We start from the raw sequence: 115343 nt of genomic DNA on the forward strand, positions 1-115343 counted from the left end.
TGCTGATGCAATTGCGCGACCTGATCCTGAGCGGCGGCTTCGAGCCAGGCCAGCGTCTGGCGGAACAACAGCTCGCCGAACGCCTGGGCGCGTCCCGCACGCCGGTGCGCGCTGCGCTGGTCACGCTGGAGCAGGAAGGGTTGGTCGAGGCCAATGAGACGGGCAAGTACCTGGTGCGGCAGTTCACCGCGCAAGAGGTGACCGACGCGATCGCGGTGCGCGGCCACCTTGAAGGCATGGCCGCGCGCCTGGTGGCCGAACACGGCCTCTCGCGCCAGTTGCAGGGCCAGTTGCAGGCCAGCCTGGAGGAGGGCGACCGCCTGCTGGCGGACAACCCGCTCACCATCGAGAGCTACGCCGCCTATGCCGTGATGAACGACCGCTTCCACGCGCTGTTGCTCGAAGCCTGCGGCAATCGGGCCTTGCAACGCGCCGTGGCGCTCAACGACAAGCTGCCGTTCGCTCCGGCTTCAGCCATGCTGCCTATGCAAGGCACGGTGTCGATGGACCGCGACTGGATGCTCTACGCCCATCGCCAGCACCACATGCTCTTCGATGCGCTCAAGCGCGGCGAAGGTGCCCGTGCACAGGCGTTGGCGGTGGAGCACACCGAAGTGGCGCAGATGAACATGCGGCTGGCCCTGGAACGCCGCACCGAGTCAGAGCACGTGCTGCCGGGTATCCGCCTCGTCGTGGGGTGATCGGCCGGCCGGTGTATCGTGCCGGGCATGAACAACGGAACCGGGCAGGGCATCCTGCTGTGCTTTGACGATGAAGTGGGCATTGCCCGCGCCACCGCCGAGGCGGCCGGCCTCGAGCTGGGCCTGATCGAACGCCACCGATTTCCCGACGGCGAATGGCGCCTGCGCCTGCCCGAAAGCCTGCCTGCTCGGGTGGTGCTCTGGCGCAGCCTGCACCAGCCAAACGAAAAACTGGTCGAGCTGCTCATTGCCGCCCGCGCCGCCCGCGAACTGGGCGCATCGCACCTCACGCTGGTGGCGCCCTACCTGGCCTACATGCGGCAGGACATGGCCTTTTTCCCTGGCGAAGCGGTGAGCCAGCGCATCGTGGGCGGCTTTCTGGCGGGCCTGTTCGATGCCGTGATCACCATGGACCCGCACCTGCACCGCATCGACAAGCTGGACGAAGCGATTCCGCTGGAGCACGCCGTTGCCCTGAGTGGCGCGCCCTTGCTGGCGGACCACATCGCCTCGCAGCGCGCCGATGTGCTGCTGATCGGGCCCGACGCGGAAGCTCTGCAATGGGTGGCGCTGGCCGCCCGGCGCCAGGGCTGGGACCATGCCGTTTGCAGCAAGACGCGGCACGGAGACCACGAGGTCGATATCGCGTTGCCGGCTCTGCCGGTGGAGGGACGAGCGGTGGTGCTGATCGACGACGTGGCGAGTTCGGGCCAGACCCTGGCACGCGCGGCCGAACTGCTGCTGGCGGCGGGTGCGGCTTCGGTGGACGTGGCGGTGACGCACGCGCTGTTTGCGCCGGGTTCGGTTCAGCGCGTGCGCGCGGCGGGCGTGCGCGAGATCTGGAGCACCGACTGCATTTCGCATGCGAGCAATGCCGTGAGCATCGTCCCCATCGTGGCGGGGGCATTGCGAGCGCTGGGCGCAAGCAGGACCTGAGCTGCGCACAATGCAGAGCAACGGCGGCCTTCGGGCCGCCTCGGCTTTTGCCTCACTTCAACACGCCCATGACCACCCTTTTCGAACCCACCACCGCTGGCAGCATCCAGCTCGCCAACCGCATCGTCATGGCCCCGCTCACGCGCAACCGCGCGCCCGGCGCCGTGCCCACGCCCCTGATGGCGACCTACTACCGCCAGCGCGCCAGCGCCGGGCTGCTCATCACCGAAGCCACTGCCATCAGCCACCAGGGGCAGGGTTATGCCGATGTGCCCGGCCTGTATGCGCCCGACCAGATCGAGGGCTGGAAACCCGTGACGCGCGCCGTGCATGAAGCGGGCGGCAAAATCGTTGTGCAGCTCTGGCATGTGGGCCGCGTCTCTCACACTGAGCTGCAACCTGGCGGCGGCGCACCCGTGGCTCCCTCGGCCATTCGGGCCAAGACCAAGACCGTGCTCATCAAGGAGGGCGTGCCCACCTTTGTTGAGACCTCCGAGCCCCGCGCGCTGGCGCTCGACGAAATTCCCGGCATTGTTGACGACTACCGGCGCGCGGCCCTGGCGGCCATCGAGGCCGGTTTCGACGGGGTGGAGATTCACGCCGCCAACGGCTACCTGATTGACCAGTTCCTCAAGACCGGAAGCAACCAGCGCACCGATGCCTACGGAGGTTCCATCGAGAACCGGGCACGGCTGCTGATCGAGGTCACTCAAGCGGTGGCTGGCGCCATTGGGGGCGAGCGCACCGGCATTCGCCTTTCGCCAGTGACCCCGGCCAACGATGTGCTCGATGATGACCCGCAGCCGCTGTTTGACCATGTGATGCGCCAGCTCGTGCCGCTGGGCCTGGCCTATGTTCATTTCATCGAAGGCGCCACAGGCGGGCCGCGCGAGATACCCGACCGCCCCTTTGATTTTGGTGCCCTGCGCCTGGCCTACCGCGCCGCCGGCGGGCGCGCCGCCTGGATGGTGAACAACGGCTACGACCTCTCGCTGGCCGAGAGATCGCTGCGCGAGGGCGCCGACCTCGTGGCGTTCGGCAAGCTTTTCATCGCCAATCCGGACCTGGTCCAGCGACTGAAAAAGGGCGGCCCGTTCAACGATCCGGACCGCACCACCTTCTATGGTGGCGGCGAGCAGGGATACACCGACTATCCGGCTTTGGCCACTTCGTGAAATCGCACGCACCGGTTTATCCTTGCTGGCCATGAAGCTCTACAACTACTTCCGCTCCTCGGCCTCTTTTCGCGTGCGCATCGCGCTCGCGCTCAAAGGCATCCCATTCGACTACGTGCCGGTGCACATCGCGCGTGGCGACCACAAGCTGCCCGCTTTCGGTGACATTTCCGTGGAAGGGTTGGTGCCGGTGCTCGAGCTCGACGACGGCACGCGGCTGACGCAGTCGATGGCCATCATCGAGTACCTCGACGAGGTGCATCCCACGCCCTCACTGGTCCCCGCGAACCTCATCGACCGGGCGCGCGTGCGGGCCCTGGCGCAGATCGTGGCGTGCGAGATCCACCCCGTCAACAACCTGCGCATCCTCAAGTACCTCACCCGCGAACTGAAGGTGGAGGAGGAGCCCAAGAACGTCTGGTACCGCCACTGGGTCCGGACAGGCCTGGAAGCCTATGAGCGTCAACTCGCGCAGTTGCCCGCCTCGACCTACAGCTTTGGCGACACGCCCACGCTGGCCGACTGTTGCCTGGTGCCGCAGATCTTCAATGGCCAGCGCTTCAACACCGACTACAGCGGCCTGCCGCGCACCATGGCAGCCTTCGAGGCCTGCATGAAGCTCGACGCGTTCCAGAAGTCCCAGCCCTCGGCGTGTCCCGACGCCGAAGCCTGATGCTGCTGGCCGCCGACGCCATCGTGCCCGACTGGCCAGTGCCGCCGGGCGTGAGGGCAGTCTGCACCACGCGGCTGGGAGGTGTGTCGGTGGCCCCCTTCGACAGCTTCAACCTGGGTGACCACGTTCACGACGAGCCCTTGGCCGTGGCGGCCAACCGCGACCGCCTGGCCGCGTTCACCGCGCCCGCACGTCCGGTGTTTCTGAAACAGGTGCATGGCACGCAGGTGGCGCACCTGAGCGCAGCCACGCCCGATGGCATCCAGGCCGATGGCTGCGTGGTGAGTGGGCGCGGCCTGGCCGCCACGATCATGGTGGCGGACTGTCTGCCGGTGTTGTTCGCGCACGCCTCGGGCACCGCCGTGGCGGCCGCTCACGCCGGCTGGCGGGGTCTGGCCGCCGGTGTGATCCAGGCCACAGCGCAGGCCTTGCGCGCGGAAGCAGGCGAGGGTGAGGTGATGGCCTGGCTGGGGCCGTGCATCGGGCCCAAGTCGTTCGAGGTTGGCGCCGAGGTGTGCGAAGCCTTCGTGAGTGCGGATCCCGATGCCGTGGCGCATTTCTGGCCCAACGGCAAGGGCAAGTTCCTCGCCGATCTGCCCGCGCTCGCACGTCGCGCGCTTCGAGCGGCTGGCATTAGCGATGTGCATGGCAACGACGGTGGCCAGGCCTGGTGCACGGTGACCGACGCCTCACGGTTCTTTTCGCACCGGCGCGACACCGCCGTCCTGGGCGGCACCGGGCGCATGGCCGCCTGCATCTGGCTCGGTTGAGGCAGTGGCTTGCGCCTCGCGCAGCTCGGCCGCTTCACGCGCTTTCAAGGCCTTGCGCCGCTGAGGCGTGCGCATCAGGTAAACCACCAGTGCCACCGGCAGCAAACCGTAAAGAAAAAAGGTCACAATGGCCCCAAGCACCGTACCCGTGGTGTTGCTGGCCTCGGCCACCGACATCATGAGCACCACATACATCCACCCGATCACCACCAGATACACGTCATTCCTTGAAGCCCGGGAGTCGCGCGTCAGCTTGCTGGAAGCTCTCGCGTTGATACTAGGGAAAACCCGGAATTTCTTCCCCAGAATGGCCATCATAGGCCGCAGGCACCACCCACGGAGACCAGCATGACAACGGGCAAGACCCCCCCTCCCAACTGGCTGGAATCTGCCCAGCAGTTTCAGCAGAACCTCATCCAGCAATGGACCCAGCTTGCACAGGCGATGCCGGGTGCCGCCGCAGGCGGTGCCAACCCGTTCGGCATGCCGGTGCCTACCGCCATGCCCTTGCCCACGGCAGTGCCCGGCATGGCGGGCATCGGCGATCTGTTCACACAGGCCGCCGGGCATGGCGTGAGCTTTGATCCCGCCCAGTTGCTCGAGATCCAGAACAACTACCTCAAGGAGGTCGCGGGCCTGTGGAACCAGGGCCCGAACGTCAAGCCGGCCGGCGACCGGCGTTTTGCCTCGGAAGCGTGGGCGGGCAACCCGGTGGCGGCCTTCGCGGCCGCGTCCTACCTGCTCAATGCGCGAACGCTCATGGCCATGGCCGATGCGGTGCAGGGCGACGCCAAGACCCGCAGCCGCGTGCGCTTTGCGGTGCAACAGTGGATCGACGCCAGCGCGCCAAGCAACTTCATGGCCTTCAACGCCGAGGCACAGAAAAAGGCCATCGAGACCCAGGGCGAGAGCATTGCCAAAGGCATGGCCAACCTGCTGCACGACATGAAGCAGGGCCATGTGTCCATGACCGACGAAAGCGTGTTCGAGGTGGGCAAGAACGTGGCCACCACCGAAGGCGCCGTGGTGTTCGAGAACGATCTGTTCCAGCTGATCGAATACAAGCCCCTCACGGCCAAGGTCTACGAGCGGCCCTTCCTCCTGGTGCCGCCATGCATCAACAAGTTCTACATCCTGGATCTGCAGCCCGAGAACTCGCTCATTCGCTACTGCGTGGAACAGGGGCACCGCACCTTCGTGGTGAGCTGGCGCAATCCCGATGAATCGCTGGCGAAAAAGACCTGGGACCAGTACATCGAAGACGCGGTGATCAAGGCCATCGCCGTCACGCAGGACATCACCGGTGCCGAGACCATCAACGCCCTGGGTTTCTGCGTGGGAGGCACCATGCTGGGCACGGCGCTGGCCGTGCTGGCCGCGCGCGGCGAAGAGCCAGTGAACTGCGCCACCTTCCTCACCACGCTGCTGGACTTCACCGACACCGGCATCCTCGATGTGTTCATCGACGAGAACTTCGTGAAGTACCGAGAGATGCAGTTCGCCGATGGTGGCCTCATGCCGGGGCGCGATCTGGCGACCACCTTCAGTTTTCTGCGGCCGAACGATCTGGTGTGGAACTACGTGGTGGGCAACTACCTCAAGGGCGAGACGCCACCACCGTTCGACCTGCTGTACTGGAACTCCGACAGCACCAACCTGCCCGGTCCGTATTACGCGTGGTACCTGCGCCAGATGTACCTGGAGAACAACCTCGTCAAGCCGGGCAAGGTCAAGGTGTGCGGCGAGAAGATCGACTTCCGCCAGGTCAAGCTGCCCGTCTACATCTACGGCTCGCGCGAAGACCATATCGTGCCCATCGGCGGCGCCTATGGCAGCACGCAGCTATTCCCGGGCAAGAAGCGATTCGTCATGGGCGCTTCAGGCCACATCGCGGGCGTGATCAACCCCGCGAGCAAGAACAAGCGCAGCCACTGGATCGGTCCGGCGGGCAAGTTCCCGAAAGACGTGAAGGAGTGGATCGACAGCGCCACCGAACACCCCGGCAGCTGGTGGACCGACTGGTCCGCCTGGCTCAAGCCTCAGGCGGGCAAACAGATTGCAGCGCCCAAGGCCTATGGCAAGGGCAAGGCCTATGCAGTGATCGAGCCTGCGCCCGGGCGCTACGTGAAAGCCAAAGCCTGAACGGATCCCACTGTTCGGGCTGAACCTGTCGAAGCCCTCGCCAGCACCGCTGGAGGCCCTTCGGCAAGCTCAGGGCGAACGGAATTGTTTGAACGCATCAAGGAGAAAACCATGGAAGACATCGTCATCGTCGCCGCCACCCGCACCGCCGTGGGCAAGTTCGGCGGATCGCTCGCCAAGACGCCGGCTACCGAGCTGGGCAGCATCGTCATCAAGGAGTTGCTCACCCGCACCGGCCTGCCGGTGGACGCGATCGGTGAAGTGATCATGGGCCAGGTGCTGGCCGCGGGCGTGGGCCAGAACCCGGCGCGCCAGGCCATGATGAAAGCTGGTGTGGCCAAGGAAACGCCGGCACTCACCATCAACGCCGTGTGCGGCTCCGGCCTCAAAGCCGTCATGCTGGCCGCCCAGGCCGTGGCCTGGGGCGACAGCGAGATCGTCATCGCCGGTGGCCAGGAAAACATGAGTGCGTCGCCGCACGTGCTCAATGGCAGCCGCGATGGCCAGCGCATGGGCGACTGGAAGATGACCGACACCATGATCGTCGACGGCCTTTGGGACGTGTACAACCAGTACCACATGGGCATCACCGCCGAAAACGTGGCCAAGGCACATGGCATCAGCCGCGACGCGCAGGACGCTCTGGCACTGGGCAGCCAGCAGAAGGCCAGTGCCGCGCAGGACGCCGGCAAGTTCAAGGAAGAGATCGTGGGCGTGAGCATTCCCCAGCGCAAGGGCGACCCCGTGGTGTTCAACGCCGATGAGTTCATCAACAAGAAAACCAACGCCGAAGCCCTGGCGGGCCTGCGACCGGCCTTCGACAAAGCCGGTACGGTCACCGCCGGTAACGCTTCGGGCATCAACGACGGCGCCGCCGCCGTGATGGTGATGAGCGCGAAGAAGGCCGCTACGCTGGGTCTCAAGCCGCTCGCGCGCATTGCCGCCTTTGGCACCAGTGGCCTGGACCCCGCCACCATGGGAATGGGACCGGTGCCCGCCTCGCAGAAGGCGCTGGCCCGCGCGGGTTGGAAAGCCGCAGATGTGGACCTGTTCGAACTGAACGAAGCCTTCGCGGCCCAGGCCTGTGCGGTCAACAAGGCGCTGGACATCGACCCGGCTCGCGTGAACGTGAATGGCGGTGCCATTGCCATCGGACACCCGATCGGTGCGTCCGGCTGCCGCATCCTGGTGACCCTGCTGCACGAGATGCAGCGCCGCGACGTCAAGAAAGGCCTGGCAGCACTGTGCATCGGTGGCGGCATGGGGGTTTCCCTCGCGGTCGAGCGCTGAATATTGGGTTTAATCACCAGGTCCATTGCATTTCGCAAAGCATCACAGAGGAGCACACACAATGAGTCAAAAAGTTGCCTACGTCACCGGCGGCATGGGTGGCATCGGTACCGCCATCTGCCAGCGTCTGCACAAGGAGGGCTTCAAGGTCATCGCCGGCTGCGGTCCGACGCGGGATTTCAAGAAATGGCTCGACGAGCAGAAGGCGCAGGGCTACAGCTTCTACGCATCGGTCGGCAATGTCGGCGACTGGGATTCCACGGTGGAGGCGTTCACCAAGACCAAGGCCGAGCACGGCACCATCGACGTGCTGGTGAACAACGCCGGCATCACCCGCGACCGCATGTTTCTGAAGATGTCCCGCGAAGACTGGGACGCCGTCATCGAGACCAACCTCAATTCCATGTTCAACGTGACCAAGCAGGTCGTGGCCGACATGGTGGAAAAGGGCTGGGGCCGCATCGTCAACATCTCGTCGGTGAACGGTGAGAAGGGCCAGGCCGGGCAGACCAACTACTCCGCCGCCAAGGCCGGCATGCACGGCTTCTCGATGGCGCTGGCGCAGGAGCTCGCCACCAAGGGCGTCACGGTGAACACCGTGAGCCCGGGTTACATCGGCACCGACATGGTCAAGGCCATCCGGCCCGACGTGCTGGAGAAGATCGTGGCCACCGTGCCCGTCAAACGCCTGGGTGAGCCCAGCGAGATCGCCTCCATCATCGCCTGGCTCGCCAGCGAAGAGGGCGGCTATGCCACCGGTGCCGATTTCTCGGTGAACGGTGGCCTGCACATGGGGTGAATGGCCCCTTGCTCTGCCGTGAAACCCGCTCCGGCGGGTTTTTTGTTGTCCGGTCATTGGCCGCAAGGGCGTGGTGTAAATTCGACCGATGCCCCACAGCATTTCATTGATCAACACCATCGCCGCCGGTCTTGGCCTGGCGCTGGTGCTCGGCTTCCTGGCTGCCAAGCTGCGCCTGCCGGCGCTGGTGGGCTACCTTGTGGCAGGGGTGATCATTGGTCCTTTCACGCCGGGTTTCGTGGCCGACGCCGGTATCGCCTCGCAGCTGGCCGAGATCGGCGTGATGCTGCTCATGTTTGGCGTCGGACTGCATTTCTCGCTGGCCGACCTGCTTTCCGTGCGCAAGATCGCGTTGCCCGGTGCGGTGGTGCAGATGGCGGTGGCCACGCTCATGGGCATGGGCCTGGCGCTCTGGTGGGGCTGGGGTGTGGGCGCAGCGCTGGTGTTTGGCGTGTCGCTTTCGGTGGCCAGCACCGTGGTGTTGCTCAGGGCGTTGGAGAGCCTGGGCATCCTCGACTCGTTCACTGGCCGCATCGCGGTCGGCTGGCTGGTGGTGGAAGACCTGGCCATGGTGCTGGTGCTTGTGCTGTTGCCGCCACTGGCCGGTTTCTTTGGCAGCCAGGGGGCCGATGAAGACCTCGATTCCATCTGGCGCGCGCTGGGCTTCACGCTGATGCAGGTGGGTGGCTTCGTGGCGCTCATGCTCATCGTGGGTCGGCGCGTGTTTCCCTGGCTGCTCTGGCAGGTCACGCGCACCGGCTCGCGCGAGCTCTTCACGCTGTGCGTGGTCGCCGCTGCGGTGAGCATCGCCTTCGCCGCTGCCGCCATTTTCGGTGTGTCCTTTGCGTTGGGAGCCTTCTTCGCCGGTATGGTGCTGAGGGAATCGGAATTCAGCCACCGCGCCGCCGAAGAATCGCTGCCCTTGCGCGATGCCTTTGCCGTGCTGTTCTTTGTTTCGGTGGGCATGCTCTTCAATCCGATCGTGCTCGTGGAGCGGCCGCTGCAAGTGCTGGCGGTCGTGGCCATCATCATCCTCGGCAAGTCGGCGGCTGCTGCGGCCCTGGTGGTGGCCATGCGCTACCCGCTCAACACGGCGCTCACGGTCTCGGCCAGCCTCGCGCAGATCGGCGAGTTCTCTTTCATTCTGGTGGGCCTGGGTGCCTCGCTGGGCCTGCTTCCACCAGAAGGCACGAGCCTGGTTCTGGCGGGTGCACTCATCTCCATTGCGCTCAATCCTGTGCTGTTCAAGGCCATCCATCCCTTGCAGGAGTGGCTGCGCAAGAACTCCGACTTCGCTCGCCGGCTGGAGGCGCGTGACGACCCACTGGCCGAACTTCCCGTGACCACGCACGAAAAGTACCTGTCTCGCCAGGTGGTGCTGGTGGGCTACGGCCGGGTGGGTCGGCGAATCGCCGAGGCGCTCGAAGAGCGTCACCTGCCCTACGTCGTGGCCGAGCAGAACCGCGACATCGTGGAGCGGTTGCGCGCCCAGGGCATTCCGGCGGTCTTTGGCGACGCCGCAGACCCGGCGGTGCTGATCCAGGCTCACATTGCGCGAGCCGGCATGCTCGTCATCGCGACCCCCGACACGCTGGACGTGAGGCAGATGATCGGCATCGCTCGCACCCTGAATCCCTCAATCCAGACCGTGATTCGAACGCACAGTGAAGAAGAGGCGGGCCTCCTGGAAAAGGAAATCGCGGGCAAAGTGTTCCTGGGCGAAGAAGAGCTTGCCCTGTCGATGACGCGCTACGTGCTGGAACACTCGAAGGTGGCAGGCGTTGCGCGGGCGCCTGCCTGATGATCGAAACCATGAACTCGACCCTGCTCTCGCCCTGGCGGCTTTCGGTGGCCCCGATGATGGATTGGACCGATCGCCACTGCCGCTACCTGCACCGGCTGCTCTCGAAACACACCCTGCTGTACACCGAGATGGTCACGACGGGTGCGCTCATGCACGGCAGCGTGCAGCGGCATTTGCGATTCAACGCCGAGGAGCATCCGGTGGCGTTGCAACTGGGCGGCAGTGAACCGGATGATCTGGCCAAGGCCGCGCGCCTGGGCGAACAGTGGGGTTACGACGAGATCAACCTCAATTGCGGTTGCCCCAGCGAGCGGGTGCAACGCGGTGCGTTTGGCGCCTGCCTGATGGCGGAGCCGCAGACGGTGGCCGATGGCGTGAAGGCCATGCGCGATGCGGTGTCGATTCCGGTCACGGTCAAGCACCGCATCGGCATTGACCGGGTGGAGAGCTACGACTTTGTGCGCGACTTCGTGGGCACGGTGAGCGAAGCCGGCTGCAAGGTGTTCCTGGTGCATGCGCGCAACGCCTGGCTGGAAGGCCTGTCACCCAAGGAAAACCGCGAGATTCCGCCGCTGCGCTATTCCCTCGCCTACCAGCTCAAGCGCGACTTTCCATCGCTCACCTTTGCGGTGAACGGTGGCATCACCACCAACGCACAGATCGGCGAACACCTGCAGCACGTCGATGGTGTGATGGTGGGCCGCGAGGCGTACCACAACCCCTGGTTGCTCATACAGTGGGACGAGGCCTTTTTTGGTGCGTCACCTTCCACGGTGACGCGCGAGGCGGTAGAGGAGCAGATGGTGGCCTACATGGAGCGGGCGTTTCTGGAAGACGGCTGCCCCTGGTACGCGATTGCCCGGCACATGCTGGGACTTCGCCACGGCTTGCGTGGCGCGCGCAAGTGGCGCCAGGTGTGGAGCGACCACCGGCTGAAGCCGCTGCCGCCGCGCGAGGTCTGGGCCATGGCGCGTGCGCACGAAGGTGAGCCGGCGGAGGTGACGTCCGCATGACCCCCACTGGCCTGCCACCGGCGGTGCCAGCACCCTTGCGATGGCTGGACACGGGCGCAGGCCGCGTGGCTGTGTACCACGCCGGGCCGCCGCCAGGGCAGGGCGATGGTCGACCGCCCCTGCTGCTGGTGCACAGCGTGAACGCGGCGGCGTCGGCGGCCGAAGTCGCCCCGCTTTTCAACCACCACCGCGTGGCTCGCCACGTGGTGGCGCTGGACCTGCCGGGCTACGGCCACTCCGATCGAAGTGACCGCCCCTACAACCCCCGCCTCATGACCGACGCTGTGCTGGCCGTGGTGGACTGGATGCGCGAGGAGCTGCAGGTGGGTCTGGTGGATGCGCTCGGCGTCTCGCTGGGCAGTGAATTCGTGGCGCGCGCGCAGAGCGAGGCACCCGCAAGCATCCGCCGCATCGCGCTGGTGAGCCCCACCGGCTTCTCGCGCCGCGATCGCCGCCACGGGCCGCCGGGCACCACACTGGTCAAACCCTGGCTGTTGCGCCTGCTGTCGCGCCCTGGCTGGGGCGACCGCATTTTTCGCCTGCTCACCAAACCGGGCGTGGTGCGCTATTTTCTGAAGCGCACCTTTGGCTCCAGCGCGATCGACGAGACGCTGTGGCGCCAGGCGGTGATCAATGCGAGGCAGCCCGGCGCCCATCACGCACCGCTGAGTTTTCTCTCAGGGGCGCTGTTCAGCGCCGACGTCAACACGCTCTATGAATCGCTCACCTGCCCGGTATGGGTGAGCATGTCCACGCGCGGTGACTTCACCGATTACCAGGGGCGAGACTCGGTCGAAGCGCGGCCGAACTGGCAGTTTCACGCCATGGAGGGAGGCGCCTTGCCTTACTTCGAAGACCTGCCGACTTTCACGGCGGCGCTCGACCCCTTCTGGCGCTGAGGTAGCGTCGGCAGCCTCAGGCGGCGGCTTCCAGTCCGTTCTCGAAATGCTCACGCATGCGCTGCACGGTCAGTGCGGCATTGCGCTGACCAAGGGCGGCGACGATGGCGCGGTGTTCGGCCAGCGACTCTTCGATGCGTCCACTTTTCAGCAACGAGTTGTGGCGGTTCAGCTTCATCACCTTGCGCAGGTCGGCCACCATCTGCTCGCGCCAACGGTTGCGCGCAAGTTCGAGCACGCGCATGTGAAACTGTTCATTGATCGCGAAGAAGCGGTCGCGCTCGCCCACGGCCGATTCCAGCTCAGCGTGCAAGGCTTGAAGCGACGCGATCTCTTCGTCGCTCGCCCGCTCGGCCACCACGCCGGCGGCGTCGGATTCCAGCAGCGAGAGCAGGTGGTACACGTCAGCCAGGTCTTTCTCCGACACTTCGGTCACGTAGGCGCCGCGCCGCACCTTCATGGTGACCAGGCCTTCAGCGGCCAGCACCTTGAGCGCTTCGCGCAGCGGCGTGCGGCTGATGCCGTATTCCTCGGCGATCTTGAGTTCGTCGATCCAGCTCCCGGGCTCCAGCTCGCGGCTGAAGATGCGCTGGCGCAGCAGCTCGGCGACTTCTTCGTACAGGGCGCGGGGCGAAAGCGACACGGCGGACATGGGCTTGGGAGGGGAATCGAAACGGTGTGGAAACGACCTGGATTGTAAGTCAGAGGGAATATTTTGCATCAATAATTATGAATGATGTAAAATTGCCGCCGTTCTGAACACCCCAGCACCCATCGCCTGCCATGAGCCAGAAACAGCCCGAATTCGCCCCTGCCACCCTTGAAGCCTGGGCCCAGGCGGCCCGCAAATCCGCACCCGGGGGCGACGTGGACGCGCTGGACTGGGTGACGCCCGACGGCATCCGCGTCAAGCCGCTGTACACCGCCGAGGACACGGCCCACCTGCCGCACACCGACACGCTGCCTGGCTTTGAGCCTTTCATACGCGGTCCACAGGCCACCATGTACGCGGTACGGCCGTGGACGATCCGCCAGTACGCTGGATTTTCCACCGCAGAAGAAAGCAACGCTTTCTACCGCAAGGCCCTGGCCGCCGGCGGCCAGGGTGTCAGCGTGGCGTTTGACCTGGCCACCCATCGGGGCTACGACAGCGACCACCCGCGCGTGACGGGCGACGTGGGCAAGGCCGGCGTGGCCATCGACAGCGTGGAGGACATGAAGATCCTGTTCGACCAGATTCCGCTGGACAAGGTGAGTGTGTCCATGACCATGAACGGCGCGGTGCTGCCGGTGCTGGCGGGCTACGTGGTGGCGGCGGAAGAGCAGGGCGTGGCGCAAGACAAACTGAGCGGAACCATCCAGAACGACATCCTCAAGGAGTTCATGGTCCGCAACACCTACATCTTCCCGCCCGAGCCTTCCATGAAGATCATCGGCGACATCATCGAGTACACGGCGAAGCACATGCCGAAGTTCAACTCGATCAGCATCAGCGGCTACCACATGCAGGAAGCCGGCGCCAACCAGGCTTTGGAACTTGCCTTCACGCTGGCCGATGGCAAGGAGTACGTGAAGACCGCCACCGCCAAAGGCATGGACGTGGACGACTTCGCCGGGCGCCTGAGTTTCTTCTGGGCGATCGGCATGAACTTCTACCTGGAGATCGCCAAGATGCGCGCAGCACGCCTGCTGTGGACGCGCATCATGAAAGGCTTCAACGCGAAGAACCCCAAGAGCCTGATGCTGCGCACGCACTGCCAGACCTCGGGCTGGTCGCTCACCGAGCAGGACCCCTACAACAACGTGGTGCGCACCGCCATCGAGGCCATGGCGGCGGTGTTCGGCGGCACACAGAGCCTGCACACCAATTCTTTCGACGAAGCCATCGCGCTGCCCACCGAGTTCAGCGCCCGCATTGCGCGCAACACGCAACTGATCATCCAGGAAGAGACGCACATCACCAACGTGGTGGACCCCTGGGCCGGTTCGTACATGATGGAATCTCTGACGCAGGAGATGGCCGACAGGGCCTGGGCCATCATCGAAGAGGTCGAGGCCATGGGCGGCATGACCAAGGCCGTGGACAGCGGCTGGGCCAAGCTCAAGATCGAAGCCGCTGCGGCCGAGAAGCAGGCGCGCATTGATTCTGGCAAGGACGTGATCGTCGGTGTCAACAAATACAAGCTGGCCAAGGAAGACCCGATCGAAGCGCGTGACATCGACAACGTGGCGGTGCGTGAAGGCCAGATCGCTCGCTTGCAGAAAATCAAGGCCACGCGCAATGCAACCCAGGTGCAGGCAGCGCTGGAAGCGCTCACCGCCGCCGCCGACAGCGGCGAGGGCAACCTGCTCGATCTGTCGATCAAGGCCATTCGCCTGCGCGCCACGGTGGGCGAGGTGAGCGACGCGCTGGAGAAGGTTTATGGGCGCCATCGCGCCGATACGCAAAAGGTGACCGGTGTGTACGCAGCTGCCTACGATTCCGCAGAGGGCTGGGACGCCCTCAAGACCGAGATCAACGCCTTCGCCGAAGAACAGGGGCGCCGCCCGCGCGTGATGATCAGCAAGCTCGGCCAGGACGGCCACGACCGTGGCGCCAAGGTGGTGGCCACCGCATTCGCCGATCTCGGCTTTGACGTCGACATGGGCCCGCTGTTCCAGACGCCCGAGGAGTGCGCGCGCCAGGCCATCGAGAACGACGTGCACGCCGTGGGCGTATCGACGCTCGCCGCCGGCCACAAGACCCTGGTGCCCGCCATCATTGCGGAGCTGAAAAAGCAGGGCGCTGACGACATCATCGTGTTCGTCGGCGGTGTGATTCCAAGGCAGGACTACGAGATGCTCTACGAGGCGGGCGTCGAGGGCATCTACGGCCCGGGCACGCCGATCCCGGCCAGTGCGAAGGATGTGCTGGAGCAGATCAGGAAAGCACTGGGTGCGGTTTGAACTCGTGCGTGGCAGCCTTTCTTCTTCGTTCGGGCTGAGCCTGTCGAAGCCCCCACCAGCTCACTGCGCGTGAAACCTTTCCACGTCTACCTGCTGCGCTGCAGCGACGGCACCTACTACGCCGGTCATACCGACGATCTGGAGGCGCGTCTGCTGCAGCACCAGACCAGCGACACGGGTTACACCGCCACGCGCAAGCCGGTGGAGTTGATCTGGCAAGGGGAGTTCGAATCTCGCGAAGGCGCGTTGGCTTTTGAGCAGCAGATCAAAGGATGGTCGCGGGCGAAGAAAGAAGCGTTGATCGCTGGGGACTGGGAGCGGGTTCAGTTATTGGCGCGGTCGAAGCAGGGAGAGGATGGGCTTCGACAGGCTCAGCCCGAACGGGGTGAGGCCCAGCCCGAACGGGGAGAGGTTCAGCCCGAACGGGGAGAGGTTCAGCCCGAACGGGGAGAGGTTCAGCCCGAACGGGGTGGGGCCCAGCCCGAACGGGGAGAGGTTCAGCCCGAACGGGGAGAGGTTCAGCCCGAACGGGGAGAGGTTCAGCCCGAACGGGGTGGGGCCCAGCCCGAGCGGGGAGTGGTTCAGCCCGAACGGGGAGAGGCCCAGCCCGAACGGGGAGAGGTTCAGCCCGAACGGGGTGGGGCCCAGCCCGAACGGGGAGAGGCCCAGCCCGAACGGGGTGAGGCCCAGCCCGAACGGGGTGAGGCCCAGCCCGAACGGGGTGAGGCTCAGCCAGAGCGGGGTGGGGTTCAGCCCGAGCGGAATACGGCCGTTCGCCCTGAGCTTGTCGAAGGGCTCACCCACGACGTCACGCGCGGCTCCCCCATGACCCAGCGCCGTGCCATCGCCAAAGCCATCACCCTGCTCGAATCCACCCGTGCCGACCACCGCGCTCGGGGCGACGAACTGCTCACCGCCTTGCTGCCGCACACCGGCCAGGCCTTTCGCCTGGGCATCAGCGGTGTGCCAGGTGTGGGCAAAAGCACCTTCATCGAGGCCTTGGGCCTGTACCTGATCGACAAAGGCCACCGCGTGGCGGTGCTCACCATCGACCCCTCGAGCACGGTCTCGGGTGGTTCGATCCTGGGTGACAAGACGCGCATGGAGAAACTCTCGGTGCACGAGCAAGCCTACATCCGCCCCAGCCCTTCGAGCGGCACGCTGGGCGGCGTGGCCGAGAAGACGCGTGAGGCCATGCTGGTGTGCGAGGCGGCGGGCTACGACATCGTGATCGTCGAGACCGTGGGCGTGGGCCAGAGCGAGACAGCGGTCAGCGGCATGACCGACATGTTCGTGCTGATGCAGTTGCCCAACGCCGGAGACGATCTGCAGGCGATCAAGAAGGGTGTGATGGAGCTGGCGGATCTGGTGGTCATCAACAAGGCCGATCTCGATCCCGACGCGGCCACACGCGCCCGGGCACAGATCACATCTTCATTGCGCCTGCTCGGCCTGCAGGGTCACCCCGAACACGCCCACCACAACCTGGCGCTCTGGCAGCCACAGGTGATCCAGCTCAGCGCACTGCTCGGGCGCGGAGTGGACGCTTTCTGGTCGGAGGTGTCTCGCTTCCGGCAGTTGCAGACCGACAATGGTCGCCAGGTCACGCGACGCCAGCAACAGGCTCGCGCCTGGATGTGGGAGCGCATCGACGCCGGCCTCAAGCATCGTTTCCGATCGCACCCGCAGGTGCGCGCCCAGCTCGACGGCATCACGCAGCAAGTGTTGGCGGGGCAGTTGCCCGCGTCCACCGCCGCGCGCCGACTGCTCGACCTTTTTGACTGAAACCATTCTCTTCTGGAGCACAAAAATGCAGGACATCCTGGAACAACTGGAGAAGAAGCGCGCTGCGGCCCGGCTGGGTGGCGGCGAGAAGCGCATTGCCGCTCAGCACGCCAAGGGCAAGCTGAGTGCGCGCGAGCGTCTGGAGGTGCTGCTGGATGAGGGCACTTTCGAAGAATGGGACATGTTTGTCGAGCACCGCTGCACCGACTTCGGCATGCAGGACAACAAGATTCCTGGCGATGGTGTGGTCACTGGCTACGGGATGATCAACGGTCGCCTGGTGTTCGTTTTCAGCCAGGACTTCACGGTGTTCGGTGGCGCTCTCTCTGAAGCGCACGCGGAGAAGATCTGCAAGGTGATGGACCAGGCCATGAAGGTGGGCGCACCGGTGATCGGCTTGAACGATTCGGGCGGCGCCCGCATCCAGGAAGGCGTGGCCTCTCTGGGTGGTTATGCCGACGTGTTCCAGCGCAACGTGATGGCCAGTGGCGTGGTGCCGCAGATCAGCATGATCATGGGTCCTTCGGCCGGTGGCGCGGTGTACTCACCGGCCATGACCGACTTCATCTTCATGGTGAAGGACTCGGCCTACATGTTCGTCACGGGTCCCGAGGTGGTGAAAACCGTGACGCACGAGGAAGTGACGGCGGAGGAACTGGGTGGTGCCATCACCCACACCACCCGCAGCGGCGTGGCCGACCTGGCGTTCGAAAACGACGTGGAAGCGCTGCTGATGCTGCGCCGCCTCTACAACTACCTGCCACTGAACAATCGCGAAAAGGCGCCTGTGCGTCCGAGCGGCGACCCGATCGACCGCATGGAGCTGAGCCTGGACACCCTGGTGCCCGATAACCCGAACAAGCCCTATGACATGAAGGAACTCATCGTCAAGACGGTGGACGATGGCGACTTCTTCGAGCTCCAGCCCGAGTACGCCAGGAACATCCTGATCGGCTTCGCCCGAATGGATGGCCAGACCGTCGGCATCGTGGCCAACCAGCCGCTGGTGCTGGCGGGATGCCTGGACATCAAGAGCTCCATCAAGGCCGCGCGCTTCGTGCGCTTCTGCGACGCCTTCAACATTCCGGTCGTCACTTTTGTCGATGTGCCCGGTTTCATGCCTGGCACCAGCCAGGAGTACGGCGGCATCATCAAACACGGCGCCAAGCTGCTCTACGCTTACGCTGAATGCACCGTGCCCAAGATCACCGTGATCACGCGCAAGGCCTACGGCGGCGCCTACGACGTGATGAGCTCCAAACACCTGCGCGGCGACGTGAACTTCGCCTGGCCCAACGCCGAGATTGCGGTGATGGGCGCCAAGGGCGCCGTGGAAATCATCTTCCGAGAGGAAAAGAAAGACCCGGCCAAGCTTGCACAGCGCGAGGCCGAGTACAAGGCCCGATTTGCCAACCCTTTCGTGGCGGGCGCGCGCGGCTTCATCGACGACGTGATCCTGCCGCACGAAACGCGCAAGCGCATCTGCCGTTCTCTGGTGATGTTGAAGGACAAGAAACTGGAAAACCCGTGGCGCAAGCACGGAAACATTCCGCTGTAGACCCCCCGTTCGCCCTGCGCTTGTCGAAGGGCTATCACACAAGTTGACTGGTCAGTGCCGGGCCTCGACAGGCTCAGCCCGAACGGTTGGAAGAAGGAAGCAAAGATGTTCACCAAGATCCTGATTGCGAACCGTGGCGAGATCGCCTGCCGCGTGATCGCCACCGCAAAGAAGATGGGCATCGCCACCGTGGCGGTGTATTCCGAGGCCGACAAGGAAGCTCGCCACGTACAACTGGCCGACGAGGCCGTGCTGCTTGGTCCGGCACCCTCTCGCGAGTCGTACCTGGTGGCCGACAAGATCATCGAGGCCGCGAAGAAGACCGGCGCCCAGGCCATCCACCCCGGGTATGGCTTCCTGTCGGAAAACGAAGCCTTCGCCAAGCGCGTGGAAGACGAGGGCATGGCATTCATCGGACCGAAGCATTTCAGCATTGCCGCCATGGGCGACAAGATCGCCTCCAAGAAGCTGGCCAACGCGGCCAACGTCAACACCATTCCGGGCTGGAACGACGCCATCGAATCTGCCGAACGCGCTGTGGAGATCGCCAGGGACATCGGCTACCCGGTGATGATCAAGGCCAGTGCAGGAGGCGGCGGCAAGGGCTTGCGCGTGGCCTTCAACGACAAGGAGGCCCTTGAAGGCTTCACGAGCTGCCGCAACGAGGCGCGCAACAGCTTTGGTGACGACCGCATCTTCATCGAGAAATTCGTGCAGGAGCCGCGCCACATCGAGATCCAGGTGCTGGGCGATTCACATGGCAACGTGATCTACCTCAACGAGCGCGAGTGCTCCATCCAGCGCCGCCACCAGAAGGTGATCGAGGAAGCGCCGTCGCCTTTCATCTCCGATGCCACCCGCAAGGCCATGGGCGAGCAGGCCGTGGCCCTGGCCAAGGCGGTCAAATACCAGAGCGCGGGCACGGTGGAGTTCGTGGTCGGCAAGGACCAGGATTTCTACTTCCTTGAAATGAACACCCGCCTCCAGGTGGAACACCCGGTCACGGAGTGCATCACCGGGCTGGACCTGGTGGAGCTGATGATCCGGGTGGCGGCCGGTGAAAAGCTGCCGCTGACCCAGGACCAGGTCAAGCGCGAGGGTTGGGCGATCGAATGCCGCATCAACGCCGAGGATCCGTTTCGCAACTTCCTGCCCAGCACCGGGCGGCTGGTGCGTTTTGTACCTCCCGCGCAGTCCATGTTCCAGGCGAACACGGAGGCGCTGCACGGCGTACGGGTAGATACCGGCGTGCAGGACGGTGGCGAGATTCCCATGTTCTACGACTCGATGATCGCCAAGCTCATCGTGCACGGCAAGGACCGCACGGAGGCGATTGCCAAGATGCGCGAGGCGCTCAATGGTTTCGTGATCCGAGGCATCAGCAGCAACATCCCGTTCCAGGCGGCGCTGCTGGCGCACCCGAAATTCATCACCGGTGATTTCAACACCGGCTTCATCGCCGAGCACTACTCGAAGGGTTTTCGCGCGGAAGACGTGCCGCACAGCGACCCGGACTTCCTCGTCGCGCTGGCCGCCTTCGTGCGGCGCAAGTCGCGCGAACGCGCTGCCGGCCTGTCGGGCCAGTTGCCGGGCTATGGCGTCAAGGTCGGACATGATTTCTGCGTCGTTGTGCTGAGCAGTGACGGGCAGCACACCTACCGCCCCGTGCACGTGGACGAGGTGGTTGGGCAGCTCGGTTCCGCCGTGGTGACCGTGGACGGCAAGAGGTACGCGCTCTCCAGCCCTTCACGCCTGAACGATATCTGCGTCACCGGCATCTGCAACGCAGAGCCTTTCACCGTCCAGGTCGAGCGTGGCACGCCGCGCAACCCGCTGGCGCTGGTGGTTCAGCACAACGGCACGCGCATCGAGACCATGGTGGTCTCGCCGCGCATGGGCGAGCTGCACGCGCTGATGCCCTTCAAAGCCCCCGCCGACATGAGCAAATATGTGCTCTCGCCCATGCCGGGCCTGCTGGTGGATGTGGCGGTGCAACCTGGCCAGAAGGTGCAGGCCGGCGAACGCGTGGCCGTGATTGAGGCCATGAAGATGGAGAACGTGCTCTTCGCAGCGGCAGATGGTGTGGTCTCGAAGGTGCTGGCAGCGAAAGGTGAGTCGCTCATCGTCGACCAGCCCATCGTTGAATTTGAATGAGCCTTTCCCTGGCCACATCCCGATACGGACGGTGCCCCGGAAATGGGATACCCTACGGAGCATTGAGGCTTCGAAGGGGTTCTATGCGGCACGGTCTGGCGTTTGCCCTGGGGTGTTTGCGCGATCCGCGCCGGATGGGTGCGATTGCACCCGCCTCCAAGGCGCTGGCGCGGGCCATCGCCGATGAAGTCCAGCGAGATCAGCCTTCGGTGCTGATCGAGGTGGGTGCCGGAACGGGTGCGATCACCCGCGCCCTCGCAGACGCTCGGATCACGCCTGAGCGCTTTGTGGTGATCGAACGCGACGCCGACTTTGCCCGCTTGCTGCGACGGGCTTTTCCCTCGCTGGAGGTGCTGAATCACTGCGCCTCCAACCTGCATGCCCTGCCGATCGAGGCACGCTCGCCAGTGACGCTGGTGTCCTCGCTGCCCTTGCTGTCCATGCCCCGTGAAGAAGCGAAGCAGTGCATTGATGCCATGTTCTCGCTCATTGCGCGCCAGCCGGGCTCGCGCCTGATCCAGTACACCTATGCAGCGCCGCACCTGCGGCCGTTCAACCACATTCCCCCGGGCTGGCACTGGCGCCGTGCGGCGTCGGTCTGGGCCAACCTGCCCCCGGCCACCGTCTGGTCGCTGGAGCGCACACCGGGGTTCATCCACGGAGTTCACTGATTCATGGTCCAGTCGCCAACCTCCCATCGTCCCTTCAAGGTGCTGGGCATCCAGCAGATCGCCATCGGCGGCCCCGACAAGCAACGCCTGCAAAGGTTGTGGGTCGACATGCTGGGGCTCGAAATCACCGGCACCTTCCGCAGCGAGCGCGAGAACGTGGACGAGGACATCTGCGCCATGGGCAGCGGACCCTTCAAGGTCGAGGTGGACCTGATGCAGCCGCTGGACCCCGACAAGAAGCCTGCGGTGCACGCCACGCCGCTCAACCATGTGGGCCTGTGGATCGATCGGCTGCCGCAGGCGGTGGAATGGCTCAGCGCGCAGGGGGTTCGGTTCGCACCGGGCGGCATCCGAAAGGGCGCGGCGGGATTCGACATCTGCTTCCTGCACCCCAAGGCCAATGAGGAGTTCCCCATCGCCGGCGAAGGCGTGCTGGTGGAACTGGTGCAGGCGCCACTTGAGGTGGTGGCCGCCTTTGGCCGGCTGGAGAGTCAGCCCGGCTGACCTGGCAAGCCCGGAGCAAGGCGGCTTTTCCGGGCCTTTTTGTCGCTATGCGGCCGTTGAGGGCGACGTACGCTCGTGGCCTCGGGGTCCAGCCGTGCGCAGGGCTCTGCCACCCAGTTGCAGGAGCGTGCCATGGAAACGTCCGCCAAGCCGACCAATGTTGATCATTTTCCCGCGTCTGCATGGCGCGGCCAGGGGCAGGCCGAGCCTTGGCCTGACGCCTTGCTGGAGAGGTTCTGCCTGCGGATGTCCAGCCAGGGCATGTGCGTGAGCCGCGCTCTGATGGCCTGCGACCGTCGCTACGCGCTGGAGCAGATTTCCCACGGCCACAACATGGCCGATGACACCCTGCGGGCCATGGCGGTGGAGTTGTTCCGGCACTTTTTGAGCCAGCGATCCGGCATTGTCGGCATCCATTGAGCGACCCAGGCAACCAGGAGCCGCCCCCAATGTCCGCCATTCCGTTTCTTTTCTTCCCGGGCATCTGGCTCATGCGCCGCCTGCGCTTGCGCAGCAAGTTGCTGGTGCTGGCCGCGGCCGCCGCGTGGCCATTGACGGCCGTGCTGCTGGTGGAGCCCGGGAGCATCGGTGTGATGCTCCTTGCCGGAGGAGGGTTGGGTTTGCTCGCCTACCTCCTGCTGGCTTTTCACATCAGCTTCATGGCCGATTTCCGCCAGGTGCGGCAAGCCATGGAACAGACCGCCATTGGCAACCTGCGCTCCTCCATGCAGATTCGAGGGCGTGACGAGTTGACCGATCTCGGGCGACTCGTGGAGCACGTGGCCGCCAACCTGTCCGCCATGGTGGCCGAGGTGCGCAGCAACTCCGCACTGGTGGCCCATGCCGGCCGCAGTATGGCGGCCGGCAACCGCGACCTGGCCGATCGAACCGAACAGCAGGCCGCCAATCTGGAACAGACCGCCGCGAGTGTGCAGCAGCTCTCCAGCACCGTGCAGCAGAATGCCCAGACCGCTGGCGAGTCTGACCAGCAGGCCGCCCAGGTGCGCGACGTGGCCGAGTCAGGCGCGCAGTCCATGGGTCGAGCGGTTGACTCGGTGGAGGGCATCCAGAAAGGCGCCCAGCAGATGAACGAAATCATCGGCGTGATCGACAGCATCGCCTTCCAGACCAACATCCTGGCGCTCAACGCCGCCGTGGAGGCCGCGCGGGCTGGCGAACAGGGTCGAGGTTTTGCCGTGGTGGCCAATGAGGTTCGCACGCTGGCGCAACGCTCTTCGGCATCAGCGCGCGAGATCCGGGAGTTGATCGAAGCTTCGCGCACGCAGGTGGAAACCAGCGTGGCGCGCATGCGCACGGCTGGCAACAGCATGGGCCAGATCGTGAGCGGCGTGCGAGGCGTGGCGGCCAACATGTCGCTCATTTCCGCCTCCAGCGCCGAACAGAGTTCCGGGCTGAAGGAAATTTCTTCTGCCGTGACGCAGCTCGATGCCATCACCCAGCGCAACGCGCAGATGGTGGAGCGTGCCGTAGCGCAGGCCGATCAGCTCGAGCAGCGGGCGGCGCATCTCGCGCGAGCGGTGTCGTCCTTCATGCTCCAGCAAGGCACGGCCGAGGAAGCCATGGCATTGGTGGACCGCGCTCTGACGATGCGCCAGCAGCGCGGACGCGAAGCATTTGTGCGCGAGCTCACCGAGCCGGCCAGAGGCTTTCACGATCGCGACATGTATGTGTTCGCGCTCGACCGCGACGGGGTGTACCGCGCCTTTGGCGGCAAACCGGAGAAAGTGGGCAGCCGGGTGCAGGACATTGCGGGCGCCGACGGCGCGGCGTTGCTCAGCGCCATCGTGGACCAGGCAGAGGTGGGAGCAGGCTGGGTGGAATACGACATCGCCAACCCGGTCTCCGGTGCCATCCAGGGCAAGATGTCCTATGTGGTGAAGGTCGACGATCTCTACGTGGGTTGCGGCGTGTACAAGACGGTGACTGCCTAGCTTGGCGTACGGCGCGCCCGCGCCCGGGCCAGTGCGGCCTCGATCACGGCGCGCTTCTTGTCCAGCATCGCCGGGTCCGTGATGCGTGAATGCTCAGGCAGATGGGCCAGTTTGTCCCGGGCCTTGGCTTCCAGCCTTGTCTCGTGTTCCACTTTTTCCCGCGCCAGGCGCACCTGCCGACTGGCGTAGCGCTCGCGCCCCTGGCGCGCCTGCTCTGGCGTCCAGGCCTGCCAGCCGGTGCGCTCCCCGCTCACCACTTCCAGCGAGATGCAGTCCACCGGACACACCGGCAGGCAGAGTTCGCACCCGGTGCAATAGGGCTCCACGACGGTATGCATTCGCTTGTGCGTGCCCAGGATGGCATCGGTGGGGCAGGCCTGGATGCAAAGAGTGCAGCCGATGCACCAGTCTTCGTCGATCACGGCCACGGTCAGCGGACCTTCGATGCCGAATTTTCGATCCAGTGCGACAGGGGGTTTGCCGGTGAGGGCGGCCAGTCGCTCCATGCCTTCCGCGCCGCCCGGGGGGCATTGGTTGATGCCAGCCTCACCCGCCGCGATGGCCTGGGCGTAGCTGGCGCAGTCGGGGTAGCCGCAGCGAGTGCACTGGGTCTGCGGCAGGGCAGCGTCGATGCGCCGGGCCAGTTCGTTCATGGCCGTCAATATAACGGCGGCGCAGCCTGGCGGACCGCGCTGCGCCCTCAGACCCGGGCGGACTTGCGGTTTTTGGCCGCTGGCTTGGCCGCGGCGGCCTTCTTGACCGGCACCGCCTTGCGCGCAGCACGCGCTGGCGCTGGCGCTTTGGCAGTGGTGGGCTTGGCCGTGGCCGTGGCCGTGTCGGGCTGGTGCGCACGGATGAAGGACTTCACCACGGGGTGGACCATCTCGCGCCAGCGCCGGCCGCTGAAGATGCCGTAGTGCCCGGCGCCCGGCGCCTCGTAGTGCATGCGGTGGGACTTGGCGATACCGGTGCAGAGCTGGTGCGCGGCAGCGGTCTGGCCCGAGCCGGAAATGTCGTCCAGTTCACCTTCGATGGTGAGCAGGGCGGTGCGGGTGATGTCCTGCGGGCGGACGCGCTCTTGCTCGCCGGCCTCGTCTTTCACATCCCAGGTGCCGTTGACCAGCTTGAAATCCTGGAACACTGTCTCGATCGTTTCAAGGTAGTAGTCGGCGTCCATGTCAAGCACGGCGTTGTACTCGTCGTAGAACTTGCGGTGGCTCTCCACGCTCTCGTTGTCGCCTTTGACAAGATCCTTGAAGTAGTCGTAGTGGCTGCTGGCGTGGCGGTCGGGGTTCATGGCCACAAAGCCGGTGTGTTGCAGGAAGCCGGGGTACACGCGACGGCCCGCGCCAGGGAAGTTGTCCGGCACGCGGTAGATCACGTTGTTCTCGAACCACTGGTGGCTGCGCTGCGTGGCCAGGTTGTTCACCGCCGTGGGCGATTTGCGCGCGTCGATCGGGCCGCCCATCATCGTCATGGACCAGGGTGTGGTCTCGCCCCGGCTGGCCATCAGCGAGACAGCCGCCAGCACCGGCACGGTGGGCTGGCAGACGCTGATCACATGGCAATTGCCGTAGCCTTTTTGCAGGTAGCGGATGAACTCCTGCACATAGTTCACGTAGTCGTCGAGGTGGAACGACCCATCGGCCAAGGGCACCAGTCGCGCATTTTTCCAGTCGGTGATGTAGACCTTGTGGTCTTTGAGCATGGTGCGGACCGTGTCGCGCAACAGGGTGGCGTAGTGACCTGAGAGTGGCGCCACGATCAGCACCACGGGTTGCCCCTTGAGCTTGGCCAGGGTGTCGGTATCGTCTGAAAAGCGCTTGAAACGGCGCAACTCGCAAAACGGCTTGTCGATCTCGATGCGTTCGTGGATCGCGACCTCCACGCCATCCACGTTCACGGTATGAATGCCGAACACGGGCTTTTCGTAATCTTTGCCCAGACGGTGCATGAGGTCGTAGCCGGCGGAGATGCGCTGGGCTCCGGGCAGCTGGGCCAGCGGCAGCATGGGGTTGCTGTACAGCTTGGCGGCCACTTCGGCCAGATCTGCAAACGGCTCCATGATGGAGCGCTGGGTTTCGTAAATCTGATACAGCATGGATGAGAACCGACTCGTTATGTTGCAGTGCAATATAGCAGCATGTCAAAGGCCCTGTCAGGGTGATAACACCTAGGGCCAGTTCACGCTATTTTCCACCCCATTCGCACTGGGAAAAATGGTGTGAACAGGCCCTTATCTTCGAGTTCACCTGTCACCTTCGTGAAAGAATGAAGCCTGAGTTCGCATGACACATACCCAACCAGCCATGACCATCACCCACCAACCCGTATTGTTCGTGGGACACGGCAGTCCCATGAACGCCATCGAAGACAACGCCTGGCGGCGCCAATGGCAGGCCATGGGTCGTGAGCTGCTGTCCCGCGGCACGCGGCCCAGCCTGATTTTGTGCATATCCGCCCACTGGCTCACCGACGGCTGGACGCTCACTGCCATGAGCAACCCCCGAACCATCCACGATTTTGGCGGCTTCCCGCAGGCGCTGTTCGACCAGCGGTACCCCGCCCCGGGCGCACCGGCGATGGCGCGGGCCATCAGCGAGCAGGTGCGCCAACCCGGCAGCGGTGCGCCGCTGGCGCTCGATGAAGGCGAATGGGGCCTGGACCACGGCGCCTGGTCGGTGCTTCTGCCCATGTTCCCCGAAGCGGACATTCCGGTGGTCCAGCTCAGCATGGACTACCGCCGCCCGGCCGCCGAGCACCTCGCGGTGGGGCGCCAGCTGGCGAAGCTGCGTGAGCAGGGCGTATTGATTGTGGGCAGCGGCAACGTGGTTCACAACCTGCGCACCATGCGCTGGAACGCCTCCGCTGACCAGGCCTACGATTGGGCGATCGAGTTCGACCGCGTCACGGCCGAGCACATCGCTGCCGGGCGCATCGACTCGCTGGCGGACTTTCAGCAACTCGGCTCGGTGGCGCAGATGGCACACCCGAGCTGGGAGCACTACCTGCCGCTGCTCTATGCGGCGGGCGCAGCCAGCGCCGACGAGGCCCCGACTTTCTTCAACGAAGGTTTCCAGGGCGCCTCGATTTCCATGCGATCGGTGATCTGGGGTTGAACCAGCGAGGACGTCACGTGGCAGGATGCAGCGCCCGGCCAGTCGCGAGGCGGCACAGGCGGCGTCAAACCACCTTCGCGATCGCCTGGCACACGTAGTCGATGTTCTTGCTGTTCAGCGCAGCCACGCACATGCGGCCGGTGTCGGTGCCGTAGACACCGAATTCGCTGCGCAGACGCACCATCTGGTCCTTGGTGAGACCGGAGTAGCTGAACATGCCGATCTGGCTGGTGATGAATCCCATGTCCTGCTTCACACCAGCGGCCTTGAGTCCGTCCACCAGCTTCTGGCGCATCGCCTTGATGCGCACACGCATCTCGCCCAGTTCCTTTTCCCACTGGGCGCGCAGATCGGGGTTGTTCAGCACGGCTGCGACCACCGCGCCGCCGTGGATGGGCGGGTTGGAGTAGTTGGTGCGGATCACGATCTTGAGTTGCGAGAGGACGCGCGAGGCTTCCTCGGCGTTTTCGCACAGCACCGAGAGGGCCCCCACGCGCTCGCCGTACAGGCTGAAGCTCTTGGAGAACGAGGTGGACACAAAGAAGGTGAGGCCCGCAGCGACGAATTTCCCAATGACCGCGCCGTCTTCGGCAATCCCGTGGCCAAAACCCTGGTAGGCCATGTCCAGGAAGGGCGTGAGCCCGCGGGCCTCGACCACCGCGACCACCTGGTCCCACTGCGCCGGCGTGATGTCGTAGCCGGTGGGGTTGTGGCAGCAGGCGTGCAGCACGGCGATCGTGCCGGGCGCTGCTGCGTTCAGGCTGGCAAGCATGCCTTCGAAGTTCACACCGCGCTTGGCGGCATCGTAATAAGCGTAGGTGTCGACCTTGAAGCCTGCGTTGGTGAACAGCGCGCGGTGGTTTTCCCAGCTCGGGTCGCTGATCAGCACGGTGGCGCCGGGATTGAGGCGGTGCAGGAAATCGGCGCCGATCTTGAGGCCACCCGTGCCGCCAATGGCCTGGACCGTGGCCACGCGGCCCGATTTCACCGGCTCGGATTCGGCGCCAAACACCAGGCTCTTGACGGCCGCGTCGTAGGCTGCAATGCCGTCGATGGGCAGGTAGCCGCGGGCGGAGGGCTTGTCCATCATGGCCTTTTCGGCGGCCTGAACGCACTGCAGCAGAGGCAGCTTGCCGTTGTCGTCGAAGTACACACCGACACCGAGGTTGACTTTATTGGGGTTGGTGTCGGCGGCAAATTGTTCGTTCAGACCCAGAATCGGGTCGCGGGGCGCCATCTCGACGGCGGAGAAGAGGGACATGCTGGATTTCCTGGGGGAGGTTGGTGTCGGAAGCAGGCGGCATTTTACCGGTTGGGTTTCGGTGTCCTGAGCTTTGCTGGTGTGTGACCAAGTGCGCAGGAAATGCCTCTGAGCGTGAGCTTGTGCATGGCCTTCCAGACTTTGGTTAACACGTCACTGAATGCAGATAGTAAATAGGATGCCGTCTGGGGTATATTCAAAAAAGACCGTTAACTTTTATTAACATTTCACTGCTTTTGGAGGAAATGAGCCATGCAAAGACATACTTCAGGACTCATCCGCGCCGTCGTGCCCCGACTGGCCTTGATGGCTTCGGCGCTGGCTCTTGCAGGTTGCGCCAGTTTCGGTTCTTCGCATCCTCCGGCGCCCGCCGTGGCCTCGACCGCCGCTTACAACTACGTGGTCGGGCCGGGTGATGTTCTCAACATCAACGTCTGGCGCAATCCCGAACTGTCCTCCACCGTGCCGGTCCGTCCGGACGGCAAGGTGTCCACTCCGCTGGTGGACGAGTTGGTGGCACAAGGCAAGACATCTTCGGAAATTGCTCGCGACGTCGAGAAAGCCCTGGGCAAGTTCGTGCGTGACCCGGTGGTCACAGTGATCGTGACCACGTTTGTCGGCCCCTACAGCGAACAGATTCGCGTGGTAGGCGAAGCCACCCGTCCGCAGTTCCTGCCCTACAAGCAGAAGATGACGGTGATGGACGTGATGATTGCCGCAGGCGGCCTGACCGACTTCGCCGACGGCAACAAGGCCACCATCGTGCGCGCTGCCGAAGGCAACAAGCGCTACAGCGTGCGACTGCAGGACCTCATCAAGCGTGGCGACATTTCCGCCAACGTGGAAATGCTGCCTGGCGACATCCTGATCATCCCGCAGGGCTGGTTCTGATCCTTGCGCCACTGGCGCCCACCGGTCGGTCTCCGGTCCGGCCGGCCGCACCGCTCATTCGCTGTCACACACGGTTGCCTGCATGCACGACCTCATCAATCAAATCACGACCTACCTGAGGGGCATGTGGAAGTACCGCCGCCTCGGCGTGCTGGTGGCCTGGCTGGTCGCTGGCGCGGCTGCGGTGGGCGTGATGCTCATTCCCGATCGTTATGAGGCCTCGGCGCGTGTCTACGTGGATACGCAATCCATCTTGCGCCCCCTGATGGCGGGCCTGACGGTGCAGCCCGACGTCCAGCAGCAGGTGACGATGCTCAGCCGCACGCTGATCAACCGCCCGACGGTGGAGAAGCTTGTTCGCATGGCCGACCTGGACCTGAGCGCGAAATCCAAGGAGGAGCAGGAACAGCTCATCGCGCAGGTCACGAAGTCGGTATCCATCGAGTCAGCGGGCCGCGACAACCTGTATCGGTTGGCTTACCGAGGTGAAAGCCCCGACAAGGCGCTGCGCGTGGTGAGCTCCCTGCTCACCATCTTCGTCGAGTCCAGCATGGGCAATTCCAAGTCGGACTCTGAAGGTGCGCGCCGCTTCATCGAGGAGCAGATCAAGAACTACGAAGCCAAGCTCAGCGAAGCCGAGACGCGTTTGAAGGAATTCAGGCTCCGCAATCTGGACATGCAGGCGCAGGGCGGCCTGGACATGGCTGGACGCATGGCGGAGATTTCCAACACATTGAGCCAGGCCCGCCTTGAGCTTCGAGAAGCCACCAGTGCTCGCGAAGCCGCGGCCAGGCAACTGGAGGCGGTGCGCGCTGCGCAACGCAACACGGCGTCGCAACCCACCACCTCGTTCGCCACACCCGAGACCGACCTGCGCATCAGCGACCTCAAGCGGAGCCTCGATGCGCTGCTGCAGCGGTTCACGGAGCAACATCCCGATGTGCTCAACACGCGGCGCCTGATCCGCGAGCTGGAAGAGCAGAAGCGGCGCGAAATTGCAGAGCTGCAGCGCGCTGCGGCGGCCAACCCGGGGCAGCCCCTGGTGTCCGTGAATCCGGCGGTGCAGGAGTTGGCGCGCATCCATTCGGCGGCCGAGGTGCAGGTGGCGTCGTTGCAGGCGCGCGTTTCCGAATTTGAATCGCGTGCTGCGAAGGCGCGTGAGCAGATGAAGGTGGCACCCCAGATGGAGGCCGAGCTGGCGCAGCTCAACCGCGACTACGAGATCCATCGCAAGAACTATGAGGATCTCGTGTCGAGGCGTGAGTCGATCACCATGAGCGGGGAACTTGAAAGTGCCTCCAGTCTGGCGGACTTCAGGGTGATTGATCCGCCGCGCGCAGAGAGCAAACCGGTGGCCCCCAATCGGGTCCTGCTCATGCCGCTCGCTCTGATGCTTGCACTGGGCTCCGGCCTGGCGTTTACTTTCCTCATGAGTCAGGTTCGCCCTGTGTTCTTTGATGCAAACACTTTGCGCAGCTCGACCGAGCTGCCATTGCTCGGTGTCGTGACTTTGGTCAAGAACGATTCCTTTCGCCAGCGCGAGCGTCGCAGCCTGATGCGGTTTGCTGCGTCGGTGGCGTTCCTGGTGTTGGTGTTTCTGGTCGGCATGGCACTGCTGTCTTACCGATCCGGCCTTGTGAGGTGATTGGAAATCATGACCAGTCTGATTGAAAAAGCAGCCCTTCGCCTGGAACAACTGCGCCAGGCGGGTGTGGACACCGCTGCCCTGGAGGTGGCAAATGCGCCAGCTTCATCCACGCCGGCGGTCTCTGCCGCTCAGGCGCCCGCGGCAACAACCGCTTCGCCCAAGGCTTCGTCCACACCGTCACCGGAGGTGGTGTCCAAGGCAGTTCACATCAACCTGGCGGCGTTGACCGCCGAGGGCTACGTGACGCCCAACGCACCGCGGTCCGCCATTGCTGACCAGTACCGCGTGATCAAACGGCCTCTGCTGGCCAATGCCACCGGCAAAGGGGCCTCCGTGGTGCCCAACGGCAACCGCATCATGATCACCAGTGCCATGCCTGGTGAGGGCAAAAGTTTCACCGCTGTCAATCTGGCCATGAGCATTGCCATGGAGCTGGACTATCGCGTTTTACTGGTGGATGCCGATGTGGCGCGGCCCTCGCTCATGAAAGCATTTGGCTTGCCAGCGGGCCCGGGTTTGCTGGACCTGTTGCTCGGCGACAAGGTGGAAATGTCGGACGTGTTGTTGCGGACCAACGTCGACAAGCTCAGCCTGCTCCCCAGCGGAACGCCCCACCCGCGCGCTACCGAGTTGTTGGCGAGCGATGCCATGACCGATCTGATCGAAGAAATGGGGCAGCGCTATCCGGACCGCATCATCATTTTTGATTCGCCTCCGTTGCTTTTGACCACCGAGGCGCGCGTGCTGGCCACCCACATGGGTCAGGTCGTCGTCGTCGTGCAGGCAGAGAAAACCTTGCAGTCACAAGTCCGCCATGCCATGACGACCATCGAGTCCTGCCCGATCAAGCTGATGCTGCTCAATCAGGCGCGCGGTGGGGATCAAGACGCTTATGGATACGGATACGGCTATGGCTACGGATATGGCCAGTCCGTTGGCCAGCCTGCGGAGTCCAACGCGACAATGGCTGTTTCTGCATGATGGCGATGAGGGAGTCTGTTGCGATGACACCAACTATGCGAACGCGAGCCCTGAGTCTGCCGGCGCAGCGCACGCTGGTGGTGGCCTGCTGCACGGCGTTGTCTTCCATGTGCCATTTGCAGGCGTTTGCCCAGGACGCCACGCAGCCACCGGCTGCTGCCGAGGTTCCGCCGCGAGCAGGCATCTGGGTGGAGCCCCGCGTCACGGTGGGCGCGACGTTGACCAACAATGGCACGCTGGCCTCCACGAACCCGCAAAGTGAACAGGTGTTGGAGGTCAGCCCTGGCGTTCGGGCGATCCTGAACAAACCGCGCGCCAAGGGCTTCTTCGACTATTCGCTGACGTCGCTTTATCACGCGCAAGGCACCTCTGGCGACAATTTCCGCAACGCGCTCAATGCCAACATGACGTTCGAAGCGGTGGACAACACCGTTTTCCTGGATGCGTCCGGAATCATGTCTGACGAGGTGATTTCGGCTTTCGGCACCCAATCCTCTGGCCGATCCGATATCAACCGGGCCTCAACAGCCAGTTTTCGACTGTCACCCTACGTTAGGGGGACATTGGGCGGAAGAGTCAACTATGAACTGCGCTACAGCGCGGAAGCCCTCGACACCGACGCTGCAGTCCGCTCAGACATCACGGTGCAGAGTCTGTCGGTTCGGATGCGCAGCGAACTCACGGGGCAGTCATTGGGCTGGTCGTTCGATGCTTCAACGCAGGACGCCGAATATTCATTGGGTCGCCGAACCCGGTCCGACACCGTTCAAGGCGGTCTGCTCTACGCGCTGAACCCGCAAGTCCTCGTCACCGTTACCGCTGGCGTGGAGGCCAACGACGTGATCACGCTCACGCGCGAGTCCTACAACACCGCCGGCCTCAACTTCGATTGGCGCCCCTCCGACCGAACGCGACTGCAGGCAGGTATTCAAAGGCGCTACTTTGGAACCGGGCACAACGTTTCCTTCGAGCATCGGACCGGTCGCACGGTCTGGCGCTACACCGATACGCGAGATGTGGTGAACAGCCCGCTGGAGTCCGCAGACGCTTCTCTGGGCTCCATCTATGGGCTGCTGGACAGTCTCTACACGTCGCAGGAGCCCGACCCGATTCGCCGCGCGCAACTGGTCGAGGCGGAGTTGGTGCGGCTTGGCCTGCCCCCCGATGCCAGAGTCTTCCAGAGCTTCCTGTCCTCTTCGGCCACACTGGATCGCTCTCAGCAGCTCTCCGTTGCACTCGTGGGGCAACGTGATGTGATCACCCTCAGTCTGGGCCGTGGCGATTCACGGCGCCTGGACCCGACGCTCAATCTGGGGGACGACTTCGACATCGGTGGCCCGATTCGCCAGCAATCATGGGGGGTCAACTACGCCCACCGGCTCACGCCCATCACCACCTACACCATCGGATTGGCTTCGCAGAAGAACAAGAGCACGGTTGCGGGACTGGACAATCGCCTGACGTCATTCACGCTTGGCCTGTCCACTCGCATCAGCCTGCGCACCAGTGGCAGCCTTCAGTTCCAGAGAACGGACTACGACCGGGCCATTGGCTCTTACGGTGAAACCGCCATCTCGGCCTTCATCACGCACCGATTCTGATTCCATGTACGAAGCGTATTACGGGTTGAGCAGCAAGCCTTTTCAGCTCAATCCAGACCCCCGTTTTTATTACAGCAGCAAGCCTCACCGGCGCGCGCGCTCGTACCTGGTGTACGGCGTCATGCGCGGCGAGGGCTTCATCGTCATCACCGGTGAGGTTGGCGCGGGCAAGACCACCATTGTTCGCGACCTGCTCGACAGCCTGGAAAACGGCTCGGTGGTGGCGGCGCATCTGGTGAGCACGCAACTGGGCGCGGACGATGCGCTCAAGCTGGTGTGCGCGGCGTTCGGCGTGGCCGTGCGTGGCTCGAGCAAGGCCGACATGCTCATGGCGCTGGAGGCCTTCTTCATCACGCAGACCACCCAGGGCAAGCGCTGCCTGCTCATCGTGGACGAAGCGCAGAACCTTCAGCACCTGGCGGTGGAAGAGCTGCGCATGCTGTCGAACTTCCAGTTCGGCGAGCAGGCCCTGTTGCAAACCTTCCTGGTGGGTCAACCTGAGTTCCGCAACATCCTGCAAGGCCCTGGTATGTTGCAGCTTCGTCAGCGCGTTACGGCCCGCTGCCACCTCGGCCCGCTGGACGAGGAAGACACCCGCGCCTACATCGAGCACCGCCTCAAGTGCGCGGGTGCCACCGACAAGCCGACTTTCGATCCCGCCGTGTTTCCGGCGATCTTTCAGCACAGCGGCGGCATTCCCCGGCGCATCAACACGATCTGCGATCGGCTGTTGCTGCAGGGCTATCTTGCAGAAACGCCGCACCTCACGCTGGACGCACTGAACGAGGTGGTGGCCGAGATGCACGCCGAGAGCGCGGTCGCCACCGTCGAGCCGGTGGAGACCGAGGACCGCTGGGCGCACCTCCCCAAAGCCAGCGAGGGCGCCGCAGCCCGTCCCTCGCTGGTGGACGGCATCGGTCCGGAAGACCTCGACCTTGATCCAGCACTGATCGACGGCATCAGCGAGGAATTGACCAAGGTCTCGGCCGAGCAGCTCAGCACCCGGCTGCTGCGCATGGAGCGCAGCGTGCTGCGCCAGGAGCGCGTGAGCCTGGAGATCCTGGGCGCGCTCAAGAAGATCGTGGCGGCCACGCGCAAACCGCGTGGCAACAGCGGGGCCTGACCGCTGGAGGGGATCGAATGAGCTCGACTTCGCCCATCATCAATGCGCTCACCATCGACGTGGAGGATTACTTCCAGGTCTCGGCGATGGCGCCATACATCGACCGTGCGCATTGGGACCAGCGCGAATGTCGCGTCGAGCGCAACATCGACCGCATCCTGCGCCTGCTGGCCGACCACAACACCCACGCCACCTTTTTCACGCTGGGCTGGGTGGCCGAGCGTTATCCGGACATGGTGCGTCGCATCGTGCGCGAGGGTCATGAACTGGCCAGCCATGGCTATGGCCATCAGCGCGTCACAGACCTCAGCGAGCCGGAGTTCTTCGAGGACATCCACCGAGCCAAAGCGCTGCTGGAGGACATCGGGGGTCTGCCGGTGCTGGGTTACCGCGCACCCAGCTTTTCCATCGGGGCAGACAACCTCTGGGCGCTGGACACGCTGCTGCGCGCGGGATACCAATACAGCTCCAGCATCTACCCGGTGCAGCACGACCACTACGGCATGCCCGATGCACCGCGCTTTGCCTACGCGCCGCGCGATGGCCTGCTGGAGGTGCCGCCCACGACCTTGCGCCTTTTCAACCGCAACCTGCCTTCCAGTGGTGGCGGGTATTTCCGCCTGCTGCCATATTCGATCTCCCGCTGGATGCTCCGGCAGGTCAACCGCCGCGATGCGCAGTCGGCCATCTTTTACTTTCACCCCTGGGAAATCGACGCCGGTCAGCCCCGTGTGCCCGGCATCAACCTCAAGACGCGCTTTCGGCATTACGTGAACATCGGGCGCACCGAGCAGCGCCTGGCGCGTCTGCTGCAAGATTTTCGCTGGGGCCGCATGGACCGGATCTTCCTTCCAGGTCGCGCGCGAGAGGTGTCCGTTGTCTGACGCTGCCGCGCTGCGCATTCTTCGCCTTGACAGCGCCCAGCCCGAACAGGTGGCACGCTGGGAGGCTTTCGTGCTCGCCCATCCGCAGGCCACGTTCTTTCACCGCGCGGGCTGGCAAAAGATCATTCGCGAGGTCTTTCGGCACGACACCTACTTCCTGTACGCTGAAGCGCCCGATGGCGAGATCCAGGGAGTGCTGCCGCTGGCGCACGTGAACAGCCGCCTGTTCGGCAACGCGCTGACCGGCCTGCCGTTCGCAGTTTATGGTGGCGCGGCTGCCCAGACCGAAGAGGCCGCCACCGCCCTTGAGGCCGAAGCCCAGCGCCTGGCCATCGAGCTGGGGACCGACCACCTGGAACTGCGCCACATGGAACGCCGCCACACCGACTGGCCGGTGCAGGACCTCTACGTCACCTTCCGCAAGGCCATCCTGCCCAGGGAAGAAGACAACATGCTGGCCATTCCGCGCAAGCAGCGCGCCATGGTGCGCAAGGGCATCAAGAATGGCCTGACCTCCCATCTCGATCCCGACGTCGGCCGCTTCTTCAGCCTCTACGCCGACAACGTGCATCGCCATGGCACACCCGCCATGCCCAGGCGCTACTTCCAGGCCTTGATGGACACCTTTGGCCCGGATTGCGAGGTGTTGACCGTTTGCTCTGCCGAAGGTCGGCCGCTCTCCAGTGTGTTGAGCTTCTATTTCCGCGACGAGGTGCTGCCGTACTACGCAGGCGACGACGAGGCCGCGCGCGACCTGGCCGCCAACGACTTCAAATATTGGGAACTCATGCGCATGGCCTGTGCGCGTGGGCTCAAGGTGTTTGACTACGGCCGCAGCAAGGAAGGCACCGGCCCCTATGCATTCAAGCGGAACTGGGGATTCGAGCCAACGCCGCTGCACTACGAATACCGCCTCTACAAGCGCGAGAGCATTCCGCAGAACAACCCGGCGAATGCCAAGTACAAGTTGCTGATTGCCACCTGGCGCCGCATGCCGCTGGGCCTGGCGAACTGGCTGGGACCTTTCATCGTCCGGAACCTGGGATAGCGGCATGGCAAACCTGCTCTACCTGGTGCATCGCCTGCCTTACCCGCCGAACAAGGGCGACAAGGTGCGTTCCTACCACCTGCTTCGCCATTTGCTGCGCCAGCACCGCGTGTTCCTGGGTACCTTCATCGACGACCCGGACGATGAGCAGCACCTGCCCACCCTCAAGGCCTTGTGTCCGGACCTGCACGTGGAGCGCATTCAGCCGCGGCTGGCCAAGGTGAAGAGCCTGGGTGGTCTGCTGCGTGGTGAGGCGCTCACGCTGGCCTACTACCGCAGCGCGGGCATGCAGCGCTGGGTGGACAAGGTGGCGGCCTCGCACGAGCTGCAAGCCAGCGTGGTGTTTTCCTCCGCCATGGCGCCGTACGCGCAGTCGCTCGCGCCCGAGGTGCCCATGCTGGTGGACTTTGTTGACGTGGACTCGGCGAAGTGGACGCAATATGCACCCGCGCACCGCTGGCCGCTCTCCAGCCTCTACCGCCGTGAGGGCGCTCAGCTGCTGGCCTACGAGCGCGCCGTGGCGGCCCAGTCGCGCCGCTCCTTTTTCGTCACGCCCAATGAGACCGCGCTGTTCGTCTCGCAGGCACCCGAGTGTGCTGACGTGGTGCAGTCGATCAGCAATGGAGTGGACGCGGATTTCTTCGAGCCAGACCCGGTGCGCGTCAACCCTTTCGCCTCCGGCGAGCAAGCGGTGGTGTTCACCGGCGCCATGGACTACTGGCCCAACATCGACGGTGTGAGCTGGTTTGTGGCCGACATGCTGCCGCGTCTGCGCGCCCAGTGGCCACGTGCGCGTTTCTACATCGTGGGCCGAAGCCCTTCGCCGCAGGTGCTGGCGCTGGCCGGGGAGCATGTGGTGGTCACCGGCACGGTGCCTGACGTGCGACCCTACCTGCAACATGCCTCTGCCGTGGTGGCACCGCTGCGTGTGGCGCGAGGCATTCAGAACAAGATTCTGGAAGCCATGGCAATGGGGCAACCGGTGGTGACCGTGCCTTCGTGCGCCGAAGCCATCGGCGCCACGTCTGCACAGGGCTTGCTGCAGGCCGACTCGCCAGAAGCGTTCGTTCAGGCATTGCGGCCGCTGATGGACGATGCCGCCCATGCACAGGCGCTGGGCCGCGAGGCCCGCCAGTTCGTGCTGGCGGGCTACAGCTGGCATGCCCATCTGAGCGGCATCGACGCCTGTCTCGCCGATGCTGCACCCAAGGCGCTGGCCCATGCCTGATTTCGGCAAACTGCCCCACCACTGGCGTGTCCCGCTGGCCAGCCTGACGGCGCTGGTGCTGGCCACGATCTGGTTGTACAGAGACACCGCCTGGGGCATGGCCACCATCTGGTCCGAACGCGACACCTACACCCACGGTTTCGTCGTGCCGCTGATCTCGGCCTGGCTGGTCTGGCGCATGCGCCATGCGCTGGCGCCAATGCTGCCCCGACCTTCCCCATGGGCCTGGGCGCTCATGCTCGGGCCCGCTCTGCTCTGGCTTGCCGGTGACCTGGTGGCGGTGAATGCGGCCAGCCAGGCTGCGCTGATGGCGCAACTTGTGTTGTGCGTGCCGGCGGTGTTGGGCTGGCAGGCGACGCGGGCGATGGCCTTTCCGCTCGGATTTTTGTTCTTTGCCGTGCCCGTGGGGGACTTCATGTTGCCCCAGCTGGTGGAATGGACCGCCGATTTCACCGTGGCCGCATTGCGGCTCAGTGGTGTGCCCGTGTACCGAGACGGCCAGCACTTCGTGATTCCTTCGGGCTCGTGGTCCGTGGTGGAGGGCTGCAGCGGCATCCGCTACCTGATTGCATCGGTCACCGTGGGTACCTTGTTCGCCTACCTCAGCTACAAGGACACGAAGCGACGCCTGATGTTTGTGGGCGTCTCGATCGTGGTGCCCCTGGTGGCGAACTGGCTGCGTGCCTACATGATCGTGATGATTGGCCACCTCTCCAACAACCAGTTGGCGGTGGGCGTGGACCACATCATCTATGGCTGGCTGTTCTTTGGCGTGGTCATTCTGGTGATGCTGTTCATCGGTGCCCGTTGGGCCGATGCACCTCAGGCCACGCTGGAACCTGCTGACGCGATGCCTGGGGTGAGCCGAATGCCCACAGGACCTTCGCTCGGGCGCAGCAGCCTGATCGCCATGACGGTCGCGCTGTTGGTGGTGGCCTCGCCCCATCTGGCCCGGCAGGCATTGGCATTGGGCACCAATCCGGAGCCCGTGCAATTGGCACCGGTTCGGGCCAACGCGCCTTGGCAGTCGGTGGATTCGCCGCCGAGCGACTGGGTGCCTGCCTTCCAGCACGCTTCCGCCTCGGCCCATGCCGGCTACCTGGGGCCCCAGGGCCAGCAGGTCGGACTGCACCTCAGCTACTACCGCCAGCAGGACCGTGAGCGCAAGCTCGTCAGTTCCGTCAACCTGCTCGTGCAACAAGATGATCCTCATTGGGCACTGGCGTCCGAAGGCAGTGCACAGGCCACGCTGGCGGGCACCGACCTGCGCGTGAGTGAGACCATTCTGCGGCAATGGGTGGCCAGCAAGGGAAGCGGTGGACAACGCCTGCTGCTTTGGCGTTTCTACGAGGTCAACGACCGGTTCACTGCCAGCGACGTGCGCGCCAAACTCGAAGGTGTGCGGGGCTTGCTGGGCGGGGAGGGCGACGACGGCGCCATCGTGGTGGTGTACACGGCTTTGCGCACCGACCTGACCGAGGTTCAGGCCGTCGCGGCGGGGCGCGCCGTCTTGCAGGATTTTCTGCACAGCCAGGCTGGTTCACTGAAAACCGCGCTGGCGCAAACCCAGGAGGCGCCCTGATCATGTGCGGCATCTCCGGCCTTTTCGACACCCAGGGTCAGCGCGATTTCGATCACGCGCTGGCTTCGCGCATCAACAACATCCAGGCCCACCGTGGCCCCGATGAGGACGACCTTCACTTCGAGCCTGGCCTGGCGCTGGGCCATCGGCGTCTCTCGGTGATCGACCTGGCCACCGGCCAGCAGCCGCTCTTCAACCAGGACGGCAGCGTCGGCATCGTCTTCAACGGCGAGATCTACAACTTTCAGGAACTGGTGCCCGAGCTCAGGGCGCTGGGTCACGTGTTTCGCACGCGCAGCGACACCGAGGTGATCGTGAAGGCCTGGGAGGCCTGGGGGCCAGCCTGCGTGCACCGCCTGCGCGGCATGTTTGCGTTTGCCTTGTGGGACCGGCGGCAGCAGACCCTGTTCCTCGCCCGTGACCGCATGGGCGTCAAGCCCATGCATTACGCCTGGCTGCCCGATGGAACGTTCATCTTCGGCTCCGAGCTCAAGGTGGTCACTGCGCATCCAGCTTTCGCGCGCGAGATCGACCCGCTGGCGGTGGAAGACTACTTTGCGCTCGGCTACGTACCCGACCCGCGCTGCATCTACCGCAACGCGTTCAAGCTGCCTGCTGCGCACACGCTCACCCTGCGCCGTGGTGACGCCAAGCCGGCTCAGCCCGTTCCCTATTGGGACGTGCGCTTCACCAACGACAGCCGCATGTCGCAAGCCGACACCGAAGCCGAGTTGCGTGAGCGCATTCGCGAATCGGTTCGGCTTCGCCTGATCTCCGACGTGCCCCTGGGCGCGTTTCTGTCAGGCGGCGTCGATTCCAGTGCAGTGGTTGCCACCATGGCAGGCCTGTCCGAAAAGCCGGTGCAGACCTGCGCCATCGGCTTTGATGACCCGCGCTTCAACGAGTCTGCCTACGCCCAGCAAGTGGCCGACCGCTACCACACCGATCACCGCCTGGAGATCGTCAAGAGTGAGGACTTCGATCTCATCGACACCCTGGCGCGACTCTACGACGAGCCCTATGCCGACAGCTCTGCGATCCCGACCTACCGCGTCTGCGAGATGGCGCGCAAGCATGTGACCGTTGCGCTTTCCGGAGATGGCGGCGACGAAAGCCTGGGCGGCTACAGGCGCTACCGCATGCACCTGGGCGAAGAGCGCGTGCGCAGCCGCCTGCCCCATGGCGTACGCCGGCCCGTCTTTGGCGCGCTTGGTCAGGTCTATCCCAAGGCCGACTGGGCGCCGCGCATGTTTCGCGCCAAGACGACTTTCCAGGCCATGGCCATGAACAGCGTACAGGCCTACCACCACAGCATGTCCCACCTGCGCACCGATCAGCGCCTGCGGCTGTTCTCGTCCAGTTTTCAGCGCAGCCTGGGTGGCTACCACTCTATCGAGGTGTTTCATCATCACGCCAGGCAGGCGCAGACCGATGACCCACTGGCCTTGATCCAGTACCTGGACTACAAGACCTGGCTGGTGGGCGACATCAACACCAAGGTCGATCGCGCCAGCATGGCGCACTCGCTGGAAGTTCGCGAGCCGCTCATGGATCATCAGCTCATCGAATGGCTGGCCACGCTGCCCAGCGACCTCAAGATCCACGATGGCCAGGGCAAATACGTGTTCAAGAAGGCGTTCGAGCCGCTGCTGCCGAACGACATCCTGTATCGGCCGAAGATGGGGTTCTCCGTGCCTCTGGCGAGCTGGCTGCGCGGGCCGCTGGCACAGCGCATGCGCGACTCGGTGCTGAGCCCTCGGATGCTGGCCTCGGGCTACTTCAATGCGCAGACGCTGCAAACCCTCGTGGAACAGCACCTTGGCGGCCACCACGACCACTCCACGCCGTTGTGGATGCTGATCATGTTCGATGCCTTCCTGCGGCAAGCCGAACAACGGCCGACTTCATGAACGCGGGTCCGCGCCGCCGGCGCATCGTTCACGTGGTTTACAGCTTCGCCGTGGGCGGGCTGGAAAATGTCATCGTTCAGCTCATCAACCGGCTGCCAGCCGATCGCTTCGAGCATGTGGTGCTCTCGCTCACCACGATCAGCGACTTCCGGTCGCGCATCCAGCCGCCCGACGTGAGATTCATCGAATTGCGAAAGCCCCCGGGCCACGCGGTACCCCTCTATCCACGCATCTACAGGTTGCTGCGTGAACTCCGACCTGAAGTGGTTCACACCTGCAACCTTGCGGCGCTGGAGGTTGCGCCCCTGGCGTGGCTGGCGCGCGTGCCGCTGCGCATTCACGCCGAGCATGGCTGGGATGCCCACGATCCGCAGGGCCGGAATCCGCGCTATCAGCGCCTACGCAAGCTCTACAGACCTTTCGTGAGCCACTACGTGGCGGTGTCCAGGGATCTGGACGACTACCTGGGCGAGAAGGTCGGCGTGCTGCCCGCGCGGCGCAGCCTGATTGCCAACGGCGTGGACACCGATGTGTTTTCCCCCGGACCGCTCGTGGCTGTGCCCGGGTGCCCCTTCGTGCCCGGCAGGCACTGGCTCGTGGGCACGGTGGGGCGGCTGCAGACCGTCAAGAACCAGCCTCTCCTGGCACGCGCATTCGTTCGCTTGCTGCGCGAGCACCCGCAGGCCGCCCAGCGAGCGCGCCTGGTGGTGGTGGGCGAAGGCCCCTTGCGACAGCCAGTGGAGGCGATCCTGGCAGAGGCGGGCATGCAAGACCTGGCCTGGCTGCCCGGTTCGCGGGACGACGTGGCCGCCGTGCTGCGCATGCTCGATTGTTTCGTGCTGCCATCGCAGGCCGAAGGCACGTCTTGCACTTTGCAAGAAGCCATGGCCAGCGGCCTGCCCGCCGTGGCCACCGACGTCGGCGGCACACCCGACCTGGTGGAGGAGGGCGTGACGGGTCACCTGGTCGCGTCGGACGACGTGGCTGCTCTGGCCGACGGCATCTGGCGTTGCCTGGAGCACCCCGAGCGCAGCCAGGCCATGGGCCGAGTTGCTCGCGAGCGAGCTCGATCGCGCTTTGGCATGGACGCCATGGTGCGACCTTACGAACGTCTTTTTTCAGGGGGTTTGCTGTGAAACCGTCCTTCAACGCCAAGAGCACGCTGATCATGGGAGCCCTCTGGACGGTGGGCTCCCGCTGGGCCATCAAGGGCATCGGATTCCTGAACACCGTGATCATGGCGCGCCTGCTGGTGCCAGAAGACTACGGCGTGGTGGCCATTGCCATGCTGATCGTCAGTTTCATTCAGGCGCTTGTGGATTTTGGTGCGGCCAACGCTCTGTTGCGCAAGGACACGGTGGGCCGTGACGAAGTGGACTCCGCCTGGACGCTTCGAGTCCTCCAAAGCATTGCAGTGGGGGCCTTGCTGCTGACAATCGCGCCGTTGGCTGCAGACGGGTTCACTGAACCGCGAGTTCAGGAGGTGCTGTTCGCCCTGGCCTTGTGCGTGATGTTGCATGGCTTCAGCAACATCGGCATGACGCTCGCCGAGAAGGCGTTCAATTTCTCCCTGGACTTCAAGCTCAACGTCATCTCGAAGACCTTGAGCGTTCTCGCCACGGTGAGTGCCGGCTTCTGGCTGGGCGACTACCGGGCACTGGTGATCGGGATCGGAACCGGCTACATCAGCGGCCTCGTGCTGAGCTACTGGCTGCACCCGTACCGACCGCGCTGGAACACCAGCAAGATCGCCGAGATCTGGGCCGTCACCAAATGGCTCATGTTGGCGGGGCTGGGCACGTTTCTCCTGCGCAAGAGCGATGAGGTCCTCGCTGCCCGCTATGGCACCACAGCCGAGTATGGAACCTACAACGTGGGAGCCGACCTGGGTTCATTGCCCATCGGGGAACTGGGGCCCGCCATGATGCGCGCGTTTCTGCCCGTCCTGACCTCCATGCAGGACGATGTGCGGCGCACCAATGACGTGGTGGTCAAGACGCTCGCTGCGGTGAATGCGATCACGCTGCCCATAGGGATGGGAGTGGCCGCGCTGGCGGTGCCCATCACCGGACTTCTTCTGGGGCCGAAGTGGTCAGATGCCGCCCCGTTTGTCGCTGTGTTCGGCATGGTCGGCTGTGTGCAGTTCCTGATGAATCCGCTCGCGGCATTGCTGTTCATGCGAGGCCACACCAGGGTGCAGAACCGTGTCGTGTGGATCGAGTTCGGGTGTTTTGCGCTGCTGGCCTTCGTGCTGGTTCCTCAAATGCACCTGATCGGACTGGCCTGGGCGCGCCTTTTTGCGAGCATGCTGAATGCACTGATCACGGTGATCACTGCCAAGGTCTGCTGCGGGATTCGTCCAATGGGGGTTCTGGGTGCCCTTTGGCGCCCGTTGTCGGGGGCATGTGCCATGTATGCTCTTGTCGTCCAGCTGGGGCAGCATGGGCCTGACGGCATCGCGGGCGTGTTGACGGGAGTGTGTCTGGGCGCGCTTTTCTACGCCGCATGGTTGGCCAGCACCTGGTACTTTGCGGGAAAGCCCGATGGCCTGGAGTCGATCGCATTGGGCTTCCTGAAGCAGAGGCGTGCCGTGAAGGTTGATCGTGTCGAGGCGCAATCCAGCATGTCTGCCCTGTGACCTCGTGTGGACCAGTGGACGTATCCAGGGTGGAGTTGAAATCAGATGAAAGTCATGTTTGTGTTCGGGACGCGTCCCGAAGCCATCAAGATGGCACCGGTGATCAAGGCGTTCCAGGCCGCCGCGCCGGCCATCCAGACCCTGGTCTGCGTCACCGCACAGCATCGCGAGATGCTGGATCAGGTGCTGCAACTGTTCGAGATCGTGCCCGACCACGACCTCAACATCATGAAGCCTGGTCAGGATCTGTTCGACATCACCTGCAATATCCTTGCCGGCCTCAAACCCGTACTGGCCAGCGAGAAGCCCGATCTGGTGCTGGTGCATGGCGACACCACCACCACGCTGGCCGCAAGCTTGGCGGCGTATTACTCGCGCACTGCCGTGGGACATGTGGAGGCCGGTTTGCGCACCGGCAACAAACACGCGCCATTTCCAGAGGAAATCAACCGCAAGCTCACCGGTGCGGTGGCCGACCTGCATTTCGCGCCCACCGAGGCGGCGCGCTCCAACCTGTTGCGAGAGGGCGTGGACCCCGGCTCCATCTCGGTCACGGGCAACACCGTCATTGACGCGCTGGTGGCCGTGGCCCAGCGGTTGAAGGAACAGGCCAGCCTTCGAGACGAACTGGGGCGACGTTTCGACTTTCTGGATCCGGCCAAGCGCTTGATCCTGGTCACAGGGCATCGGCGTGAGAATTTCGGCGAGGGATTCGAACACATCTGTCAGGCGCTCGCGGACATCGCCGAAGCCGAGCCGGGCGTGGAGATCCTGTACCCGGTGCACTTGAATCCCAATGTGCGCAAACCCGTGGCCGACATCCTGGCTGCGCGCCGGCTGACCAACGTGCACCTGATCGACCCGGTGGACTACCTGCCCTTCGTCTACCTCATGACGCAGGCTCACCTCATCGTGACCGACAGCGGCGGCGTGCAGGAAGAGGCCCCCTCGCTGGGCAAGCCCGTGTTGGTGATGCGCGAAACCACCGAGCGCCCGGAGGCCGTGGCGGCCGGAACCGTGATATTGGTCGGCACTTCGAGGGATCGCATCGTCAAGGAGACCCTCAACCTGCTCCACAATCCTGCAGCGTACGCCGCCATGTCGCAGGCGCACAACCCCTATGGCGATGGCCACGCCGCCGGACGCATCGTCCAGGCCGTGCTGTCCACGAAAGAAAGTTAACCGTGCAACGCATCAGTCAGAAAATTGTCGTGATGGGCCTGGGCTACATCGGCCTGCCCACAGCTTCCATGTTGGCCACCAAAGGGCATCAGGTCCTGGGTGTGGACGTGAACCAGAAGGCGGTGGACACCATCAACTCGGGCCGCATCCACATCATCGAGCCCGACCTGGACATTCTGGTGCGCTCGGCGGTCAACAGCGGCAACCTCAAGGCGTCCACCGAACCGGAAGAGGGCGACACCTTCATCATCGCCGTGCCCACGCCCTTCATGGAAGTGGACGGCAACCCCAAGGCGCCCGACCTGTCCTATGTGAAGGCCGCCACGCGCGCCATCGTGCCCTACCTGCGGCCCGGCAACCTGGTGATTCTGGAATCCACCTCACCGGTGGGCACCACCGAACTGATCCACCGCATCATCGTGCAGACCCGCCCTGAACTGGACGGACAGATCCACGCAGCTCACTGCCCGGAGCGTGTGCTGCCAGGCCACATCCTGCGCGAGCTGGTAGACAACGACCGCATCATCGGTGGCCTGAACAAGGCGGCGAGTGCGAAGGCATCCGAACTCTACAAGAGCTTCTGCAACGGCGCCATCCTGCTCACGGACAGCAAGACCGCTGAACTCTCCAAGCTGGTGGAGAACTCGTTTCGCGACGTCAACATTGCCTTTGCCAACGAACTTTCCGTGATCTGCGATCACCTGGACATCAATGTCTGGGAAACGATCTCCCTGGCCAACCGCCATCCGCGAGTCAACATCCTGCAGCCCGGCCCTGGCGTGGGCGGCCATTGCATTGCGGTCGATCCCTGGTTCATCGTGTCTTCTGCGCCCGATCAGGCCCGGCTCATCCGCACGGCACGGCAGGTCAACGACGCCAAGCCTCATTGGGTGATCGACAAGGTCAAGGCCAAGGCGGCGCGCTTCAAGGAGCCGGTGATCGGCTGCCTGGGCATCACCTTCAAGGCCAACATCGACGACATGCGCGAATCGCCCGCGCTGGACATCGTGCGCGAGCTGCAGCGCGATCAGGTGGGCAAGCTGCTGGTATGCGATCCGAACGTGAGCATCGACAAGGTGGACTTTCCACTCACGCCGCTCAAGCAGTTGCTGAAGGAAGCCGACATTCTGTTGCTGCTGGTGGACCACGCCGAGTTCAAGGACATCGCCCTGGACACCCTGCGCGACAAGGTGGTGATCGACACCCGCGGCGTGCTGCGCTGAAACTGGGCATGAAGGTCCTGTACCACCACCGGACCGCCTCGAAGGATGGCCAGGCGGTTCACATCGAGGAAATGATCGAGGCCCTGCGCAACGAAGGGCACGAGGTGCGCGTGGTGGCGCCTGGGTCAGGCGAGCCAGCCGCAGGGCCTGGGGGTGGTCAGGGTCAGATGGGTGGCGACATGGGATGGGTGCACAAACTCAAGGCCCTCCTGCCGAAGGCTCTTTATGAGCTCATGGAACTGGCCTACAGCGCGGTGGCCTACCGCAAGCTCATGGCAGCGGCGCGCGAGTTCAAGCCCGATGTGATCTACGAACGCTACAACCTCTTTCTGCTAGCGGGTGTGATGGCCAAACGCCGCCTGGGCGTTCCGCTCCTGCTGGAGGTGAACGCGCCACTGGTGCTGGAGCGCTCCAGGCACAGTGGCGGACTGGCGCTCGCACGCCTGGCACGCTGGGCTGAACGCACCGCCTGGTGTGGCGCCGACTTCGTCCTGCCGGTCACCAACGTGCTGGCCGATCACGTGCGTGCCTGCGGTGTGCCCGAGGCGCGCATCCGCATCGTTCCCAACGGCATCAACCTGGCGCACTTCGCGCAGGCCCCCACACAAGACGAAGCCAAGGCGCGGCTGGGCCTGCAAGGCCGGCTGGTGCTGGGCTTCACTGGCTTCGTGCGCGACTGGCATGGTGTGGATCGCGTGATTCGCTGGATGGGCACACCGGATGCACCGGCGCTGGCCCATCTGCTGGTGGTGGGAGACGGACCGGTGCGTGGAGAGCTGGAGACGCTGGCGGCCTCGCTCGGCATCTCGCAGAGGGTCACCTTCACCGGGGTGATCGACCGGCACCTCGTGCCCGAACATGTCGCGGCTTTCGACGTGGCCCTTCAACCCGCCGTGACCGCCTACGCCTCTCCGCTCAAGCTCATGGAGTACCTTGTTCTCGGCAAGGCCATCGTGGCGCCCGGCACGCCCAATCTGCGGGAAGTTCTCACCCATGATCTGAACGCGCTGTTGTTCGACGAAGCCGATCTCGGCGGGATGGAGCAGGCCCTCACGCTGTTGAGCGCGCGAGCCGATCTTCGTGCCCGGTTGGCCGAGGGATCTCGGCAGACGGTGGATCGGCTGAATCTGACCTGGCGCGGCAATGCCCAGCGCGTCGCGGCACTGGTGAGGAGCGCCGCGTGAAGGTGCTGCTGTTTTCGTCGCTGTTTCCGAGCTCGGTGCGTCCCACCCATGGAATCTTTGTCGAGACGCGCTTGCGTGAACTGCTCAAGACCGGTCGGATTGAAGCCCGCGTGGTGGCGCCCGTACCCTGGTTTCCTTCAGGCGCGAAGCGGTTTGGCGAATACGCCCAATTTGCGCGAACACCGACGCATGAGCAGCGCAATGGCCTGGAGGTGTTCCATCCGCGATACCTGTTGCTGCCGAAGGTGGGCATGACGCTCGCCCCCCTGGCGATGGCGCTGGGTGCCCGCGCGACGCTGAACCGCTTGCGCGAACAAGGGTTCGATTTTGACCTGATCGACGCGCACTACTACTACCCGGATGGCGTTGCCGCCAGCCTGTTGGCCAGATGGTTCGACCGGCCATTCGTGGTCACAGCGCGTGGTACCGATCTCAATCTGATCCCGCAACACACGCTGCCGCGCCAAATGATCTTGCGCACTGCGCAGCAAGCCGCCGGTTCGATTGGTGTCTGTCAGGCCTTGATGGACACCCTGAAGGACCTTGGTGCGCAAGAGAACAAGCTGCACACCTTTCGCAACGGCGTGGACCTGGAGCGCTTTCGGCCCGAGCCGATGGCCGAAGCGAGGCAGAACCTGGGTCTGGAGGCCAAACGCACGTATCTTCTCTCGGTGGGCCACCTGATTGAGCGCAAGGGTCACCATATCGCCATCGAGGCCCTGGCCTTGTTGCCGGAGGCCAGGCTGCTGATCGTTGGCGAAGGCCCGGAAAAAAAAGCCCTTGGCCTTCTGGCCCAGCGCCTCAAGGTGGAGGACCGCGTGACCTTTGTCGGGCAGGTAGCGCAGCCCGAGTTGCGTTGGTGGTACAGCGCGTCGGACGCCGTGGTGTTGTGCTCCAGCCGGGAAGGTTGGGCGAACGTTCTTCTCGAATCCATGGCATGCGGAACGCCGGTTGTCGCCACCAGCATCTGGGGAACGCCCGAAATCGTGAAGGACGACGCGGCGGGTGCCCTCATGAAAGAACGCACGGCGGCGAGTCTGTGCGAGGCATGGAATGTCGTGGCCTCCAGGCGCCTGGATCGCCGGGACACCCGGCGTTACGCCGAGCAGTTTTCGTGGGAAGCGACCACCTGGAAGCAGATCGCGCTGTTCGAAAAAACATTGCGCGAGCGCGCGAGTTGATGGAGCGCGCAGGATGAGCAAGGCAGGGCGGAAGTGGCTTTCAATTGCTCTACAGTCCGCGATGTTCCTGGCGGTGGCGGCGCTCGTCTGGTGGCCAGAGCACAGCCACTATCAGATCCCTGAACAAACGTTGTCCTCGGCCGCTGTGGACACCCTGTTGGTCTCGCCGTCTGCGCAGGTGCTCGATCGCCTTGCGAAGGTCGACCTGATGCACATCGATCCCAGGGATAAAGGCGACCAGGCGATCGCCGACATGATCCTGCAGGGCCGGATCGACGTGCCTCTGATCACCCATGGAGAGGCCACGCTGCAGGGCTGGCCACAGGACCTGGAGGCTCCCTCGGCCGTAGACGGCCTGGTGCTCGTCAGTCTTGAGCTGGAGGACCGGATGCTGCGGCAATACGAGGCCACCAGCGACGCTCGCTACCTGCAGTGGGCCCAGCGCCGGCTACTGGATTTTCTCAACTACGAGGCGAACCTGTACGGGCCGGTTGGATACATCTGGAACGACCATGCCGTCGCTGCGCGGGTCTCGGTGTTGACGCGCTTCTGGATGATCCTGCGCAAAGACCCAGCGGCTCCTCCCGAGCTGAAAGCGCGGGTGCTGCGATCGGTGATGCGCCATGGAGAGTTTTTGGCCAAGAAGAGCCATTTCACGGTGCAGACCAACCACGGTGTGATGCAGAACATTGCGCTTCTTCAGGTGGCGCTTGGCTTTCCAGCCTTGCCATCGTCGGATGCCTGGAAGACACTTGCGCTGACGCGGCTGAAGACCCAGCTGGCCTTTTATGTCTCGCCCGAAGGTGTCATTCTTGAGCACTCGCCGGGGTATCACCTGTTCGGTACCGCCTTGATGCAGCACATCGTGGATCTGCACGAGATCATGGGCCCCGGGGTGCCGGCGGCATTGCAGGCCCAGTACGAGGGTGTCTTGCGTTACCTGGGCCAGGTGATGCGCCCCGATTGCAGCTTGCCACGGGTCGGCAACACGTCCGGTGGCACGCTTTCCGTCAGCAATGTGAGGGGGCCGTTCTGTGGGCGGGCGCCGCCGCCGTCTGGATCCTCGGCTCCCTATCGACACACGTTCCCGATTGCGGGCTATGCACTCTGGGGCCAGAACGCGGAGAAGACCGCTTGGCAGACTTTCGTCGCATGGTCTCATCACCTGAACCACCCACACAAACATGCCGACGAAACCAGCCTCGTGTATTGGAGGGATGGCATTGAATGGATCACGGCGGTGGGTTACTGGCCCTACGATTCGAACGGCTATCGGGCCGCCAATGGCTGGAAAGGCTCGAACGCGCCGCACGGGATTCGCGAGATAGCGTCCAGCGAGCGTTCGACCGAATTGGTTTATTCAGGAAGCGCAGAGGGTGTGGAGGTGGTGGACACCCGGACGTTGCGTGGCAACGGAATGCAAGTCCGAAGGCAGGCGATCCAGCTCGATGCCGACCGACTGCTGGTGGTGGACCATGTGGCTGGCAGCCGGGAGCCGGTGGAAACCATCTGGACCATGGACCACGCGCTGTCTCTGCGCAAGGAAAACGATGGCGAGTACGTGGTGGTTCACGATAAATCGGGGGATCGCATGGAAGTGGCCTTTGCCAGCATGCTGGGCGCGCCGCTTGCAATCGAGGTCGTCAAGGGGCAAATGGACCCCTTCGCGGGCTGGACCGTGGTGGATGCCAAGCCGGTGGAGACTCACAGCATCCGGTACGAACGGAGTGAACCGGAAAGCGCCACCGCGCATGTGTTCGATCTGAAGCGTGCCGGGGCAGTGGGCGCGACCCGGATCGAGCGAGTCGATTTCAAAGGCCCCGAGCGCTGGCACCTGACCATCTCGACAGGAGGACAGGTGCTCGACGTGAGCCGCGATGGCCCTTCGCTGATGCTGGATTCCTCCAAAGGCACCCAGCGCATCCCCCTGATGGAGGTGTCGACCGCATCGCAGGCCCACCCCGCCCTGGACACCGCCATGCGAGACGCCTTGACGGAGTTTCCTCGCTGGAAAGACCATCGCTACTACCGCCTGCGAATGCTTGCCGTCCTCGGGGTGTTGTGGGCGGTAGCCCTGCTGGGAACTGTGGTGCTGGTGAGGTTCGGGGCCCGGTACCGGTACCTGGACGTCGCTTCCGTCGCCGTGTGGTCCTCGCTGGGGCTGTGGTTGTCGCTGGTTTATTTTCAGTGATTCGTTCGATACCAAGGCACTGACTTGAGAAGCATTTTTCTTTCGCTGGTCTATTTCGCGATTCTCTTCCTCGGCACCCAGGCGCCCCTGGTGTTTGTGCTCGGTTACGTCTGGGTGGACATCTTTGTGCCGCAGGTGCTGGCGTACTCCATCCTGCCGTCGATTCCCGTGTCGATGGTCATGGGGGTCTGTGTGGTGGGGTCGTTGTTCTTCATGCCCAGGGACCAGTTCATCAAGCTGCGCGCCATCACCTTGCTGACATTCGTCCTCGCTGTCTGGATGACGGCGACCCTGCTGTGGGCTGAAGTGCCCTATGAGGCGCATCGAAAGTGGGACTGGGCTGTCAAAAGTGTGGCGTTTTCCTGCCTGATCCCCTTTTTCCTTCGCCAGCGCGTGGATCTGGAAGCCTTTCTGTGGACCATCGTCATCTCTGGCATCGCGCACTGCCTGCCATTTGGTGTCAAGGTCTTGATATCGGGTGGCGGATACGGAAAACCCCTGGGCCTGGTGCAGGTGAACCACGGTTATGGCGAAGGCAGCACACTGGCGATGTTCGCCATCAGCCTCATTCCGCTGTGTCTGTACCTCTACAGATGGCAGACCCTGATCGACAACAAAAAGCTGGCCCGGGTGATGCTTTCGGTCTTCATGGTGATGGCTTTTCTCACCTCACTGGGCACTTACGCCCGCACAGGCCTGATCAGCATGGGTGTGTTGGGCGTCCTGCTCATTCTGAACAGCAAGAACGTTTTCCGAAACTTTGTCTTCGTGGCGCTTGCCGGCGTGCTCGCGCTCATCATCTCCAGTGACCAGTGGATGACGCGAATGTCCACCATCGGAGATGGAACGGAAGGCTCTGCGATGGGGCGCGTAGCGGTGTGGCTGTGGACACTCGAATACATCAGCACCAACCCCTGGGGGGGCAGTTTCGAGTCCTACATGATCAACGAGACGTCTCTGGTGCTGGCCGATGGCTCCACGCTGGCCGTGGACTCCAAGGCGTTTCACAGCATCTATTTCGAGATCCTTGGCGAAACGGGCATTCCGGGGCTGCTGCTGTTCCTGACGATCACTTTCCTGACCTTCAGAAGCTATGTGGCCTTTGCCCGACCGCAAGGCAAGGAGTCCGATGGCTGGCGCGGCGATCTGGGGATGCGGCTCAAACACACCTTGCTGATCTATCTGGCCGGTGGCGCCTTCATCGGCATCGGCTTTCAGGCCTACTTCTACTATCTGGCCGCGCTCGGCGTCGCGTTGATCAACCTGAGGCTCAGGCCCGATGCTGAAACATAACATTTCCTCACTGACGGGGCTCCGTGGACTCGCCGCCTGGTGGGTGGTGTTCTATCACTTTCGGGAGGCGATGGGCGCTGGTGGCGGACATCCGTGGCTCGATACCCTGTTCGGCCATGGCTATCTCGCGGTAGACCTCTTTTTCGTTCTTAGCGGGTTCGTCATTGCCTATAACTACGCGCATTTTTTCACGCACCTGAACTGGTCCGATGTTCGGTCGTTCTACGCCAAACGCATCGCGCGCATCTATCCGCTGCACATTTTCCTGCTCGTCCTTTTCCTGCTCAACCCCATTGCGCTCCACCTTTTCTCGGTTTCCGGTGAATTGGGGTCCCGCTACGATCCCGCGTACTTTCTCCTGTCGGTTTTTCTGGTTCAGAACTGGGGCTTTGCGCAGGAACTGGCATGGAACATCCCCGCCTGGTCCATCAGCACCGAGCTGGCCGCCTACTTGATGTTTCCACTGGTCGTGTTCGTCCTGAAGAGACTTTCGGTGCCGCTGCTTCTGCTGGGTTACACCTCGTTCCTCGCAGCGCTCTATCTCATCTTTCACGCCAATGGCCTGGAGTCCCTCGGGCACGAAATTGCGCGACTCGGCCTGTACCGCTGTGCGCTTCAGTTCTTCATGGGCGCGGTGTTGGGGCTGCTGTGGATGAAGTATTTCGAAGCGAGAAGCACGATCTCGAGAGGCGCCTTGCTTGTCGCGGTGGCTCTGATCGCAACCCAGTGGATGTCGGGGTGGTTGTCGAATCTCTTGTTCGTTCCCCTGACGTTCACCTGCACCATTTTGTATCTGCTGAACGAACGATCCTTGGGTTCCATGGCCCTCAGCCGTCCGGTGCTGGTTTATCTGGGCGAGATTTCGTACTCCACCTACCTGGTTCACTATTTCGTGAAGGACTGGGTGAAATTCCTGTCTGCCGAGTTCGGTCTCCTCCAGTTCTTCGTGTATGGTTTTGCCGTCCTGGTGGCGTCGATGGTTCTGTATCGCTACGTCGAAGTGCCGTTCAGGGGGCGCACCTTCCAGTTGCTGCAGTTCGGAAAACAGTGAATTCCTCATGCTCAACGCACTCTCCATCATCTTCAGTTGCCTCCTGCTGCTGTACATCTGCTGGCAGGTCGTGCGTTTGAACAAGAAGGGCCGGAAGAAATGACATCCACGCCTTCGGCTCTGCCCAGAGTGCTGATGGTGGCGTTTCATTTCCCGCCCCAGGCTGGAAGCAGCGGGATTCTGCGCACGCTGAACTTCGTGAAGTACCTGCCTCAGTCCGGGTGGCGTCCCAGTGTGTTGACCGCGCATCCTCGGGCCTACGAGGAACGCAGCGACAACCTGCTGCGCAATATCCCTCCCGATACCCAGGTGTCTCGCGCTTTTGCGCTCGACGCAGCGCGCCACCTGTCTCTGGCGGGCAAGTACCCGAGGTGGTTTGCGCTGCCAGACCGATGGTCATCCTGGTGGCTTGGCGGCGTGGTGCAAGGCTGGGGGCTCGTCCGGACCCTTAAGCCCTCTGTCGTCTGGAGCACCTACCCCATCGCCACGGCTCACTGGATCGGTGGCACGCTGGCACGATGGAGTGGCCTGCCTTGGGTGGCCGATTTTCGCGACCCCATGGTTTCGGCAGGCGCTCCCTCGGATCCCCGGCAGAGAAGGGCCTTCGAACGCATCGAAGCCCATGCCATGCGACACGCCGCCGCCTGTGTGTTCACCACGGCGCGGGCTGCAGCAGAGTACGGCCGCAGGTACCCGGACGCAGCAGGCAGGTGCCATGTCATCGAGAACGGGTACGACGACGCGGCTTTCGATGGCTTGCAACCCGAGCGATTTGGCACGCCGCCGGACAAGCTGCTCATGTTGCACAGTGGCCTGATCTATCCACGCGACCGGGACCCTTCCACTTTCTTCGCCGCCATTCGTTCCTTGATCAATCGGGGCACGCTGGCGGCGGACAAGCTTTGCATCCGATTCCGTGCACCTCAACATGCGGATGAAGTGCGCGCCTGCGCCCGCGCGCATGGACTGGAAGACGCGTTGGAGATCGCGCCGCCGGTGGCCTACGGGCAAGCGCTGGCTGAAATGATGGCCGCCGATCTGCTGCTGGTCTTTCAAGGCAGCCACTTCAACGCCCAGATTCCGGCCAAGATCTACGAATACCTGCGTGCCGGCCGCAGCCTGATGGCGGTGGTCGATCCCGCTGGCGACACGGCGGCGCAGCTTAGGCAGTTCGAAGGCGTGTACGTGGTCGACATGGGCGCGGCGCAGACGATCGACGAAGCGCTGACGCGATGGCACGCGGACAAAGACGCTGCGCCGGCCGTGGAAGCCCGACGAAACAACCTGCGCCTGGTCGAGAAGTACTCCAGGTCTGCACAGGCTGCTGTGCTCGCGCGCATCCTGGACCAGGTGGCGCCTGCCAGAACCCATTGACACTTCCCCGTGCATTCACCCTTCCCGGCATCTGATCGTTTCACTCACGAGCCATTCATCATGAAGCAAGACATCTTCCGGATTCCCGATTTCGCGTGCCGTCACTGTGGCAAGCCTGTTTCGCAAAGCTTTGCCGACCTGGGGATGACCCCGTTGTGCCAGACGCAGATTCCGCCTGATCGGTTCAACGCACCCGAGAAGTACTTTCCTCTGCAGGCCTACGTCTGCACGAACTGCTGGCTGGTGCAGTTGCGCGACTGTATTTCTTCCGGGGACGTGTTCACCAGCGACTACCCTTACTTCTCGTCCTTTTCTCCCAGCTGGCTTGCCCACGCCAAGGCCTACGTGGACACGATGGTCGAGCGCCTGCAGCTCACGCCGCAGAGCCTGGTGATGGAGCTCGCCAGCAACGATGGCTACCTGCTGCGGCACTTCGGGCCGCATGGCGTGCCAGTGGTCGGGGTGGAGCCATCGGGCAGCGTGGCCAAGGCCGCCCGGGCCTTGGGGATTCGAACGGAGGAATGTTTTTTTGGGCGAGCGACAGCGCAGGAAATGCTGGGCAAGTACGGCCCGGCCGACCTGATCGCCGGCAACAACGTGTTGGCCCACGTGCCGGACATCAACGACTTCGTTGGCGGGGTCAAGGTCTCGCTGAAACCGCACGGCACGGTCACCTTCGAGTTCCCCCATCTGCTCAACCTGATTCAGCAGAATCAGTTCGACACCATCTACCACGAGCACTTCTCCTACCTGTCGCTGCACGCCGTGCAAGCGGTCTTTGCCACTGCAGGCCTGGAGGTCTACGACGTCGAGAAGCTCAGCACCCATGGTGGATCGCTTCGCGTGTTCGGACAGCATGCCGGTGCAGCCCAGGCGCGCACCGCACGGGTCGATGCGTTGCTCGATGAGGAACGAGAGGCCGGGTTCCTGAAGGTGGAAACCTACACCGCCTTTGCCCAGCAGGCGCAGGCCACCAAGCGCGACATCCTGAGTTTTCTCATCGAAGCGCGGCGCCAGGGCAAGCGGGTGGGAGGATACGGTGCCCCCGGCAAGGGCAACACCTTGCTCAATTACTGTGGCATCGGCACCGATCTGATCGAATTCACGGTGGATGCCAACCCAGCCAAGCAAAACACGTTTGCACCCGGCAGCCGCATTCCGATCTATGCACCCGACCACATCCGTGAGGCCAGGCCGGACTTTCTCTTCATCCTGCCGTGGAACCTGAAGGAGGAAATCATGGCGCAAACGGCCTACATTCAAGAATGGGGTGGCCAGTGGGTCACGCCGATCCCGAACCCGAAGGTCTGGTCAAAACCCGCTGTGCGCAACTGAATCAACAGGAGGTCGAACATGAAAGTGGTGCTGTTCTGCGGGGGCATGGGAACCCGGATGCGCGAGTATTCGGAAACGATTCCGAAACCCCTGGTCTCGGTGGGTCACCGGCCGATCATCTGGCACCTCATGCGCCACTTTGCGCATTTTGGCCACACTGAATTCATCCTCTGCCTGGGCTACAAGGGCGAGCTGATCCGGGAATACTTCCTGAACTACAACCCGCTGATGAGCGAGGACAGCAGCCTCGTCAAGGGCAAGGCAAGCCTGCATGCGAGTGGCACCGACGTGCCCGACTGGACCATCCATTTCGTGGACACCGGACTTCGCCGCAACATTGGGGGCCGCTTGCTGGCCGTCAAGCACCTGCTCAAGGACGACGACGTTTTCCTGGCCAACTACTCGGACCAGCTCTGCGACATCGACCTGAATCAATATATTTCGCAGGCGCGTCAGCGCGACAAGATCGCCAGCTTCGTGGCCGTTCGTCCGCCTGGCAGCTACCACAGCATCACCTCCGACGCAGACGGCACCGTAAGCTACATCGGCCCGTGGGCAGACTCGGAGCTCTGGATCAACGGTGGCTACATGGTGCTCAAGAAAGAAGTCTTCGATCACATGAAGCCGGGTGAAGAACTGGTGGAGCAGCCCTTTCAGCGCCTGATCGAAAAGAAGCAGCTCTACACGCACCGCCACACCGGCTTCTGGAAGGCGATGGACACCTACAAGGACAAGATGTCCTTCGACGACGACTACGAAAGCGGGAACCGGCCCTGGGAAGTGTGGCGTTAGCGGGCGCCCAGCCAGAGCAGCACCGCACTGCCGGCCAGACCCAGCACGCCGGCACCCAGGAAGATCGCCTTCCCGCCAACGCGGCTGGTGCGCCACGTGTAGTCGGAGGCAAGCAGCAGGAGGGTGAGATAGACCAGGGCCGCCACGGCGCCCCATGAAAGTTGGTCTCCTTGAATCAGCAGGTTCATGGTGCGTTCTTCGCGGGGTTGCGCAGGATGATGGTCTCGCCGGCGACTGTGCGCACGCCTTCGGGGATGTCGAAGGCATAGCGCGCGTCGACCTCGATGACGCAGGTGCTGCCGAACAGCATGCGGCCCATGCGCTCGCCCTTGGGCAGTTCGGCCCCCACAGGGTGAAAGAATTCGATGCGGCGAGAAAGGTAGCTGGTGACGAAGCGGATGCGGGCCAGGCCGAACTCGGTCTGCGCTTCCATGTAGCGTTGCTTGGGCGAGCGCTTGCCCCTCAGAAAATAGTACGGCTCATCGCGCAGCGGATCTGAGCGGTCGCTTTCCAGGATGTCGCCGTGCTCCACATAGCCCGTGACTGTCCCGGCAAAGGGCATGCGGCCCACATGCACGTCCCAGACATTGAGCGAGATGACCAGAAAGTTGCGTCCATCGCGCGTGAGCTTGGCCAGCACGGTGCCGTCGACCGGGGCGATCCAGTCCTTTCCCGGTGGAATCTTTCGGTCCGGGTCTCGCATGAAGAAGTTCAGGAAGCCGGGATCGGGTGATCCGTCCTCCACCCATTTCCAGAGCTGGGGCACCGGCCAGCGCTTCATGGGTGGCAGAAACGGTGCGACCAGGCGTGACGGGAAGGGAAAACGGCGGGCGTAGTCCAGCAGCACGGCCACACAGGTGGCCACGATGAGGATTTGCAGGGCCAGGGTCCAGCTCATGGGCGGATCTCGAATGACGGGTTAGGGCCTGTTCGCACTGTTTTTCCAAGTGCGAATGGGGTGGAAACAGCGCCAATCGAGGCGCGCGACGACGGCCAGACTGGGTGTCTGGCCTAGGAGTGCAATGACGAGTGGCGCTGTTTCCACCCCATTCCCTTCGGGTTGCGGCCAAAACGGCCATGCGCGGCGTTGCGAAGCCTTGCCGGGGGGCAACCCCGGCTGCGTTTCGCGCCTTGCGCATGGCCTTTTTGATCCGCAACGCATCTTGGAAAAACAGTGTGAACAGGCCCTAGAAGGGAAGGCGTTGCGCCACGCTGGTTCGCAGGAAGCGACCAAAATGCACGATGCCAGGCAGTGGATCGGAGACCCGGAAGTGGGCATCGGTCTTCACGCTGTTCAGCATCGGATCGTCGCGCGGCGGTGCCATCTGGCGGGAGTACCGGGAGGCGGGGAAGTCTATCCAGCTGCAACGGTCGCCGTAGGCCGGTTCGGTGGGAATTGGCTGGCCGCGCATGCTCAGGTGTGCCGCGTACAACCAGTCGGAACCGTTGAGCGCGGCCACCTCGTGCTGGTAGTCGGTGCGGTAGACCGTGGGCTCGATGAGGTAGTAGCGGCCATCGCGCGAGTCGCGTTTGTATTCGATGCCGATCAACCCGCGAAAACCCATGCTGGCCAGAAAGTCCCGGCTGATGCGCGTCACGGCCTCATGGCTTTCAGGTGCGGCCATGCAGGCCGCCGTACCGCCCACGGCGGGAGGCCAGCACAGCGTCTTGCGGCCGACGAAGCTTCGCAGCAACTGGCCGGCCTGGTCGATGTAGAGCAGGTTGAAATAGATGTCGATGTCCGCTCCTTCGATCCATTCCTGCACCACCAGGGGAATCTTCAAGGGCAGCATCTGCTCCAGGAGTGCCAGCAGTTTCTGGCGATCGTCGATGCGGTAGGCCTTCTGGAACTGCCGCGAGTACGCCTCGTTGCGTTCGGCGGGCTTGAGCACGCAGGGCAATTGAAGCGCATCAAGCGCGGGAAGGTCGCTGGGCGAAAGCACGGTCACCGTCTTCGGCACGGGCGCGCCATGCTGAAGCGCGAGTGCATCGCAGCTGCTTTTGCTGAGCAACTGCTCGGCGAGGGCCGGGTCGTGAAAATAGGTCAGGAACTGCGCCTGCCATGGCGCAGGGTCTGCGGCAATGCGCATCACGTCGAACTCTTCCGTGAGGAAGAGCGTCGCCTGCCGGGCTGGGAGCCCCAACGAGGCGGCGATGGAGGCAGGATCAGAGTTCTCCGGCACCACCAGGTGCCTGCTCACGTGACGCGAGTAGGCGGCGACACCGCTGGATGCGTGGGACACGATGGCGCACCGCAGGCCGTGAGCGCCCAGTGCCCTGACGACGCCCAGCGCGTTGAGGCCGTTGCCAAGAACCACCGCATCAATTCTGGCCATGCAGCACCATCTTGCGAGCGTGAAAGGCCTCTGCAAAGCCGGACGCAGATCGGCACTCCACGCCTCGGATCTGCATGAGGCCCTCGAACACCGGCTCTGTGAACCAGCTCTTGGAGCGCTGGGAGCCGAAGTGCTTCATCAAGTGCCCCACCTTGCGGCGGGCCGACGCGGCAGACAGGGGCATGTAGACGTTGGGCTGGCCCAGGTCACCCTCGTATTTTGGAATCTCGTACTCCAGAATCCACTGGTCGCGCCAGGTCTGCCAGGTCATCTCGCCGATCAGGCGGTGGTCCTGGTGGCGGTCTTCCATGCGGTGGGTGAGCACCACGTCGGCAGTGAAGGCGTCGCGAATGCCGGCCAGGAAGGCCTTGGCTTCGCTGTAGTGGGATGGCAGGTGACCGTCGGGAAAATGGCCGAGCTCGATTTTTCTGACCGAAGCGCCGAGCAAGGAACGCACGCTCTTGCGCGCCTCGGCAGCGCGTTCGCCAGCCGCGCTCATCACCACCCAGCAGATCTCCAGGCAAGGGTACTGGCGGCGCCATTCCAGCAGGGTGCCCGCGCAGCCGATCTCGATGTCGTCACTGTGGGCACCCAGACAAAGGACCCGGGGCGTGTCCGAGGCAAATCTCAGCGGCATCATGCCCGGCCACCCATCCAGCGCAGCCGCGCAAAGTAGCCCAGGCCGCCAGCCAGGTCGTGCAGGAATTCCTTGCGCTCCCAGTTGCACATCCTGAGCAGGTAGCGGTGCGCGAATCGCCGGTCCTCCAGGGGCACGGGTGCTTGTTGCACGGCGCGCCACCAGCCGCGGTAGAGGCGCCAGGTGGGGAACAGTGCGCGTGAAGACATCACGGGATAGTGGTGCTTGATGTCGTCCTCGGGGCTCATCAGGCTGGTCGAGGTGGCGGGGTCCATGCGCCTGAGGAAGATGGCCTCTGGCGCGATTCTGAACTGGCCTTGCAAGGCCAGGCAACTCACCATGACGATGTCCGCCTTGAGGTAGTGGTCGATGGCCGGACGCTTGTAGCGCAGCGCCTGGGTGCGAATCAGGCCATTCATGGCGTTGTTGAGCTTGAGGGTTTCCACCAGGCGCTTGAAGCGCGCTGCGGGTGTCGTGTCGCGAATCTCGATGTCCTGCGTGTAGGGCGTCACTTCCTTTGAGTCCGAGGTGAAGAGCTGCGTTTTCGGTGCAGCCAGAACCACCTCGGGATGCCGATCGAGCAGATCCACGCTGGCCTGAAGGAAGCTGGACGAGCACAGGTCGCTGCACGTGCTCCATTTGAAATATTCGCCCTCTGCGGCGTCAACCACGGCACTGAAATTGCCGTTGGCACCCAGATTCACCGGCTGCTGGATCAGGCGGATGCGAGCGTCACGCTGCTGGAAGGCCTTGACGATCTCGACGCCGTGGTCGGTGGACGCGTTGTCCGAGACGATGATCTCGAAATCGGTGAAGCTCTGCGCGAGCAGGCTTTCCATGGTCTCGGCGATGGTGAGCGCCCCGTTGTAGATGGGCATGCCGATGCTGACGCGTGGCTTGGACATGTGTGCTTCGCCGCAGTCGGGGGACATCAGGTCCAGTACAGGTCTTCGTCGATCTGGCGCGTCTTTTGCAGGTATTGCAATTGCTTGAGGCGGGTGAACGAACGCCAGGCGTGGGTTTCTTCGGTGAAGTCGATGCGCTTGAAGAGGTCGGCGAGCTCCTGGGCGCCCGCGCGCGCCGTCCATTTGGCGGCGAAGCCTGGCAGCCGGCTGGCGATCTTGTCGAACGACACGCGATAGCTTCGGTTGTCGGCGCTCGGTGGGCCGGCGGTGACTTCACAGCCCGGAAAGGCCTCAGCCACCAGCGCAGCGATTTCGCGCACGCGGTAGTTTTCCGAGTTGGCGCCGACGTTGAAGGTTTCGCCATTGATGCTGGATTCGGGCGCTTCCACCGCACAGATCATGGCCTGGCAGATGTCTTCGATGTGCACGATGGGGCGCCACGGGCTGCCGTCGCTGATCATGGCGATCTTGCGCCGGGTGTGGGCCAGCGCAGACAGGTCGTTGAGCACGATGTCGAAACGCATGCGAGGCGAGGGGCCGTAGGCGGTGGCGTTGCGCAGGAACACGACGCTGAAGTCGGGCGACGCCATCTTGCGCACGTCGTTCTCCACGTTCACCTTGCAGTGGGCGTAAGCCGTCTGGGGATTGACCTGGGCGTTCTCGTCCAGAAACTCGCCAGTGCCCGCACCGTACACGCTGCACGACGAGGCGTAAACGAAGCGCTTCACGCCCGCTTGCCTTGCGCATTCCGCGATGCGCACCGAACCCTGATGATTGATCTTGTAGGTGATTTCAGGCCGGTTCTGCCCCAGAGGATCGTTGGAGAGTTCGGCCAGGTGGATCACGGCGTCGAAACCCTCGAAATCCGCCGGCGTTACCTGCCGCAAGTCCTTGAAGAGGGTGCGCGGCGCCATGGGCATGCCCTTGGGGTCGATGTACAAGGTGCCGTCTTTGTACAGGCCGGTGTCCAGACCGGTGACCTGATGGCCCCGAGCCATGAGCAGGGGCCCCAGGCGCGTGCCGATGTAGCCTTCAGTGCCCGTGACGAGTATCTGCATGTGCGTTCCTCCAGAGATTCTTTGTGCCGAGTCCGGGCCGGGCCGGACCTTTCGTGTGGCCTGCGCGGCAACGCTGCAGGCCAGTGTGCGCCGCAGTATAGGAGTTCACCGCGCTCGCGCCTGTTGCTGTTGAGCGTTGGCGCGAATTAATCCAAAAGGGTGAGCAAATCTGCACGCATGGCCAGATCGGCGGCGTGTTGCAGCAATGAATAGTCGAGTCGGGACTTCTCCGCGATGTCCAGCAGCGACTGCTCGCCGTCGGAGCCATTGAGCACCCACAGCAAGGCATTCTGGAGTTCGCTGATGCGGGTGTAGCCCCCCATCATCTGGTAGAGGCCACGGCGGCCCAGCTGCGGCTCACCCTTGGGAAACCGGTTGAGGTAGCGACCGTTGGTTTCTATCACGTTCAGGATCTGCAGCACGGTCTTGAGGGTGTGCTGCAGGTGTTCGGGGTGCACCAGTTGCAGGTTGTCTGCCGAGCTGTGGTACTCGCGGTAGGCACCGTGAGGCGAGCGCGTGAGCCGGCCCATGGGCAGGTTGATGCCGGGCGAGCAGAACTGGCGCTCGTCGTAGCCCCAGGGGGAGAAGTCCACGATGCGGTCTGCGAAACCCGCTTGCGTGAGCACGCTGGCACTGGCGCGGTCGATGAGCGAATCGTGGCGGCGCGAGCGTTTGTAGGTCACGCCGCCGGCGTCGCCCGCGACAGAGACGACCAGGCCCCCCTGGATTTGGGACAGCCTGGCTTCGTTGCGGCTGAGCCAGGTGATGGAACCAATGGTGGCCGGGGCAAACACCAGCCGGTAGCTCCACTTGAGCCGGCATTGCCGCAGGTACTCTCCCAGCGCCACGAGCACGCTGATGCCCGAGAGATTGTCGTTGCACAGCGAAGGATGGCAGGTGTGGGCAAAAAGAAGGATCTCCTGGTCGCTCTGGCCTGGAATGAAGCACTCCGCATAGCTCAGACTGCCTGGCGCGAGGTCGGCGTCGACGCACACTTCGTATTCGCCCTCGGGCAGGGCGAGCAGTTGCTGGTGTGGTAGGCAGAAACCCCAGTTGGCGTTGTAGTAGCTGGTGCGGTAGGGCGTCCACTCCGGGTTCTCGGGGTCGCTGTGCAAGTGCGGCTTGAGTTCGGCCAGCGTGAAGCGCCCATGCACGGGCGTGCTGTAGCTCACCACGTGAAGGTTGGAATGCTGGAAATCGACGATCTTGCGACCACTCGCATCCTTGATCCAGGCGTCGCGGATCGTCCATTCGTTGGGAATGGTCCAGTCGAACACCGCCGTGCCCGTGGCGACTTCGCTGCGCGCGAGATCGAGGTGTTCCCCGACGATGTCCAGGGTCTGGCGCACGCCCGCGCCGGTGATGCTGCGGCAGATGGGAAACAGACGCTCGATGAGTCCATACATCTTCTTCCCGGCTTCGTCGGGTTCCAGCCGGTCAATGCAGTCGCGCAGTGCGGTCATGGGCGTTTTTTCGTGTGGACTTGGCATGGCGGTTGGAGTTCAGACGCGCTTCCAGAGGCTGGGGCGTTCGGTACCCACCCATTCGGGGTGGTGGTTCTGGCCGGAATGATCGCTGATGTCGTCGGGCGTGGGCGCGAGGTTTTCGTACCAGAGGTGCGTGCGCCCAACGGTGGTGGACCGGGGGAGTGCGGCTTCGGCCAGCATGTCGTGTCTGGACAGGCAGGCGTCGTAGATCTGGATGCCGCCGATCACGCCGTTCCAGACCTCGTTGCCGGGTGCCCACGGCGCGTCCCCCCAGGTCAGGGCGGGCGATGGCGGCAGGACGTTGCCCCATGTGGCTGGCGCAATGAACCTCACGGTGTGGCGTTCGCTGGTGGACGGAAGGTTCCAGAAGTACTCGTGGAACTTGCCCAGTCGGTCGGACCAGGCCCGAAAGCCTTGTGTGTACCATCGGTCGTAGGCCACCGACTCCCCCAGCAGATCGCGCTGCAACACGGAGATCTCCCATCTGTGGTCTGTGCCATCCGGCGGTGGCTGCGGATAGGGGTGTGCACCGTAATAGCTGTCCGCTTTGCCATCGGGCGTCCAGACAAAGGTGCGCAGATCGTTCAGGCCGTCGTCGTTGCCCCAGAAAAAAGCGGTGTAGTAGCCCTTCTGCCGCCTGGGGTAGACGCGCCAGATGTAGGTGGCCGGATAGATGGCCAGCGGATCCCGGAAGCGAAAGCGCATGGTCTGCCTCACGGCGGCGGAACCGGGGAAATCCAGCCCCGTCCTGGGCATGGGCAGAGAGCCAGAGGCGACATCACATCCCGTCAACTGCAGCGTGGCGAGAGAGGCCGTAGAGGTCAGGAAAGTGCGTCTGCGAATCACCATCCGTTCAGCTCCCAGGTGCGTCGACACGCCGCAGCCAGATCTCCCGCCAGTAGGTGTTGGACGCGCGTGGGCAGCCAATGCGGCGGGCGGTGCATTCGGCCCGGCAATACACGTCCTCCAGCTGAATGCAGGGGCTCTTCATCTGCATCATCTTGCCCGTTTGTTCGTTGATGAGGCGATCCACCCGCATCTGCACCCGGAAACGGCCGCCCGAGTACTTGGACATCTCCATGTCGTAGCGCATGCCACGGTTGAAGCCGTCGACCGTGATCGTGGGAAGAATTTCCTCTGGCGACTTGACCTCCACCCATTCGCCGACCTGGAGTCGAAGTTCTTCTGTGGGAGTGGGGCTGCCCGCCGGGATCAAGCCACTTCCGAGCGGGTAGGGCTTGCCGCCGCGCAGTGCCTGGAAGCGGTTGAACAGGGCGACCAGTGCGCGGTAACCGTAGCCCAGGTCCACCAGATGGCGATAGCCGGCAAACAGGAGCAACTTGGTCATGTGCCACAGGCCATGGTTGCCGCTGGTGACGTCACGCAAGTACTGCCGCACGTCCCACCAGTGCAGCAAAGTGGTGGCTTCGAACAGCGCGGTGGTCTGGCATACATAGACTGGATCGGCCTCGTGCTCCTGGCCCGGTGCTGTGGCGTGGTCACGCACGCGTGCCGCCAGGTCTTCACCGGTTGCGGGAAGGGTGTGTGGCGGGTCGCTTTCGCGGCGCAACCACGCCTCCTTCCAGAAGAACACGCAATCGGCCATGCAGCCTCCGTGACCGGAGCCATCGCAGCGCGCACCGACCAGGTGCACCGCATCAATCATGCGTCGCCCCCCGGTCTTCTCGATGTTGTCGCAGGTTTTGTGTGCCACCTTGGCCACCTGCAGTCGCTGGCCGCAGAAGGCCAGCATCTCCGGCTGAAAGGGCAGCTTGTCCAGTCGTGCGCGATCATCCAGCGTGGCCAGAATTTCCTCGGGGGAGCGTACGACGACCCAGTCACCTGCCGAAAGGCCCAGCCTGCTTGGCCATGGGAATGGCTTCGAACTCATGAACGAACTCCGGAAAAGAAGAAGACCGCCTCAGGAATGGCCCCGGGACGGAAGAATCTTGAAATGATGAAGCACGCCGCGGGCCTGCCGGAGCACGATGCGCTCCGCGCCATCGGGACGCCCGGCCAGTGCCCAGGCCGCCAGGATGGCCAGCGCGTAGACGAACACGGCGATCGCGCCGCCCGCCACCAGCCATTGCAGGCATTCGAGCACGCCCATGGAACTTTGGTGCGCCGGCAGGAGCGCAGGCACCAGGAGTGCGATGGCCGTGCAGGCAAGCACGGGGCGCGAAATGGATCTGAGAAAAAGGCTGGGGCGCAGGCCCAGGCAGCGATGCAACTGGTACAGGTACAGCGGCGTGGAGATCAGCGACGTGAGCAAAGCGGCATAGGCCGCCCCCACCACGCCAATGTCCTTGTAGAAAAAGAAGATGGTCCCCAACAGGCCGAGCAAGAGGATGGTGTAGCCGAGGTTGGCATACATCACCCTGGCCGGGTGACCACGCGCAATGAGCACGGCGCAGATGGATGCGTGGAACAGCAGCAGAGCACCGTTGAAGGCCAGCAGTTGCATCAGCGGCACAGCGGCCAGCCATTTGTTGCCCAGTAGCACGGGGATCAGAAAAGGCGCCAGGATGTAGATGCAAGTGGCGACGGGCAAGGCGATCAGCGACAGGAGCTGGACCGCATTGGCATAGGCATGGGCGATGTCCGTGGGCTGGTCGAGCCTGGCAAAGCCGGGCAGCAGCGCACGGTTGATCGGTGCGCCAATTTCGGTGGTAGGCAAATGAGCCAGTTCGTAGGCGATGTTGTAGGTGCCCAGCGCCTGCGGGCCGGAAATGCGGCCGATGAAGAAGTCGGCTGAGCGCTCCTTGAAGAAGCCCGCGAAGTTGTTGATGAGCAGCCAGCGCGAAAAATTGAACAGTTCGCGGGCCTTGGACAAGTCCAGCCGTGGGCGGTAGGGGTGCATCAGGTAGCTGATCACCGTGCCAGCGAGTTTGGAAACCAGAATGCCAGCGACCAGGGCCCAGTAGCTTCTGAAGGCAAATGCCAACGGCACCACGATGGCGAAGCTGATGAGCTTGCGGCTGACCTGAAACCTGAACTCCTTGCGGAAGTCCAGCTCCTTGAGGAAGGCGACCACACCGATGTTCTGGGCGCCGGTGAAGAGGGGCCCGAATGCCAGCGCAATCACCACCCACATCAGTTCCGGGCTGCGGTAGAACGCCGCGATCGGGTAGGCCATGGCGATCATCAGGAGCGTGATGCCGATGCCGAGCAGGAAGCTGCAGGTCCAGGCGCTGTTGTAGTGGGCCGGTGTGGCGGACTGGTTCTGGATGATGGCGGTGTCGAAGCTGAAGGCACTGAGCAGCTCGGCCATGGCGATGAACGAAAGCGCCATCGCCACCACGCCGAAATCCTGTGGCGCGAGCAGGCGCGCCAGGATGAGGGTGCTGATGAGCCCAAGGCCGCGCTCGACGAGCTTGAACAGGATCATCCAGACAGCGCCCTTGGCCATCTGCTTTTGCGTGCTGTTGCTCATGCCGGCATGTTGCGTTTGGAGGGGGTGATCGCCACGCAGCAGATCAGCATGTGGTGCGCGGGATCGTTGACGAGCCTACCAGAGCCGTCTTAAGGCAGGCTACGACTTCAAGGGTATTCCGGTAATAGTTACACGGATGACGCGGTTTCGTTGACACGCCCCGGCGCTCGGGTTGTTCCATATTTCACGCTTTGCCGACGCCGCATGGCCTCATCGCCCATTTGCACCCCTGCGCAGATGCCATCCGCTTGCATACTTACGGGCGATCATCAAGAAGGAACCATGACTCCAGCGGCCCTTATCCACCATGCGCGCGAAAGCCTGCGAGGCAGCAGCCTGCGCAATGTCTATTGGGAGGCCTCGATCCTCCTCAGGGAACTGTCGCAGCTTTTCCAGCCGCGCAATGCCGTGTTTCGCAGACACGTCCTGAACGACCATGGGCGCTACCTGTTCTCTTCGGTTCGGCCGGTTTCGGGAGAAGCGCCTTCGCGAGCGAAAGCCGCCGTCGACTGGCTTCTGCGCGCACAGGAAGCGGGTGGAGACGGGGGGGTGGCGCTGGGTTACTTCCCCTGCGCGCGTGAGAACCCCGGTTGGCGGCCGTCGTACCCCGAGACCACGGGGTACATCATCACGTCGCTGTTGGCCTATTCGCGCCTGCACAGAGACGAGGACATCGCCGCGGCCGCGATGAAGATGGTGGACTGGGAGATTCGCATCCAGATGCCCTCAGGCGCGGTGCAGGGTGGCCAGGTGTGCCCGCCCGAAGAGCAGACGGCTGCCGCGTTCAACACCGGCATGGTGCTGGATGGTCTGTGCTCGGCCTATCTTCACCGTCCTGATCCAGCGGTCTTGCAGGCGGCTCGAAGGGCGGCGGATTTTCTGGTCAGTGATCTGGACGAATCTTTCTATTTCAAGACCAACGGCGCCTTTGTGAGCGTTGGCGAGATCAAGACCTACACCTGCCTCTGCGCCTGGGCGGTGTACCGGTTCGGCAAGATCGTCGATGAGCATTCCTACATGACGGCGGCCACGCAGGTCATTGAAGCGGCGCTGCGTCAGCAGCAGCCCAATGGCTGGTTTTCGAGCAACTGCCTGAATCGCTCGAGTGCACCGCTGACACACACCATCGGCTACACCTTGCAGGGCATCCTGGAGGTGGGCGTCCTTTCGGGGCGCGCAGATTTTGTGGTGCAAGTCCGGAAAACGGTGGATCGCATCCTGCCGCTGATCTCGTCCCAAGGGTATCTGCCAGGCCGGTTTTATGCGGACTGGAAGCCTGCAGCCCTGTCTTCCTGTCTCACCGGATCGGCGCAGATCGCCATTGTTTGCTACCGGCTGGCCCAGGAGTTGCGCGAGACCAAATACCAGCTTGCGGCCGATCGCCTGGTGAACTTTCTAAAAGGCGTGCAACTGGTCGAATCCGAAAATCCTGCATTGCAGGGCGCCCTGGCTGGATCGTTTCCGCTGTTTGGCGGTTACATGAGGGCGGGTTACCCGAACTGGGCGACGAAGTACTTGCTCGATGCCCTCATGCTGCAGATGCAAGCAGAAAAGCCGCCCGCTGCCTGAGCAACGGACGGCCCTCATGTCCGGTAGGCTGTTCAGCGAGGCACGATGGCCCAGGTGGGATCGCTGGTAAATGCGGCATCCATCTTGGGCGTCTTGGACTTCCACCAGGTGTAAGACGCGGATGCACCAGGAATTCCCGCACTGGTGGCTGCTGCCAACATGGCACGTGCCATGGCAGCCTGGCCTTCGGCGAGGTCGGGATAGCCGTTGTCCACGGGAACACTGCCGCAATTGGTGCCCACCGAGCCGTAGTTGGCTGCGTACAGGGCGCCCCAGGAGGTGAGGAATTTGCCACTGCTGTCCTGAATCTTCCACCAGGAGCCGGGCGCCTTGGTGGGGCAGAAGCCGTTGGATTCGTTGGTGAAACGACCCACCGTGAACTGGGTAATCCAATTGAGGAACGTCTTGGCGCTGGCGTTGTTACCGTCTTCCGCGATCTGTGCCATGACCAGCGTCATGAAGTCGTTCTGCCAGGGGGCCGCCTCGGTTTTGTCGTCCCCGGTGAACGCACCCAGGGGGGAGCGGCTGCCTGCACTGGCGGCGGGGTAGTTGTTCACATACCAGGTCAGGTTGTTGGCGAGTTTGCGCTGGAACGAACCCTTCATGGCATGACTGTCGGGGAGCGCCCTGGCGATTTCGTGAATGGAGCGCAGGCTCCAGGCCTGGCCTCGGGCCTCGTTGGGCTTGATCCAGCCGCTGGCGTAGCCACGGCTGCTTGGATTGGAGAAAGCGATGTTCCAGCTGGCCCAGAACGCCATTTCGTCCAGGTAGAAAGCGTCGCCCGTGATCAAGTAAGGAATGTAGGCGAACGAACCCTGGTGGGCGGTGTCTGCCTCCCAAATGGTGGAGCCCGAGGCCGAGGGAATCTTGGGCACTGAAATGTCGTACCGCACCGATACGTTCGGATAGGTCTCGACGTCCAGGGGTTGATCGGTGTTTTCGTCGCGGTAGTGGATGGGCACACCCGCTGCGGCGTCCGCGTTGGCGAACATGTTGGCGCGGACGCGGTCATCCTGCGTAATCAGGTAGAGCGCGGTGACGCGGGGTACCGGCCCGATATCGGAACGTGCACCCGTGGTGGGGAAGTAGGTTTCCAGAAATGCGGGTTCCATGGGCCCCGTCTTTGCCGAAGCCAGTTGCTGGGCTTCGCTTTGCAGAACGCTCTGAGGCACCGAGAGGGCCAGGTTGTAGTTCCACGTGGCGCGACTGGCGAGGAAATACGGCATGTGATGCCGCAAGCGGAAGTTCGGCGCTGAGCCACCGGTCCACAGCACCTTGTGCCAGCGTGCATGGTGGTAGTGCGTGAACTTGGGCTGAGAGTGAATGACCACGCCATCGCGCTTGATCTTCAGGTCATAGGTGATGTTGCCGGGTGCCGCCACGAACGTCCGTGTGTTCTCCAGAACCGCGTCGGTGCGGATGCGGGCGCCACCTTCATACAGGCGGGTGTGCAGCCGGGCCACCAGGTGCGGATGCACCGCATTGGTGGCCTTGTTCTTGAAAGGCGTGACCACGGTGTATTCCGCAGCGACCGCGCCACTCAGGCGTTTGCCGGCGCCGCTGGCGATTTGCGCCTTGAGCTGAGCCTGCGGTTGCGCGATCAGCGTGGTGGCGTTGCCACTGGAGTCGTAGACCGTCGCTTCAAGTTCAATATTCCAGGCAGGATCGGCGGGAACCACGGGCGCGCTGACCGACTTGCCCGCCGCAAAAAGGTTGATCAGGCGCGGCTGATTGGCCTGCAGGTTGCTCACACGGGCGCTCAGCACGGCAAAACGCACCGATCCATCCACATGGGACGAGATTTCGTCCATCTGCAGGGGTACAGCCGCACCGTTGCTGTCGGTGGCCGACAGGCCCTGCGTGGCCAGCAGGTCGCCCGCCTTGAAGGGTTGACCAAAGGTCACGGGCACCGATGTCTGCGTGCTGCCGGATGCCACCTCCACGCAAGTGATCGCCGACGGCGCGCAACTGAGCCCTCCGGTGATGGGGGGAGGTGCCGGAGCCGGAGCTGGAGCCGGAGCTGGAGCTGGAGCAGGAGCAGGAGCTGGAGCTGGAGCTGGAGCTGGAGCAGGAGCAGGAGCAGGAGCAGGAGCTGGAGCTGGAGCTGGAGCTGGAGCAGGAGCAGGAGCAGGAGCAGGAGCAGGAGCTGGAGCAGGAGCTGGAGCTGGAGCTGGAGCTGGAGCTGGAGCTGGAGCCGGAGCCGGAGCCGGAGCCGGAGCCGGAGCTGGAGCCGGTGCTGGAGCTGGAGCTGGAGCCGGTGCTGGAGCGGGAGCAGGTGCCGGTGCTGGAGCAGGTGCCGGAGCGGGAGCAGGTGCCGGAGCGGGAGCAGGTGCCGGTGCGGGCGGTGCGGGGATGGGCGCTGGCGCTGGTGCAGGAGCGGCGTTGTTCTGCTCGGTGCCCAAGGGCGATGCGCTGGTGCCGCCGCCTCCGCAGCCTGCGATGGCCGCCGTCATAAAAAGGGCGGCAAGCCATTTGTGGTCCTTCAGGGCATGGGACCGAGTGCGATGTGCGACGTTCATGGCGGTAGGGGCAGGGCAGATGTTCGGGAGGGTGGTACCTGTGCGATTTCTCACGCGAGGCGACATTCGGTGGTTTTCTCGGCCTTGGGTGAGCTGACTTTAGTCACCGATCGTGATGCTTTCGAGCATTCCCGACGAGGGGTTTCTTCAATACGATGCACGGCTCGATTCCGGAAAATGGTCAATTGGGAGGCAATCGGAATAGCTGGCATTTTGGTAACACGAAGAAACAATTTGGAACAATTAATCAAAATACCCAATTCAATTGGCGGCCAGGCTGGAGCAGATCGTCCATGCATTCAGGCCTCGGTGAATGGCATGAAAACGAATGCTTTTTGACTCAATTTTGGGGGATTGATGCCGCAATGAGCAGCGATCTCTCTGTCTTCAAGCGCCGCTTGAGGAGGTGCCGTCGCAGTGAGATCGCAATTTGATTGGCTCTTCTGCGGTTCGCCGCCTCAGCGCGAAGCCATTTCTGGCCCCCATGAATTGTCAACGTCGGCACGACCCCAATCTGTAGGAGCGTGTTACGAATTGAACAAGCTTGGGCGTTGAAGGTCAGGACACGGCCGGTGTGGGCTAGCGAGCGGCGCGCCCGGTGCCGCCAGCCTGGAACTGTTCCACCGCGCCGGGCAGGGTCTCCGCATGTCGCGGTGAGCCGGAAAAATCATTGGTTACAAAACTCTCCGAAGGTATTGGATCGGGCTTTTGCAACCAATCAAAAATTAACCCATCCGCATTAGCAAAATAACGGTGGGCGGGACCTGCCAGATCGCTGGAGACGCTGAGTCGGGCGCCATCGCGGGAAAGTGCAACGCCCTCGTACAGATTTGCGTGCAAATGTGCGTCGGCGGGCGCGTTGCGCACGCCGATGCCGCTGGTATTGACCAGGGTGTTGTGCATCAGGCGGATTTCGCGGGACCGGTTCACGTCCAGGCCGGTGTCGTTGCAGTGGGCGACGATGTTGTTGGCCGCCAGGCCGCCCCGGTGTTCGAATGCTTCGCAGCGGCCACGGCGACAGGCGCTGGCGTCGGTGCCGCCCCCGCCAAATGAGATGCCCACGCGCACCCCTGGCAAGGAGATGCCGGAAAGCGAGCAAATGACCAGATTGCGCTCAAAGCGGCCGTTCTCGCTGCCGCCTTTCATGAACATGCCAAATGAGATCTGATTGCCGTCCAGCTTCACAAACTGAGTCACCAGGTTGTCGTGCACGCGCCAATCGCTGGCGCCCACCAGGTCAAAGGGCGTCACTGGCCGTCCGGTTTCGCGGGGCCCCTGGTTGGTGAGGGTGTTGAAGGCCAGCGTGCCGTGGTCAGGCCATGCGTCGTTGAACCCATTGACCTTGACGTGGGCATTGAAATCGGTCACGCGGTTGTTGCGCAGCGTGGTGAACGCCGCACGTCCCACCACGTGGAAGGCATGTTCGCAGTCGTTGGCCCGCTGGCAGGCGCCGCGAATGTTCAGGTTTTCGAACACCCAGTGGGGGCGGTCGACCAGGATGCCTTCTTCCTGCTCGAACTCCAGCCACACGGTGCCAGGCTGCGCGGCGCTGAGCACCACCGGCGCGCCGGGGGCACCATCCTGCCCCAGGCGCAGCGTGCGCTGAAAAGGGTAGAGGCCGGGTGCAATGAGGATGCGCGTACCCGCCTGGGCCTTCAGCAAGGCGTCTTCGATTTCTTGCGGATTGGCCACCGCCAGCGTGTTGACGATGCCAGGAACCAGGGGCGCCAGCGCCTGGGGTTGCTGGCCCTTGCCCAGGCTGGGCAGAGGACCCGCGGGCGGCTCGCGCTCATAGCGGCTCTGAGCCAGCCGAAGCGCGGGCAAGAGCATGGCTTCGAGCCGATCGTGCCCTTGAAGGCGCCTCTTCAGGTGGCGAATGACTTCGTGAGGGCTGCGGCTGGTGGCTTCGCTCCACAGGCGCTGGCCCTGCTCGCTCCCCAGGAGCCAGGCCAGGACCATCGCCAGGGCCACCGCACCCGCCAGCAGTGCGTACAGACTGATTCGGACGAGTCGGCCCATGCGGAATGGTGGGAGTCACACGTTGGAAGGACGGGTCATCATAAGCGGGGCCTCTGGCCGTGAACCATGCCGCACTGCGCCCGTTTGCATACCCCGGGGCCCATGATTGCGTGGGTATGATCCACGCGTTGTGTACCAAGGTGGTACCCCTCTCAACATCCATGGAGCATCATGAAAGTCACCGTCGTCGGCACTGGGTACGTGGGTCTGGTCAGCGGGGCCTGCCTGGCGGAGGTGGGCAACGACGTGCTGTGCCTGGATGTGAATCCGGACAAGATTCGCATTCTGGAAGAGGGCGGGATTCCCATTTATGAGCCTGGCCTGAAGGAAATGGTGCAGCGCAATGTGGCCGCTGGCCGCCTGCACTTCACCACCGACCTGTCCCGTGCGGTGCATCACGGCACCATCCAGTTCATTGCGGTGGGCACCCCTCCCGACGAAGACGGATCGGCCGACATGCAGTACGTGCTGGCCGCCGCGCGCGGCATCGGCCGCCTGATGACGGACTACAAGGTGGTGGTGGACAAGAGCACGGTGCCCGTGGGCACGGCCGACCGCGTTCGCGAGGCCATTGCCGAAGAACTGCGCCTGCGCGGCGTGGACACGCCCTACGCGGTGGTGTCCAACCCCGAATTCCTGAAAGAAGGCGCTGCGGTGGAAGACTTCATGCGGCCGGACCGGATCATCGTGGGTGCCAGCGACGAACAGGCGGTGCATCTCATGCGCGCCTTGTATTCACCTTTTCAGCGCAACCGCGAGCGCCTGATCGTCACCGACGTGCGCAGCGCCGAACTCACCAAGTACGCAGCCAACGCCATGCTGGCCACGCGCATCAGCTTCATGAACGAACTGGCCAATCTGGCGGAGGCGCTGGGGGCCGACATTGAAATGGTGCGCCAGGGCATTGGTTCCGATCCGCGCATCGGCTACCACTTCCTCTATCCAGGCTGTGGCTACGGGGGCTCCTGTTTTCCCAAGGACGTCAAGGCCCTGATCAAGACCGCATCGGGTGAGGCGGGGCTGGACCTGAAGGTGCTCAGCGCTGTGGAAGAGGCCAACGACGCCCAGAAGCATGTGCTGGGCCGCAAGGTCAGGCAGCGCCTGGGCGAAGACCTGACCGGGCGGCATTTCGCGCTCTGGGGCCTGGCGTTCAAGCCCAACACCGACGACATGCGCGAGGCTCCCAGCCTGGAGTTGCTCAGCGACCTGCTGGCGGCCGGCGCCACCGTCACCGCCTACGACCCGGTGGCCATGCATGAGGCACAGCGAGCGCTGGGCGAGAACCCGCGCATCCGGTATGCCGCCAACCCGAACGACGCCCTGGTGGACGCCGATGCGCTGTTGATCGTGACCGAATGGAAGGAGTTCCGCAGCCCGGACTTCGACCTCATCAAGGAGCGGCTCAAGCAGCCCTTGATCCTGGACGGCCGCAACCTCTACGACCCGGCCTTCGTGCGTGGGCAGGGCTTCGAGTACCTGGCCATCGGCCGCTGAGCGTGGGCGATGGCACCGGTGCGGGCTGGTGTTGCTCGCATATGAATGGGGAGATTTGATGGAAGTTGCCAGGACAGGGCGGTCCGTACCCAGCATCGCAGTGATGCTTCTGAAGGTATTTCTGATCCTTTTCGTGTTCGTCGTTTCTTCCGACGAAATGGTCGAACGATTCCTGCAGTTCGCCGCCAGTGACCATCCATGGCGAAACCGGGTGGTGTTCTTGTTCCTCTGGATCACCGGGTGCGGCGTTGCAATGTTGTTGGCCTTCCTGCGCCCCATGTGGTTGCGCGTCGTGCTTGCGTTGCCCCTGAGCATCGCAGCGATGTTCTCGGTCATCTACAGAGGCACCACAGACACGGTTCTGAACTACAGCGAATTCTTTGCCATGTGGAGTTCACGCGGTGACTGGATGTCTGCCGTGGCCAACTATGGGCAACATGCCTTGCCCGGACTGGGCGTGGGGGCGCTGCTCTTTGTGGCCATCGTGCTCCCCGGCTTTGCCTGGCGGGACTCAGTCCTGGCCAGGGCTGGGTTGGTGCTGGCCTACTTCGCGCCTCTGGCCGCGGTAGCCGCCATGATCGACCTCAAGGGTGGTGCGGCTGCACTGGGCGTTCCAGCCCCGACCAAGGTGCTGGGTATGTTCTCGCATGTCCTGTATTCGGAAATCACCAACGATTTTGACCGGCAGCGGCAGAGTCTGGACGCTCGGCCCAAGCCGTCGGGCGCAAGGCCCCATGTCGTCTTGATCGTGGACGAAAGCGTCCGTGGCGACTACCTCTCGATCAACGGCCAGACGGCAGACACCACGCCGTTCCTCCGACAACAGCAGGACAAGCTGTTCAATTTTGGCATCGCGTCTTCCGGCTTCGATTGCAGTCACTATTCAAACGTGGTGCTTCGCTTCGGGTTGCCTGCCGGATCAATGGACAAGGCAGTGCGGACCTATCCCAGCATCTGGGCGTACGCGAAAAATGCAGGCTATCGCACCAGCTTCGTTGACGCCCAGCGCAGGCATGGCCAACTCACCAACTTCATGACGATCAACGAGACGAAGCTTATTGACAACTTCGTTCAGTTCAGCCGCGTGGATGCGGTGGAAAGGGCGGACGACTTCGTCCGCAAGGACGAGGCGGCCGCGCTAGAAGTCTCGCGGCTGCTGAAGGAAGAGACACCCCAGTTCATCTACATGAACAAGGAAGGCGCTCATGCGCCCTATGAAGGCAAATACCCGGAGTCAGAGACAAAGTTTCGTCCCACCATGAAGCTTGGACAAACCTTGGGCGAGGGCGTGAACAGGGATGAGCTCAAGAACTCATACCGCAATGCGGTGAGTTGGTCGGTCGACCATTTCTTTTCCGTCCTGCTCAAGGACGCCAAGCTGGCGAACACGGTCATTCTCTACACCTCCGACCATGGGCAGAACCTTCTGGAGAAGGGCGTCGTGACGCATTGCGGGCAGTCGGACCCCACGCACGGTGTGGCGGTCGTGCCGCTGTTCGTCGTGACAGAAAACCTGGCGCTCGCCGCCGGCCTTCGGGAGGCGGTCCGCATCAATTTCGGCAAGGCATCCCACTTCAACATTTACAAGACGGTGATCGGGTGGATGGGCTACGAGGCGAAGGAATTGCCGTTTTCGTACGATGCGTCTTTGACCGAACCACTCACGGGAGAACGCAAGTTCTACACGGGAAACCTGTTGAGCGGCGAAACGAAATCCCATGTTTTCTCCCCCTAGTCAATGGCGACCGCAGACGCCTGACGCGAGGGAGCGCCAGGGCCTGACGGGTGTCTGATCAGAAGACGCCGTGGCTCGCCTTGCGTGGGCACGTGCGCTTCCTGACGGGCAGCATGGCGCTGTCGGGGTGTGCCGCCTGTCTGGTCCTCAGCGTTTCGCACCCCTATCCATTCCTGGCGACAGGAGGCGTTGCCTTCGCCATGCTGTTGTCGGTCTGGCGGCCATCGGCCTGGCTGTTTCTGCTGCCGGCCTTGTTGCCCGTGCTCAACTTCTCACCCTGGACCGGGTGGTGGCTGCTGGACGAGACCGACCTGCTGGTGCTGGCCCTGGCGGCAGGCGCCTACGCGCGCTGGGCCTGCACGCGGCATGGAGCCACGCACGACGTGCGAGGCGTTCCGTGGTGGTTGTGGTGGCTGCTGTTGGCCAGCCTGGTGGGGGGCGTGTGGCGGGGCCTGCTCGATGCCGGCATGGATGCCGCCGCGCTGGGTGGGTGGCTGAGCAACCCAGTCCTCTGGAAGGAAGGCCTGTACGCCAGCTACGACAGCACCTGGAACACCTTGCGAGTGGCCAAGAGCCTCGCCTGGGGCCTGCTGCTGGTGCCGCTGTTGCGTGCGCCGGCGGCCCAACAAGGGCCCGGTCCGGTTTTGCTGCTCGCACGCGGGATGGTGGCGGGGCTTTCGCTGGTGGGCCTGGTGGTGCTGTGGGAGCGCCTGGTCTATGCCGGCCTGTTGGAATTCAACCTGCCTTACCGAACCACCGCCTGGTTCTGGGAAATGCATGTCGGCGGCGGCGCGATCGACGCCTACCTGGCCATGGCCACCCCTTTTGCCTTCTGGGCCATGTGGTCTGCACGCACGCCCTGGCGCTGGCTGGGGGCCAACCTGCTGATGTGGGTGACCGTGTACGCCGTGCTCACCACTTACTCGCGCGGGGTGTACCTCGCCGCGGTGCTTTCACTGGTGTTCATGGCCATCGTGGCCTGGGTATGCCGCATTGCACCTGCGGCGGGTCGTGCCTGGGGGCGCCGCGACCTCACTGCGGTGCTGGCTGCCGTGGTTCTGCAAAGCGCGCTGGTGCTCGGGGGCGGCACCTACATGTTCGATCGCCTGGCGGCTTCCAATGTCGATCTCATTGGCCGCGTGACCCATTGGCTCGCAGGCCTATCGCTGCTGAACGGTGGCGAAGATCTGGCGCTTGGCCTGGGCCTGGGCCGCTTGCCCACGCATTACAGCCAGGAGACGCCAGACGGCGAGCTGTCAGGCAGCGCCCGCTGGAGCGGCCTGAAGCAGGGGAAGGCCCATGTGATGCTCTCAGGCCCTGCCACACGCGGCGAGCTGGTGGGGCTGTTTTCTTTGACACAGCGGGTTCGACTGGAGGACACGGGCCCGTATGTGGCGCGCCTGCGGGCACAGGTTGATCTGCCCGTGAGCCTGGTGGTGAGCCTTTGCGAGCGGCATCTGCTCTACAGCTACCAGTGTCAGTGGGAGTACGTTGACCTGGAACCCGGCGAAGACGGACGTCTGAATGGGATCGAGGTGCCACTGCGGGGCGATGCCTTTGGTGCGCGCGGTCCGCTGAAACGCCTGCGCGGTGGCGTCCTGGCCATCACGCCGACGGAGGCGGGCAGCGTGGTGCGACTGGAGAGCGTCGAGCTGCTCAACCCGCAAGGCCGGCAGGTGCTGTCCAACACCCGATTCAACCAAGGCCTGGCGCACTGGTTTCCCATGGCGCGTGGACATTTCCTGGCCTGGCACATGGACAACCTCTACCTGGAACTACTGATCGAACGCGGACTGACCGGCCTGGCCGTTTTGGGTCTTTGGCTGGCATGGGCTGCGACGCGCCTTGGGGTCGGCCTGCGCCACGCTGACCCCTTGGCCTGGGTGCTGGGCGGCGCGCTGTTCGGCATGTTGTCGCTGGGTGCGGTGATCAGTGTCACCGAGTTGCCACGGCTGGCGCTGATGCTCGTGCTGCTTCTGTTCGCCACATCGTCGATTCGTACACGAATTGGCTAAGTCCGTGTCTGTAACCGATTGTAGGCAGTTCGATTAACCGCTATTCTGATTTGTGCTCCCCCAAGGCGCAGAGGTTTGCAACAACAACAGGGATCGCGGGCTTGATCAAGCTATTCAATCACTATTTCGACCGTCGCACGCTGTCGCAGATGCTCATGGATCTGCTGCTGGTGAGTGCAGCGTTCATGGCCACGCTCGTGGTGTTGTCCGATGCCGCCGACCTGACCAGTGTCAAGGTCGGAGAAGGTCTGTTGCGGGCCCTGCTGATGAGCTGCGGCTTCCTGGCGATCAACTCGGCGCTTGGCCTGTACGACCGGGGCAGCGTGTTCAACAACACGCAACTGACCGCCCGCGTGCTCGTGTCCTTCATGCTGATGGGTTTGGTGGTCGTGGGCGTGCTCTTGCTCCTGCCCATGGAGGCCTTTTACGGGCACACCTGGGCGGTGGTGATCGTGATGATGGCCACCGGCGTGCTGTTGCTGGTGCAGGTGCTGACCGGTGAATTCCTGCCCAAGTCGCTGACGCGCCGCAAAGTGCTGGTGTACGGCACGGGCGTCAAGGCCAAGGCCGTGGGGCAGACCTTGACCAGGCCTTCTTCCAGTGCCGACCTCTCGGGCTACTACGCCAGCCCCAACGAGCGCGAGCACCTGGTGACTGACTGGGGGGTTCTGTCGCCCGACAAAAGCCTGACGGAACTGGTCAGCGAAAAGGGCATCGACGAGATCGTGATTGCTTTGTCCGAGCGGCGCGGCGGCAGCATGCCCATGCGCGAATTGCTCGATTGCAAACTCAGTGGTGTGCGCGTCACGGACATCGCCACCTATTTCGAACAGAACCTGGGGCAGATTCGCCTGGACGCGGTTTCTGCAGGCTGGCTCATCTTTGGCGACGGCTTCAACCAGGGCTTCATCCGCACCACGGTCAAGCGCATCTTCGACATCGCCGGTGCCACGGTGCTGATCCTGCTGGCAATGCCCATCATGCTGGTGACTGCGTTCATCATCAAGCTGGAGAGCTCAGGCCCCATCCTGTACAAACAGGAACGCGTGGGCCTGAACAACAAGCCCTTCAATGTGGTGAAGTTCCGCAGCATGCGCACCGATGCCGAGAAGGACGGCATTCCGCGCTGGGCGACAGCGGGAGACAGCCGCGTGACGCGCGTGGGGCGCGTGATCCGCAAGCTGCGCATTGACGAACTGCCCCAGTTGTTCAGCGTGCTCAATGGCGACATGAGTCTGGTGGGGCCGCGCCCGGAGCGGGCTTTTTTCGTGGAGAAGCTGACGCAGGAAATCCCGTTCTATGCGGTGCGTCACAGCGTCAAGCCCGGGGTGACCGGCTGGGCGCAAGTGCGTTACCAGTATGGTTCCACCGTCGAAGACACCGCTGAGAAGCTTCAATACGACCTCTACTACGTCAAGAACCACTCGCTCTTTCTTGATCTGGTGGTGTTGTTCGAGACCGTCGGCGTGGTGTTGACCGGCAAAGGTGCGCAGTAGACGCGCCCCGGGTATCGGCACGGGGTCAACGGCGTGACAGAGGTCCACACTTCGCTGACAGCCTGGGGCCTGGGGCTGGCCGCCATGGCCTATGCCGTGCTGGCCGTGCATCTGGTGCGGCAGGGCTATCTCAAGAAGCCGGTGAATCGCGCAGGCCTGGCCATCATCGTGGCTTCCGTGCTCACCGCGCTGTGGGCCGGGGCCGGCCTGTGGGCCCTGAAAGAAGCCACGCGCTGGATCTGGGTGGTGTTGCTCGACATTGCCCGCTACGCCGCGTGGTTCGCGTTCGTGGTGCAACTCTTTCGTCAGGCGGCGCGTCAGGGCAGGGAGGTCGAGGCCACCCGGTGGATGACCCCGCTGGCGATCCTCATGCCGCTGCTCAGCCTGGTGACGCTGGTGCTGCCGGGCCTCTGGGCCGCCAAAGGTGGACATGTCCTGGCGGGATTTTTCACCACGATGATGCTGCTCTCCGTGCTCGGCATGGTGCTGGTGGAGCAGCTCTTTCGCAACCTGCCTGACGACGCGCTCTGGAGCGCCAAGCCTATCTGCCTGGGTCTGGCGGGCACTTTCCTGTTCGATCTTTTCCTGTTCTCTCGGGCGGTGTTGTTCGGCGGGATTGACCACGACGCCTGGAACATCCGCGGACTCGTGCACGGCGCCATGATGCCGCTGCTCCTGCTTTCGGCCTCGCGCCATCGCAACTGGATCGGGAAGATCCAGGTGTCGCGCAAGGTGGTCTTTCATTCGGCCACGCTGCTGCTGGCGGGGGCCTACCTGCTGTTCATCTCCGGTGTTGGCTACTACGTGCGTTACTTCGGCAGCGACTGGGGACCCGCGCTGCAATTGGCGCTGGTGTTCCTGGCGCTGGTGGTGCTGTCAGCGCTGGCACTCTCGGCTTCGCTGCGCGCGCGCTTGCGGGTGATGCTGGGCAAGAACTTCTTTCGTTACCGCTACGACTACCGGGACGAATGGCTGAAATTCACGCGCACCCTCTCCAGCGAGTCCAACCCGCAGGCGATGGGCCAGCGCGTGGTGCGTGGCCTGGCCGACATGCTGGAGAGCCCCGCCGGCGGCCTGTGGCTCAAGCGCCCGGAAGAGAACCTGTACCGGCAGGTGGCCAGCTGGAATCTGCCCTTGGTCGCACCCACCGAGTCCATGGACTCACCGCTGTTGAGCTTCATGCGCCGCACGGGCTGGGTGGTGAACCTGGAGGAATACAGGAGTTCACCGCAACGCTACGAACATCTGGAGCTGCCGCAGTGGCTGGCACTGCTGCCACAGGCCTGGCTGCTGGTGCCGCTGTGGCTGAACGACGAAGAGTTGCCCGGCTTCGTCCTGCTGGCCCAGCCGCGCACGCGGCTGGATGTGAACTGGGAGGTCAACGACCTGCTCAAGACCGCAGGTCGGCAGGCGGCGAGTTTCCTGGCGCAGATGCAGGCCACCGAGGCACTGCTGGAAGCCCGCAAGTTCGAGGCCTTCAGCCGCATGTCGGCCTTTGTGGTTCACGACCTCAAGAACATCGTCACCCAGCTTTCCCTGATGGTGAAAAACGCCAAGCGACTGAGCCACAACCCTGAATTTCAGGCCGACATGCTGATGACGGTGGAGAACTCGCTCGATCGCATGCGCCAGCTCATGCTGCAGTTGCGTGAAGGCGCGGCGGCGGGCGATGGCGCGGTGGGCGTGGACCTGGGGCGCGTGGCGAGGCGGCTGGCCAATGCGGCAGACAAGCGCGGTCGTTCACTGGAGCTCGACCTCGAGCCCAATGTGGCGACCCGAGGGCACGAGGAACGTCTGGAGCGCGTGCTGGGGCACCTGGTCAACAACGCGCTGGACGCCACCGAGGCTTCCCAAAGGGTATGGCTCAAGCTGGAGCGCTTCGGCAGCCACGCCAGGGTGGAGGTCGGAGACAATGGTCTGGGCATGTCCGAGGCGTTTGTGCGCGAGCGGCTGTTCAAGCCGTTTCAGACCACCAAGGAAGCCGGCATGGGCATTGGCGCGTACGAGAGTTTTCAGTATGTCCAGGAGCTGGGTGGCAAGGTCTCGGTGGACAGCAAGGAAGGCGCCGGGACGGTGGTGAGCCTGTTGTTGCCCTTGATCGACGCCTTCCAGTCTTCGGACCTGCACCCGTTGGGAGAAACATGAGTTCAGACAAGGCCGCGCAACTGATGGTCGTGGAAGACGACCTCGCGTTGCAGAAGCAGATCAAGTGGTCACTCGACCAGTTCGAGGTGGTCACCGCCGACGATCGCGAGGGCGCGCTGACGCAACTGCGCCGGCACGCGCCTGCCGTGGTGACCATGGACCTGGGGCTGCCGCCCGACGCCGACGGCGTGGGCGAAGGCTTCCGGCTGCTGGAGCAGATGCTGGCCGCCGCGCCGCAGACCAAGGTGATCGTGCTAACCGGGCAGAACGGCCAGGCCAACGCCTTGCGCGCGGTGGCCATGGGCGCCTACGATTTCCTGGCCAAGCCGTTCGAGCCCGAGATGCTCAACCTGACCGTGGAACGGGCGTTCCGCCTGCACGCGCTGCAAGCGGAAAACCACCGCCTTCAGTCCATGCGCCAGGCCGAAACCCTGGCGGGCCTGTTGACGCGTGATCCCGGCATGCTGCGGGTGTGTCGCACCATCGAGAAGGTGGCCAACTCGGGCGCCACGGTCATGCTGCTGGGAGAGAGTGGCACCGGCAAGGAGGTGCTTGCGCGCGGGCTGCACCAGTCGTCCAACCGCAAGGACGAGCGCTTCGTGGCCATCAACTGCGCGGCGATTCCGGAGAATCTGCTGGAGAGTGAACTCTTCGGCTACGAAAAGGGTGCATTCACCGGCGCTGCAAAGACCACCCTGGGAAAGATCGAGACCGCCAACGGCGGCACGCTCATGCTCGACGAGATCGGCGATCTGCCCATGCCCTTGCAGGCCAAGCTACTGCGCTTTCTGCAGGAGCGCGTGATCGAACGCGTGGGCGGGCGCCAGGAGATTCCGGTGGACGTGCGCATCGTATGCGCCACCCATCAGGACTTGAAGCAGCTCACCGGCGAGGGGCGCTTTCGCGAAGACCTGTACTACCGCCTGGCCGAGATCGTGGTCGACATCCCGCCGCTGCGTGAGCGCCTGGGGGATGCCGCCCTGCTGGCCCACGCCTTTGCGAAGCGGTTTTCCCAGGAGCAGGGGCGCCGCAACCTCAGCCTGTCTGAAGATGCGCTGCGCGCCATCGAAGCCCATCCCTGGCCCGGCAACATCCGCGAGCTGGAGAACTGCGTCAAGCGCGCGGTGATCATGGCCGATGGCACACAGGTGACCGCCGACGATCTGGGACTGGCCGTGCCCGATGTGGAGCAGGACGCCATGAGCTTGACGCTGGACCTGCGCACGGTTCGCGACCAGGCGGAGAAGAAGGCGGTGATCGCCGCCATGGCCCGCACCAACGGCAATGTGTTGAAGGCGGCGGAGTTGCTGGGTGTCAGCCGACCTACGCTGTACGACCTGATGCACCGCCTCGGACTCAAGTGAAAAACGGCTACATCCCAAGGAGACCCGCATGAAACCGATTCCTTTTCCCTTGCGCACGGCGGCTTTGGCCCTGGCGGCGGCGCTGGCGCTGGCGGCCTGCGGCGAAAGCAAGGATCCTCAGCAACTTCTGGCCTCGGCCCGTGACTACCTGCAGAAGAACGACAGCCCGGCGGCCATCATTCAGCTCAAGAACGCGCTTCAGGAACAACCCGATCTGGCCGAGGCGCGCTTTCTTCTGGGCCGCACCTTGCTGCAAGGCGGCGACGTCGTTGGCGCAGAGACCGAACTGCAGAAGGCGCGCGATCTGGGCTATGCCTCCGATGAACTCGTTCCCCTGCTGGCCCGCAGCGCCCTGGCCCAGGGTCAGTTCCGCAAGGTCACCGATACCTTCACCAACACCAAGCTTGGCTCGAACGATGCTCAGGCGGACCTGCTCACCCTGCTGGCCGTGGCCTGGAGATACCAGGACAACTCGGCCCAGTTTCAGGGTCGGTTGCAGGAGGCCCTGCAACTCAAGCCCGACCACGCGCCGGCCCTCATCGAGCTGGCTCGCTTCAAGGGCACGCAGCGCGACGTGGATGGCGCACTCGCCATGCTGGATGGCTTGCTGGCCAAGGACGCCGCCAACGTGGATGCGCTCGCGCTGCGGGGCGATCTGCTGCTCTACGGCAAGAACGATGCGGTGCGGGCGCTGGACGCCTACCGCGCTTCCGTGGCGGCCAAGCCCACCTTCGAATTGGGGCAGGGCGGCGTCGTGCGTGCGCTGATGAGCCTCAACCAGTTGGATGAGGCCGCGAAAGCCCTGGACAAGCTGATGCCCCAGTTGCCGCAGACGCTCTACCTCAAGACACGTCTCGCCCACCAGAAGGGCGACTACGCCACCGCGCGCAACCACGCGCAGCAGATGCTGAAGGTGACGCCCGATTCGCCAGCCGCGCTGGAGATTGCCGGAGCGGTTGAATACCAGCTGGGGAGCCTGGCGCAGGCCGAGTCGATGTTGGCGCGCGCGGTGCAGGCCACGCCCGAACTGCGCGTGGCGAGGCACACCCTGGTGCTGACCTACCTGCGCACGGGGCAGGTCGATCGGGCGCTGGCCGCCTTGCCACCAGGCCTGAGCGCCGGCAGTTCCGATGTGGACATGCTGTCGCTCGCAGGGCAGGTTTACATGGTCAAAGGCGAGGTGGACCAGGCGCAACGCTACTTTGCCCGCGCTTCATCGCTGGACCCCACCGACCCCGCCAAGCGCACGTCGCTGGCCATGACGCAGTTGATGGCCGGCAAGACCGACATGGCGCTGGGTGCGCTGCAAGACATTGCAGCCGGCGATGTCGGCGTGGTGGCCGACCTGGCCTTGATCAATGCCCACATGCAGCGCCGTGAAGCCGACAAGGCGCTCAACGCCATCAACGCGCTGGAAAAGAAGCGCGCCAACGATCCCATGCCATTGCAGCTCCGCGGTCGTGCCCTGCTCATGCGCAATGATCGGGCTGGTGCCCGAGCGGCCTTCGAACGCGCTCTGTCCATCGAGCCTTCGTACTTTGAGGCCGTCGCCGCACTGACACGATTGGACCTGACCGAGCGCAAACCGCAGGATGCGCAAAAGCGGCTGGAGGCGTTGGTGGCGCGCGAGCCGGGCAACGGCGCTGCGCTGCTGGCCCTGGCGGACGTGCGCACGGCCAACGGTGCCAGCGGCCAGGAGGTCGCCGACACGCTGCGCAAGGCGATTGAGGTCTCGCCCACCGACAAGGCAGCTCGTGTGCGCCTGATTGACCACCATTTGCGTCGCAACGATCCAAAGGCGGCGCTGGCGGTGGCCCAGGCTGCCGTGGCAGCCCAACCCGGCGTGCCGGAACTGGTCGATGCACTGGGCCGCGCACAACTCGCCGGTGGCGAATACAACCAGGCCTTGAGCACCTTCAGCCAGCTCGCCAGCCTGATGCCGAATTCACCACTGTCGCAACTGCGTGTGGCGAGCGTGCATGTGGCCAAGCGGGACCGACCGGCCGCGGTGGCCGCATTTCGCAAGGCCTTGCAGGCGCAGCCCAACCTCTGGGCCGCCCAGCGAAGCCTGACGGACTTGCTGCTGCAGACCGACCAGGGTGCCCAGGCCTTGACACTGGCCAAGTCTGTGCAGCAACAGCAGCCCAGGGACGTGGCTGGTTTTCTGCTGGAAGGCGATGTGCATGCCTCCGCCAAGCGCTGGAGCGAAGCCGTGGCGGCCTACCAGGCGGGCATGCGCCTGGGCGCGGTGCCGGAGCTGGCGGTCAATATGCATGCGGCATTGAGCGCCGCGGGAAAGTCGGCCGAAGCGCAGCAAGTGGGTGCCGCCTGGATCAAGGCCCACCCCGAGGACACCACGATGCTGCTCTACCTGGGAGATCGGGCACTCGCCGACAAGAGGCTCCCGGATGCACAGCGCCACTACGAGCAGGTGATCGCGCTGCAGCCCACGAATGCGCTGGCACTCAACAACCTGGCCTGGGTGGCGGGAGAACTAGGCCGCGAAGATGCGGTGGCGCTGGCCGAGCGGGCGAATGCGGCCGCGCCGAACCAGCCGGCCTTCATGGACACGCTGGCCGTGCTGTTGTCGGGCAAAAACCAGCATGCTCGCGCCGTGGAGCTTCAAAAACAGGTGGTGCAGCTGCAGCCGAATACCCCGGTGTTCAAGCTCAATCTGGCCAAAATTCAGATCAAGGCCGGCGACAAAGCGGCGGCCAGGGCGCTGCTGGATGAGCTTGGCGCACAGGGCGAGCGTTCGGGCTTGCAGGCCGAGATCGAAGCACTCAGGAAAAGCATCTGACCCGGCAGCGCGGTCTCAAAGCGAAGGGATTCACCATGAAAAGACGCGCATGGTTCGTGGTCCTGCTTACCCTGTCGGCCATGGCTGGGCCGGTTGCTGCCGCTGCCGCCTCGCTGGCCGACACCATCGCCCGCCTCAAGGGTTCGGTGGTGCTGGTGGGCACCTTCCGCGCAACCGACAGCCCGCGGTTCCAGCTCCGGGGCACGGGATTCATTGTGGGCGACGGTCGCATGGTGATCACCAACGCCCATGTGCTGCCAGACGATCCCACCGGTGCCAACGCGCAGGCCATGGTGGTGCAGGTGCGCAAGCCGGGTGCCAGCGGGTGGGAATCGCGCCCCGTCACATTGCTGGGCACGGACGCGCCGCGCGATCTGGCCTTGCTGCGAATGGAAGGGCCGCCGGGTCCTGCTGCTGTGGTGGGCGATTCCAGCCAGGTTCGAGAGGGCGATGCGCTGGCATTCATGGGGTTTCCCATTGGCGGGCTTCTGGGTTACTCCACCGTGACCCACCGCGCGATGGTTTCCAGCATCACGGCTGCGTCGCTGCCCAGCCCGACCGCAGATCGCCTGAGCGAACAGGCCATCAGAGGTCTGCGCGTCGGCACCTACGACATTTTTCAGCTCGACGCCACGGCCTATCCAGGCAACAGCGGTGGTCCGCTGTTCGATCCCGGCACGGGCGAGGTGGTGGGCGTGATGAACATGGTGCTGATCAAGAGCACCCGCGAATCGGCGATGAGTCAGCCCTCGGGCATCTCCTACGCCATTCCGAGCCGCTATGTGCTGGAGCTGCTCGCACGTCATCGCTGACGGGTCGTCCTCAGCGCTGGCGGGGCGCTGCCAGCGTGTGCAGCGGGATGTCGTGCTCACGCGCCAGGCGGTTCAGTTGCGCGCACGTGCGTTCTTGGAAGAAGGCCGCCAGGGCCGAGCGGGTCTCTGGCTGGAGCAGGGTCGTGGGCCCTTTCACGGGCCAGCCTGCCACCTGGCACAGAGCCGTCGCGAAATGCGGCTCCAGGGCGGCGACCGCGACGCGGCCGTCCCGACAGGCATAGATGCGGTAACCCGCATGCGCTCCGCCCACTGCACCTTGGGGCTGGGTGAGGCCCCAGGTGCGCGGCAGGGCGAGCCACGAAGCGGCCTGTGACAACGCCACTTCCTGAAAGGAGCCCTTGCCCGTGGCCTTGAGGTTCAATGCGCTTGCGAGCACCGCTTCGCTGGCCATGAGCGCACCGCCCATGTCGGCGAACAGCGTGGCGGGGAGCTCCAGGCCGGTCACCAGCCCGGCCTCGGCCAGGTAAGTCAGGTCGTGCCCGGGTTCTTCGGCGCGTTCACCCGGTGCGCCCACGATGGCCACCACCGACAGCGCCGGATGTCGCGCGCGCAGGACCTTCCAGCCCAGGCCGAGTTTGGCCAGCGCGGAAGGGCGGAACGAGGTCAACAGCACATCGGTGCGGGCCAACGCCTTGTGCAGCGCGGCCTGGCCGCGCTCGGCCTTCAAGTCCCAGCTCACGACCTTGATGTTCTCGTGCAAGGTGCCGTAGGCAGTGGCGTTGTAGTGGCCCATGGGATCGCCGGGCGTACCGGCCGCAGCTCCTCGAGGTGGCGGGGGCTCGACCTTCAGGCAAGTCGCGCCCATCGCCCGCAGGCGCATCAGTGCGGCCGGCCCTGGCAGATTGAGGGCCAGGCTGAGCACGCGAACCCCGCGCAGGGGACGAAGGGCAGCGGATCGAGGGCGGGCAGTGGTCGTCATGGCCTCCAATGTACCCACTGCTGCCCGGCAGGGCTTCAGCGCTCGCCGAAATTCAAAGGCAGGCCGACATAGTTCTCAGCGATGGTGCGCCGGCCATGCTCCGAGTGGATCAGATAGTCCAGCTCGGCCTGCTGCAGCTTGGCCACGATGGGGCCGTCCTCAGGGAAGTTGTGCATGATCCCGGTGAACCACCACGAAAAACGCTCTGCGCGCCAGATGCGCTTGAGGCAGCGTTCGGAGTAGCCGTCGATACCCGCTTCGCTGCGCTCCTGGTAGAACTCCGTGATGGCAGTGGAGAGGTACTTCACGTCCGTGGCCGCCAGGTTCAGGCCTTTGGCACCGGTGGGCGGCACGATGTGGCCCGCGTCGCCTGCCAGGAACAGGCGGCCAAAGCGCAGCGGCTCGGTGACAAAGCTGCGCAGCGGAGCAATGCTCTTCTCCAGGCTGGGCCCGGTGACCAGGCTGGCGGCGGCTTCAGGGTCCAGGCGCAGGCGCAGTTCATTCCAGAAGGCATCGTCCGACCAGGCTTCCACCTTGTCGGTCAGGGGCACCTGCAGGTAGTAGCGGCTGCGTGTGTGGCTGCGCTGAGAACACAGCGCAAAACCCCGATCGCTGCGCACGTAGATGAGTTCGTGATGCACCGGCGGGGTGTCGGCCAGCAGGCCCAGCCAGCCGAACGGGTAGACCTTCTCGTACTCGCGGATCGCACCGCGTGGCACGCTGGCGCGACACACCCCATGGAAGCCATCGCAACCGGCGATGAAGTCGCACTCGATGGTGTGCATCTGGCCGTTCTTTTCATACGTGACGCGTGGCTTCGTGGTGTCGAAGTCGTGCACTTGCACGTTGGCCGCTTCGTAGACGGTGGTTCGACCGATCCGTTCCCGCGCTTCCATCAGATCGCGTGTGACCTCGGTCTGGCCATAGACCGTGACGCGCTTGCCACCGGTGAGCGCCTCGAGGTCGATGCGATGGCGTTCACCGTCAAACAGCATGTCGAAGCCTCCGTGCGGCAGGCCTTCCTTCAGCATTCGCTCGCCCACATCCACCTCTTGCAACAGGTCGGTGGTGACTTGCTCCAGCACGCCGGCGCGTATGCGCCCCAACACGTATTCGCCACTCTGTCGTTCGAGAATGACGTTGTCGATACCGGCCTTGTGCAGCAACTGACCGAGCAGCAGACCGGAAGGGCCGGCCCCGATGATGGCAACCTGTGTGCGCATGAATGTCTCCTGTGGGGTGATTTCACGAAGCATAGGAACTCAAGCGGTGAGTCGCCACCCCGTCTCTGGATGGCTGCGCGATGATCGGATGGTTTGCGCGATCACCGCGCAGTAAGAAGGGGCGCGGGCATAATCCGCCCATGAACAACGTCCAGCCGGCCATCGCCAAGGCCGATTTCATCGAAGGCATGGCCAAAGGCATGGCCGTGCTGGAGAGCTTTGACACCGGGCGCCAGCGCCTGAACGCCACCCAGGCGGCCGAGCGCGCCGGCCTCACGCGCGCCGCCGCGCGCAGACACCTGCTCACGCTGGCGCACCTGGGTTACCTGGAATCCGACGGCAGCCACTACTGGCTGTCACCCAAGGTGCTGCGCTTTTCCGGCAGCTATCTTGCCTCTGCTCGCCTGCCGCGACTGCTGCAGCCCACGCTCAACCGCCTGGCTGCACTGACGCGCGAGTCGTTTTCGGCGGCGGTGCTCGATGGCGACGAGGTGGTGATCGTGGCGCGCAACGTCTCCATTGGTGGCCAGCGCCTCATGGCATATGGCCTTCACCTGGGCGCACGACTGCCTGCACATGCCACCTCCACCGGCCGTGTGCTGCTGGCTGCCATGCCCCGGGGTGCTTTCAATACCTGGCTCAAGGGCCGCGAGCTGCCGCGCCTGACACCGCGCACAGTGGTGGACCACAAGGCCTTTCGCGACATCATCGCGCGCGTGCGCGAGGACGACCTTTGCGTGGCCCGGGAGGAGCATGAACTGGGCGTGCACGCGCTGGCCGTTCCGCTGCGCAACATGCAAGGCCGCACAGTGGCTGCGCTCAACGTGGTGGCATCACCCGAAAGGCTTGAACTGCCCAGCCTGCATAAAGACCTGTTGCCTTTGCTGCTGGACGCGGCGAGAGAATTGCGGCCGCTGCTCTGAAGAGCGTCATACGCCGAGGTGTTGTTCCAGCAGGCCCGGCTGGCCCAGCAGCTGCGCCGAGCTGCCTTCGAAGACGACTTCTCCCTTGACCAGAATCACATTGCGGTCGGTGATCTGGGTGACGTGTTTCCAGTTTTTATCGACGATGACGCTGCTGATGCCGCTCTCGCGGATCAGGCCGCAGATCCGCCAGATCTCGCGCGCGATCAGCGGCGCCAGGCCTTCGGTGGCTTCGTCCAGGATCAGCAGGTCCGGATTCGTCATGAGCGCGCGGCCGATGGTGAGCATCTGCTGTTCGCCGCCACTGAGCTGCTGGCCGCCATGGTCGAGTCGTTCGGCCAGGCGCGGAAACGTCTCCAGCACGCGCTCATAGGTCCAGTCGCGCTGGCCACGCGTGCCCGCCCGTGCCGACATGATCAGGTTTTCGCGCACGCTCAGGTTGCCGAAGATGCCACGTCCTTCGGGCACGTAGGCCAGGCCCTGGCGCGCGATCTCGAATGTGGGCGCACCGGTCATGTCGCGGCCCTTGACCTGCACGCGGCCGCCGCTGGGCCTGACGATGCCCATGAGCGACTTCAGCAGCGTGGTCTTGCCCATGCCGTTGCGGCCCATGAGGCCGATGGTCTGCCCCTTGCCAACGGTGAAATCCACGCCGCGCAGGATATGGCTGGCGCCGTAATGGGTGTGAAGGCCTCTGGCTTCGATCAAGGTGTGTTCGTTCACTGGATTACCTCCGCCCTCCGGGCTGCGGTGCGAGCTTGCTTGGGAACGGCCCAGCGCTGCGCTCACGCATGCTCCTCGCCGAGGTAGGCAGCCTGCACCGCGGCATCGGCTCGGACCTGGGCAGGTGTGCCGCTGGCGATCACTTGTCCGTTCACCATCACAGTGAGTTGGTCGGCCAGGGTGAACACCGCATCCATGTCGTGCTCCACCAGCAACATGGCGTGGTCCGTCTTGATCTTCTGTAGCAGCGTCACCATGCTCTCGGCCTCGGCCTGACCCATGCCGGCCAGGGGCTCGTCGAGCAGCAACACCGTGGGCTCGGTGGCCAGCGTCATGGCAATTTCGAGCTGGCGTTGTTCCCCGTGACTGATGGTGCCTGAGACGGTGTGAGCGCGCGCCGTGAGGCCAGCAAGCTCCAACGCCCGTTCGCATCGCAGGTTGACCTCGGCCAGCGCACTGGCTGACGACAGCCATCGCAGGGGGTTCCAGGGGCCATGGCGTTCGCGCGACTGCGCGGCCAGGCGCACGTTGTCCCAGACGGTGAACGGCAGGAAGATGTTGGTCTTCTGGTAGCTGCGGCCCAGGCCCAGGCGCGAGATGCGCTCGGGGCTGAGCCCAGCGGTCTCGGTGCCATTGAGCGTGATGCGGCCGGAGGTGGGCGGCAGGTCGCCCGAGAGCAGGTTGGTCAAGGTGGACTTGCCCGCGCCATTGGGCCCGATCACTGCATGGATGCGATCGCGGAACAGGTCGATCGACACTTCGTTCACGGCCGCCAGGCCACCGAAGCGCTTGGTGAGGTTCTGTGCGGAGAGCAAAAGGTCGCTCATGGCCCACCTCGCTTCTTCGAAAGCTGACCCACGATGCCGAGCAGGCCGCGCGGCGCAAACACCACCACCAGCACGATGAAACTGCCCATGAGCAATTGCCAGTGCTTGGTGAGGTCCTTGAAGAAGTGCATCACGTACTCGAAGGCGAAGGCGCCCACGATGGCACCTGCGAAATTGCCCATGCCGCCCAGGATGACCATCATGATGGCGTGCGCGCTCATGTGGAAGCCCATGAGCTCAGGGTTCACGAAGCCGGTCTGCGCTGCCCAGAGAAAGCCTGCCACGCCCGCGAGCGCACCAGCCAGCGTGAAAGCAGCAAGCTTGTAGCCAAAGGTGCCATAGCCCACGGCGCGCATGCGGTGTTCGTTGACCCGAATGCCTGCCAGCACACGGCCGAAGGGCGAAAACAGCAGGCGGCGCAGGAAGGCGTACACCAGCACCAGCACCAGCAGTGTGAAGTAGTAGAAGGTGGTCTTGTTGTCCAGGTCGATGCCGGACCACCCGAACAGGGAAGCGTCGGGCCGGAAGTTGACGTAGATGCCGTCGGAGCCGCCGAGCGCCTTGTTGTCGAAGAACAGGAAGAACACCATCTGCGCAAAGGCCATGGTGACCATGATGAAGTAGATGCCGTGCGTTCGCACCACGAAAAAACCGATGACGAGCGCCGCCAGGCCAGCGGCCAGCGCCGCAACGGGCAATGACCACCACAGGCTGATGGGCAGATCGGCTGGTGTGAGGAAGGCCAGCGCATAGCCGGCCAGGCCGAAGTAGGCCGCATGGCCGAGCGAGACCAGGCCGGTCACACCCTGCAACAGGTCCAGGCTCATGGCGAAGATGGCCAGAATCATCATCTGCGAAAGCATCTGCAGGTAGAAGTCGGTGCCAGCGATCGGGATCAGCGGAAAGGCCGCAAGCGCGATGGCACCCAGCAGCAGGATGACCTGCATGCTGCGCGGCAGTTTTTCGAGTTGGGCTTTCGGAGCGCTCATTGTTTGAAGAGCCCTTCAGGCTTGTAAAGCAGCACGGCGGCCATGAGCATGTAGACGGACATGCCGGCAATTTGAGGGGCCAGCACCTTGCCAAAGGTGTCCACCAGTCCTACCAGCAGCGCCGCCACGAGCGCACCACGCACCGAGCCGATACCGCCGATGACCACCACCACGAAGCACATGATCAGCACCGAGCTGCCCATGCCGGGGTAGACGCTGGAGATGGGCGAGGCGATCATGCCGGCGATGGCGGCCAGCGCCACGCCCAGCGCGAACACCACACCATGGATCAGGCGGATGTTGACGCCCAGCGACTCGGTCATTTCCCGGTTGAAGGCGCCCGCGCGGATCTTCATGCCCAGCCGCGTCTTCGAGATCAGCAGATATAGCCCGAGGGCGAGGGCGATGCACACGCCCGACATCACCAGGCGGTAGACCGGGTAGGAAAGGTTCTCAGTGAGCGGAATGGACCAGTTCAACACCTCGGGTACCTGCACCGAGTGCACATCGTCGCCCCAGAGGATGGAGCGCAGTTCCTCGAAGATGTAGATCAGGCCGAACGTGAGCAGCACCTGGTCCAGGTGATCCCGGTGGTAGAAGTGCCGGAACAGCAGCCACTCCAGCAACCAGCCGAACGCCACCGCGAGCGTCGAGCCCAGCACGATGGCCAGCACCAGGCTGTCGAGCTGGCCGGCCAGGAACCACGCGAGGTAGGCGCCCAGCATGTAGAAGCTGCCATGGGCGAGATTGACCACGCCCATGATGCCGAAGATCAGCGTGAGGCCGGCGGCCAGCATGAACAACAGCAGGCCGTACTGCAGGCTGTTGAGCAACTGGATCAGGAAGTTGGCGAAATCCATGGTGCAGAAAGCGGGAGATCGGGAAAACAGGCGAGCAGAAAGCAGACCAGCGCCGCTGGGGCGCCGGTGTGCGAGTTCATGAGGCGGAGGTTGGCGCTCAGCCCATGCGGCAACCAGCCGCGGAATCGGCCACGGCCTTTTGCGCAATGCCGATCACCTTGTTCTCCTTGTTTTCGACCTTGCGCAGATAGATGTCCTGCACGGGGTTGTGCGCCTTGCTCATGGTCCACTTGCCGCGCGGGCTGTCGATCACGGCGCCTTCCATGGCGGCATACAACGCCTTTTTGTTGTTCATGTCACCCTTGACGGCGTTGGCGCCCTTGACGAGCAGCAAACCGGTGTCGTACCCCTGCACCGCGTATACGTCCGGCTGCAGGCGGAAGGCCTTGGCGTATTCCAGACGGAACTGCTTGTCGCGCGGCGTGTTGAGTGAATCGCCGTAATGCATGGTGGTCAGCACTCCGTCGGCCGCAGCGCCTGCGGCGTCGAGCACACCTTCGGTCAGGAAGCCCGATCCGTAGAGCTGGATGGACTTGTTCAGCCCCGCGGCGGCGAAGTCGCTCATGAATTTGGCGGCGCCGCCGCCAGCGAAGAAGCAGGCCACGGCGTCAGGCTTGAGCGATGCGATCTCGGTGAGCAGCGCCTGGAACTCCACGTTGGGGAAGGGCAGGCCGAGCTTCTTGACGATGGTGCCACCCGCAGCGGTGTAGCTCTGTTCGAAGCCTTCGAATGCCTCTTCGCCGGCCGCATAGTTCCAGGTGATCCAGACGGCCTTCTTGTGGCCGCGGTCCACCATGGCCTTGCCCAGCGCCAGCGTGGGCTGGGAATTGGTGAAAGAGGCCCGGAAAACGTTGGGGGCACATTGGGCGCGGGTGGCGACATGCACGCCGGCATTGGGAATGAGGTTGAGCACACCCGTGTCGCGTGCGACCTTGTGGATGCCCATCTGGACACCGGAATGCACCGTGCCCACGAGCACGTCGACCTTGTCTCGCTGCACCAGGCGGCTGGCGTTCTCGATGCCCTTGGCGGGATTGGACTCATCGTCGACCTTGAAATACTCGATCTCGCGGCCGCCGAGCTTGCCGCCCTGTTCGTTGATGGCCAGGCGAAAGCCGTTTTCGATTGCCACGCCGAGCTGGGCGAAGGTGCCGGTGTAAGGGAGCATGAAACCCACGCGGACCTTGTCCGACTGCGCGCGCACGATCTCAGGCAGCAACAGGCCCGTGGATGCGGCGCCGATCACGGCGGCGCTGCGGGTCAGGACGAGTCGGCGGGTGGTCATGGTGTGTTCTCCTATGGGGGGTTTACCGGGATGCGAATCACTGTAGACGGCGGGTTGAGGCTTGGCGATCCAGAATTACCCGTACTTTAGGTCTGAACAATTCAAAAGTGAACTTTGATCGTTTGGCCGCCGGGATATGAGGAATAATGCATCTGCTTGGCCTGCAATATATTGCATATCATCCGGATCTGAGACCGGGAAAACCCTTGCTTCCCGCCCTGGTGCCAAGGGTTCATCTGTAGGTGGTCTTACCAATGAATGTTTGATTTATTGGGCATTATGATTTCGACTCCTACTTGTTGGAGACTCGAACCATGCTCAACCGTCGACACGTTCTTTCCCTGGCCGCTCTGGCCCCTTTGGCATCGCAGGTCTCTGCCCAGGACAACTGGCCCCAGCGGCCGATCCGCATCGTCAATCCCGGTGCGCCCGGCGGCACGAACGATGTGCTTGCGCGCTACGTCACCGAGCCGCTGAGCAAGATCCTTGGCCAGCCGGTCATCATCGAGGCCAAGGCGGGCGCAGGCGGCGCCATTGGCACACAGTTCGTGGCGCAGCAGCCCGCTGACGGCTACACCATCCTCACCCATCACAATGGGTTCGTCACCACGCCGCTGGTGCGAAACAACGCCGGCTACGAGTTCAAGGATCTGGTGCCTGTTTCGCTACAAGGCACATCGCCACTGCTGCTGATGGCGCATGCTTCAATGCCCGCCACCCTGGCCGAGTTCGTGGCGTTTGCCCGCGCGAATCCCGGCAAGCTGGAGTGGGGCACCGCCGCATTGGGCGGCGTCGGCCATCTGGCGACAGAGGTGTTCCACGACATGGCAGGCATCAAGGACATGGTGCGCATCGCGTTCTCGGGTTCGGCGCCCGCGATCCAGGGGCTGTTGAGCGGACAGGTCAAGTACCTGATGTCCACGCCCTCGTCGTCGACGGCCGGTCTGGTGAAAGAAGGGCGTCTGCGATTTCTGGGCCTGTCTTACCCGACACGCTCGGCCGCGATGCCCGATCTGCCCAGCATTTCCGAAGTGGTGCCGGGCTTCTCGGCCGACGTCTGGTTTGGATTTCTTGCCCGCGCCGGCACGCCGACGCCCATTCTGGACAAGCTCTCGGCGGCCCTGTCCACCGTGCTCACCCAGCCTGAGGTGGTGGCGCAGTACCAGTCGGTCAATGTGCTGGCCAAACCCGGTCGCAACGAACTGGGCGAGATCCTCAAGCGTGAGAACGCGCTCTGGGGCAAGGTGGTGAAAGAAAAGAACATTCGCCTGGACTGAGCCTGCGATCAAGGCTTGGCCTGCCCGGAGGGACTCGAACCCCCGACCTGCTGCTTAGAAGGCAGCTGCTCTATCCGGTTGAGCTACGGGCAGACAGGGTGATCGGCGATACAAAAAAGGCCCACACTGTGGGCCTTTTTGTTTTCGATCAATGGTCGGAGCGGCGGGATTCGAACTCGCGACCCTCTGCTCCCAAAGCAGATGCGCTACCAGGCTGCGCTACGCTCCGACTAAGCGGTGGATTGTACCCGCTGCCACGGGCATCGCCGCGAACCTCAGCGCTTTTCGTATTGCGTCTTGCCAAACAGCACGTCGCGCGACTTGTTGTCGGTGAGCGGCTTGCGGGCGTCAGACAGCACGGCCACGCCGCGCTGCACCGCAGGGCGGGCCGCGATGGTGTCGAACCAGACCTTCAACCGAGGGTGGTCTGCCCAGTCGATGCCCTGGTTCTGCCAGCTGCGCAACCAGGGAAAGATGGCCATGTCGGCCACGCTGTATTGACTTCCCGCCATGAACTTGTGCTGGGCCAGTTGCCGGTCCATCACCCCGTAGAGGCGCTTGGCTTCGTTGGTGTAGCGGTTGATCGCGTACTCGATCTTGTCGGGCGCGTACAGGCGGAAGTGATGCGCCTGCCCCAGCATGGGCCCCACGCCACCCATCTGGAACATCAGCCACTCCAGCACTTTCCATCTCGCGCGGTCCGATCTGGGCAGGAACTTGCCGGTCTTGGCGGCCAGGTAGAGCAGGATGGCGCCCGATTCAAACAGGCTGATCGGCAGGCCATCCGGGCCCTGCGGGTCCACCAGCGCCGGGATCTTGTTGTTGGGACTGATCTTCAGGAATTCGGGCGCGAACTGGTCACCCTGGCCGATGTTGATGGCATGCACCTGCCAATCGCGTCCCAGGCGCAAGCCGCATTCCTCCAGCATGATGTGGACCTTGTGTCCGTTGGGTGTGGGCCAGGAATAGACGTCGATCATGAGAGGCTGCCTTTCTGTACCGGATGGCGGTTGGTTATGCTTGCAAAAATTCACTCTACGGGAAAACACAAGTCCATGTTCGAGCGCCTGGGAAAAGCGATGGTGGGTCTGCGGGCCTCGTCAGACCCGTCGACCCTGCTGGCGCAATGGGCGGCGTCCCAAGGACTGGCCTTCAAATCCCTCATCGGCGGTGCCTATGCCATCGCGGGGCGCTGGCAAGACCGAGCTGTTCGCGTCGAATGCGGCGCCCCCTCGCGAGATTACCTCCAGGGCATGGAGCTCATGGGGCGCGCCGACCTCGGCCTGGCCACGGCGAGCAGCGTGGTGCTGATGAACCGCCCGCTCAAGCGCGCTCTGGAGCAGCGGGCCACGGCGCTGTATGCCAGCTACACCGATGAATTGCAGACCAGCGCTGCGATGCTGCCAGAAGAGATCCGCTGGCTGGCGACGTACCGCGACGCTGGTTGGGCCGGTCCCGACGAAGCCTTCTGGGAGCGCTATGCCGTGCTCACCGACTCGACGGAGACCGCCAAGGCCTGGCTCGACACCGGTGCCGTGCAGCGGCTCATGACCTGGCCAGTGAATGGCGTCTCTGCCACCACGCCGGTGCTGTTCATGTTGATGCGTGGAAAGACGTATCTGCGCCTGCAGATTGACCAGACGCGGGATACCGCCACGGCGGTGCATGCGCTGGACCTGTTTCGCCACCTGAGCGAACAGGCCCGCGCAGTGCCTGCTTCCTGACGCTCGAAGCGCCTTTTCAGAATCCGCGCGTGACTGGCATCTCCACCTCGGTTTTCACCAGCATGTGCTTGGCGAGTTCGAGCTTGGCGATGGATTGGCGGTGCACTTCGTCCGGGCCGTCGGCCAGGCGCAGGGTGCGCTGACTGGCGTAGGCATAGGCGAGCGGGAAATCGCCGCTCACACCACCACCGCCATGGGCCTGGATGGCCATGTCGATCACGTCGCAGGCCATGTTGGGTGCCACCACCTTGATCATCGCGATCTCGGCTTTGGCCACCTTGTTGCCTACGGTGTCCATCATGTAGGCGGCTTTGAGCGTGAGCAGCCGCGCCATTTCGATGCGGCACCGCGCATCGGCGATGCGTTCGTGCCAGACCGACTGGGCCGACACCGGTTTGCCGAAGGCCACACGGCTGTTGAGCCGCTGGCACATCAGTTCCATGGCGCGCTCGGCTGCGCCGATGGAGCGCATGCAGTGGTGAATGCGGCCCGGGCCCAGACGGCCTTGCGCGATCTCGAAGCCACGTCCTTCGCCCAGCAGAATGTTGCTGGCCGGCACACGCACGTTCTCCAGCAGCACCTCCATATGGCCATGCGGCGCATCGTCGTAGCCAAACACCGATAGCGGGCGAAGCACCGTGATGCCCTTGGCGTTCGCCGGCACGACGATCATGGATTGTTGCGAATGGCGCGGCGCGTCGGGGGTGGTCTTGCCCATCACGATGTAGACCGCGCAGCGCGGGTCGCCCGCGCCGGAAGACCACCACTTGCGGCCGTTGATCACGTATTCATCGCCATCGCGCTCGATGCGGCACTGGATGTTGGTCGCGTCGGACGATGCCACCTCGGGCTCGGTCATCAGGAAGGCCGAGCGGATCTCGCCGCGCAGCAGGGGTTCGAGCCATTCGTCCTTCAGCGACTCGCTGGCGTAGCGTTCGAGCGTCTCCATGTTGCCGGTGTCCGGCGCGGAGCAGTTGAACACCTCGGCGGCGAACGGAACCCGGCCCATGATCTCGCACAGCGGCGCGTATTCGAGGTTGGACAGGCCTTGTGGCGCGCGCGGGCTGCGCGGCAGGAAGAGGTTCCACAGGCCGGCGGCGAGGGCTTTGGGCTTGAGCTCTTCGATGATCGCCGTGGGCACCCAGGGGTTGCCCTTGGCCCGGTTGGCCGAGATCTCTTCGAAGAAACGAGCCTCGTTGGGGTACACGTGCTGGTCCATGAACGCGAGCAGGCGTTCGCGCATGTCCTTGACCTTGTCGGTGTAGTCGAAATTCATCGTGTCTCCTGTGGGGTGAGGCTGGGATGCCCGGAAAAGAGGATCAACCGGCGCTCGCGAACCGCCAGGCCAGCTCGGCCATGGGCCGGGCGCCGGCAGCAGAACTGACAGCCTGGGCGCTGGAGGCGGTGCCGGCCTCCACCCGCTTGGCAATGCCTTGCAGGATGGCGGCCAGACGAAACATGTTGTAGGCCAGGTAAAAATTCCAGTCGGCCTTGAGTTGCGCGGGCTGCGCAAAGCCGGTGCGCTCGCAGTACAGCGCGATGTAGTCGGCTTCCGACGGTATGCCCAGGGCCTTCAAGTCCAGGCCGCCAATGCCACGGAAGGCGCCAGGCGGAATGTGCCAGGACATGCAGTGGTAGCTGAAGTCGGCCAGCGGGTGACCCAGCGTGGAGAGCTCCCAGTCGAGCACCGCAAGCACGCGCGGTTCGCTGGGATGAAACATCAGGTTGTCGAGGCGAAAGTCGCCATGCACGACCGTCAGCATGGATTCGTCTCGTGCCATGGCCGGCACGTTTTGCGGAAGCCAGTCCATGAGGCGGTCCATGGCCTCGATAGGCTGTGTCACCGAGGCCTGGTATTGCTTGCTCCAGCGGCCGATCTGGCGTTCGAAGTAGTTGCCCGGCTTGCCATAGCCGTCCAGGCCGATCTCAAGCGGTCTGACGGTGTGCAGCGCAGCCATCACGCGGTTCATCTCGTCGTAGATGGCACCGCGTTGCGCGGGCGTCATTCCCGGCAACGACTGGTCCCACAACACGCGCCCATTCACGCATTCCATGACGTAGAAGGCACGGCCGATCACCGACTCGTCTTCGCACAGTGCGTGCATTCGCGCGACCGGCACACCGGTACCGTGCAACGCGCTCATCACGCGGAACTCGCGCTCGATGGCGTGCGCCGATGGCAGGAGCTTGGCCACCGGCCCGGGTTTGGCGCGCATCACATAGGCGCGTTGAGGCGTGATGAGCTTGTAGGTGGGGTTCGATTGGCCGCCCTTGAACATTTCGACCGTGAGCGGTCCGCCAAAGCCGGGCAGATGTGCCTGCAGCCAGCGCGACAGTGCCGCCTCATCGAAGGCGTGCGTGCCTGCCACGGGTCGGGTTCCGGTGAAGTTCTGGTGGTCGCTCATGAACCCGTCCCCCGGCAGCGCTTCAGGATTCGGACTCGGCGATGCGCATGAGCATGTCGCGGTTGCGCACCACCAGGCCGCCTTGCTCGATGCGGATCGCATCTTCCCGCTCCATCGACTTGAGCTCCTGATTCACGCGCTGACGCGAGGCGCCCAGCAATTGCGCCAGCTCTTCCTGCGCCAGTTGCAGGCCGATGCGCATCTCGCTGCCGTCCGAAAGACAAGGCACGCCGTAGCTGCGCACGAGGTGCAGCAGCTGCTTGGCCAGCCGAGCGCGAAGCGGCAGGGTGTTGAGGTCCTCGACGAGGCCGAACAGCGTGCGGATGCGCCGCGCCTGCAAGCGCATGAGCGCCTCGTAGAGTTCCACATGCGTGCTCAGGATCTTCTGGAAATCGGTCCGTGCGACGCACAGCATGGTGGTGGCCCCATGCGCATAGGCATCGTGCGTGCGCTGGTCGCCGTCGAACATCGCCACATCGCCGAACCACACGCCTGGCTCCACATAGGTCAGGGTGATCTGCTTGCCAGAGAGCGAGGTCGAGCTCACGCGCACCGCCCCCTTGGCCACCGCCGACCATTCGGAGGGCGGGTCGCCGCGGGCGACGATGAGATCGCCATCCTTGAATCGCTTGACGTAGGCGCATCGGAGTATGTCGTGACGCAGGGAAGGGGAAAGACTGGTGAACCAACGACCGTTGTTGATCGCCTCGCGTTCTTCCATTGTCAGAATCGGTTCGTCCATGGGCTGTCTTTTGAGTGACTGGAAAGGCGTTCATTGTCGCCACAGGGACGTGGCGAGCGGATCAGGGTATGCGCGCAGGGCGCGCGCGGCAAGCCGTTCAGCGGTAGCTGGCAGGCCGCTTTTCCATGAACGCGGCGATGCCTTCACCCGCGTTGGGGTGGTGCAGGCAGCGCACGAAGTGGTCGCGCTCGGCTGCGAGCTGGGCGTGCAGCGTGTGCGAGAAGGCGTCGTTGGCGAGTTCCTTGATGCTGGACAGCGCATTGGGCGCGCGCGCGTTGAGCCGCTCACTCATGGCCAGGGCTTCTGCCAGGGCTTCGCCGGGCGCGCAGACCTGGTTGATCACGCCCAGCTGCTGCAGGCGGTCGGCGCCGATGCGGTCTCCGCACAGCAGCAATTGCAACGCGGTGGCGCGGGGCATGGACCGCATCAGGCTCCAGGTCGATCCACCGTCGGGCGAGAGGCCCACATTGCTGTAGGCCATGACAAACACGCTGTTCTGCGCGGCCACCACCAGGTCGCAGGCCAGCACCAGCGAAAAACCGGCGCCGGCGCAGGAGCCTTCCACCGCCGCGAGTACCGGCTTGGGAAATGCGCGGATGGTCTCGATCCAGTTGTGAAGGCCTTCGACACTTTGTGTCTGCACCTCGGGTGGTTGCTGCCGGTTGGCCAGCAACCGCTGCAGGTTGCCCCCGGCGCAGAAGTGGCTGCCCTCGCCGGTGATCACCACGCTGCGCACGTCGCCGCTGCTCTCGGCCACATTGAGTGCCTCCACACCGGCGGCGTACATGTCCGGGCTCAGGGCGTTGCGGTTTTCGGGGTTGCTGATGGTCAGCACCATGGTCTGGCCATGGCTGTGGCTCTTGAGGCTGGCGGTCATGTGATGGGTCCTGTGTACAGGCCGGGGTTCAGGCTTCTTGGTGGGTCAGGCTCAGGCCCAGCGCGCCGCGCCGGCGCAGCCAGGGCGAGGGACGGTAACGGGGATCGCCATAAACGGTCTGCAGGTTGAACAGGATCTCAAGCACATTGGTCGGGCCGATGCGGTCGCCCATGGCCAGTGGCCCGGCGGGGTAGCCCAGGCCCAGCGTGACCGCCACGTCCAGGTCCTGCGGTGAACAGATCCCTTGCTGGCACATGTCGGCGGCAATGTTCACGATGGTGGCCACCACGCGCTGGGTGACGAAACCACCACTGTCGCGGATCACGCTCACGGGTTTGCCGTCGCGTGCGAAAAGCGCGTGCGCGGCGTCGCGCATGTCAGCTCGTGTGGCGGGATTGGTGGCCAGCACGCGGCGACGCGTGGCGGCGTCCTCCAGCATCATGTCGATGCCCACTGTGCGTGAAGCATCCAGCCGCTCCACGGCGGCCAGTGTGGTCACGTCCAGCCCCAGGGGGGCGACCAGAATCAGCGCCGTGGCCGAGGGCGCTGCGGCGGTCTCGATGCTGGCACCCAGGTTTTTCAGCAACTGGTAGAGCTCCTGGCGCCGAGCCGCCTTGGGCGACACCCAGACCGGTGGGAGGTCGCTGACCGTGGGAGGAGGGGGCTCGGCGCTGAGCCGGGCGACGCCTTTGTCATAGTGGTAGAAGCCTTCGCCCACCTTCTTTCCCACCACGCCTCCAGCCAGGCGCTGCGCGGTAATGACGCTGGGTCGATAGCGCGGTTCCTCGTAGTACTGGTGGTAGATCGACTCCATCACCGGGTGCGAGACGTCCAGCGCGGTCAGGTCCATCAGCTCGAACGGGCCGAGGCGAAACCCCACCTGATCCTTGAGGATGCGATCAATGGTGGTGAAATCCGCTACCTGTTCGCCCACCACGCGCAGGGCCTCGGTGCCGTAGCCGCGCCCGGCATGGTTGACGATGAACCCTGGCGTGTCCTGGGCAGCCACGGGGGTGTGACCGAACTGGCGCGTGTAATGGGTCAGGCGCTGACAGACCTCGGCGCTGGTCTTCAGACCGGCAATGACCTCCACCACGCGCATCAGCGGCACCGGGTTGAAGAAGTGGTAGCCCGCCAGTTGGGCCGGTCGCTTGAGCGCCGCGGCGATGGCTGTGACGGAAAGCGAGGAGGTGTTGGTCGCCAGCACCGCACCTGGCTGCACGATGCCCTCCAGATCGGCGAACAGGCGCTGCTTCACATCCAGCCGCTCCACCACCGCTTCGACCACCAGGTCGCACGATGCCAGGTCGGTCAGCGCGTCAGCCACTTGAAGGCGTTCCAGGCATGCCTGCATGGCTGCGGCATCCATCCGGTTCTTGCCCACCAGGGCCTGCCAGGTCGTTTGCAGGGCATCTCGCGCGGCCTGGGCTGCGCCGGGCTGCACGTCAAAAAGCCAGACCTGGCTGCCCGCCTGGGCCGCCATCTGGGCGATGCCACGGCCCATGGCGCCGGTGCCAACGATGCCCGCAGAGGGAAAAATGGGTTGCATAAGTGTGTTGTATTTGGAATGACAGGCGCATCGGCTATGACAAAATGACCGATCGAAAGAACGAAGGACATCCAACGTGCGCCAGACATGGACAGCCTGTATTTTGCTATCAACTGCCATGGGCAGTTCGGCAGTGACCTTGGGAAGGCACAGTGGCGCAGCCCTTATCGGGCAACCGCTTGATGTCCGGGTGCAGCTCCTGGTGGGGCCTGAAGAAGACGCCACCAACCAGTGTGTGACCACCGATGTGTTCTACGGCGATGCGCAAGTCCCGCCCGGCACCGTGCGCAGCACGCCCCAGAAGGCAGCCGGTGTCGATGCCCAGGCCACCGTGCGCATCCAGGCCTCCGTGCCGGTGAATGAACCCATCGTCACCCTGTATGTGCGGGCCGGTTGCAGCAATCCCTTCACGCGGCGCTACGTGCTGCTGGCCGATCTGTCCTCTGAGCCCGTTGCGGCGAGCGCAGCCACGCCATCCGCAGCGGCTGCGGCGCCTGTTCGTCCGCCTGCCGTGGCGCCATTGGCGTCGCCATCCGCACCAGCAGGCGCATCGTCGGGTGGTGCCGCGTCGGCGCAGTCCCCGGGGACTTCGACAACGCCGAGGGCTTCCGCGACGAGGCCAGCGACCCGCGCACCGAGCCCGGCCAATGCCCGGCCGGCAGCACCGCCCAGCGTGGTGCGCCGGGCACCTGCAGGCGTGGCTGCACCACGCCTGCAGCTTGATCCGGTGGACCTGAGCCCGGGCATCGAGCGCGATCCGGCGCTCAAGCTCTCACCGTTGATGCTCAGCGAACCCGCCACCACCGACGAAGCGCGAGCGGCGGCGGCTGAACGCTGGAAAGCCATCAACGCCACGCCCGAGGACATCCTGCGCGATGCCCGCAAGCTGGGCGCCGTGGAAGCCGAAGCCGCCGAGCTGCGCAGCGCGCAAGCCCGGGATCAGGCCAGCCTGGCCGAACTCAGGAGCCAGTTGGATGAGGCCAAAAACCAGCGCTACAGCAACCCGCTGGTTCACGCGCTGGGCGCCTTGCTGTTGATCTCTCTGCTGGCGTTGCTGTTCGTGTGGCGGCGCAAGGCCCAGGCGCCGGGATCGGAAGCCTCGCGTGCGTGGTGGTCTTCCGATCCCGATGACAAGACAGCGGCTGACCAGCTCGGCGAACCCGTGGCGCGCAACGTGTCAGCGCCCGCTGCGCTGAACGAGGAGGTCAAGGACCTCGACCTCAACCTGGAAGAAGACTCTTCGTTTGATTCGCTGAACCCGCCCAAGGCTGGGACGGTGCGCAGTGGTCGGCCACCCCTGGCAGCCGAGCCTGCGCCTGCGATGCAGGCCCGCGACAAACGCGAGTTCTCGCCCAGCGCCATCGGTGGCTCACGCTCCATTGCCACCGAAGAACTGTTCGACGTGCAGCAGCAAGCCGACTTCTTCGTCTCTCTGGGCGAGGATGGGCAGGCCATTGAAGTGCTGCGCAACCACCTGGCTGAAAGCCACGAACCCAGCGCGCTGGCCTATCTGGACCTGTTCAAGCTCTACCACCGACTCGGGCGGCGTCACGATTACGACCAGTTGCGCGACGAATTCAACCAGGTGTTCAACGCCGGCGCGCCGCCTTTCGATCACTACACAGATGCTGGCCGTGGCCTGGAAGCCTATGAGACCGCCTTCAGTCGAATCCAGTCGCTCTGGCCGGAGCCGCGGGTGCTCGACCTGATCGAACAATCCATCTTCCGTGATGCGTCTGACGACGAAGTCGAGGTCTTCGATCTGGAGGCCTACCGCGAACTCCTGCTGCTGCATGCGATGGCGAAGGATCTCATCAAGCGCGATGGTTCCAGGGCCACTGGGAGCAGCGACTTCCACCACACGGCCGTGCAGCCCCTCAAGGCAGCAGGGCGCCTTCTCGATGGCTCGCCGATTGCCGAGAAGGGCGCCATTCAGGATGTTCGCGAGCGCAACACTCAGCCCATGGACCTGGACGCCATGACCCCGGCTTCCTCGCGCCTGGGGCTGGACGTGAACCTGGACGATCTCTCCGAATTCTCCGCGTTCGAGGCCTCACTGCCGGAGGTGGACGTGGCCATCGAACCCACCGCGAGGGCGCCTGAGGGTGAGCAACCGGGTGATTCCGGTGGCAACCTGATCGACTTCGAGGTTCAGGACTTCATGCCGCCCGAGAGCGACGGCACGGACGCTCTTGAAGGCGATCCCCGCAAAAAGGCGTGAAGGCGATGAGCGTCAGCGCCGGACCTGCAAGGCTCCGGGGTTGACGATGTTGGTGGGCGTGCCCTGGATGAAGTTGACGACGTTGTCGAACGCCGCTGCAAAGTACATCTCGTAGCTGTCCTGCTCCACGTAGCCGATGTGGGGCGTGCAGATGCAGTTTTCCAGCCGAAGCAGGGCGTGCCCTTGCAGGATGGGCTCCGACTCGAATACATCGACGGCAGCCATGCCTGGATGTCCCCGGTTGAGTGCGGCGATCAGGGCCTCGGGCTCAATCAGCTCCGCTCGAGACGTGTTCACCAGCAAGGCACTGGTTTTCATGCGCGCCAGATCTTCCGCCTTCACGCAGCCAGCGCTTGTTTCGCTCAGGCGCAGGTGCAGCGATAGCACGTCGGACTCTGCAAATAGAGTGGCCTTGCTGTCGAGGATTTCATGGCCATCGGCCTGGGCGCGGGCCCTTGCCTCTTCGCTTCCCCACACCACGACACGCATGCCGAAGGCTCGCCCATAGCCGGCCACCAACTGCCCGATGCGGCCATAACTCCAGATGCCCAGGGTCTTGCCGCGCAGCACCATGCCCAGTCCGAAATTGGCTGGCATGGCGGCCGCCTTGAGCCCCGCTTGCTGCCAGGCACCGTGCTTGAGGTGGGAAACGTATTGCGGTATGCGGCGCATGGCGGCCAGCACCAGGCCCCAGGTGAGTTCGGCGGTGGAGACCGGAGAGCCCACGCCCTCGGCCACGGCAACGCCTCGTTCAGTGCAGGCAGCGACATCGAGGTGGCTGCCCACGCGTCCGGTCTGCGCAATCAGCTTGAGGCGGGGCAGCTTTTCAATGAGCTGGCGCGTCACCTGTGTGCGTTCGCGGATGAGGACCACCACGTCGGCATCGCGCAGCCGGATGGAGAGTTGTCCCACGCCTTTGACCGTGTTGGTGAACACCTTGGCGGGATACGGCTCCAGTTTCTCGGCGCACCGCAGCTTGCGCACCGCATCCTGATAGTCATCAAGGATCACAATATTCATGACCCTATTGTGCCCTCACCACCACCGGGCCTGCCCCGGCCTCGGGACGCGGGAGGCTCAGGCAGCGCGTGCGGAAACCTGGCTTTCCTGGTCGGCGAGCCGGTCCAGTTCAGCACAGACGTCGTTGATTCGGCCCGAAATCACAAGCCGCACGCCCAGCGAAGGCGAGGGGACCGGGTCTGTCTGGCGAAGCACCCGGACGCGGCACGCCCCTGGGCTTTCAGACCGCTTCATCGGTGCGATGAGTGCAGGCTGCTGGGCGGGTACTCGGGCCGGGCGCCCCAGCCATCCTGCGCGAGCGAACCGCTGCACCGCGCGGTTGGCCAGCGGCTCATTGGCAGCGAGCGTGCGGCGCGTGGCGGGCGCGGGCAGCCAGCAGTCGATGAGCTGAAGCGGTGCGCGCCAGGTGTTGGTGTTGAAGAGGATTCCCATGCGAAACTCCTTGGTGGGGGTTGTACACAGGCAGGATTGCTTGAAAGTCGCCAACGCAGGGATGTGTCCTTGAGCGGACGGCAAAGCCCGCTGGACCAAACGCCCGCCACCTGCTGAGGCGACACCGGCAGAAGCCGGTCAGAGCTGGAAACTGTTGCGGATCAGGCCCACAGCGAGTCCCTCGATTTCGAAAGGCTCACCCGGCTCGACGACGATGGTTTTGTAGTCGGGATTCTCGGCGTGCAGTTCGATCAGATGCTGGCGCCGCATGAAACGCTTGACGGTGACGTCGTCACCCAGGCGGGCCACCACGATCTGGCCGTTCTTGGCTTCCTTCGTGGCCTGCACGGCGAGCAGATCGCCGTCCATGATGCCGGCGTCCCGCATGGACATGCCACGCACCTTGAGCAGGTAGTCGGGCGTGCGCTGGAACAGGCTGCGCTCGACGTGGTAAGTCTGGTCCACATGTTCCTGCGCCAGGATTGGCGAGCCCGCCGCCACGCGGCCGATCAGGGGCAGCAAGAGCTGGGAGAAATCGGGGAGCGGCAGTGTAAGCTGGCGGGCTCTGGAATCGTTGATGGAGCGCAGGTCTTCGCTCCTCAGCCGAATGCCGCGGGATGTTCCGCTGACGAGCTCGATGACGCCCTTGCGGGCCAGCGCCTGAAGGTGTTCTTCGGCGGCGTTGGCCGACTTGAAACCCAGTTCGCTGGCGATTTCGGCCCGCGTGGGCGGTGCACCTGTGCGGGCAATGGCCGTCTGGATCAGTTCCAGGATCTGCTGTTGCCGGGCGGTGAGCTTCGGGGCGGCGGGGAGCATGTCGGACATGGGAAACCTCGTCTGAACTACGGGGAAACTGGCTGGGTGGACAAGTGGGGTGGGAAGATACCCATACCTGTTTTCTTATCCAGTGGCTGTATTTTTAACCAGTTTGGGAGACTTGGCAAGTGGCAATGTCATTGGAGGCTGATCGGTGGGTGTTGCTCGGCACAGGCGGCACCATTGCCGGGCAGGCAGCCCAGGCGGCGGACAACGTGGGGTATGTGGCCGGCCAGGTGGGTGTGGCCGAACTGGTGGCGGCGGTACCGACGCTGGGTGGTTTGCCGCTGGAGTTGGAGCAGATCGCGCAGATCGACAGCAAGGACATGGGACTGGCCGTCTGGCAAGCGCTGGCGAGGCGCATTGCGGTGCATCTCGAGCGTCCACAGGTTCGGGCGGTGATCGTGACCCACGGCACCGACACCATTGAGGAGACCGCCTTTCTGATTCACCGGTTGCTGCGGCCGGCCAAACCCGTGGTATTCACGTGTGCCATGCGTCCCTCCACCGCGTTGGTGCCCGACGGCCCACAGAACCTGAGCGACGCCATGGCCGTGGCCCGCCACGCGGGCGCAGGTGGGGTGGTGGTGGTGTGTGCAGGCCAGGTGCATGCCGCTCGCGATGTGGCCAAGGTACACACCTATCGGCTTGACGCGTTCGATTCTGGCGACGCCGGCCCGCTGGCGTGTGTGGAAGAGGGCCGCGTCCGCGAGTTTCGACCCTGGGTGCGCCAGGAAAGCGACCCATTGCGGGGCGCCAACGCGCTCGCGCCGTTTCTGTTGGCATCGGAGCTCCCGCGTGTGGAGCTTGTGACGAGCCACGCCGACGCTGGAGGCGACCTGATCCGGAGCTTGCTCGTGATGCCTGGTGAGCGGGCTTTGCAGGGCATCGTGGTGGCGGGCACCGGCAATGGCACCGTGCACCAGGCGTTGACAGATGCCCTGCACGAAGCCCAGGCACGCGGCGTTCGTGTGAGGCTGAGCAGTCGGTGTGCCAGGGGCCGGGTGGTGCCACATCCGGGACTGCCTTTCGAGGATGCGGGTGGCCTGTCAGCGATCAAGGCCCGCCTGGCGCTTGCGCTGGACCTGCTCGAAGGCTGAGCCATGCTGGCCGCCCTTGGCGCCCACCCCTGGGCATATCCGATGCTGGAGGTGGCCCATTTGTTGGGGGTGTCACTGCTTCTGGGCAACCTGGTGCTGCTGGAACTTCGCGTGTTTGGCTGGGGTGCAGCCCTGCCACTGGAGCCCCTGGCGCGGCTGAGCCTGGGGCTGGCGGTGGGTGGCTTTGCGTTGGTAGCCACCTCCGGGCTGCTGATGTTTGGCACGCAGCCCGGGGAACTGTTGGCCAATCGCGTGTTCACAGTCAAGATGGCGTTGATCATGCTGGCCGGCTGCAACGCCGGCTGGTTTCATGCGCGCCGTTCGTTGCAGTTGCAGGACGCTATGGCCCGCGCCTTGATGACGCTGTCCACGGTGCTGTGGCTGCTGGTGCTCACCTGCGGGCGGTGGATCAGCTACGTGTGATTCGAAATGGCAAGGAGATCTCCATGCAGAGACGTGATTTGATGCAGGCAGGCGCACTGCTTGGCCTTGCCGGCTGGGGTTCCGGTGCCTTGGCGCACCACGGATGGAGCAGCTTCGATCAGGACCGGCCGATCTACCTGGAGGGCAAGGCTGTCGAGGTGAAGTGGCGCAACCCACATGCCGAACTGGTGCTGGAACTGCCCGAAAATCTGACCCTGCCGGCCGATCTGGTGCGGCGTCCATTGCCGGCCCAGACCGCTGGTATCGACGGGCCGGCCCTGCTCGCCAAGACCGTGTTGCCCAGTCGGCGCGACCGGCGCTGGGAGATCGAACTGGCGCCCCTGTTCCGGTTGGGTCAGTGGCAGGTGCCCGAGATCAAGGCCGGCGTGTCTCTGGGTGTCGTGGGGTTCACTTTCAAAGACGAAAAGGGCGAAGCCATCGTGCGCGCCGAGTACCTCTTCCTGGAGGGCAAGGCCTACGGGCTGAGATCCAGCCCGACCTGAGGGCTTACTTTGTCAGTGCCTCGAAGGCACGCGCCGTGATGTCGTCCACCGATCCCATGCCGCTGATGGCGCGGTACTTGGGCGCCCCGGCAGGATCGACGCGCGCCCAGCTGCTGTAGTAGTCCACCAGCGGGCGAGTCTGCGCGCTGTAGACCTCCAGGCGCTTCTTCACGGTTTCTTCCTTGTCGTCTTCGCGCTGGATCAGCGGTTCGCCGCTCAGGTCGTCGATGCCTTCGACCTTGGGCGGATTGAATTTCACGTGGTAGGTGCGGCCCGAAGCCGGATGCGAGCGGCGCCCGCTCATGCGTTCCACGATGGCGTCGAACGGCACGTCGATCTCCAGCACGTAGTCCAGCTTGACGCCAGCGGCTTTCATGGCATCGGCTTGCGGGATCGTTCGCGGGAAGCCATCGAACAGAAAACCATTGGCGCAGTCGGGCTGGGCTATGCGCTCTTTCACGAGGTTGATGATGAGGTCGTCGCTGACCAGTCCCCCGGACTCCATGACGGCCTTGGCCTGCAGGCCCAGCGGCGTACCTGCCTTCACGGCTGCGCGCAGCATGTCGCCCGTGGAGATCTGGGGAATGCCGTATTTCTGGCAGATGAACGTGGCTTGCGTTCCCTTGCCGGCCCCCGGAGCACCCAACAGAATCAGTCTCATCGTTTTCCTTGTTCAGAGTTTCAATGGCGTGGCCGCTGCTTCACCGCAGCCCGCCCGGGCATGGGACCCGGGGCAACCGTTCGAGGATAGCACGCGCATTCCCAGGCCTGGCTTACAGCAACTGGAGCCGATTTGCCCCGAAAGGCGCCCGTTTCAGCTAGTGCGGAGCAGGGCGCGGACGCGCTCCAGGTCGGCAGGCGTGTCGACGCCCGGGCCGGGTGACAAAGCCGTCACATGCACCGCAATGCGGTGGCCGTGCCAGAGGACGCGAAGCTGCTCCAGAGACTCCGTGGTCTCCAGGGGCGCCGATTCCAGCCGGGGGAACTGGCGCAGGAAATCGGCGCGGTAGCCGTAGATGCCGATGTGGCGAAGCGGTGCGGGCGAGGGCAGGGACGCCATGGGTTCGCCCGAGGCCAGTGAGCCCATGCCGTCGCGCCACCAGGCAATGGGTGCGCGGCTGAAATACAGCGCCGTGCCATGGCGGTCGAGCACCACCTTGACGACATGCGGGTTGAGGAAGTCGGCCGAATGCTCGATGGCGTGGGCTGCTGTGCTCATCACGCAGTCCTCGCGGCGGCCCAGCTCGGCGGCCACCGCGTCGATCAGCGATGGCTCGATGAGCGGTTCGTCTCCCTGTACGTTCACCACCACCTCTTGGCCACCCAAACCCAGCAGGTCGCAGGCTTCGGCCAACCGATCGCTGCCGGAGGCATGGTCGACGCGGGTGAGCACGGCCTCAATGCCATGCAACTCGCAGACCTTCACGGTGCGCATGTCATCCGCAGCCACCACGCATCGCCTGGCGGCGCTTCGCTGCGCGCGGTGGGCAACGCGCACCACCATGGGCAGTCCACCGATGTCCGCCAGGGGCTTGTCGGCCAGCCTGCTCGATGCGAGCCGGGCGGGAATCAACACGGTGTAGCCGGTGTCGGGCACGGCCAGGACGCTCATTCCAGCGGTGAGGGCGCGGAAGGTCGCACCGCCTCCTCGTCGGTCAGGGGGCGCGCCTCGTGTTCGAGCAAGATGGGAATGCCGTCACGCACCGGGTAGGCAAGGCGCGCGCTGCGCGAGAGCAGCTCCTGTTTTTCGCGGTCGAAGATCAGCGGGCCCTTGGTCACGGGGCAGACCAGCAGCTCAAGCAGTTTGGTGTCCATGGCGCGATGATAGTCTCGCGAGCCGGGCGTCGACCGCCGAGAAGAAAGCAGGTTCGGGCACCAGCTCGAGCGCAACCGCCCAGGTCTGGACGGACACCCCAGAGGCCACCAGGGGGAAGAGCTTGACGGCGTCTTTCTCGGTACAAATCAGGGGATGGCCCGCGGTATCGAGCAGCTCGGCGTAGTCGGTGGCATCTGCGTGGTCCGGCAAGGCGACGCAGCGGGCGAGCGTCAGTCCTCGCTCGCGGAGCATCTCGAAGAACACCTCTGGGCGGGCAATGCCCGCTACCGCGGTCAGGGGTTCCCCCTTCAGTTGCGCCAGTGTTCGTTGCTCGCCTGCGGGCCCTGTGGCAAAGCTGGCGAGTTGGCGCAGTGCATTGAACTCCGGCAGGTCCGGTACCTCTGGCAAGGTGCATGCCGCGACGCCCGCTCGGGTTTGCCGCAGCACCATATCGGGCCGGCCCGGCGCCGCTGGGGCAAGCGGCCATGGCTCGCGCAGCAGACCTGCAGGCAGCAGCCAGCCGTTGCCCACCCCACGGTCGTCGAAAACGGCCACCGTCAGATCGCGCCCCAAGGCCAGGTGTTGCATGCCGTCGTCGCAAATCAAGATGTCCACATCGGGGTGGATGGCCAACAGGCCGCGAGCAGCTTCAAGTCGAACGCGGGCCACACAGACCGGCACCCCGGTGCGTTGCCGGATGAACAGCGGCTCATCGCCTGCGTCGCGCGCGGGCGTGTCCATTCCTACATGCACGAGGTCTTCGCTTTGTCGGCCGTGCCCGCGAGAGATCACGCCCGGGCGCCAACCCTGCGCCTGCAGGTGCGCGACCAGGGCGAGCGTGGTGGGCGTCTTGCCTGCTCCGCCCACCACGACGTTGCCAACCACGATCACCGGAACCTCGGGCTTGTGGCTGGCAAACATGCCGACCGAGTAGAGCTTCCGGCGAAAAGCCATCACGGCGCGGTAGGCCATGGACAAGGGCCAGAGCAGAAGGGCCAGCGGCCCTCGGCGCTGCGCACTTTGCAGCCAGGCCGACTGCCAGCGAGCTTGCCCCGTGCCCTGGCTCATCGCGGTTGCCGGGTGGGCTCGACCGGCGTCAGGGTTTGCCTCGGGCAGCGGATGCGCCCGATTGCTGGGTGGCAAACGTGATCTGTACCAGGCCTGCGCGGCGCGCGGCGTCCATCACGTTGATGACCGACTGGTGGGTGGCCGCCGCGTCGGCACTGATGACGATCACCGTCTCGCGGCTGTCCTGGGAGGCCAGCGAAAGCACGCGGGTGAGGGCATCCACACCCACGCCCTCCAGCACTTGCTTGTTGATCGAGTAGCGCCCGTCGGCGCCCACGGCCACCACAACCTCGCGTGGATTCTGCTTGGGCGCCTGTGCGTCGGCCACGGGCAGATTCACCTGCAGTTCGGTGAACTTGCTGTAGGTGGTGGTGAGCATCAGGAAGATCAGCACCACCAGCAGGATGTCGATGAACGGGATCAGGTTGATCTCGGGCTCATCGCGCGTGCCGGGCCGGAAGTTCATAGTGGCGTCCTGCGCAGACTCAGCAGGTGGCGGGTGAAGCGCTCGGCGGCCAGTTCCATTCCCAGCAGGTAGTCGTCCACCCGGGCGCGGAAGTACCGCCAGAAGATCAGGGCCGGGATGGCCACGATCAGGCCGAACGCGGTGTTGTACAAGGCAATCGAGATGCCGTGAGCGAGTTGCCCAGGGTTGCCCATGCCGGGTACCACGCCCGCGCCTTCGCTGGCTTGCGAACCGAAAATCTCGATCATGCCGATGACGGTGCCCAGCAGTCCCAGCAGCGGCGCCGCCGAAGCGATGGTGGCCAACGCGCCCAGGTAGCGCTGCAGCTTGGCGGCGGCCTGCCGGCCAGCGCCTTCCAGACTGGCTCGCAGGTCGTCTTCGCTGGCGCGGGGGTTGCTGTTGAAGGTGCGAAAGCCGCTGGCCAGCACCGAGCCCAGCACCGAGTTCTGTTCGAGCTGGGTCACCACATCGGGCCCCGGGACGCCATTGCGCGAAACCATGATGGCTTCATCGAGCAATTTGGGCGGCATGATCTTGCTCGATTTCAGGCTGATGAATCGCTCAATGACCAGGGCCAGGCCCAGCACGGAACAGATGATCAGGGGCCAGATCGGCCAACCGGCGGCTTGTATGATGGAAAACAAAGCGGGGCTCCATTCGACGGCCTCCCGAAGGGGGGGTCCGGTGCGGTCGGACGATTATGTCTCAGCACCTGTCGCTTCCCGGGATGACCGTCCCCTCGGACGCACCGGATGTCGGGCGGTGTCCACACGAGACCAGGCACCACGCGCCATGCACAGATTCTGTGGATAACTTTGTGAAGAACCCGCCTGGATTCAGCCCCAAGGCTTCGTGTGGCGCGGCCTGCGACGAAACGATGACAAAACAGGCAGGCCAAAAGACTTTGAAATCAACGCACTTGCCGCAGCGCGGCGGATTTTCTGCATTTCAGCGTGAGAAGGTCAGTGCTGGCGCGGCTTGTGGACACATTTGCATGGGAAAGCGCTGTGGCTGAATCATTTTTCAACGAAGACTCGCCTGCGGCGCGGCGTGTGTGGGCGGTTGGTCCGCTGATGCGAGCCGTGGCGGACACCCTTTCCGCGCGATTCAATCCGGTTGCGGTTCGGGGTGAGCTTTCCGGCTTTTCGCGCGCGGCCAGCGGACATTGCTATTTCTCGCTCAAAGACGACGGCGGACAGATACGTTGCGCCATGTTCCGGCGAGCTGCCGACCAGCTTGACTTCGCCCCGCGCGATGGGCAATTGGTGGAGGCACGTGGAAAGCTCGATGTCTATGGGCCCCGCGGCGACCTGCAACTCATCGTGGAGAGCCTCAAGCCTGGCGGGCAGGGAACGCTGTTCGAACAGTTCCTCCAGCTCAAGGCGCAACTGGAGGCCGAGGGTCTCTTCGATGCTTCGCGCAAGCGGCCGCTGCCTGCCCAGCCGCGTTGCATCGGGGTGGTGACCTCGCTGGGCGCCGCCGCATTGCGCGATGTGGTGACCGCCCTCAGGCGGCGCGCGCCGCACATACCTGTGGTGATCTACCCCGCAGCCGTGCAGGGCCAGCAGGCGGCGGGCGAACTGTGTGCGGCGCTTCGCATGGCCTATGCGCGTTCGGAATGCGATGTGCTGCTGCTCGTGCGCGGGGGCGGGTCGCTGGAGGACCTCTGGTCCTTCAACGATCCCCATCTGGTGCGCACCATGGCGCAGGCGCCGATGCCTTTGGTTTGCGGCGTGGGCCACGAAACCGATTTCACCCTGGCCGATTTTGTGGCCGATCTGCGCGCGCCTACGCCCACCGCCGCAGCTGAGCTCTGTGCGCCCCCCCGCGAGCAGCGCCTTGGCGAACTGGACTACCTGCACGAACGACTGAGCTCGACCGCATTGAGCATCGTTGACCAGCAGGGCCAGCGGTTGGACCGGCTGGGGCAGCGGCTGGGCCGCCCTTCCACCCGTCTGCACGACAGCCAGCAGCAGATCGCCCGTTTGCAGCACCGCCTGCAAAGTGGTGTTTTGCTCGCTGCCCAGATGCAGCGCAACCGCCTCCAGGGTCTGTCCATCGCACTGCCCGTGGCGCGCCAGCGAGCCCTGGAACGCCAGCAGATCCGTCTTCAACGCTGTGAGGTGGCGCTGGGCATGCTGGACCCGCGCCTTGTGCTGCACAGAGGCTATGCCTTCCTCACCAACGAGGCGGGTGAAGCGATCACCCGCGCAGTCCAGGTCGAGCCAGGACAGGCGTTGCGCGCTACCCTGGCGGATGGCGAGATCGGTCTGCACGTGGACCCTTGAAGGGTAGGCGCACGGAGAGAAACCATGCTCGTCTTGCCGTTAGCGGCCTTGCCTACAATGCTTCGCTGTTGTCCTGCTGCTTCTTTGCGCGGCAGCCAGGCACGTTTTACAACTCCAACACAAGAGGACCCCCCATGGAACACACCTTGCCCGCATTGCCCTACGCCCTTGACGCTCTGGCCCCGCACTACAGCCGTGAGACGCTGGAGTTTCACCATGGCAAGCATCACAACGCCTACGTGGTGAACCTCAACAACCTGCAAAAGGGCACCGAGTTCGAAAGCATGGACCTCGAATCCATCGTGAAGAAGTCCAGCGGCGGCATCTACAACAACGCCGCCCAGATCTGGAACCACACCTTTTTCTGGAACTGCATGAAGCCCAATGGCGGTGGCGAGCCTTCCGGCAAGCTGGCCGAGGCCATCAAGGCCAAATGGGGAAGCTACGCTGCTTTCAAGGAAGCTTTTGTCAAGTCGGCCGTGGGCAACTTCGGTTCGGGCTGGACGTGGCTGGTGAAAAAGGCCGACGGC

The 115343-nt window shown here is 64.0% G+C and carries 100 protein-coding genes, 2 tRNA genes and 2 pseudogenes (2 of these 104 only partly in view); 62 read left to right on the top strand and 42 right to left on the bottom strand.

Features of this window, described 5'->3' with window-relative positions; genetic code table 11:
- The 5 genes from AB7F11_RS08855 to pgeF all read left to right on the top strand — a co-directional run.
- Nucleotides 1–701 carry the 3' portion of a GntR family transcriptional regulator gene (locus tag AB7F11_RS08855; RefSeq protein ID WP_428289745.1) on the top strand. Its footprint begins 19 nt before the window's first position, so 701 of the gene's 720 nt are visible here — the last part of the coding sequence; the start codon falls outside the window, past its left edge; it ends in the stop codon at nt 699–701.
- 27 nt (nt 702–728) lie between these two features.
- On the top strand, nt 729–1637 hold the full coding sequence (locus AB7F11_RS08860) for a ribose-phosphate diphosphokinase (RefSeq protein WP_428289744.1): 909 nt from the start codon (nt 729–731) through the stop codon (nt 1635–1637).
- 68 nt (nt 1638–1705) lie between these two features.
- Nucleotides 1706–2812: an alkene reductase gene (locus AB7F11_RS08865; protein WP_428289743.1), complete on the top strand. Its 1107-nt coding sequence runs from the start codon at nt 1706–1708 to the stop codon at nt 2810–2812.
- Between the two features lie 31 nt (nt 2813–2843).
- The gene (gene maiA, locus AB7F11_RS08870) at nt 2844–3485 is read left to right on the top strand and encodes a maleylacetoacetate isomerase (protein ID WP_428289742.1); all 642 of its coding nucleotides are present in this window, start codon (nt 2844–2846) and stop codon (nt 3483–3485) included.
- Nucleotides 3485–4255, top strand: coding sequence for a peptidoglycan editing factor PgeF (gene pgeF / locus AB7F11_RS08875; protein ID WP_428289802.1), 771 nt, complete (start codon nt 3485–3487; stop codon nt 4253–4255). The genes maiA and pgeF overlap by 1 nt, the downstream gene beginning before the upstream one ends.
- On the opposite strand, the gene AB7F11_RS08880 is transcribed toward pgeF, so the two are convergent.
- Nucleotides 4175–4474, bottom strand: coding sequence for a hypothetical protein (locus AB7F11_RS08880; protein WP_428289741.1), 300 nt, complete (start codon nt 4472–4474; stop codon nt 4175–4177). The two genes, pgeF and AB7F11_RS08880, sit on opposite strands and share 81 nt — an antisense overlap.
- A gap of 129 nt (nt 4475–4603) precedes the next feature.
- Here AB7F11_RS08880 and AB7F11_RS08885 point away from each other — a divergent pair, with 129 nt between their 5' ends.
- The 6 genes from AB7F11_RS08885 (at nt 4604) to AB7F11_RS08910 (ending at nt 12202) form a co-directional block, all read left to right on the top strand.
- Nucleotides 4604–6397, top strand: a complete 1794-nt coding sequence (locus AB7F11_RS08885; RefSeq protein ID WP_428289740.1) for a PHA/PHB synthase family protein — start codon at nt 4604–4606, stop codon at nt 6395–6397.
- A 111-nt stretch (nt 6398–6508) separates the two neighbouring features.
- Nucleotides 6509–7687 (top strand): acetyl-CoA C-acetyltransferase, encoded by a 1179-nt coding sequence (locus AB7F11_RS08890; RefSeq protein WP_428289739.1) that lies wholly within the window; start codon nt 6509–6511, stop codon nt 7685–7687.
- A gap of 61 nt (nt 7688–7748) precedes the next feature.
- Complete coding sequence (gene phbB, locus AB7F11_RS08895; protein ID WP_428289738.1) at nt 7749–8486, top strand: acetoacetyl-CoA reductase; 738 nt, start codon at nt 7749–7751, stop codon at nt 8484–8486.
- Between the two features lie 88 nt (nt 8487–8574).
- A complete protein-coding gene (gene ybaL / locus AB7F11_RS08900) occupies nt 8575–10287 on the top strand; it encodes a YbaL family putative K(+) efflux transporter (RefSeq protein ID WP_428289737.1) in 1713 nt (570 codons plus the stop codon).
- 11 nt (nt 10288–10298) lie between these two features.
- Nucleotides 10299–11303, top strand: coding sequence for a tRNA dihydrouridine(20/20a) synthase DusA (gene dusA, locus AB7F11_RS08905; RefSeq protein ID WP_428289736.1), 1005 nt, complete (start codon nt 10299–10301; stop codon nt 11301–11303).
- A complete protein-coding gene (locus AB7F11_RS08910; RefSeq protein WP_428289735.1) occupies nt 11300–12202 on the top strand; it encodes an alpha/beta fold hydrolase in 903 nt (300 codons plus the stop codon). Before dusA ends, AB7F11_RS08910 begins: the two co-directional genes overlap by 4 nt.
- A gap of 16 nt (nt 12203–12218) precedes the next feature.
- Here the strand turns inward: AB7F11_RS08910 and AB7F11_RS08915 are convergent, their stop codons facing one another.
- Complete coding sequence (locus AB7F11_RS08915; RefSeq protein ID WP_428289734.1) at nt 12219–12854, bottom strand: GntR family transcriptional regulator; 636 nt, start codon at nt 12852–12854, stop codon at nt 12219–12221.
- Nucleotides 12855–12985: 131 nt separating this feature from the next.
- Between AB7F11_RS08915 and scpA the strand changes: the two genes are divergently transcribed.
- Both scpA and AB7F11_RS08925 read left to right on the top strand, forming a co-directional pair.
- Nucleotides 12986–15148, top strand: coding sequence for a methylmalonyl-CoA mutase (scpA, locus tag AB7F11_RS08920; protein ID WP_428299928.1), 2163 nt, complete (start codon nt 12986–12988; stop codon nt 15146–15148).
- 69 nt (nt 15149–15217) lie between these two features.
- A pseudogene (locus AB7F11_RS08925) lies at nt 15218–15427 on the top strand (GIY-YIG nuclease family protein); the annotation flags it as partial.
- Between the two features lie 48 nt (nt 15428–15475).
- Here AB7F11_RS08925 and AB7F11_RS08930 read toward each other — a convergent pair.
- Nucleotides 15476–15952 carry a hypothetical protein gene (locus AB7F11_RS08930; protein WP_428299939.1) on the bottom strand — a complete coding sequence of 159 codons (477 nt, stop codon included), beginning with the start codon at nt 15950–15952 and terminating at the stop codon, nt 15476–15478.
- Between the two features lie 9 nt (nt 15953–15961).
- Between AB7F11_RS08930 and meaB the strand changes: the two are divergent.
- The 7 genes and pseudogenes from meaB to AB7F11_RS08965 all read left to right on the top strand — a co-directional run.
- Nucleotides 15962–16933 (top strand): annotated as a pseudogene (gene meaB, locus AB7F11_RS08935) (methylmalonyl Co-A mutase-associated GTPase MeaB); the annotation flags it as partial.
- A 25-nt stretch (nt 16934–16958) separates the two neighbouring features.
- Complete coding sequence (locus tag AB7F11_RS08940) at nt 16959–18491, top strand: acyl-CoA carboxylase subunit beta (protein WP_428290387.1); 1533 nt, start codon at nt 16959–16961, stop codon at nt 18489–18491.
- A 105-nt stretch (nt 18492–18596) separates the two neighbouring features.
- A complete protein-coding gene (locus tag AB7F11_RS08945) occupies nt 18597–20645 on the top strand; it encodes an acetyl-CoA carboxylase biotin carboxylase subunit (protein WP_428290386.1) in 2049 nt (682 codons plus the stop codon).
- 134 nt (nt 20646–20779) lie between these two features.
- Complete coding sequence (locus tag AB7F11_RS08950; protein WP_428300734.1) at nt 20780–21316, top strand: class I SAM-dependent methyltransferase; 537 nt, start codon at nt 20780–20782, stop codon at nt 21314–21316.
- Nucleotides 21317–21319: 3 nt separating this feature from the next.
- A complete protein-coding gene (locus AB7F11_RS08955) occupies nt 21320–21820 on the top strand; it encodes a VOC family protein (protein WP_428290384.1) in 501 nt (166 codons plus the stop codon).
- Between the two features lie 132 nt (nt 21821–21952).
- Nucleotides 21953–22240: a hypothetical protein gene (locus AB7F11_RS08960; protein ID WP_428290383.1), complete on the top strand. Its 288-nt coding sequence runs from the start codon at nt 21953–21955 to the stop codon at nt 22238–22240.
- A 29-nt stretch (nt 22241–22269) separates the two neighbouring features.
- Nucleotides 22270–23772, top strand: coding sequence for a methyl-accepting chemotaxis protein (locus AB7F11_RS08965; RefSeq protein ID WP_428290382.1), 1503 nt, complete (start codon nt 22270–22272; stop codon nt 23770–23772).
- Here the strand turns inward: AB7F11_RS08965 and rsxB are convergent.
- Nucleotides 23769–24425, bottom strand: coding sequence for an electron transport complex subunit RsxB (gene rsxB, locus AB7F11_RS08970; RefSeq protein WP_428290381.1), 657 nt, complete (start codon nt 24423–24425; stop codon nt 23769–23771). The two genes, AB7F11_RS08965 and rsxB, sit on opposite strands and share 4 nt — an antisense overlap.
- Before the next feature lie 47 nt (nt 24426–24472).
- Nucleotides 24473–25873 carry a polyhydroxyalkanoate depolymerase gene (locus AB7F11_RS08975; protein ID WP_428290380.1) on the bottom strand — a complete coding sequence of 467 codons (1401 nt, stop codon included), beginning with the start codon at nt 25871–25873 and terminating at the stop codon, nt 24473–24475.
- 187 nt (nt 25874–26060) lie between these two features.
- On the opposite strand from AB7F11_RS08975, the gene ygiD reads away from it, so the two are divergent.
- Nucleotides 26061–26891, top strand: coding sequence for a 4,5-DOPA dioxygenase extradiol (ygiD, locus tag AB7F11_RS08980; RefSeq protein ID WP_428290379.1), 831 nt, complete (start codon nt 26061–26063; stop codon nt 26889–26891).
- A gap of 64 nt (nt 26892–26955) precedes the next feature.
- Here the strand turns inward: ygiD and AB7F11_RS08985 are convergent, their stop codons facing one another.
- Complete coding sequence (locus AB7F11_RS08985) at nt 26956–28152, bottom strand: amino acid aminotransferase (protein WP_428290378.1); 1197 nt, start codon at nt 28150–28152, stop codon at nt 26956–26958.
- Nucleotides 28153–28404: 252 nt separating this feature from the next.
- Between AB7F11_RS08985 and AB7F11_RS08990 the strand changes: the two genes are divergently transcribed.
- From AB7F11_RS08990 to AB7F11_RS09095, 22 genes are all read left to right on the top strand, one after another.
- Nucleotides 28405–29043: an XrtA/PEP-CTERM system exopolysaccharide export protein gene (locus tag AB7F11_RS08990; protein ID WP_428290377.1), complete on the top strand. Its 639-nt coding sequence runs from the start codon at nt 28405–28407 to the stop codon at nt 29041–29043.
- A gap of 82 nt (nt 29044–29125) precedes the next feature.
- Nucleotides 29126–30688 carry an XrtA system polysaccharide chain length determinant gene (locus AB7F11_RS08995; RefSeq protein WP_428290376.1) on the top strand — a complete coding sequence of 521 codons (1563 nt, stop codon included), beginning with the start codon at nt 29126–29128 and terminating at the stop codon, nt 30686–30688.
- 9 nt (nt 30689–30697) lie between these two features.
- A complete protein-coding gene (locus tag AB7F11_RS09000; RefSeq protein WP_428290375.1) occupies nt 30698–31672 on the top strand; it encodes an XrtA-associated tyrosine autokinase in 975 nt (324 codons plus the stop codon).
- A gap of 23 nt (nt 31673–31695) precedes the next feature.
- Nucleotides 31696–33273 carry a TIGR03016 family PEP-CTERM system-associated outer membrane protein gene (locus AB7F11_RS09005; protein WP_428300735.1) on the top strand — a complete coding sequence of 526 codons (1578 nt, stop codon included), beginning with the start codon at nt 31696–31698 and terminating at the stop codon, nt 33271–33273.
- A gap of 4 nt (nt 33274–33277) precedes the next feature.
- The gene (locus AB7F11_RS09010) at nt 33278–34396 is read left to right on the top strand and encodes an XrtA/PEP-CTERM system-associated ATPase (protein ID WP_428290373.1); all 1119 of its coding nucleotides are present in this window, start codon (nt 33278–33280) and stop codon (nt 34394–34396) included.
- Between the two features lie 17 nt (nt 34397–34413).
- A complete protein-coding gene (locus AB7F11_RS09015; protein ID WP_428290372.1) occupies nt 34414–35280 on the top strand; it encodes an XrtA system polysaccharide deacetylase in 867 nt (288 codons plus the stop codon).
- Nucleotides 35273–36328 (top strand): FemAB family XrtA/PEP-CTERM system-associated protein, encoded by a 1056-nt coding sequence (locus AB7F11_RS09020; protein ID WP_428290371.1) that lies wholly within the window; start codon nt 35273–35275, stop codon nt 36326–36328. The genes AB7F11_RS09015 and AB7F11_RS09020 overlap by 8 nt, the downstream gene beginning before the upstream one ends.
- Nucleotides 36329–36332: 4 nt before the next feature.
- Entirely contained in the window at nt 36333–37556 is a 1224-nt protein-coding gene (locus AB7F11_RS09025; RefSeq protein ID WP_428290370.1) for a TIGR03087 family PEP-CTERM/XrtA system glycosyltransferase, read from the top strand.
- The gene (gene xrtA, locus AB7F11_RS09030) at nt 37549–39138 is read left to right on the top strand and encodes an exosortase A (RefSeq protein ID WP_428290369.1); all 1590 of its coding nucleotides are present in this window, start codon (nt 37549–37551) and stop codon (nt 39136–39138) included. The genes AB7F11_RS09025 and xrtA overlap by 8 nt, the downstream gene beginning before the upstream one ends.
- A gap of 2 nt (nt 39139–39140) precedes the next feature.
- Nucleotides 39141–41048 carry an XrtA/PEP-CTERM system amidotransferase gene (locus tag AB7F11_RS09035; protein ID WP_428290368.1) on the top strand — a complete coding sequence of 636 codons (1908 nt, stop codon included), beginning with the start codon at nt 39141–39143 and terminating at the stop codon, nt 41046–41048.
- A complete protein-coding gene (locus AB7F11_RS09040) occupies nt 41045–42184 on the top strand; it encodes a TIGR03088 family PEP-CTERM/XrtA system glycosyltransferase (protein ID WP_428290367.1) in 1140 nt (379 codons plus the stop codon). The genes AB7F11_RS09035 and AB7F11_RS09040 overlap by 4 nt, the downstream gene beginning before the upstream one ends.
- A complete protein-coding gene (locus AB7F11_RS09045; protein ID WP_428290366.1) occupies nt 42181–43686 on the top strand; it encodes a lipopolysaccharide biosynthesis protein in 1506 nt (501 codons plus the stop codon). The genes AB7F11_RS09040 and AB7F11_RS09045 overlap by 4 nt, the downstream gene beginning before the upstream one ends.
- A gap of 45 nt (nt 43687–43731) precedes the next feature.
- Nucleotides 43732–44868 carry a non-hydrolyzing UDP-N-acetylglucosamine 2-epimerase gene (wecB, locus tag AB7F11_RS09050; RefSeq protein WP_428290365.1) on the top strand — a complete coding sequence of 379 codons (1137 nt, stop codon included), beginning with the start codon at nt 43732–43734 and terminating at the stop codon, nt 44866–44868.
- 2 nt (nt 44869–44870) lie between these two features.
- Nucleotides 44871–46091, top strand: a complete 1221-nt coding sequence (gene wecC / locus AB7F11_RS09055) for a UDP-N-acetyl-D-mannosamine dehydrogenase (RefSeq protein WP_428290364.1) — start codon at nt 44871–44873, stop codon at nt 46089–46091.
- 8 nt (nt 46092–46099) lie between these two features.
- Entirely contained in the window at nt 46100–47275 is a 1176-nt protein-coding gene (locus AB7F11_RS09060; protein ID WP_428290363.1) for a glycosyltransferase family 4 protein, read from the top strand.
- Nucleotides 47272–48456 carry a glycosyltransferase family 4 protein gene (locus tag AB7F11_RS09065; protein ID WP_428290362.1) on the top strand — a complete coding sequence of 395 codons (1185 nt, stop codon included), beginning with the start codon at nt 47272–47274 and terminating at the stop codon, nt 48454–48456. Before AB7F11_RS09060 ends, AB7F11_RS09065 begins: the two co-directional genes overlap by 4 nt.
- A gap of 61 nt (nt 48457–48517) precedes the next feature.
- Nucleotides 48518–50647: a heparinase II/III family protein gene (locus AB7F11_RS09070; protein ID WP_428290361.1), complete on the top strand. Its 2130-nt coding sequence runs from the start codon at nt 48518–48520 to the stop codon at nt 50645–50647.
- 24 nt (nt 50648–50671) lie between these two features.
- The gene (locus AB7F11_RS09075; RefSeq protein WP_428290360.1) at nt 50672–51940 is read left to right on the top strand and encodes a putative O-glycosylation ligase, exosortase A system-associated; all 1269 of its coding nucleotides are present in this window, start codon (nt 50672–50674) and stop codon (nt 51938–51940) included.
- A complete protein-coding gene (locus tag AB7F11_RS09080; protein WP_428290359.1) occupies nt 51927–52991 on the top strand; it encodes an acyltransferase family protein in 1065 nt (354 codons plus the stop codon). The genes AB7F11_RS09075 and AB7F11_RS09080 overlap by 14 nt, the downstream gene beginning before the upstream one ends.
- Nucleotides 52992–53090: 99 nt before the next feature.
- Nucleotides 53091–54365, top strand: coding sequence for a glycosyltransferase (locus tag AB7F11_RS09085; protein ID WP_428290358.1), 1275 nt, complete (start codon nt 53091–53093; stop codon nt 54363–54365).
- Nucleotides 54366–54425: 60 nt separating this feature from the next.
- Nucleotides 54426–55700 (top strand): methyltransferase domain-containing protein, encoded by a 1275-nt coding sequence (locus tag AB7F11_RS09090; RefSeq protein WP_428290357.1) that lies wholly within the window; start codon nt 54426–54428, stop codon nt 55698–55700.
- An 18-nt stretch (nt 55701–55718) separates the two neighbouring features.
- Entirely contained in the window at nt 55719–56492 is a 774-nt protein-coding gene (locus AB7F11_RS09095; RefSeq protein WP_428290356.1) for a sugar phosphate nucleotidyltransferase, read from the top strand.
- Here AB7F11_RS09095 and AB7F11_RS09100 read toward each other — a convergent pair.
- The 10 genes from AB7F11_RS09100 to AB7F11_RS09145 all read right to left on the bottom strand — a co-directional run bounded on the left by AB7F11_RS09100 (nt 56489) and on the right by AB7F11_RS09145 (nt 66348).
- Entirely contained in the window at nt 56489–56680 is a 192-nt protein-coding gene (locus AB7F11_RS09100) for a hypothetical protein (RefSeq protein ID WP_428290355.1), read from the bottom strand. The genes AB7F11_RS09095 and AB7F11_RS09100 overlap by 4 nt on opposite strands.
- Nucleotides 56677–57390: a phosphatidylserine decarboxylase gene (locus AB7F11_RS09105; RefSeq protein ID WP_428290354.1), complete on the bottom strand. Its 714-nt coding sequence runs from the start codon at nt 57388–57390 to the stop codon at nt 56677–56679. Before AB7F11_RS09105 ends, AB7F11_RS09100 begins: the two co-directional genes overlap by 4 nt.
- Nucleotides 57391–57679: 289 nt before the next feature.
- Nucleotides 57680–58828, bottom strand: coding sequence for a hypothetical protein (locus tag AB7F11_RS09110; protein WP_428290353.1), 1149 nt, complete (start codon nt 58826–58828; stop codon nt 57680–57682).
- Complete coding sequence (locus tag AB7F11_RS09115; RefSeq protein ID WP_428290352.1) at nt 58815–59468, bottom strand: PIG-L deacetylase family protein; 654 nt, start codon at nt 59466–59468, stop codon at nt 58815–58817. Before AB7F11_RS09115 ends, AB7F11_RS09110 begins: the two co-directional genes overlap by 14 nt.
- Nucleotides 59465–60370, bottom strand: a complete 906-nt coding sequence (locus AB7F11_RS09120; RefSeq protein ID WP_428290351.1) for a glycosyltransferase family 2 protein — start codon at nt 60368–60370, stop codon at nt 59465–59467. Before AB7F11_RS09120 ends, AB7F11_RS09115 begins: the two co-directional genes overlap by 4 nt.
- Nucleotides 60371–60396: 26 nt before the next feature.
- Entirely contained in the window at nt 60397–61428 is a 1032-nt protein-coding gene (locus AB7F11_RS09125) for an NAD-dependent epimerase/dehydratase family protein (protein ID WP_428290350.1), read from the bottom strand.
- A 146-nt stretch (nt 61429–61574) separates the two neighbouring features.
- Nucleotides 61575–62918, bottom strand: coding sequence for a DUF4910 domain-containing protein (locus tag AB7F11_RS09130; RefSeq protein ID WP_428300736.1), 1344 nt, complete (start codon nt 62916–62918; stop codon nt 61575–61577).
- Between the two features lie 12 nt (nt 62919–62930).
- Complete coding sequence (locus AB7F11_RS09135; protein WP_428290348.1) at nt 62931–63764, bottom strand: hypothetical protein; 834 nt, start codon at nt 63762–63764, stop codon at nt 62931–62933.
- Nucleotides 63765–63768: 4 nt separating this feature from the next.
- On the bottom strand, nt 63769–64806 hold the full coding sequence (locus AB7F11_RS09140) for a hypothetical protein (protein ID WP_428290347.1): 1038 nt from the start codon (nt 64804–64806) through the stop codon (nt 63769–63771).
- Nucleotides 64807–64836: 30 nt separating this feature from the next.
- Nucleotides 64837–66348: a lipopolysaccharide biosynthesis protein gene (locus AB7F11_RS09145; protein WP_428299932.1), complete on the bottom strand. Its 1512-nt coding sequence runs from the start codon at nt 66346–66348 to the stop codon at nt 64837–64839.
- A 282-nt stretch (nt 66349–66630) separates the two neighbouring features.
- Here AB7F11_RS09145 and AB7F11_RS09150 point away from each other — a divergent pair, with 282 nt between their 5' ends.
- A complete protein-coding gene (locus AB7F11_RS09150; RefSeq protein WP_428291341.1) occupies nt 66631–67917 on the top strand; it encodes a hypothetical protein in 1287 nt (428 codons plus the stop codon).
- A 32-nt stretch (nt 67918–67949) separates the two neighbouring features.
- On the opposite strand, the gene AB7F11_RS09155 is transcribed toward AB7F11_RS09150, so the two are convergent.
- A complete protein-coding gene (locus AB7F11_RS09155; protein ID WP_428291340.1) occupies nt 67950–69860 on the bottom strand; it encodes a hypothetical protein in 1911 nt (636 codons plus the stop codon).
- A 50-nt stretch (nt 69861–69910) separates the two neighbouring features.
- Between AB7F11_RS09155 and AB7F11_RS09160 the strand changes: the two genes are divergently transcribed.
- Nucleotides 69911–70372 carry a hypothetical protein gene (locus AB7F11_RS09160; protein ID WP_428291339.1) on the top strand — a complete coding sequence of 154 codons (462 nt, stop codon included), beginning with the start codon at nt 69911–69913 and terminating at the stop codon, nt 70370–70372.
- Between the two features lie 643 nt (nt 70373–71015).
- Here the strand turns inward: AB7F11_RS09160 and AB7F11_RS09165 are convergent.
- Entirely contained in the window at nt 71016–72455 is a 1440-nt protein-coding gene (locus tag AB7F11_RS09165) for a hypothetical protein (protein ID WP_428291338.1), read from the bottom strand.
- 171 nt (nt 72456–72626) lie between these two features.
- On the opposite strand from AB7F11_RS09165, the gene AB7F11_RS09170 reads away from it, so the two are divergent.
- From AB7F11_RS09170 to AB7F11_RS09205, 8 genes are all read left to right on the top strand, one after another.
- On the top strand, nt 72627–73949 hold the full coding sequence (locus AB7F11_RS09170; RefSeq protein WP_428291337.1) for a UDP-glucose dehydrogenase family protein: 1323 nt from the start codon (nt 72627–72629) through the stop codon (nt 73947–73949).
- A 103-nt stretch (nt 73950–74052) separates the two neighbouring features.
- Nucleotides 74053–75684, top strand: a complete 1632-nt coding sequence (locus AB7F11_RS09175; RefSeq protein ID WP_428299934.1) for a sulfatase-like hydrolase/transferase — start codon at nt 74053–74055, stop codon at nt 75682–75684.
- Nucleotides 75685–75734: 50 nt separating this feature from the next.
- A complete protein-coding gene (locus AB7F11_RS09180; protein ID WP_428291335.1) occupies nt 75735–77699 on the top strand; it encodes an O-antigen ligase family protein in 1965 nt (654 codons plus the stop codon).
- A 101-nt stretch (nt 77700–77800) separates the two neighbouring features.
- Nucleotides 77801–79195, top strand: a complete 1395-nt coding sequence (locus tag AB7F11_RS09185) for a TIGR03013 family XrtA/PEP-CTERM system glycosyltransferase (protein WP_428291334.1) — start codon at nt 77801–77803, stop codon at nt 79193–79195.
- 33 nt (nt 79196–79228) lie between these two features.
- Nucleotides 79229–81340: an XrtA/PEP-CTERM system histidine kinase PrsK gene (prsK, locus tag AB7F11_RS09190; RefSeq protein ID WP_428291333.1), complete on the top strand. Its 2112-nt coding sequence runs from the start codon at nt 79229–79231 to the stop codon at nt 81338–81340.
- Complete coding sequence (gene prsR, locus AB7F11_RS09195; protein ID WP_428291332.1) at nt 81337–82704, top strand: PEP-CTERM-box response regulator transcription factor; 1368 nt, start codon at nt 81337–81339, stop codon at nt 82702–82704. Before prsK ends, prsR begins: the two co-directional genes overlap by 4 nt.
- 28 nt (nt 82705–82732) lie before the next feature.
- Nucleotides 82733–85504, top strand: a complete 2772-nt coding sequence (gene prsT / locus AB7F11_RS09200; protein ID WP_428299935.1) for an XrtA/PEP-CTERM system TPR-repeat protein PrsT — start codon at nt 82733–82735, stop codon at nt 85502–85504.
- Nucleotides 85505–85539: 35 nt separating this feature from the next.
- The gene (locus tag AB7F11_RS09205) at nt 85540–86316 is read left to right on the top strand and encodes a S1C family serine protease (protein WP_428290169.1); all 777 of its coding nucleotides are present in this window, start codon (nt 85540–85542) and stop codon (nt 86314–86316) included.
- A 10-nt stretch (nt 86317–86326) separates the two neighbouring features.
- On the opposite strand, the gene AB7F11_RS09210 is transcribed toward AB7F11_RS09205, so the two are convergent.
- Both AB7F11_RS09210 and pobA read right to left on the bottom strand, forming a co-directional pair.
- Nucleotides 86327–87256: a CoA transferase gene (locus tag AB7F11_RS09210; RefSeq protein WP_428290168.1), complete on the bottom strand. Its 930-nt coding sequence runs from the start codon at nt 87254–87256 to the stop codon at nt 86327–86329.
- A 35-nt stretch (nt 87257–87291) separates the two neighbouring features.
- Nucleotides 87292–88479, bottom strand: coding sequence for a 4-hydroxybenzoate 3-monooxygenase (gene pobA, locus AB7F11_RS09215; RefSeq protein WP_428290167.1), 1188 nt, complete (start codon nt 88477–88479; stop codon nt 87292–87294).
- Nucleotides 88480–88619: 140 nt separating this feature from the next.
- Between pobA and AB7F11_RS09220 the strand changes: the two genes are divergently transcribed.
- Nucleotides 88620–89402: an IclR family transcriptional regulator domain-containing protein gene (locus tag AB7F11_RS09220; RefSeq protein ID WP_428290166.1), complete on the top strand. Its 783-nt coding sequence runs from the start codon at nt 88620–88622 to the stop codon at nt 89400–89402.
- 6 nt (nt 89403–89408) lie between these two features.
- Here AB7F11_RS09220 and AB7F11_RS09225 read toward each other — a convergent pair whose 3' ends face one another.
- The 5 genes from AB7F11_RS09225 to AB7F11_RS09245 all read right to left on the bottom strand — a co-directional run bounded on the left by AB7F11_RS09225 (nt 89409) and on the right by AB7F11_RS09245 (nt 94086).
- Nucleotides 89409–90125: an ABC transporter ATP-binding protein gene (locus AB7F11_RS09225; RefSeq protein WP_428290165.1), complete on the bottom strand. Its 717-nt coding sequence runs from the start codon at nt 90123–90125 to the stop codon at nt 89409–89411.
- 62 nt (nt 90126–90187) lie between these two features.
- Nucleotides 90188–90952 (bottom strand): ABC transporter ATP-binding protein, encoded by a 765-nt coding sequence (locus tag AB7F11_RS09230; RefSeq protein WP_428290164.1) that lies wholly within the window; start codon nt 90950–90952, stop codon nt 90188–90190.
- Nucleotides 90949–91941: a branched-chain amino acid ABC transporter permease gene (locus AB7F11_RS09235; protein ID WP_428290163.1), complete on the bottom strand. Its 993-nt coding sequence runs from the start codon at nt 91939–91941 to the stop codon at nt 90949–90951. Before AB7F11_RS09235 ends, AB7F11_RS09230 begins: the two co-directional genes overlap by 4 nt.
- Nucleotides 91938–92801 carry a branched-chain amino acid ABC transporter permease gene (locus AB7F11_RS09240; RefSeq protein ID WP_428290162.1) on the bottom strand — a complete coding sequence of 288 codons (864 nt, stop codon included), beginning with the start codon at nt 92799–92801 and terminating at the stop codon, nt 91938–91940. Before AB7F11_RS09240 ends, AB7F11_RS09235 begins: the two co-directional genes overlap by 4 nt.
- 97 nt (nt 92802–92898) lie before the next feature.
- The gene (locus AB7F11_RS09245) at nt 92899–94086 is read right to left on the bottom strand and encodes an ABC transporter substrate-binding protein (RefSeq protein WP_428290161.1); all 1188 of its coding nucleotides are present in this window, start codon (nt 94084–94086) and stop codon (nt 92899–92901) included.
- A gap of 314 nt (nt 94087–94400) precedes the next feature.
- On the opposite strand from AB7F11_RS09245, the gene AB7F11_RS09250 reads away from it, so the two are divergent.
- The gene (locus AB7F11_RS09250) at nt 94401–95363 is read left to right on the top strand and encodes a Bug family tripartite tricarboxylate transporter substrate binding protein (protein ID WP_428290160.1); all 963 of its coding nucleotides are present in this window, start codon (nt 94401–94403) and stop codon (nt 95361–95363) included.
- Between the two features lie 16 nt (nt 95364–95379).
- Here the strand turns inward: AB7F11_RS09250 and AB7F11_RS09255 are convergent.
- The 3 genes from AB7F11_RS09255 to AB7F11_RS09265 form a co-directional block, all read right to left on the bottom strand.
- Nucleotides 95380–95456 (bottom strand) — tRNA-Arg (locus AB7F11_RS09255).
- Nucleotides 95457–95515: 59 nt separating this feature from the next.
- A tRNA-Pro gene (locus AB7F11_RS09260) sits at nt 95516–95592 on the bottom strand.
- 46 nt (nt 95593–95638) lie between these two features.
- The gene (locus tag AB7F11_RS09265; RefSeq protein WP_428290159.1) at nt 95639–96343 is read right to left on the bottom strand and encodes a glutathione binding-like protein; all 705 of its coding nucleotides are present in this window, start codon (nt 96341–96343) and stop codon (nt 95639–95641) included.
- Nucleotides 96344–96418: 75 nt separating this feature from the next.
- On the opposite strand from AB7F11_RS09265, the gene AB7F11_RS09270 reads away from it, so the two are divergent.
- Nucleotides 96419–97087, top strand: a complete 669-nt coding sequence (locus AB7F11_RS09270; RefSeq protein WP_428290158.1) for a hypothetical protein — start codon at nt 96419–96421, stop codon at nt 97085–97087.
- Nucleotides 97088–97103: 16 nt separating this feature from the next.
- Here the strand turns inward: AB7F11_RS09270 and AB7F11_RS09275 are convergent, their stop codons facing one another.
- From AB7F11_RS09275 to AB7F11_RS09295, 5 genes are all read right to left on the bottom strand, one after another.
- Complete coding sequence (locus tag AB7F11_RS09275; RefSeq protein WP_428290157.1) at nt 97104–98363, bottom strand: acyl-CoA dehydrogenase family protein; 1260 nt, start codon at nt 98361–98363, stop codon at nt 97104–97106.
- Nucleotides 98364–98406: 43 nt separating this feature from the next.
- On the bottom strand, nt 98407–99492 hold the full coding sequence (locus tag AB7F11_RS09280; protein ID WP_428290156.1) for a phosphotransferase family protein: 1086 nt from the start codon (nt 99490–99492) through the stop codon (nt 98407–98409).
- 22 nt (nt 99493–99514) lie between these two features.
- Nucleotides 99515–100234 (bottom strand): Crp/Fnr family transcriptional regulator, encoded by a 720-nt coding sequence (locus AB7F11_RS09285; RefSeq protein WP_428290155.1) that lies wholly within the window; start codon nt 100232–100234, stop codon nt 99515–99517.
- A gap of 97 nt (nt 100235–100331) precedes the next feature.
- The gene (locus AB7F11_RS09290) at nt 100332–101111 is read right to left on the bottom strand and encodes an oxepin-CoA hydrolase, alternative type (protein WP_428290154.1); all 780 of its coding nucleotides are present in this window, start codon (nt 101109–101111) and stop codon (nt 100332–100334) included.
- Between the two features lie 28 nt (nt 101112–101139).
- Nucleotides 101140–102660 (bottom strand): 3-hydroxyacyl-CoA dehydrogenase, encoded by a 1521-nt coding sequence (locus tag AB7F11_RS09295; RefSeq protein ID WP_428290153.1) that lies wholly within the window; start codon nt 102658–102660, stop codon nt 101140–101142.
- 190 nt (nt 102661–102850) lie between these two features.
- On the opposite strand from AB7F11_RS09295, the gene AB7F11_RS09300 reads away from it, so the two are divergent.
- Entirely contained in the window at nt 102851–104881 is a 2031-nt protein-coding gene (locus tag AB7F11_RS09300) for a hypothetical protein (RefSeq protein ID WP_428290152.1), read from the top strand.
- A gap of 12 nt (nt 104882–104893) precedes the next feature.
- Here AB7F11_RS09300 and AB7F11_RS09305 read toward each other — a convergent pair whose 3' ends face one another.
- From AB7F11_RS09305 to lexA, 3 genes are all read right to left on the bottom strand, one after another.
- Nucleotides 104894–105901: a D-2-hydroxyacid dehydrogenase family protein gene (locus AB7F11_RS09305; protein ID WP_428290151.1), complete on the bottom strand. Its 1008-nt coding sequence runs from the start codon at nt 105899–105901 to the stop codon at nt 104894–104896.
- A gap of 57 nt (nt 105902–105958) precedes the next feature.
- A complete protein-coding gene (locus tag AB7F11_RS09310; RefSeq protein ID WP_428290150.1) occupies nt 105959–106333 on the bottom strand; it encodes a hypothetical protein in 375 nt (124 codons plus the stop codon).
- A gap of 138 nt (nt 106334–106471) precedes the next feature.
- Nucleotides 106472–107149: a transcriptional repressor LexA gene (lexA, locus tag AB7F11_RS09315; RefSeq protein ID WP_428290174.1), complete on the bottom strand. Its 678-nt coding sequence runs from the start codon at nt 107147–107149 to the stop codon at nt 106472–106474.
- A gap of 134 nt (nt 107150–107283) precedes the next feature.
- Between lexA and AB7F11_RS09320 the strand changes: the two genes are divergently transcribed.
- From AB7F11_RS09320 to AB7F11_RS09330, 3 genes are read left to right on the top strand one after another with little or no spacing between them, the layout of a single operon-like run.
- Entirely contained in the window at nt 107284–108249 is a 966-nt protein-coding gene (locus tag AB7F11_RS09320; RefSeq protein WP_428290173.1) for an asparaginase, read from the top strand.
- Between the two features lie 3 nt (nt 108250–108252).
- Nucleotides 108253–108672: a hypothetical protein gene (locus AB7F11_RS09325; RefSeq protein ID WP_428290149.1), complete on the top strand. Its 420-nt coding sequence runs from the start codon at nt 108253–108255 to the stop codon at nt 108670–108672.
- Nucleotides 108673–108695: 23 nt separating this feature from the next.
- Entirely contained in the window at nt 108696–109175 is a 480-nt protein-coding gene (locus AB7F11_RS09330) for a DUF6152 family protein (RefSeq protein WP_428290148.1), read from the top strand.
- 4 nt (nt 109176–109179) lie between these two features.
- Here the strand turns inward: AB7F11_RS09330 and adk are convergent, their stop codons facing one another.
- The 6 genes from adk to AB7F11_RS09360 form a co-directional block, all read right to left on the bottom strand.
- Nucleotides 109180–109836, bottom strand: coding sequence for an adenylate kinase (gene adk, locus AB7F11_RS09335; protein ID WP_428290147.1), 657 nt, complete (start codon nt 109834–109836; stop codon nt 109180–109182).
- A gap of 153 nt (nt 109837–109989) precedes the next feature.
- Nucleotides 109990–110787: a 3-deoxy-manno-octulosonate cytidylyltransferase gene (gene kdsB, locus AB7F11_RS09340; RefSeq protein WP_428290146.1), complete on the bottom strand. Its 798-nt coding sequence runs from the start codon at nt 110785–110787 to the stop codon at nt 109990–109992.
- Nucleotides 110784–110990, bottom strand: coding sequence for a Trm112 family protein (locus tag AB7F11_RS09345; RefSeq protein WP_428290145.1), 207 nt, complete (start codon nt 110988–110990; stop codon nt 110784–110786). Before AB7F11_RS09345 ends, kdsB begins: the two co-directional genes overlap by 4 nt.
- The gene (gene lpxK / locus AB7F11_RS09350) at nt 110971–112059 is read right to left on the bottom strand and encodes a tetraacyldisaccharide 4'-kinase (protein WP_428290144.1); all 1089 of its coding nucleotides are present in this window, start codon (nt 112057–112059) and stop codon (nt 110971–110973) included. The genes AB7F11_RS09345 and lpxK overlap by 20 nt, the downstream gene beginning before the upstream one ends.
- A 28-nt stretch (nt 112060–112087) precedes the next feature.
- Nucleotides 112088–112525: an ExbD/TolR family protein gene (locus tag AB7F11_RS09355; protein WP_428290143.1), complete on the bottom strand. Its 438-nt coding sequence runs from the start codon at nt 112523–112525 to the stop codon at nt 112088–112090.
- A complete protein-coding gene (locus tag AB7F11_RS09360) occupies nt 112522–113169 on the bottom strand; it encodes a MotA/TolQ/ExbB proton channel family protein (protein WP_428290142.1) in 648 nt (215 codons plus the stop codon). The genes AB7F11_RS09355 and AB7F11_RS09360 overlap by 4 nt, the downstream gene beginning before the upstream one ends.
- A 429-nt stretch (nt 113170–113598) precedes the next feature.
- Here AB7F11_RS09360 and xseA point away from each other — a divergent pair, with 429 nt between their 5' ends.
- On the top strand, nt 113599–114813 hold the full coding sequence (gene xseA, locus AB7F11_RS09365; RefSeq protein ID WP_428290172.1) for an exodeoxyribonuclease VII large subunit: 1215 nt from the start codon (nt 113599–113601) through the stop codon (nt 114811–114813).
- Nucleotides 114814–114947: 134 nt separating this feature from the next.
- Nucleotides 114948–115343, top strand: partial view of a superoxide dismutase gene (locus tag AB7F11_RS09370; protein WP_428290141.1) — the 5' portion only. 186 nt of this gene lie beyond the right edge of the window; 396 of the gene's 582 nt are visible here — the first part of the coding sequence; its start codon is at nt 114948–114950; the stop codon falls past the right edge of the window.

Source organism: Hydrogenophaga sp., from assembly GCF_050250835.1.
Taxonomy (GTDB): Bacteria; Pseudomonadota; Gammaproteobacteria; order Burkholderiales; family Burkholderiaceae_C; genus Hydrogenophaga.

What these genes read in the sequence shown, in the direction of transcription:
- AB7F11_RS09100 (WP_428290355.1), bottom strand. Translation starts at nt 56,680, where the DNA reads ATGAACCTGCTGATTCAAGGAGACCAACTTTCATGGGGCGCCGTGGCG.
- AB7F11_RS09295 (WP_428290153.1), bottom strand. Translation starts at nt 102,660, where the DNA reads ATGCAACCCATTTTTCCCTCTGCGGGCATCGTTGGCACCGGCGCCATG.
- xrtA (WP_428290369.1), top strand. Translation starts at nt 37,549, where the DNA reads ATGCCTGATTTCGGCAAACTGCCCCACCACTGGCGTGTCCCGCTGGCC.
- AB7F11_RS09095 (WP_428290356.1), top strand. Translation starts at nt 55,719, where the DNA reads ATGAAAGTGGTGCTGTTCTGCGGGGGCATGGGAACCCGGATGCGCGAG.
- prsT (WP_428299935.1), top strand. Translation starts at nt 82,733, where the DNA reads ATGAAACCGATTCCTTTTCCCTTGCGCACGGCGGCTTTGGCCCTGGCG.
- AB7F11_RS09305 (WP_428290151.1), bottom strand. Translation starts at nt 105,901, where the DNA reads ATGAATATTGTGATCCTTGATGACTATCAGGATGCGGTGCGCAAGCTG.
- AB7F11_RS09345 (WP_428290145.1), bottom strand. Translation starts at nt 110,990, where the DNA reads ATGGACACCAAACTGCTTGAGCTGCTGGTCTGCCCCGTGACCAAGGGC.
- AB7F11_RS09140 (WP_428290347.1), bottom strand. Translation starts at nt 64,806, where the DNA reads ATGAGTTCGAAGCCATTCCCATGGCCAAGCAGGCTGGGCCTTTCGGCA.
- adk (WP_428290147.1), bottom strand. Translation starts at nt 109,836, where the DNA reads ATGAGACTGATTCTGTTGGGTGCTCCGGGGGCCGGCAAGGGAACGCAA.
- AB7F11_RS09090 (WP_428290357.1), top strand. Translation starts at nt 54,426, where the DNA reads ATGAAGCAAGACATCTTCCGGATTCCCGATTTCGCGTGCCGTCACTGT.
- rsxB (WP_428290381.1), bottom strand. Translation starts at nt 24,425, where the DNA reads ATGAACGAACTGGCCCGGCGCATCGACGCTGCCCTGCCGCAGACCCAG.
- AB7F11_RS08955 (WP_428290384.1), top strand. Translation starts at nt 21,320, where the DNA reads ATGGTCCAGTCGCCAACCTCCCATCGTCCCTTCAAGGTGCTGGGCATC.
- AB7F11_RS09235 (WP_428290163.1), bottom strand. Translation starts at nt 91,941, where the DNA reads ATGAGCGCTCCGAAAGCCCAACTCGAAAAACTGCCGCGCAGCATGCAG.
- AB7F11_RS09040 (WP_428290367.1), top strand. Translation starts at nt 41,045, where the DNA reads ATGAACGCGGGTCCGCGCCGCCGGCGCATCGTTCACGTGGTTTACAGC.
- AB7F11_RS08910 (WP_428289735.1), top strand. Translation starts at nt 11,300, where the DNA reads ATGACCCCCACTGGCCTGCCACCGGCGGTGCCAGCACCCTTGCGATGG.
- AB7F11_RS09135 (WP_428290348.1), bottom strand. Translation starts at nt 63,764, where the DNA reads ATGGTGATTCGCAGACGCACTTTCCTGACCTCTACGGCCTCTCTCGCC.
- AB7F11_RS09085 (WP_428290358.1), top strand. Translation starts at nt 53,091, where the DNA reads ATGACATCCACGCCTTCGGCTCTGCCCAGAGTGCTGATGGTGGCGTTT.
- pobA (WP_428290167.1), bottom strand. Translation starts at nt 88,479, where the DNA reads ATGCGCACACAGGTTGCCATCATCGGGGCCGGCCCTTCCGGTCTGCTG.
- AB7F11_RS08975 (WP_428290380.1), bottom strand. Translation starts at nt 25,873, where the DNA reads ATGCTGTATCAGATTTACGAAACCCAGCGCTCCATCATGGAGCCGTTT.
- xseA (WP_428290172.1), top strand. Translation starts at nt 113,599, where the DNA reads ATGCGAGCCGTGGCGGACACCCTTTCCGCGCGATTCAATCCGGTTGCG.
- AB7F11_RS09270 (WP_428290158.1), top strand. Translation starts at nt 96,419, where the DNA reads ATGTTCGAGCGCCTGGGAAAAGCGATGGTGGGTCTGCGGGCCTCGTCA.
- AB7F11_RS09035 (WP_428290368.1), top strand. Translation starts at nt 39,141, where the DNA reads ATGTGCGGCATCTCCGGCCTTTTCGACACCCAGGGTCAGCGCGATTTC.
- AB7F11_RS09120 (WP_428290351.1), bottom strand. Translation starts at nt 60,370, where the DNA reads ATGTCCAAGCCACGCGTCAGCATCGGCATGCCCATCTACAACGGGGCG.
- AB7F11_RS09175 (WP_428299934.1), top strand. Translation starts at nt 74,053, where the DNA reads ATGCTTCTGAAGGTATTTCTGATCCTTTTCGTGTTCGTCGTTTCTTCC.
- AB7F11_RS08865 (WP_428289743.1), top strand. Translation starts at nt 1,706, where the DNA reads ATGACCACCCTTTTCGAACCCACCACCGCTGGCAGCATCCAGCTCGCC.
- AB7F11_RS09205 (WP_428290169.1), top strand. Translation starts at nt 85,540, where the DNA reads ATGAAAAGACGCGCATGGTTCGTGGTCCTGCTTACCCTGTCGGCCATG.
- AB7F11_RS09010 (WP_428290373.1), top strand. Translation starts at nt 33,278, where the DNA reads ATGTACGAAGCGTATTACGGGTTGAGCAGCAAGCCTTTTCAGCTCAAT.
- AB7F11_RS09245 (WP_428290161.1), bottom strand. Translation starts at nt 94,086, where the DNA reads ATGACCACCCGCCGACTCGTCCTGACCCGCAGCGCCGCCGTGATCGGC.
- AB7F11_RS08965 (WP_428290382.1), top strand. Translation starts at nt 22,270, where the DNA reads ATGTCCGCCATTCCGTTTCTTTTCTTCCCGGGCATCTGGCTCATGCGC.
- phbB (WP_428289738.1), top strand. Translation starts at nt 7,749, where the DNA reads ATGAGTCAAAAAGTTGCCTACGTCACCGGCGGCATGGGTGGCATCGGT.
- ybaL (WP_428289737.1), top strand. Translation starts at nt 8,575, where the DNA reads ATGCCCCACAGCATTTCATTGATCAACACCATCGCCGCCGGTCTTGGC.
- AB7F11_RS09125 (WP_428290350.1), bottom strand. Translation starts at nt 61,428, where the DNA reads ATGCAGATACTCGTCACGGGCACTGAAGGCTACATCGGCACGCGCCTG.
- AB7F11_RS08950 (WP_428300734.1), top strand. Translation starts at nt 20,780, where the DNA reads ATGGGTGCGATTGCACCCGCCTCCAAGGCGCTGGCGCGGGCCATCGCC.
- AB7F11_RS08995 (WP_428290376.1), top strand. Translation starts at nt 29,126, where the DNA reads ATGCACGACCTCATCAATCAAATCACGACCTACCTGAGGGGCATGTGG.
- AB7F11_RS09355 (WP_428290143.1), bottom strand. Translation starts at nt 112,525, where the DNA reads ATGAACTTCCGGCCCGGCACGCGCGATGAGCCCGAGATCAACCTGATC.
- AB7F11_RS09265 (WP_428290159.1), bottom strand. Translation starts at nt 96,343, where the DNA reads ATGATCGACGTCTATTCCTGGCCCACACCCAACGGACACAAGGTCCAC.
- AB7F11_RS09150 (WP_428291341.1), top strand. Translation starts at nt 66,631, where the DNA reads ATGACTCCAGCGGCCCTTATCCACCATGCGCGCGAAAGCCTGCGAGGC.
- AB7F11_RS09130 (WP_428300736.1), bottom strand. Translation starts at nt 62,918, where the DNA reads ATGCCAAGTCCACACGAAAAAACGCCCATGACCGCACTGCGCGACTGC.
- AB7F11_RS09080 (WP_428290359.1), top strand. Translation starts at nt 51,927, where the DNA reads ATGCTGAAACATAACATTTCCTCACTGACGGGGCTCCGTGGACTCGCC.
- AB7F11_RS09165 (WP_428291338.1), bottom strand. Translation starts at nt 72,455, where the DNA reads ATGGGCCGACTCGTCCGAATCAGTCTGTACGCACTGCTGGCGGGTGCG.
- lexA (WP_428290174.1), bottom strand. Translation starts at nt 107,149, where the DNA reads ATGCTCCCCGCCGCCCCGAAGCTCACCGCCCGGCAACAGCAGATCCTG.
- AB7F11_RS09310 (WP_428290150.1), bottom strand. Translation starts at nt 106,333, where the DNA reads ATGGGAATCCTCTTCAACACCAACACCTGGCGCGCACCGCTTCAGCTC.
- AB7F11_RS09115 (WP_428290352.1), bottom strand. Translation starts at nt 59,468, where the DNA reads ATGATGCCGCTGAGATTTGCCTCGGACACGCCCCGGGTCCTTTGTCTG.
- AB7F11_RS08860 (WP_428289744.1), top strand. Translation starts at nt 729, where the DNA reads ATGAACAACGGAACCGGGCAGGGCATCCTGCTGTGCTTTGACGATGAA.
- AB7F11_RS09210 (WP_428290168.1), bottom strand. Translation starts at nt 87,256, where the DNA reads ATGACGACCACTGCCCGCCCTCGATCCGCTGCCCTTCGTCCCCTGCGC.
- maiA (WP_428289742.1), top strand. Translation starts at nt 2,844, where the DNA reads ATGAAGCTCTACAACTACTTCCGCTCCTCGGCCTCTTTTCGCGTGCGC.
- AB7F11_RS09005 (WP_428300735.1), top strand. Translation starts at nt 31,696, where the DNA reads ATGACACCAACTATGCGAACGCGAGCCCTGAGTCTGCCGGCGCAGCGC.
- AB7F11_RS09000 (WP_428290375.1), top strand. Translation starts at nt 30,698, where the DNA reads ATGACCAGTCTGATTGAAAAAGCAGCCCTTCGCCTGGAACAACTGCGC.
- AB7F11_RS09025 (WP_428290370.1), top strand. Translation starts at nt 36,333, where the DNA reads ATGGCAAACCTGCTCTACCTGGTGCATCGCCTGCCTTACCCGCCGAAC.
- AB7F11_RS09060 (WP_428290363.1), top strand. Translation starts at nt 46,100, where the DNA reads ATGAAGGTCCTGTACCACCACCGGACCGCCTCGAAGGATGGCCAGGCG.
- wecB (WP_428290365.1), top strand. Translation starts at nt 43,732, where the DNA reads ATGAAAGTCATGTTTGTGTTCGGGACGCGTCCCGAAGCCATCAAGATG.
- AB7F11_RS09110 (WP_428290353.1), bottom strand. Translation starts at nt 58,828, where the DNA reads ATGGCCAGAATTGATGCGGTGGTTCTTGGCAACGGCCTCAACGCGCTG.
- AB7F11_RS09015 (WP_428290372.1), top strand. Translation starts at nt 34,414, where the DNA reads ATGAGCTCGACTTCGCCCATCATCAATGCGCTCACCATCGACGTGGAG.
- AB7F11_RS08940 (WP_428290387.1), top strand. Translation starts at nt 16,959, where the DNA reads ATGCAGGACATCCTGGAACAACTGGAGAAGAAGCGCGCTGCGGCCCGG.
- AB7F11_RS09285 (WP_428290155.1), bottom strand. Translation starts at nt 100,234, where the DNA reads ATGGACGAACCGATTCTGACAATGGAAGAACGCGAGGCGATCAACAAC.
- AB7F11_RS09325 (WP_428290149.1), top strand. Translation starts at nt 108,253, where the DNA reads ATGCTGGCCGCCCTTGGCGCCCACCCCTGGGCATATCCGATGCTGGAG.
- AB7F11_RS09290 (WP_428290154.1), bottom strand. Translation starts at nt 101,111, where the DNA reads ATGACCGCCAGCCTCAAGAGCCACAGCCATGGCCAGACCATGGTGCTG.
- AB7F11_RS09220 (WP_428290166.1), top strand. Translation starts at nt 88,620, where the DNA reads ATGAACAACGTCCAGCCGGCCATCGCCAAGGCCGATTTCATCGAAGGC.
- pgeF (WP_428289802.1), top strand. Translation starts at nt 3,485, where the DNA reads ATGCTGCTGGCCGCCGACGCCATCGTGCCCGACTGGCCAGTGCCGCCG.
- kdsB (WP_428290146.1), bottom strand. Translation starts at nt 110,787, where the DNA reads ATGAGCGTCCTGGCCGTGCCCGACACCGGCTACACCGTGTTGATTCCC.
- AB7F11_RS09280 (WP_428290156.1), bottom strand. Translation starts at nt 99,492, where the DNA reads ATGAGCGACCACCAGAACTTCACCGGAACCCGACCCGTGGCAGGCACG.
- AB7F11_RS08945 (WP_428290386.1), top strand. Translation starts at nt 18,597, where the DNA reads ATGTTCACCAAGATCCTGATTGCGAACCGTGGCGAGATCGCCTGCCGC.
- AB7F11_RS09330 (WP_428290148.1), top strand. Translation starts at nt 108,696, where the DNA reads ATGCAGAGACGTGATTTGATGCAGGCAGGCGCACTGCTTGGCCTTGCC.
- AB7F11_RS08915 (WP_428289734.1), bottom strand. Translation starts at nt 12,854, where the DNA reads ATGTCCGCCGTGTCGCTTTCGCCCCGCGCCCTGTACGAAGAAGTCGCC.
- AB7F11_RS09275 (WP_428290157.1), bottom strand. Translation starts at nt 98,363, where the DNA reads ATGAATTTCGACTACACCGACAAGGTCAAGGACATGCGCGAACGCCTG.
- AB7F11_RS08960 (WP_428290383.1), top strand. Translation starts at nt 21,953, where the DNA reads ATGGAAACGTCCGCCAAGCCGACCAATGTTGATCATTTTCCCGCGTCT.
- AB7F11_RS09070 (WP_428290361.1), top strand. Translation starts at nt 48,518, where the DNA reads ATGTTCCTGGCGGTGGCGGCGCTCGTCTGGTGGCCAGAGCACAGCCAC.
- AB7F11_RS09145 (WP_428299932.1), bottom strand. Translation starts at nt 66,348, where the DNA reads ATGAGCAACAGCACGCAAAAGCAGATGGCCAAGGGCGCTGTCTGGATG.
- prsR (WP_428291332.1), top strand. Translation starts at nt 81,337, where the DNA reads ATGAGTTCAGACAAGGCCGCGCAACTGATGGTCGTGGAAGACGACCTC.
- AB7F11_RS09250 (WP_428290160.1), top strand. Translation starts at nt 94,401, where the DNA reads ATGCTCAACCGTCGACACGTTCTTTCCCTGGCCGCTCTGGCCCCTTTG.
- AB7F11_RS09240 (WP_428290162.1), bottom strand. Translation starts at nt 92,801, where the DNA reads ATGGATTTCGCCAACTTCCTGATCCAGTTGCTCAACAGCCTGCAGTAC.
- AB7F11_RS09170 (WP_428291337.1), top strand. Translation starts at nt 72,627, where the DNA reads ATGAAAGTCACCGTCGTCGGCACTGGGTACGTGGGTCTGGTCAGCGGG.
- AB7F11_RS09230 (WP_428290164.1), bottom strand. Translation starts at nt 90,952, where the DNA reads ATGAGCGACCTTTTGCTCTCCGCACAGAACCTCACCAAGCGCTTCGGT.
- lpxK (WP_428290144.1), bottom strand. Translation starts at nt 112,059, where the DNA reads ATGAGCCAGGGCACGGGGCAAGCTCGCTGGCAGTCGGCCTGGCTGCAA.
- AB7F11_RS08885 (WP_428289740.1), top strand. Translation starts at nt 4,604, where the DNA reads ATGACAACGGGCAAGACCCCCCCTCCCAACTGGCTGGAATCTGCCCAG.
- ygiD (WP_428290379.1), top strand. Translation starts at nt 26,061, where the DNA reads ATGACACATACCCAACCAGCCATGACCATCACCCACCAACCCGTATTG.
- AB7F11_RS09105 (WP_428290354.1), bottom strand. Translation starts at nt 57,390, where the DNA reads ATGAGCTGGACCCTGGCCCTGCAAATCCTCATCGTGGCCACCTGTGTG.
- scpA (WP_428299928.1), top strand. Translation starts at nt 12,986, where the DNA reads ATGAGCCAGAAACAGCCCGAATTCGCCCCTGCCACCCTTGAAGCCTGG.
- AB7F11_RS08985 (WP_428290378.1), bottom strand. Translation starts at nt 28,152, where the DNA reads ATGTCCCTCTTCTCCGCCGTCGAGATGGCGCCCCGCGACCCGATTCTG.
- AB7F11_RS08890 (WP_428289739.1), top strand. Translation starts at nt 6,509, where the DNA reads ATGGAAGACATCGTCATCGTCGCCGCCACCCGCACCGCCGTGGGCAAG.
- dusA (WP_428289736.1), top strand. Translation starts at nt 10,299, where the DNA reads ATGAACTCGACCCTGCTCTCGCCCTGGCGGCTTTCGGTGGCCCCGATG.
- AB7F11_RS08990 (WP_428290377.1), top strand. Translation starts at nt 28,405, where the DNA reads ATGCAAAGACATACTTCAGGACTCATCCGCGCCGTCGTGCCCCGACTG.
- AB7F11_RS09320 (WP_428290173.1), top strand. Translation starts at nt 107,284, where the DNA reads ATGTCATTGGAGGCTGATCGGTGGGTGTTGCTCGGCACAGGCGGCACC.